Here is a 110,662-nt window from a genome sequence, read left to right as displayed (position 1 = left end):
TTGTGGGACACCATTAAAGCAGGAAAACCATGGGCCGGAGCCGTGAAGAATCGCCGCAAGAACGGCGACTTTTACTGGGTGCTCGCAAGCGCTACTCCGATCTGGGAAAATGGGCATATCACAGGCTACATGTCCATTCGTTCGAAGCTGCCTGCGGATCAACGAGAAGAGGCGGAGCGCGTCTATGCCCTGATCCGAGCCGGTAAGGCCACGGCTTACAAGATCGATGCCGGCATGATCCGCAAGCGTTCGTGGCTGGATATTTTCGGTACATTTACGCGCTCGCTTAAGGCGCGTCTTCTCACCTTGGCAGCTGTTTTCATGAGCTCAATGGTGATCATTGCAGCCGCTGATTTTGTTGGAGGCGTGGCGGCAACTGCCGCGCTCTGTACGGGATTGCTGTTTGGCGGCATCCTCACCGCTTCGACCATACGAGCCCTCAGCCGGCCTCTAGCGCACCTCAATGATCTGATGGCGAACATCGCACAAGGGAAGTTCAATTCGCGCGTAAACGTTGAACGCGACGATGAGATCGGCATCGTCTTGCGCAATATTCAGGCGCTGCAAGCGAAGCTGGGATTTGATCGCGAATCCAAGAAAGATATGGAAGCGCGTGCCGCGACGCAGCGAAAGGCAGACATGCAACGGCTTGCCGGAGGCTTTGAAGCGGCCGTCGGCGGCATCATTGAAACCGTAGCCTCAGCAGCCACAGAGCTTGAGAGGGCGGCAGGTACTTTGACGCAGACTGCCGACACAACCCAACAGCTCTCCACCGCCGTGGCCGCGGCCTCCGAAGAAGCGTCCACCAACGTGCAGTCGGTGGCATCCGCGACTGAGGAAATGGCCTCTTCCATCAACGAAATCAGCCGCCAGGTGCAAGAATCCGCTCGGATCTCTCATGAGGCGGTCGATCAAGCTCGCCGCACCAACGATCGGGTCGGCGAACTGTCGAAAGCGGCGGGGCGGATTGGGGACGTGGTCGAGCTGATCAACACCATCGCCGGGCAGACCAATCTTCTAGCGTTGAACGCGACAATCGAAGCAGCCCGCGCAGGCGAGGCGGGACGCGGCTTCGCCGTCGTGGCCTCCGAAGTGAAAGCTCTCGCGGAGCAGACTGCAAAAGCCACTGGCGAAATCAGTCAGCAGATATCAAGCATTCAGGTTGCAACACAGGAGTCCGTGAGCGCAATCAGGGAGATTAGCGGCACCATCGAAAAGCTGTCGGAGATTTCCTCGACGATTGCTGCGGCGGTGGAAGAGCAGGGCGCCGCGACCCAAGAAATATCACGCAACGTCCAGCAAGCTGCCAATGGCACGCAACAAGTCTCTGCCAACATCACTGACGTCCAGCGGGGCGCGAGTGACACGGGATCGGCATCATCGCAAGTGCTATCGGCAGCGCGAACTCTCTCCGCTGACAGCACTCGGCTCAAGACCGAGGTCAGCAATTTCCTTTCTTCGGTCCGAGTTGCATGAAGGTCGGAATCGGAGGCTCGACAATGCCACTCGTTCCAATCATCTCCGTACTGAAATGCAATTCGGCAGCTCATACTGATGAACGTACTCTGCGCCTGCAGCGGGCGTTAAACCGCATTGTGGCGCCCTCGCGAAGGCGAGCGCCAGAGACAGGCCGTGGACGCTATCGCAGCAGCGCCCCTGTGGGAAGCAGCACACCCGGCGACGTACCTTCGTGAGCTTTTGCTGTGAAACAACCTTCGATAGCGAGCCTTCAGTTATGATCTTCCCGACGAGCCAGAAGCGAAACCCAAAGATTTATAGGAGAGCCCAGTGAGTTTGAGAATCGGCACGATCCTGCCTCTGATAATTGCGGTGCTTGTCTTGATGGGTGTGTCGTCGGCCGGGTACAACGCCTATAGGGCCTATGACGTCAGGCGAGAAGCCGAGGCATTTCTCAAGATCAATCAAGCATCCCAGCTGCTCCTCCAAAGCGCCGGCCAGTGGGCAGTCGGCCGTGGCATCACCAATGCGCTGCTGAAATCGCCTGAAGCAGTTTCGTCAGAGCGTCGTGCCGAACTCGTGAAGACGCGCGCAGGTGCGGACCGGGCGTTCCGGGACGCAATAGCACGCTTGCGCGACGTGCCGGAAATGAAAACCGCCGAAAAGCGCATCTCCGATGCCGAGGCGACATTTCAGGCGTTCCAGAATATCCGGGCCAAGGTCGATGCAAATCTCGATAAGGCAGGTGCCGAACGGGATGCGCAGGTCGTGGACGGCTTCGTGCCGGCCATCACCGATCTGATCGATATTGCGGCCAACAGATTGCGGCTCACGTTGGAAACGCTGACGAGCCCGCCCACGGCGGAACTATCGCGACTGGTCAGTGTCAGACATCTGATCGCGCTGATGGCTGAGAATGCCGGGCGGGAGCGAGCTTTGCTCGGGGGCGTCATTGGCGCTCGCGCAGCGCTGACGGCAGATGGTGTTCGCAATATCGCCAACTTCCGTGGGCAGGTGCAGCTTGCCTGGGATACTGTTGCGCCCCTTGCCCAGCGCCCGGGATTTCCTGCAAAAGTGGTTGAAGCGATCCAAAGCGTCGAGAACGACTATTTCCGTGGCTACGGCAAGGTCCGAGATGAGATCCTCGCGACTGCCGCGGCCGGCGACTACAAGATCACGGGTAGCGAGTACATTGTCAAGGCAACAACGGCCATCAACTCAATCCTGCGCCTCGCTGAAGCGGTTGGCGCGACGGCGGATCAGGAAGCGGCAAACGAGGCTGCAAGGGGTACTTCCGGCCTGATCACGTCGAGTGGCGTATTGGCTGCGAGCATTGTCCTCGCGCTATTGAGCTTCTGGGTGGCGTTCTCGAGAATCGTGCGCCCACTATCGTCGCTGACTGTCGCAATGAATAGACTTGCTGAAGGCAATTTCGCTGTTATCCTCCCCGGATTGGGCCGCAAGGACGAAGTTGGCGATATGGCTCAAGCCGTTGAGGCATTCAAGGTCAAGGCCGAACAGAAGGCCCGCGATGAAGCCGAGGCGAAGATCAGGCAGGACCAGATCGCGGCCGAACAGCGGAAAGAGGATATGCACCGTCTCGCTGACGCGTTCGAGTCCGCTGTTGGCGAAATCGTGGCGACTGTCTCCTCTGCCTCGACAGAACTCGAGGCTTCGGCAACGACGCTCACGAACACCGCTGATCACTCGCAGGAGTTGGCAACGACTGTTGCCGCTGCATCGGAGGAGGCATCCGCCAACGTACAATCGGTTTCTTCCGCGACGGAGGAGCTATCGTCGTCCGTCAACGAAATCAGTCGGCAGGTCCAAGAATCGGCCCGAATGGCAAGTGATGCTGTCAATCAGGCCCGAACGACCAACGCGCGTGTCGGAGAATTGTCACAAGCTGCCGCCAGGATCGGCGATGTGGTTGATCTAATCAATTCCATCGCCGGACAGACGAATCTCCTGGCGCTCAATGCCACCATCGAGGCCGCGCGTGCAGGTGAAGCGGGGCGTGGCTTTGCGGTGGTCGCGTCCGAAGTGAAGGCGCTCGCCGAACAGACCGCGAAGGCGACCGGGGAGATAGGTCAACAAATCACCAGCATGCAGGCTGCAACGCAAGAGTCCGTCAGAGCAATTGCTGAGATCAGCGGCACCATCGAAGGGCTTTCGGAGATTTCAGCAACGATCGCCGCGGCGGTGGAAGAGCAAGGGGTCGCGACGCAAGAGATTGCGCGCAACGTGCAGCAAGCCGCGCAGGGAACACAGCAGGTGTCATCCAGCATCGCAGACGTACAACATGGCGCCAGCGAGACCGGCTCAGCGTCCTCCCAGGTGCTCTCGGCAGCCAAGACGCTGTCAGCCGACGCGAGTCGACTCAACGGGGAGGTCTCAAAGTTCCTTGACTCGGTGCGAGCAGCCTGACTCGCGCAAGAACGGATGCAAGCTGTGACCGCGCACGCCGTCGCGCCGAAGCGCGGCGAGAGACCTGGGACGCGCCAGCGGGCGCGTTCCAGCAGACGAATAGACTAATGGCGAGTTGGGTGGAGTGATCAAGAGAACAGAATGAAGCCGGAGTTGGTACCGTGCGCACCCTGTTCTGAAGAAAGAGATCTTAGGTCGATACCTTAGCATTTATGGGCCGGACATGGACGTCCTTGTCGTTGGAGATAGCATTGCCAAACTGTCGACCCTGCGATCGATGTTGGAGCCGCACTTCCAGGTGCGCGCCGCATTGCTGGACGACACCAAGATCCACGAGGAACATTTCGACGCGACCATAGTGGCAGCGAAGCTGCAAGATCCTAAGCACATTGCCCCCCTCCGTCATCTCTCCAGCAGACCCACGAAATTGCGAAGGCTGATCTACATTGTTGATCGACGTGAACGGCTATCCACCGCGCAAGCATATGCTCTTGGTGCCAGCTGCGTCCTCACTTCTCCGGTGAACGAGCGCCACCTGCTGAACGTTTTGTCTGAGGGAAAGATCTGCGCGGCAAAGCAAGAGTCAATATCGAGCATTGCCGGAGCCGCGCAGGCAGGAGCCACCAGCATTCATTCGATGTTCAGAGCGGTCCTCAGCGGTTCGCCGATTGATGCGACGGCAACAAGGGCCGCTGGTCGATTGATCGCACAGAATATCGTCGAGAGCGGTCTATCGGAATGGCTCGCAACGGTGCGGCGGCACCACGAAGGGACATATCAGTGTCAATCGGCGTTCAAATTTGACCCCGTATCGGCTTCCAATTTTGACCCCCTTGAGCGGCTCGGTTTGGCGGTAGCGCTCGTCTCGTCGGAGCTGGCCGGGGTTGCGGAGACGAGACGAGCGCGGGTGGCATGATCATCGTCGCGGCTCTTGAAGCGCCAGCTGTCGTTGCCGGTCTCGACGATGTCGCAGTGGTGCGTCAGTCGATCGAGAAGCGCGGTGGTCATCTTTGCGTCGCCGAACACGCTGGGCCATTCGCCAAACGCCAGATTAGTGGTGACGACGACGGATGTGCGCTCGTAGAGCCGGCTGACGAGGTGGAACAGCAACTGACCGCCAGATTGCGCGAACGGCAGGTAGCCGAGTTCGTCGAGAACGATGAAGTCCAGCCGGGTCAAATGCTCGGCGATCCGGCCCTGCCGTCCGGTCCGGGTCTCGATCTCCAGACGGTTGACGAGGTCGACCACGTTGTAGAAGCGCCCGCGCGCGCCGGATCGGATACTGCTTCGGGCAATGGCGATGGCCAGATGGGTCTTTCCGGTGCCGGTGCCGCCGATCAGGACGGCATTGCGTTGCTGAGCGATGAAGCCGCCGCCGGCGAGGTCATTGACCAGCGTCTGGTTGATGGGGGTGCCAACGAACTGGAAGTCGTCGAGATCCTTGGCGAGCGGTAGCTTGGCGATGGTGAGCTGGTACTTGATCGAGCGGGCCTGCTTCTCGTTGATCTCGGCGTTGAGCAAGTCGCCGACAATGCGCTGGGGTTCGTGCTGACGCTTGACGGCGGTCGTCATGATCTCGTCGAAGGCGGCCTTCATGCCGTAGAGCTTGAGTTCGCCCATGAGGTCGAACAGTTGAGTGCGTTCCATCAGATGGTTCTCCTGAGGTTGTCGTAACGGGCACAGTCGGCGATCGGAGCGTGGCGCAACGTCAGTGCAGCCGGCGTCATGATGTTGGCGGGTGGGGCGGGCTCGCGTTGCCGGGCCAGGATATTGAGCACGACATCGGCGGAATGGACGCCCTGGGCGATCGCCTCGGCACAAGCCGCCTCGACAGCGGGTAGACCGTCGGTCAGAACCGCGTTGAGGATGTCGACCATCTGCCGGTTGCCATCCTCGGCGCCGGCAAGCTTGCGCCGTATGCGCTCGATCGCGGCCGGCAGCACCCAATCCTTGAAGGGAGCACCGTTGCGCAAGGCGCCGGGTTTGCGCGCCAGCACCGGCACGTAATGCCAGGGATCATAGGTCGTCTCGCCGCGGCCGAAGGCGCGCGGATGTTCGGCAACGATACGTCCGTCCTGGCGGATCACGATGCGGTCGGCGTAGGCATGGACCTCGACCGGCCGCCCGACCGCGCTGGCCGCGACCGAGTACTTGTTGTTGTCGAAGCGGACCAGGCAGGTCTTCGAGACCGAGGCCGGCACCGCATGGAATCCGTCGAACCGGCCAGCATAGGGAACGAGCTTTGGCCGCTCGGCTTCGAACACCTCCCAGATCGTCTGTTCGGTCAGTTCCGGATGACGATGTGCCTTGGTGTAGGCGATGCACCTGTCCAGCAGCCAGGCGTTCAACTCGTCAAGGGTTTTGAATCGCAGCCGCGGTGTAAAGAAGCGCTCGCGGACAAGCCCAACCTGGTTCTCGACCTGGCCCTTCTCCCAGCCTGATGCCGGCGTGCAGGCGACCGGATCGATGAGGTAATGGCTGCACATCTGCATGAAGCGGCGATTGTAGAGACGCCCTTTGCCGACAAAGATCGTCTCTACCGCCGTCTTCATGTTGTCGTAGATGCCGCGCCCGCAGGTGCCCTTGAACAGCGCGAACGCCCGGTCGTGGGCGTCAAACACCATCTCCTGCGTCTCGCGCGGGTAGCACCGCACGAACAGCATGCGGCTGTGACACAGCCGGACATGGGCGGCCTTCACCATCACCGTCACGCCATTGAGCAGAACCACCTCGTGGCTCCAGTCGAACTGGTAGGCTTCGCCAGGTGCAAAGCTCAGCGGGACGTAGGCCGCAGCCGTCGATTGTCCACGGTCCGTACTCCATCGTCTGGCGTAACGCCGCACGGCATCGTAACCACCGTCGTACCCACGGCCGCGCAGCTCTTCGAAGATCCGGATCAGCGTCAGCTGCTCGCGAGCAGCCTTGGTCGCATTGGCTGCCAGCACCCCGTCCAGCTCTGCTGCCCATCGTCCCAGCTTCGGACGCGGCTGGACGGCGCGTTCGTACTCGAATGAAGTCTCGCCCGACCTCAGCACCTTCCGCACCGTGTTCCGCGATACATTCAGGTCCCGGGCGATCTCCCTGATCGTCTTGCCCTTGATGAAATGCTCGCGCCGTATCCGGGCAATCGTCTCCACGATCAGCATCTCCGACCACCTGCTTCATTACGAAGCACGCAGCGCAACAGACCAACATTAGGGGGTCAATTTTGGGCTCTGACTCACTTTTGATGCAGTTTGGAGGATGTCTGGCGCTTTGATTGGAGGAGAATCAGCGCCATGCAGCAGGCACTCCACCGCTCCAGTTTGGTGCCGCGTGGGTTTGTTGTAGAGAGTGCTTACTACGAGGGTAATAAGGCGATCGTTGTGGTTCGGGCGTCCGGCAGCGTCGGCCTGTGTCCATCGTGCGGAACGGTTTCGCGGCGTGTCCATAGCCGCTACCGGCGCCGCGTGACCGATCTGCCGCTCTCGGGTCGGATCGTCCAGCTCCTGGTAATCGCCCGCCGTTTTCGCTGCGACGCGGTTCTGTGCGGGCGTCAGATCTTCACTGAGCGCTTCGGCGAAGGCGTACTGGCGCCTTCGGCGCGCCGCACCGCGAGGCTGGAGTCCATCGTTCACCACCTTGGCTTGGCGCTTGGGGGTAGACCGGCAGCAGTCTTCGCAAAGCGGCTGATGCTGCCGGTGAGCAAAGATACCCTTCTTCGGGTGGTTCGGCACCGTAGCCGTCCCCCAGCTGACCCGCTCAGGGTCATCGGCATTGATGACTGGGCCTGGCGGCGCAATCACCGATACGCCAGCATCGTCTGCAACCTGGAAAGGCGCAGGGTCGTCACTTTGTTGCCGGATCGTGAGCCGGCGACGGCCCAAGCCTGGCTCGCTGCTCATCCCTCGATCGCAATCGTCGCCCGTGACCGCGGCGGCGGATATGGCGAAGCCGCGGCCAAGGCCCTGCCGCACGCAGTACAGGTCGCCGACCGTTGGCATCTGATGGAGAACGCCAGTCGCGCCTTCCTCGATGCCGTCCGCAAATCGATGCGCCAGATACGCACCGTCCTCGGTGCGACCACGATCGATCCCAAGCTACTCACCGCCGCTGAGCGCCTCCAGTATGAGGGCTATCTGCGCCGCGAGGAGACCAACGCGGTCATCCTGGCTCTGTCGAAGAATGGCATACCTATCAAGCAGATCGTGCGTCAGACCGGCCACAGCAGGAAGCTGGTGCGACAGGTGGTCCGCGGCGAACGTCACGACGTGTTCCGAACCCGACAAAGTTCGTTGGATGTGCACTTGCCATGGCTGGACGAGCAGTGGGCGTCTGGCTGCCGCAACGGTGCTGAACTTTGGCGCCGTTTGAAAGGGCGTGGCTTCCGAGGCTCGCTCCGTGTCATCAGCGAGTGGGCAACCCGCAGACGACGAGCGGAAAGGACCGACACACAAAACCTTCAGAGGATTCCGTCGGCCAGAACGATCGCTCGCCTCATGACAATCGGACGGGACCTGCTCACCAAAGCGGAGACCGTCACGGTCGCGGCGATCGAAGCTGGCGTGCCAACTCTGGTCGAGGCACGCGAGATCATCGCCGAATTCCACCTGATGATCCGCCGTAAGACCGAGGCGGGCCTCGCTCCTTGGATCGAGCGTGCCCGCGCCAGTCTCGTCGCCTCGTTCGCGAGCGGCGTCGGGAGAGACCAAGCGGCAGTCCGAGCCGCAATCACGTCGCCCTGGTCGAACGGACAAACCGAAGGACAGATTACGCGCCTCAAGCTCGTCAGGCGCCAAATGTATGGCCGCGGGAAGATCGATCTGCTCCAAGCCCGGTTAGTCGGCGCAGAATGAAAGGAGCTGCACCAAGATTGCGTCAGAGCCAATTTTGGACGCCGATCCCCCGGCTTAAGGGGTCAATATTGCAGGCCGAATGACATATCAGCACTGTCTTCTCGTTACCGGAGTGGCGATAGATTTTGGTCTGAGGCTCGGCATGGGTGAACGCGATGTCGAGCGGCTATACACCGCCGCGATGTTTCATGATATTGGAAAGGCAAGAATCCCGCTGGCGCTCCTAGACAAGCCAATCCAGCTCTCGTCTGAAGAGCGCGCTCTTATCGAGACCCATCCTGTTGCGGGCTATGAGGTCCTCAAGGTGAATGCCGGCTTATCGCCGGAAGTGCTTGATGGTGTCAGGCATCACCACGAGTATCTGGACGGAAGCGGATATCCGGATGCGCTTTGTGCTGGCGGAATTTCCGATATCGTTCGCATGCTCACAATCTGCGATATTTTCGCGGCTCTCATCGAACGACGATCGTACAAACCGGCAATGTCTCGGCAAGATGCCTATGAAATTATCAAGAATATGAACGGCAAGCTCGAGAAGCCGTTGGTCAACGCTTTTTGCGAGGTCGCGCTGGTCAGGTGACGAACCACACCAAACTACCTTCTCGTCGCGGGATCACAGGACGATTTTCCTTTGACATGTTGATGGATCGACAGAAGTCTGCCGCAGGGAGAACAGCTGTAGACATAGGTCTCAGGACGATCGCCGATTGCTGACAGTTTGCCAACCAGCCTCATTTCGCGACCGCACTTCTCGCAAAGCTGAGGTTGAACGCTGCTGATCTTAGCTGTCATGCGAACAGCACATAAATGAAGCCACAAAAGACTACGGCGAGCCAGACCAGCGCCAGTCTTAACCACAGAGTATGGCGGTCCATCGTGCCGCCTCCGTCATACAAGCGAGGTGCGAGCGTCAAGGAAGGGTGACTGCTCGACATTGATTTAGATCAAGCTTCGCAGACAAAAACGTCACGACGTTGCCGCCGTCCTCTGCACGGTCTTGGTGCAAGCAACAGACGACAGCCGCGCCGACGGTCGCTGTAACGGCCTCCGCCATGCTCGTGGCTCTCGATCACCAAACCTCATGCGATCATCGATCACGCTCCTACGCTCTCCAACGAGCAGAAGCGCACGCTTCGCGCCCTCTATGTACTAGCCAGCGGCTCAAGCTGGAAGCGGATAGTTTCTAGTCAGAGTGCGCGCGGCATGAGTTCATCTCGCTGGTTTGCGGGGCTGGTTGGCCGGTCGCGTTGTCAGATAGTCGAATCAAGTTCGCTTGAACTCCATCTGGGTTTCTCACCGGTCGAAATCTCAAGGACCTTTGCACGCAGGAAGCCACTGGCTTGCCTCGGATATTTCGAGGGCCGAGGGATCACTGACCCACGCTTACGAGGCCACTACGAGAAGGCGCTTCGCTCCTGTGCGCAGGAACCTTGCAACGTGCCGGGGGTTTGGGTTGCGGAACTGGCAGGGGCATAGAAACGCGGAGGCTTGGATGCAGCGTCGGCGCTTTCGACAGGTGACCACACTCGAAGAGCGGCTCCTTCAGGAAGCCGAGCGGGTCAAGGCGCAAGCCGACGCCTTGACTCACGGGATCGAGAAGGAGCGCCTGTTGAAGAGGGCGCGCCAGGCCGAAACCGCCGCGCGGCTCAACGCGTGGCTGACTTCGCCTGGGCTAAGGCCTTCCGACAAACTTCCCCGTCCGTGACGATCGCACTTGTGAGCGTCGCCTAGCCTCTCTTCCCGTGCGCAGCGGCTGAGACGTCGGTTCGCGTTGTACAGGAGAGATCACTGCGAGGAGCCACATCGTCGTCGTCTCGGTCGAGTGAGCCGTGCAACGTGCCACCTCCCTGGCTCATCTAGCACAACGGTTGCAGGCGCTAATCTGAAGTTATTCTCCGACCTTCGACCCGTGTCGGCCGATGTGCGGGCCGGTCCCCGAAATGCCCGTGTTTGGGTCGGCGTCGCCTCACCCGCCAGCATTTGTGCCAAGTACCGTCAACTATGATGGTAGTTCGGGGGGCTCCGTCGGCGACAGCCATTGCGGGGGCAGTCAACAGCTGCTAGGGCAATCTCAATGAGGGGTAGCGCCTCGTCTTCACGAATTATATAGCGATTTCAATGATGTACGAATTCAAGATTTTATTCTGAATGGCGCGCCATTCTTCGACGAAGGTCAGGACAAAGCAGCATCTGGTCGCCAGACGGGCCGAGACCGGATGGCTTCGCCGTGTGAGGAGCGGAATGAAGATATCGCAGGCGTTCAAGTTCGAGGCGGCGCATCGGCTGCCGAACGTGCCCGAGACCCATCGATGCCGCCGGCTGCATGGTCATTCCTATCGGGTCGAGGTCCAGCTGGACGGGCCGGTCGATCCGCACACCGGCTTCGTCGCCGATTTCTTCGACATCGAGAAATGCTTCGCCGACATCATGGCCGCGCTGGATCATCACTGCCTGAACGAGGTCAAAGGGCTGGAGAACCCGACCGCCGAGAATATCGCGATCTGGATCTGGGACCGGCTGAAGCCGAGCCTGCCGCAGCTGTGGGCGGTCCGCGTCTATGAGACGGCGGATTGCTGGGCCGAATATAACGGGCAGTGACGACGGCGCGCTGACCCGGCGCCGGCCTCGCCGTCGCCACGAGTTCCGGCCGCTCATCTTCCCCGCCAAATCGGAAACCCAGGGTCAACCGACTGCGGCGTGCCGCTGCCTGCACGCCGTCGGACGGGTCTCATTGCTCACGCACATATGAGCTGTGTTGATAACCGCATGCGGGGTGGAAGGCTTAGTTTCAAGCTGGCGTCGAATGTCCGCAATGCCAGTTGTGCCTGGCCCCTGTACAGGGAAACCGTTGATGGAACGCAAGCTTGCCGCGATCATGGCCGCCGACATCGTCAGCTACAGCCTGATGATGGCCGAGAACGAGGCCTCCACCTACAAAGAGCTGCGCACGGTGTTCGACAATCTGATCGAACCCACGGTCGCGCAGCATGGTGGACGCATCTTCAAGATGACCGGGGACGGCTTTCTGGCGATGTTTCCAAGCGTCAACGAAGCCGTCGATGCAGGCTCTGCCATTCAGCAAGGATTCGACAACGCTCCGTTCGAGCTGCGCATAGGCATTAACCTCGGTGATGTCATCGAGGATAATGGCGATATGTACGGCGACGGCGTCAATGTCGCCACACGGCTTGAGGCGATGGCCGATCCCGGCAGCATCTTCGTCAGCGGCGCTGTCGTCATGGCCGCAGACCGCAATCGCGGCGAGGTGTTCGCGCGTGTGGGCCGCAGGCGCGCCAAAAACATTCCCGAACGTCTCAATGTCTACCGTGTCCGGCGCGCGCAATCCCCGTGGTCTCGCTGGCGAAAAGTCCCGCGCGTTCTACGCGGTACCGCTGCGCGCTGGTCGTATGGCGTTGCCGCAATAGCCCTCGTCCTCATCGGCACCCAGATCCAACCGCTGTCCCTGGCGGCGATGGTCAGCCGGCTCCCGGCCGCGCTATCTTTCGACCAGACCCGTGCCGACCCGCGCCCGTCAATCGCGGTCATGCCTTTTGCGACCATGGGCGGAGACCAGTCGTACTTTGCAGACGGGCTGACCGAGGATGTGACTACGGCGCTTGCAAGGAATTCCGAGCTTCAGATCATCGCGCGCGATTCCACCTTTGCCGTGCGCGGGCAAGAAAGCGATATGCGCAGGCTCGGGGCAAAGCTGGGCGTTTCCTACGTGGTGGAAGGCAGCGCGCGCCGCGAGGGAGACCGGCTTCGCGTCTCGGCGCAGCTGATCGACGTGAAATCGGGCGCGCACCTTTGGTCGCGCAGCTTCGACAGGCAGGTTGCCGACGTCTTCACCGTACAAAGCGAGCTGACTACGGAAATCGTCGCCCAGCTCGCGCCGTATATCGTCCGAAGTGAAGCCATCGCTGCCGCGCAACGTCCGACCGACAACCTTCAGGCTTACGATCTTCTCCTGCGCGCCCGTCATCGATACCGGCATGGCGTCCAGGATGCGGAGGCATTGATGGAGGCACGCGGCCTATATCAGCGCGCGCTGGAAATGGACCCGGCCTATGCCGCCGCCCGTGCGGGCTTGGCTCTCACTTACATCGCGGATGTGGCCAAGAGGTCGAATGGTCGGGCGACAGCGCATGAGCTGGAATTAGGTCTCAGCGAAGCGCGCCAGGCTGTGCGCCTCGATCCCAATCTCTCGCTCGGCTATCAGGTGATCAGCTTCGGACTGGCGGTGCAGGGCGATTATGCGGGCGGCTTGCAGGCCGCCAAGCGCGCCGTCGAACTGAATCCCAATGACCCCGATAGCATGATGGCTTTGGCCAAAGCGCAAGTCCGTTTCGGGGACTACGCGGACGCCGTTGCCAATGCCGAGCGGGCACGTCGCCTTCATCCCATGGCGCCGGAATATTACGCCTATGTGCATGGCCAGGCTCTTTACGCCGCGGACCGTCGCGACGAGTCGGCTAGCGTGATTTCCGAATGCCTTGTAAGGGCGCCGCGCGATGCCAACTGCCTGCTGATCCAGGCTGCGCTGCAAGGGCGGCGCGGTGATGTAGAAGCGGCGCAGCTGACGATGGCAAACCTGGTAACCGCCCAACCGACATTTTCGTTGGAGGCAGAGCGTTCTTATCGCCGGTTTGGCAACAAGCCGCTCATGGAGCAGTTCCTGAATGACCTGACGGTGGCGAAGGCACCGGGGGCTGCGTGATAGGATTCCCTTAGCTTGAATTCAGCGAGATAGCAGTTCTCAGTTTCATCTCGTCGGGCGCGCCGTTTCGATGGTAAGTTCGTCCGATGCGCATTATCGATCATCTATTCTCCCGCCTCGTTTTATTCCTTGCCATCGCAGCCGCCCCGGCGCTCCCCGCGCGCGCGGCGGAGACCTGCCCGTTCATCGGCGCCCAGGAGCTCGCCCGCGCGATGCCGGCGCTCAAATGGTCGCTGATCTCCAATCAGGACGGCCGCGGCTGCATCTACCAGGCCGGGCGCGGCGACACGATGATGCTCTCCGTGTTCCGCAATCCCGACAAGGACCGCGCCAGGGAATTGTACGCCACCTTCGTCAAGACGCTGGCCGAGCGCATGAAGCTGAGCGCAGTGACGGGGATCGGCGATGAAGGCCAGCGCGGAACGAGCGCCGCCGGCGCGGAGCGCCAGGAGGCCTCGGTCGTCGCCTTGTCCGGCGACTACATTCTCCAGCTGACCGTCTATCCGATCGGCCGGCGTGCCGACGATGCGCTGCTCGGACCGCTCACCGAAGCCGCGCGCATTGCCGTCGGCAGCGTGAGCAAGAGCAGCGAGCGCTTCGGCAATTGCGAGTGGCTCACGGCCGCCGATGCCGACGGCTTTCTCGACGCGAGCACGCTGACGGTGCAGCGGACCGGCGCGGGCAGCTGCATGATGTTCGATCGCGAGGCCAACACCATGACCGTCGCGGTGATCGCGACCTCGCGCGACACCGCCATCGGCATGATGAAGCGCGCGGGTCCCTGCAAGCACGTGGCGATACCCGAGCTCGGCGCTGAAGCGTTCGGCGAGCATTCCTGCACCAAGGGCAACGGCAACGCCGTCAACATCTATGTCTGGAAGAACGGCAGGCAGGCTTCAATCCTGTTCGCGCCGGTGAAGCCGCATCCGGAGTCCGGCTCGGTCGAGCGCCTCAAGGCGGTCGCCGCGCGAGTCTATGCGAAATTGTGAGCGCGCTATTGCTGGCGCAAGCGCGAGCCTACTCTGTACCTTCGTCGCGAACGGGTGGGACGTGGCGCCGAAGGTCCATGCTGTCGTGAAGGATGCGCACGATTTCGATCGTGCTGTCTGGCGCGGCCCGGTACATCAGGAAATGGCTCCCGCGCCGGCCGTGCCGGGCCACGTGAAGCGTGCGAAGGCCCGCCATGATCTCGTCCCGGGGCCTGGAGCCCGCAACATTGGGGCCATCGGCAAGCTCGCCTATCGCCCGAACAATTGTGTCGCGATAGATTCGAGATTGTCGCGTGCCAAAATTCTCGGTGGTCCACCTGAGGATGTTGGCGAAGTCCAGCTCCGCGGCTGCACCGAGACGAACGCGCCATTTCCGTCCGGCCATGACGGCTCTAGTCGGTGGTTCTGGAGACCATCTTCTCCGACAGATCGCTCAAATATGTTTGCAGGTCCTCGATACTTTCAAATTCCTTGAAGTCACCCTGGGCCAACGCGCTGACACCTGCGCGCGCCGCGGCCCGTAGGGCTTCCAGCTTGCCTGCATCCTCCGCCTCGCGTTGCTCCACCAGCCGCAATCCGTCGCGCAGCACCTCGCTGGCATTCTGGTAGCGGCCAGACTTGACGAGGGCTTCGAGGAGCTCTTCCTGACGCTCCGTTAACACGACGTTCCGGGTCGGCATTGGCATTTCCTCGTTGCTCAAGGCCAGGATACCTTTGGCATATTATGCCATATGAGTGTGATTGCCTCAACCCAGCACGTCCTTGCACTTCGCCGCGAAGGCATTGAGGTACGCGCCGAGTTCGCTCGCCAGCGCATCGGACCGGTCGACATTCTGCAGGCTCATGTTGAGGGCGTAGACCGGAAGCCCGGGCAGCACGATGGGCGTTGCGACGGCGAGCACGGCGGGCTGCCAGGACACGGCGCAATAGCCGTCGCGTTCGACGGAGCCGATCGATCTCCTGACGTCCGCGAGCAGCGCCTTGGTGGCGGCCGTGCTGCGCCGCCTGAACTGCTTCAGCAACCGCTCGCGCTCGGCCTCTGCAATACCGGCGAGGTAAGCGCGGCCGAGCGACGTCAACTCCATCGGGACCTGCTGGCCGGCGACCACGTTGCGCAGCGCCGCGCGCGGGCTGTAGCGGATCGATTCCAGATAGACCATCATGGTGCGATCCGCGGTCGCTAGCCCGACGTTGAGCCTGCGCCTCGCCGATTCGGCCCGCATCATCGGCCCGATCGCGTTGAGCACCGGTGATCCCGTCCGCATCGCGTGGCCGATGCTGACGACCGACGCGGCCAGGCGGTAAGCCCGCTCGCTACGGACTTCGTCGAGCATGCCGGAATTGACCAGCGTTCGTGTCAGCCGGCTGACCGTCGATCGCGGCAAGCCGCATCGCTCCGCGATCTCGCCGTTGCCCAGCGTGTCGACGCCAGGACGGAACGCCCGGAGGATCTCGATCCCTCGTTCGAGCGACCGGTTGCCGTCAACCCCGCCCGCATATCTGCGCGCCTGCATCATGCCCAGCTCCGCCAACATTTCCACTTAGTGGAATTAGGCGGATGCTCCGGCGAGGGCAAGCCGCTATCAGCTGGGGGAAGAAGAATGCCCGGCCGCGCGGGCTTGACGAGGAAACGCCATGCCCTATCAGCTCATCGAATTTTCCGTCGAAGCCGCCGTCGCGACCATCGCCTTCAACCGCCCGGACCGGCGCAACGCCATGAGCGACGAGATGCGTGCCGAGTTTCTCAGCGCGCTCGACACCGTGGCGCGCGACAGGTCCATCAAAGCTCTGGTGCTGACCGGACGCGGCAACGCCTTCTGTGCCGGCGGCGACATCAGCGGCATGAAACGCCGGCTCGAGGCGCCGCAGGGCGAGGTCGCCTTCAACGGCTGGAGCCGTCAGCAGGGCGTGCACCACGTGCAGTCGTTGCTGCTCGGCCTGCCAAAGCCGACCATTGCCGCCGTCAACGGCGCCGCTGCGGGCCTCGGTGCCGATACCGCGCTGGCCTGCGATTTCGTCGTCGCCACGGAACGCTCGAAATTCACCTGGTCCTACATCAAGCGCGGTTTGATCCCCGACGGCGGCGGGCTGTATGTCCTGCCGCGCCGGGTCGGGCTTGCGAAGGCCAAGGACTTGATCTTCACCGGCCGAATCGTCGAGGCCGACGAGGCGCTTGCGCTCGGCATCGTCGATCGCAAAGTGGCCTCGGCCGAGCTGCTGCCGGCCGCGCAGGCCTGGGCGGCCGAGCTGGCTCAGGGGTCTCCCACCGCGCTGGCGCTGAGCAAGAAGATCTTGAATGAGACCTTCGAGCATTCCGCGCACGATATCTTCAATCTCGGCAGCCAGGCGCAGGCCATCTGCTACACCAGCGCGGAACACCGCGACGCCGTGGCGGCGTTCCTCGCGCAATACTCGTCGAAGGAGTGAGCGATGAGCGCGATCGAACGCCTGATCCGGCCGCGCAGCATCGCAATCATCGGTGCATCCGCGGATCCGACGAAGACGTCGGGCCGACCGGTGTCCTATCTCCAGAAGCACGGCTTTGCGGGTGAGATCTATCCCGTCAATCCGAAGGTCGGCGAGATCGGCGGTCTCAAATGCTACGCGGACGTCGCCTCGCTGCCTGATGTGCCAGACGTCGGCCTTGTCCTCGTCGGCGCCGAGCGCGCGCATATCGCGGTGCGCGAATTGTCCGAGCGGGGGGCTGCCGCGGCAATCGTTCTTGCCAGCGGCTTCACCGAAACAGGGGCGGAGGGTGCCGCGCGCCAGCATCAGCTCATGCAGGCCGCGGGGTCCATGCGGATCCTCGGGCCGAATACGATCGGCCTCGTCAATCTCACCGACAATATCGTGCTGTCGGCGTCGGGCGCGCTGGCGATGGATCACTTCCCGGCGGGGGCCATCGGGCTGATCTCGCAGAGCGGGGGGATTCTGGGTGCCGTGTTGTCGCGCGCCGCCGCACGCGGAATTGGGTTGTCCAAGCTGGTGGCGACCAGCAACGAGGCCGATCTCGAGCTCGCCGATTTCATCGACGTCCTCGCTGAAGACGATGCGACCAGAGTCATTGCACTCTACATCGAGGCGATCCGCAATCCGCTTCGCTTTCGGGAGGCGGTCCTGAGGGCGCGCCGCGCCGGGAAGCCCGTCGTCGCCTTCAAGATCGGGCGATCGGAGGCGGGCGCGCAAGCGGCCGTCTCGCACACCGGCGCGCTGGCCGGCTCCGACCGCATGTACGACGCCTTGTTCCGGCAGCTCGGCGTGATCCGTGCCAGGACGTTCGAAGATCTGCTCGACATTCCCGCCGTCCTTGCCGCGGGACGGAAACTCTCCGGCCGGCGTATCGCGATCCTGACCTCGACCGGCGGCGCCGGCACGATCGTGTCCGACAGTCTCGGCGTCGCCGGCTTTACGACACCTGCACCGGATGCGGAGACGGCGGCGCAATTGCGAGCCTTGCAGTCGGGCTCGCACGCCAATCTCGATCGCAATCCGATCGACGTGACCCTGGCGGGCCTGCAGCCGGAGCTGCTGCGCGGCGCCATCCGCATCCTGCTCGCAAGTCCGTCCTATGACGCGCTGGTGGTCATTGCCGGCTCGTCGGCCGTGGGATCGCCGGCCCTGCTGGCCGACGCCATCCGTGACTGCCTGCCGCTCAGCGACAAGCCGGTCATTGCCTATGTCAGTCCCTATGCGCCCGAGGTCGTCTCCGTCCTCACGCGGCGCGGTGTCCCAGCCTATACCTCCGCCGAGAGTTGCACCGCTGCGCTGGATGGGCTGTTGCGGGCCGCAAGGCCGGAGCAGGTCCAGACAGCCACCTCGTCCCTGACCATCGTTGATGGCGGCGTTTTCCCGGCTGGATCGCTCGATGAAGCACAGGCCAAGGCGCTGTTCGCCCGCTTCGGGATTCCCGTCGTAGCGGAGAAAGTGGTCGCAACCGCGCGCGAAGCGGAACAGGCGGCGCGCAGCCTCGGTGACCGGGTCGTGCTCAAGATCCTCTCGCGCGAGATCGTGCACAAGAGCGATGTCGGCGGCGTCGCGGTCAATTTGACCGCTGACGCGATCGGCGGTCGCCTGACGGCGATGGCCGATGAGGTCGAGGCCAGGACCGGAGCGCGGCCCGATCAATTCCTGGTTCAGGAGATGATTTCAGGCGGCGTCGAAATCATTCTCGGAATGCATCGCGATTCCCTGGGAACCGCGATCCTGCTCGGCATGGGCGGCGTCGCGGCCGAATTGTTCAAGGACACCACGATGCGTCTGCTGCCGCCGAACGGCGGCCTCGATCTCTCCGAGGCGCGGGCGATGGCGCGCGATCTCGTTACCTGGCCCTTGCTGGACGGCTTTCGCGGCCGGCCGGCATGCGATGTCGAAGCGCTCGCAGTCGCGGTCGTTGCGTTCTCGCGCATGGTTGCGCAGCTCGGTGACCGGCTTTCCGAGGCGGAAATCAATCCGGTGTTCGTGCTGCCGGCGGGTCAGGGCGTGAAGGCAGCGGACGGATTGGTTGTTCTCAATGTCTGAGCAAAAACGGAGGGATCTCCAGATGGCCATTGGCGATATCATCAAGCACGACGAAGCTGGTGGGAGGGCTCCTGCCGTGCGGCACTGGCGAGGTCTCGCCATTCTCGCCTGTGCGATCCTCGCCGGGCTCGGACTAACGCCGGCGCGCGCGGACTATCCCGACAAGATCGTCAAGATCGTGGTGCCCTTTGCAGCCGGCGGCGGCACCGACATCATCGCGCGAACCACAGCGCAGGAGATCCAGGGGGATCTCGGCAAGTCTGTCATCATCGAGAACAAGCCGGGCGCCGGCACCATTATCGGAACCCAGACGGTGGCGAGCAGCGAGCCTGACGGCTACTCGCTGCTGATGGCGACTTTCGCCCACGCGGTCAATCCGAGTCTCTACAACAAGCTGCCGTTCGATCCGCACAAGGATTTCGCAGCGATCTCCTTGATCGCGCGCTCCTTCAACATCGTCGTGGTCAACCCGGCATCCAAGATCAACTCGATCTCGGAATTGATCACGGAGGCCAAGGCCAATCCGGGCAAGCTCAATTTCGGAACCTTCGGCACCGGCACCTCGGCGCATCTCGCCGGCGAGCTGTTCAATGCGATGGCGAAGGTCAAGATGACGGCGGTGCCCTACAAGGGCGCGGCGCCGGCGATCAGCGACCTCCTGGGTGGGCAGATCGACGTGATGTTCACCACGGTGGCAAGTGCGGCCTCGCTGGTGGCTGCAGGTCAACTCCGGGCGCTGGCCGTCACATCCGCCGAGCGGTCAGCGGCGTTTCCGCAATTGCCCACCGTCGCCGAGGCCGGGGTGCCCGGCTACGCTGCCGAATCCTGGTACGGATTGTATGCGCCGGCCAGGACGCCTACTCCGGTGATAGCGCGTCTCAATCAAGCCATCGCAAAGGCGGTTCAGTCCGGTGCCTTCAAGAAGCTGGAGGCGAACGAAGGCCTCATCATGGTCGGCAGCGCCCCGGAACAGCTCGATCGCTATGTCGCCCAGGAGGAGGAACGCTGGCGCAGGCTGATCAAGGACGCGAACGTCGAGGTGCAATAGACGGCGGGCTGCTTGTTTCGCCTTGTAATGGATTGCAAGCCCTTGCCGAATGTCGGCAGCCTCTCTCAGAGCGAGGAGGCTGCCGTAGGCTCATGCGCGCGTCACGGGCAGGGGTGACGCAGACCGTCGTAACCCAGATAAGTTCCTGAGCCGGGATCGTAGGAGCGATAGCGCTGCGCACAGTATGACGTGGCGTTGGCTTGAGCCTGGCTGCTGGCGATTGCGCCGCCGATGATTGCACCGGCCGCGAGGCCGCCAAGCACGGCTGCGCCGCCGCCGTAGTGGCGGCGATGATGCCCGTAATAGCCATGCCCATGTCCGTGCCAATGCCGGTACTGCACCTGCTGCACGCCTGAGTCAGCACCGGGATTTGCGATCGGCAAAGGCGCCGCCAGCCCCGGTGATGCCGCCGTCGAGAGCATCGCTCCAGCGGCCGCAAGGACGAGGAAAGTCTTACGCATTGTCATGTCGGACTCCATGTTGTCGAGGATGCCGGAGCAACGGCCGCATGCCCGCTCCGTTCCTCTCATGCCGGGCGAGCGTCAGAGCGTCGCAGAAGATGAACTGTTGGTAAGAATGCATGCGATGCAGTTAGCTGTCCTCGCCGTTCCGCCGGCGGAAGGGATCGGCGACATCATCGTGACCGCTCCGGCTGCTGAAGAACATCAGCGCCATCAGCCCGCAGCCGATCAGCAGTGAGAAGAAAGCTCCGAGGCCAAGCGCGATCCAACCGTGTTTGCCCATCTCGACGCCGCTGCTGGATTCCCAGACCGAAAATCCCCAGACGCCCGTGAGGATCAGCATGGCTCCGAGCGTAACCAACAGGGCAATCTGACCGGCACTGATATTCTTCATGGCTGTTTCCGTTCCCGTGCCTGACGAGAGTCAATTGCAGGGGGCGACGAGGTGTTCCGTGACGATGCCGACTTCCTCGCCACTCCCGTGAGTTCGCCTGCCGGGACATGGTACCGAGGCTCGGAAGCGGCTTCGTTGTGCTGCAGCAACTTCGAGGAGCAACTTCCAGATCGTCGGTCAGATCCGTGCGGCAGGTTCCCCTCGCAAAGGGGCGCATCCGGAGCGGCGCGCCCGCTATTGCGAGTGAGTCATGCTCGGTCGGGTCTGTCGATCATCTCTGATTCGGAGACAGCCAGAACGGTCAGTGCTCTGACGCGCTTGTCTGGCGTCTCGAACGCGATGCGTTGTCCCACCGAGAGCCCGATCAAGGCCGCCCCGACGGGAGTTAGGATCGAGATCCGGCTGAGCGCGATGTTGGCCTCGTGCGGATAGACCAGCACGATCTCGCGGCTCGCACCCTTGTCATCGCGATACGTCACTTTGGAGCCCATCCTGACCACGCCGCGCAAGTCGTTATCTTCCGCGACTGTCGCGCGGTCCAGCTCCCGAGCCAGAAACTGGGCGACATCGGGAAACAGATCCATGGTCGAATTCGCCAGCGAGCTCAAACGCCGCGAATCGTCCTCTGCGATCCTGATCGGCGGCAACGCGGGCTGGTCTCGCCGAATCTCGGCTTCGAAATTGTGCATTTGATGTCTCCTAGGCTGCAGTGGGTCCGGGATCGTCGTCGATTGGCCTGCTACGCCGGCTCGCCGGAAACAGCTTGACCACGTTCGGGTTTGATCGCGTGACGCTCTGAACCCTGACGACGTTCAGGCATCCCCCGACGAGGTAGGGCATGTGATCGCCGACCTGCAGGCCGATCAAAGCGGCTCCCAGAGGTGACAGGATCGAGATGCGGGCGGGATCCGACCAGCACTCCTCGGGCCAGACCAATTGCACGGTGCGGCGTGAAACGCCCCAATTGGTGCAAAAAGTGACCCATGATCCGACAGTCACGCGGGAATCGAGATCGTTCATCTCGTCCGGCACGATGTCGGCGCGGTTGATCTCGCCCAGAAGGAAGATCCCGTCCAGATCACCTCGTTCGGCGGCGCGGCGGGCAAGCTGTTCGAGACGAGGATAGTCCGATGCGGTGAGCGCGATTTTTGGAAGAGGCAGCACGGCACACTCCTTCTGCTTCAATACGACCTCGGAGGGAGAGGTCACGAAAGCTGGAAAAGAGCCCGGACGGCGCAAGCACCGTCCGGCTAACCGCCTGCTTGGAGGCGCCCGGCGTGAAGACCGAAGCGCGCGGTGCGCGCGTCTATGTCGACGACATATGCCATGACATGCCAGATATAATCACTCATTCCGCCGGAGACATTGCGGCGAAACCGCACAGCCGCGAGCGATCGGATCTCGTCACCAAGCGGCAATGTGGCGGCGATGTGAGCTTCAGATTCCGTAGCGCAGTCTTTTTTACCGTAGCCCTTGTTGGTCGATCAGGATGCGGTGGATCTCGATGCGCTGCGGCAGCTCGATCAGGAACTCCGCGTCGCGCGCGAGATGATGGACCTTGCTGGGCTCGCCCTTGGTGAAAGCCGTCATGGCTGCGATGTCAGCCCAATAGGAAATGGTCGTGAACCAGGTCTCCTCGTCGCGGTCCTCGCGCAATTGCTGCACGCCGAGCGCGGTCTCGAGCAGCGGCGGTATGCCCTCGGCCTGCAGGTAGGCCTGGTAGGCGTCGGCGAGATCGCCGCGGGTACGGCCGCGCCAGATGCGGGCGATGGTCGGCTTGGTCGGCATGACGGGCTCCCTTGCAGCGAACGCCGCGCCCCGCATTCTGTTCCACGCGGCTTCGTGTCGCCGCCGGCGGCAGAAACCGATGCCGGACGCCGGCGGCGCGGCGCCGGAGTCCACGTCATTGATCTGAAGCAATGATGATCGCGTCGCCAGATGCTAAAGCGATTCGCAGTTGCGATCCGAGCCTTTCCGGCCAGTCGCGACAATCGCAACGCGCCTGGATCAGAGGACTCAATGGGACGACTCCTGAATATCGTGACGCCACTGCATACGGCGACCAAGCGCGACTACATGGCCCGCATGAACGACGACAAGATCGGCTGCTCGCTGAAGGCGCGGGAATACGAGGCCGACTATTGGGACGGCGACCGCCGCTTCGGCTACGGCGGATACCGCTTCATCGAGGGGCGCTGGGCGCCGGTCGCCAAGGCGCTGATCGAGACCTATGGTCTGAAGGACGGATCCAGCGTTCTCGACGTCGGCTGCGGCAAGGGCTTCCTGCTCTACGAGATGCAGAAGATCCTGCCGGGCTTGAAGGTCGTCGGCTTCGATATCTCCAAGCACGGTCTGGCCAATGCGCACGAGCAGGTGAAGCCCTACCTCTTCAACTATCGCGCCCAGGACATCTATCCCTATGGCGACGACAGTTTCGACCTCGTCATCTCGCTCGGCACCCTGCACAATCTGCGGCTCTACGAGCTCGAGGCGGCGCTCAAGGAGATCGAGCGGGTCGGCAAGAACAAATACGTCATGGTCGAGGGCTACCGGACGGTCGCCGAACTGCACAACCTCGAATGCTGGGCGCTGACGGCGGAGTCCATCCTGCACACCTCGGAATGGATCTGGCTGTACGGCAAGCTCGGTTACACCGGCGACTACGAATTCATCTATTTCGAGTGATCGGGCGCTCCTCATGGACATCAAGACCGCCAAGGCGGCCATCCTCGTCGAATCGGGCAAGCCGCTGATCGTCGACGAGTTCAGCTTGCCGGACAGGCTCGAACACGGCCAGGTGCTCGCGCACGTGCATACGTCCAGCATCTGCGGCGCGCAGATCAACGAGATCGACGCGGTCAAGGGCGTCGACAAGTTCCTGCCGCACCTGTTGGGGCACGAGGCACTGGCGACGATCGTCGAGACCGGACCGGGCGTGGTCTCCTGCAAGCAGGGCGACACCGTCGTCATGCATTGGCGGCCGGGCAAGGGCGTCCAGTCCAACACACCGGTCTATTCCTGGCGCGGCAAGCGCCTCAATGCCGGCTGGGTCACCACCTTCAACGAATATGCCGTGGTGTCGGAGAATCGCGTCACGCCGGTTCCTGATACGATCGACCGCACCAGCGCGCCGCTGCTCGGCTGCGCCGTGACGACCGCGCTCGGCGTCGTCAACAACGATGCCCAGATCGCCATCGGCGAAGCCGTGGTGGTGTTCGGCGTCGGCGGCGTCGGATTGAACATCGTGCAATTTGCCGCGATGGTCGGCGCCTATCCCGTCATTGCGATCGACCGCCTCGACAACAAGCTCGAAATGGCGAAGCAGTTCGGCGCCACCCACACCATCAACTCCGAGGCGGTCAAGGATGTCGCCGCCGAAATCCGGTCGATCACCGGCACTGAGGGACCCGACAAGGTGGTCGAGACCACCGGCGTCAAGAACCTGATCGAGCTCGCCTACGAGATCACAGCGAAGAAGGGCCGCTGCATCCTGGTCGGCGTGCCGCGCGAGAAGGCCGAGATCTACACGCTGCCGCTCCACTTCGAGAAGGTGCTGAAGGGCTCGGAAGGCGGGCAATGCCAGCCGGCGCGCGATATCCCGCGCCTCGTTCGCCTCAGCGACGCCGGCAAGGTGAACTACCGCGGCATCGTGACCCACCAGTTCGCACTCGACGACGTCAACGACGCGCTGGACCTGATGCGCAGCGGCACGTCGGGACGAATCCTGCTGAACATCAGCTGAACGCGGCGGCGGGGGCGCATGGCTTCAACGGCAGGCGTCTGAATCGATGCGCGCCCGGTCTTCACCTCTCCCATAGCGAGAGGTTGGATCGCTCCTTTACTCCCTCACCTGTAACGCATCCCGCAGGCTCGGAGGCCCTCCACTCGCGTTTGACAATCATTCGTCGGACGCGGCGGTCTCCACGCCGCTCGCTGGGAGCACCACGACCTTGGCTCCGGCGGGCACGCGGCGGTACAGGTCGATGACGTCCTGGTTCATCATGCGAATGCACCCGGACGACATCGCTTGGCCGATCGACCATGGCTCGTTGGTGCCGTGAATCCTGTACAGAGTGTCCTTGCCGTCCTTGAACAAGTAAAGAGCACGCGCGCCGAGCGGATTCTGCGCACCGCCCTCCATGCCTCGGGCCCACTTGACGTACCTCTCCGGCTCGCGGGCGATCATGTCCTTCGTGGGCGTCCAACGCGGCCATTCGCGCTTCATCGCGACATTGGCGGTGCCCGACCAGGCCATGCCGGCCCTGCCGACGCCTACGCCGTAGCGCAGGGCCTTGCCGCCTTCCTGCACCAGATAGAGGAAGCGGTTCTTCGGATCCACGACAACGGTCCCGGCCGGCTGTCCGGTCGGATCGTCGACGAGTTGACGCATGTAGCGGGCCTTCAGGTCGCCCGCGGGAACAGCCGCAATGGTGTAGGCGCCGTCTGAGATCGCGCCATATCTTGGCTCGGACGTCGGGGCATAAGCGGCGGCCGCCGCCTTGGGCATGATGCCCGAGTCGGAAACGCAGCCCGCCAGCGCCGCCGGCAGAAGCAGTGCCGCGGCACAGACGGCCCATTGCTTTCGAAGCGTCATGTTGATTCCCTCGGTACGGTCGGTCGGCGCGCGTGGGGTCAGTCTCGATCCACAGCTTAAGCCAGGCTTAAGAGCGGCTCCGTTGCTCACTTCTCTGCTGCGCGGGCGCGCGCGTCGGCGGCGACGCGTTTGAAACCTTCGTAGGTCAGGGCCTGCGTCACGCGGTACTGACCGACGATGTAGGCGGGCGTGCCCATCAGCCCGAGCGAGTCGGCTTGGGCCAGGTTGCGCCGCAGGAGCTTGGTGATGTCGTCGCCGTGGGCCTGCAGATCTGCATCCAGACGATCCATGTCGACCCCGGACTTCGCGATCGCTTCCCGCATCCGCTCGGCGGGTATCTTCGGCCCGGGAATTCCCATCATCGCGAGATGCGCGGCGTCGTAGCGGTTCTGATACTTCGCGGCCAGCGCCCACTGCGCACCCTTGATGGAATCCGGCGTGAGGATCGGCCAATCCTTGTAGACGAGGCGAATCTTGCCGTCGGTCTTCACCAGCCGCTCGAGTTCGGGCTCCGCCTGTTTGCAGAAGGGACAGTTGTAATCGAAGAAGACCACGATCGTCAGATCACCCTTCGGATTGCCCGCGGTCGGCGCGGCCGGATCGTAGAGAATAGCTTCGCGCGATATGTCCGCCTCGGTGGGAGCGTCGTCGGCGAGCGCGGGGCCGACCATGTAGCGGATGCCCGCGACGGCGATCATCTGGGCGAGCGTGCGTCTGGAGATATGCTGCAGCATGTTGTCTTCCTTGTTCCGGGAGTTGAGGTCAATCGGCCGAGGTGGCCGCCGTCAGTTTTCCGAGCAGGGCGTCGGCATCGACGGCACCGATGATCTTGACCGCGGGATCGATATTTCCATGCGTGCCGAACAGCAGGATCGTCGGCGGCCCGACGATGTCGAAGCGCTTCATAAGGGCTCGGCTCGCCTCGTTGACGACGGTTACGTCAGCACGAACCATTCTGAAATCTTGCAGCCGCGCACGTACTTCACGCGTGCGCAGGACGGCATCCATGGCCCTGCATTCGACACACCACTCGGCGGAGAAGTCGAGCAACAGGGGCTTTCCGTCCGTGCGGGCCGCGGCGAGTTCGTCGTGCAGCGCGGCGACCGATCGAATAGTTCGGACTGGTGCTTCGGATGCGGTCTCGCGAGGCACGAACCGATTGAGAATGCGGGTCGCGTCGAGGCTGTCGTCGCCTGCCGATCCGATCATGAGGACCGAACCGATCAGGAGCGCGATGCTCGCCAGGCCCACGGAAGCAAAGCGCCATCGGCCTTGCACCATCAGGAATTGGGTTCCGAAATAGACGGAGACGCCGGTCGCGAGCCCGCCCCAGAGTTGCAGCGTGGTCTGGTGCGACACAACGCGGGAGAAGATCGAGATCGCCACGGCCAGCAGGATGAACCCGAAGGCATGCCTGACGCGGACGAGCCAGCGACCTGGCTTCGGCAGGAAGCGTGGTCCAAGCGCTCCGAAGACCAGAAGCGGCATTCCCATGCCGACGCCGAACACGAAAAGGGCAGTCATGCCACGCACGACATCGCCGGTCCGCGCGACGTACAGCAGAGCGGTGGCAAGCGGAGGTGTCACGCAGGGGCCGGCGATCAGCGCCGATCCGAATCCGAGAACGGCGGCGGCGGCCAACGGCCCGCGACTTCCTTCGGAGGCCGCGCCCGATATCCGCTCGACGAAGGAGGCCGGCAGCTGGATCTCGAACAGGCCGAACATGGATAGCGAGAGGACGACGAGAACGGCGCTCATTGCGCCGAGCGCGATCGGCGTCTGCAGCAGGATCTGCAGGTTCTCTCCGGACCCGGACCAGGCCGCGAACGCGCCGAGTGCCGCATAGGCCGAGGCCGACGCGCCGACGAACGCTGCCGCGAGAATGAGACCGCGACCGAACGAAAGATGGTCCTGCGACCTCGCCATCAGGCCAAAGAAGATCGGCACCAGCGGGAAGGTGCAGGGTGAGAACGACAACAGAACGCCGAACCCAAAGAACGAGACCAACATGCCGCCGAGCGTCACCCAGGAGGAGATGTCCCGGTCAGGGTTTGGCGTGGCGTTCGTCGAAAGGCTATCGTCCGGGGCGCCCGCGACGTCCGGCGCGTCCACGAATTCTGACGAGGATCCGGATGAGGCCGCGCCGTTTTCGTTTCGATCCTTGATTGCCAGCGTCTGCAGGTCGATCGTCTTGGCGACGGGCGGATAGCAGATTTGGTATTGTTCCGCACAGCCCTGATAAGTCACTGCGATCTCGCGCAGCCCTCGCAGGTCGGCAGATGGGATCTGGGCTTTTGCGGAATTCCGATAGATCTCCTGCGGCCCGAAATCGGGATCGTCCTTCGGTTCTCCCTGGGGAGTTTGGATCGCGACAGGGGTTGCGGGGGGCATCGCGTTCTTGGCGACGATCATTGCGCGGTAGAGATAGCTGCCCGGCCCTATCGCCCAAGTGAGCCATAGCCCCGCGTCGTCGCGCGAAACCTTCAATTGGAAGGCCGTGTCGGCGGGAGGCGGCGCTCCCGCCCCCGCCTGCGCGAGCGGTAACATGAGAGCGAACAATAAGATCGATAGTCGCTGAAAGCCCGGCATGTTCGGCGGCGGCCCTGCGTTTTGTGAGCGGATGCCGCGGCTTGGATGAGCTACCTTAAGCCAGCCTTAAGGCTGGCGACCGAGAGGAACCTCGGAGGTACTGATGCGCATACTTGTGGTCGAAGACGATCCGATCCTGGCCGACGGTCTGCGGGCGGGTCTGTCATTGACGGGTGCGACGGTCGACACGGTCGAAACTTGCGAGGACGCCGACCACGCGCTTGCGGCGTCGCACTACTCCGCGGTCGTGCTCGACATCATGCTGCCGGATGGAAGCGGTCTGGATCTGCTGCGCAGGCTCCGGGGTCGGCGGGACGCAACGCCCGTCCTGCTCCTGACCGCGCGTGACAGCGTCGGCGACAAGGTTTCGGGACTGGATTCGGGGGCCGACGACTATCTGGCGAAACCATTCGATCTCGATGAACTGGCAGCGCGCCTGCGCGCCATTGTCCGCCGGGAAGGCGGTCGTGCGGCTCCGGCCATGACCCACGGCGCCATTGTGCTCTCGCCTGCTGATCTTTCCGTGACCGTCGCGGGTGAGCCGATCAACCTGTCGCGTCGCGAGTTCGCGATCCTGGCGGCGCTCATGGAGCGTCCGGAGCAGGTCCGTTCGCGCGCCGAACTTGAGGAGCGCCTCTACGGATGGCAAGAGGACGTCGAAAGCAACGCGGTCGAGGTTCACATCCATAATCTCCGCAACAAGATCGGCAAAGACGCGATCCAGACGCTGCGCGGCGTAGGCTATCGGATGGGGACGGGCCGATGAGGTCCCTGAGACTGAGATTGTTCGCGATGCTGCTCGCAGCGAGCGGGATCGTCTGGTTGGCGGCGGTCGTCTGGATCTACGTCGGCACCAGGGACGAAGTGGAGCATGTTCTCGACACGCGCCTGCAGGAGGCCGCGCGCATGGTGGCCTCTCTGGCATCCGGCTTCGATGCTCTCCCCGGGGCCTCGACATCCGCCGCGCTGCAGCCCCTCGGCAGTTACGAACGTCAACTGTCATGCCAGATCTGGTCTCTCGATGGCCGTATGGTCGCGAAATCGAGCGGCGCACCCGATCAGCAGCTCTCACCCGCCGCCTCAGGATTCTCGGACCGGATCATCGACGGCGAACCCTGGCGCGTGTTCTCGGTCGAGGACGCCGATCACAATCTGCGCGTGATGGTGGGGGACCGTGTTGGGCTGCGGGAGCGGCTGGTGACCGACCTGATCAAGGGGCTGATGTGGCCGGCGCTGCTGATCGCGCCGCTGCTCGGCGCTGCGATCTGGACGAGCGTGGGGCAGGGTCTTCGTCCCTTGCGGCAGATGGCCCAGGACCTCGGCGCGCGCGAGCCGGACGACATGCGGCACGTCGAAACCGAACGTGCTCCGACCGAGGTCAGGCCGCTCGCGGTCGCCCTGAACGGGCTTCTCAGTAGAGTGGAAGCCGCGCGTCGGCATGAACGCGAAGTGACCGCCTTCGCGGCGCACGAACTGCGCACGCCGCTGGCAGGCCTGAAGACGCAGGCCCAGGTGGCCTTGGCCGCCGACGACCCGAAGGTCGTGCGCGGGGCGCTCGAACAGATCGTGACAGCCGTCGACAGGAGCTCGCGCCTGGTGCGCCAACTGCTGACGATCGCAAGGCTGGACTCCGAAACGGTCGATGCACCCTTGGCGCCGGTCGCGGTCGGTCCGCTTCTCGAGGAGATCGTCGCCGCCACTCCCAGGCACGAACGGACGACGGTGACGATCGACGCCAGCGTCCGGGCCATGGTGCTGAATACGAACGCCGACTGCCTCCAGCTCGCGCTGCGGAACCTGCACGAAAACGCGATGCAGTACACGAGCGAGGGACGGGTCGTCTGGATGGCCCGGGGCAATGCAATCGCCATCGAGGACGAAGGGCCGGGGATCCCCGCCGACGAACTCGATCAAATCGGAAAGCGCTTCTTCCGGGGTAGGCTGAGGAGCCCGATCGGAAGTGGGCTGGGCCTTGCCATCGTCAAGCTCGCGCTCGCCAAGGTGGGAGCGAAACTCACCATATCGAACCGCGAAGGGCGCAGCGGCACTCGGTCGGAGCTGACGTTCGACGTCTGATCAGCGACCGGCGCCGCGGCATGAACCATCGTCTGGGGCCTACACGCAGGTCTGCGCGCCGCCCTTGAGTTTCACGGGGATGGTGAGATAGCGCACCCCGTTGGCTTCGGCCGGCGGGAATTTGCCGGCGCGGATGTTGACCTGAATGGAAGGTAGCAGCAGTTTCGGTGCCGACAGTTTTGTGTCGCGCGCCTGACGCATCGCCACGAATTCGTCTTCCGATACACCGTCTTTGACGTGGACGTTGTTCTCGCGCTGCTCGCGTACCGTGGTCTCCCACGCAAACGCATCACGGCCGGGCGCCTTGTAGTCGTGACACATGAACAGCCGTGTTTCCGGCGACAGCGCCAGCAGCCGCTTGATCGAACGGTAAAGCTTGTGAGCATCGCCGCCGGGGAAGTCGGCGCGCGCGGTGCCGTAGTCCGGCATGAACAGCGTGTCGCCGACGAACACGGCGTCCTCGATCTTGTAGGCGATGTCCGCCGGGGTGTGTCCCGGCGTATAGAGCACCTCGGCGTCGAGCTCGCCGATCTTGAAGCGCTCGCCGTCGCGGAACAGATGATCGAAGTCGCTGCCGTCGGTCTTTAGGTCGGTGGCGTTGAAGATCGGCCGGAAGATGCGTTGGACGTCCTTGATGTGCTCCCCGATGCCGATCTTCGCGCCGGTCTTCGCCTTGATGAACGGCGCGCCTGAGAGATGGTCGGCGTGCGCGTGCGTCTCCAGCACCCATTCGATGGTGTTGCCGGCATTTTCGGCGGCCTTCAGCATCGCCTCGACGGACCGCGTATCCGCCTCGCCCGAGCTGTGGTCGTAGTCGAGTACCGGGTCGATGACGGCGGCCTTTTTGGTTGCGGGATCGGCGACCAGGTAGCTCACCGTGTTGGTCGGCTCGTCGAAGAAAGATTGGATGATGGGTCGTGACATGTCTGGAACCTCCTGATGTCAGCGTCCGGTTGGGTCTTGACGGATATATTAGCAGATTCTAAATAAGCAATATCTAAAATAAGAGAGGCGGGCCGATGGCGTCCCCAACGTTTGATCCGGAAACCTTCGAGAAACAGGCCGTCGAGGTCGCCGGTATCTTGCGGGCGCTCGCCAATGAGCGCCGGTTGATGATTCTGTGCAGACTGGTTGAATTCGGCGAGGACAACGTCAGTTCCCTCGCTGAAGCCGTCGGCCTGTCGCAATCGGCCCTGTCTCAGCACCTTGCGAAAATGCGCGAGGAGGGGCTCGTCGCGTTCCGAAGGGAGAGCCAAACGCTCTGGTATCGCATCGCCGATCCGCGCATCGAGCAGCTCTTCGCCACACTCTATAGGCTGTTTTGCGCGCCTGTCAGAGCGAAACGCCGATAAGCCAACAGAAGGAGCCAGGAATGTCGCTACCCACGATCAATCCCGCACAAGCGCGCAATCTCGTCGAGAAGGGCGCCATCCTCATCGACATCCGTGAAGCGGATGAACACGCCCGCGAACGGATCGTGGGCGCTCGAAACTTGCCTCTGTCGAAGCTCGATCAGGCCGACCTTGCGGCGCATCAGGGCAAGCAGGTCATTTTCCACTGCAAGAGCGGCGCCCGTACCCAGATCAATGCGTCCCGCCTCGCGTCGAAACTGGACCGAAGCTGCGAAGCCTTCATCGTGGCAGGCGGGCTCGACGCATGGCGCAAGGCGGGGCTCCCGGTTGAAGGCGGGCGGCGTTGAGCCGCGGGCTCAACGCCACATGCAGCCTGGTGCCGGACCGATCGTCGCGGCGGCCGCCTCCCGTTGCATGGCCCGTCTTGCTGTGATCGCCCCGGCATTGCCGGACGACCACGTGCCGTAGCGGCATGATCGCAAGAGGAGATCACGATGCTATCCCTGACCCAAGGCGCGCTTGGCGTCGCCTCCGGCTCGCTGGTCGGCTTCTCGCTCGGGCTGGTCGGAGGCGGCGGCTCGGTTTTGGCCGTCCCGCTCCTGATCTATCTGGTCGGTGTGGCGGATCCTCATGTCGCGATCGGGACCAGCGCCATCGCGGTGGCGGCGAACGCTGCCGCCAGTCTGGCGAACCACGTCCGCGCCGGCAACGTGAAGTGGCGCTGCGCCTCGGTGTTCGCGCTCGCTGGCATAGCCGGCGCCTTTCTTGGCTCAACTCTCGGCAAAATCATCGACGGTCAGAATCTTCTCGCTCTGTTCGCCATCGTCATGATGGTCGTGGGCGCGCTGATGCTGAGGGGCCGTTCCGGCGAGGGGGAGCCGTCGGTGAGACTCAATCGGGAAAATCTTCCGAAGCTTGTGGGCTTGGGCCTCGCCACAGGCGCCTTGTCCGGCTTCTTCGGGATCGGCGGTGGCTTCCTGATCGTGCCCGCTCTGATTGCCGCCACCGGCATGCCGATCTTGTACGCGGTTGGCTCCTCGCTCCTGGCGGTCACCGCGTTCGGGCTGACAACTGCGGCGAACTACGCCCTGTCCGGCCTTGTGGATTGGTCTCTCGCGGGGCTGTTCATCGTCGGCGGCGTTGTTGGAGGGCTTCTCGGCGCGCGCTCCGCAACCTCCCTTGCTGGCCGCAAGGGTGCGTTGGACGCCGTATTTGCGGCGCTCATATTCGCAGTCGCTGTCTACATGCTGCTTCGTAGCCTGGGCTGGATTTGATCCATCGTTGGTGATTCTTCAGAGCCGCCTCGGCGCGGTGCGCGCCAAAATCGGCCTGCACCGCCGGCGGTTCCGGGCGCCGTCGCTGCCGGCATGGCCGAGCCGCGCCTCCTGACTGCTTCGCGCCGCCGGCCGTAACCGCCGGTTAACCATGGATATTTACGGTGTCGCAAGCCTCTGAGCTATGACAGTCAGTTGATTTCGAGTCCAACCCCATGGCGTTCGGTAGCCGCGCATCTCCGCGAAGCATCGCCCCGACGGAGCCAGCGGCTTCGTGGGAAGCGCCACGGGCTGCGCGCACGGGGCCCGACGGCGCCGCGCCGGCGCTGATCAAGGGATCGCTGACCGTCTCCGGAGCACTCTCTTTCCTGCGCGAGAACGGCCGACGCATCCTGACGCTGGCGCTGGCACTGTTCGTCCTCGGCGTCATCGTTCTCATGATCCTGCCGGTCCGCTATGCCGCGACGGCCCTGGTCGTGCTCGATCCCCGGGAACTGCGCATCACCACGGAGCAGGACGTCCTGCCGGGCATCGGCCAGGACGCCGCGGCGCTTCAGAGCCAGATCGAGATCGCCAAATCGGACGGCTTTCTCCGCCCGCTGATCGAGCAGCTCAAGATCGCCGACGACGACGACATCGCGGGCGGCCATACCGACATGACGCGCCTGCTCGAAAAATTCCGCAGCCGCCTCGAGATCACGCGCCGCGGGCTCACCTACGTCATTGCGATTTCCTTCACCTCGAACCGCCCGGAACGCGCCGCCGCCTACGCCAACGCCATCGCCGAGGCGTTCGTCGCCAGCCAAGGCCGCGTCCGCACCGCGGCCACGGACGAGGCCGCCGACTGGCTCAAGGACCGGCTGAAGACGCTGAACGAGCGCCTGCGCGCGTCGGAGGACGCCGTCGCCGCCTTCCGGCTCGAGCACAAGATCCTCAATGCCGGCAAGGATTCCACCACGCAGCAATTGCGGGTGACCGATCTCAATCAGCAGGTCTCCGCCGCGCGGCTTCGCACCGAGGAAGCCAAGGCGCGCTATGACCAGGTGCAACGCGATCTCAAGGCCAATGTCGAAGGGCCGGTGAAGCAGGACCTGCTGAGCATGCTGCGGGCGCAGCGCTCGGCCTTGAATGACCAGATCGCGCAGAAGAAGGCGGTGTTTGGCGACCGCCATCCCGATCTCGCGATCTCCTACAGCCAGCTCGCCGATATCAACCGGCAGATCGAGGTCGAGCGGAAGAAGAACATCGAGACGGCGAAGTCCGAATATGAAGCCCAGCTGGAGCAGCAGAAGGCGCTGGAAAAGCAGCTGAAAGAGGTCGAGACCAAGATGCTGGTCGACGGGCAGGCGCTGGTGAAGCTGCAGGAGCTGCAACGCGACGCCGATGCCAACCGGAACATCTACGAGCAGTTCCTGTCGCGGTTCAAGACCACCGACGAGCAGCGTCAGCTGCAGGCCTCGCAGACCAAGATCGCCTCGGAGGCCATTCCGCCGCTGCGCTCGACGCGCCCACCGCTCGCGCTGCTGCTGGCGGCGCTGGCGATCGGCTCGCTGCTGACGTCGACCGCTGCCGTCGCGGTGACGACCAGCATGTCCGATCAGTCCGCGCCGACCGAGGCCCCCGTGCAGGCGACCGTCGCGGAGACGCAGGCGCGGCAGATCCAATCCCGGCTCCAGCCGCAAGCCCCGCCGCAAGCCCAGCCTCCGGTCGCGGCCCGGCCGGACGCGATGCCGCGGCTTCCCGTCTGGGCCCGCATCCCCGATCTGTCGTCCACGACCACGACCAGCACCGTCTGGCAGAAGCCGATTGCGTCTCCGGGCGAGCTCGATCTCGGTCCCCATCTGCGGCCGCTGCTCGAGCGGATCGATCGCGTGCCGGTGCGCGGCTGCAAGGTCGCCCTGGTGTTGTCGGTCGGCAAGAGCGCCGGCGGCAACACCGTTGCGCGCTCGCTGAATCGGGCCGCCGTGACGCGCGGCATGATGAGCGTCCTGATCCGGTTGCAGGGGGAATTCGCAGGTCACCAGCCGCCGGTGACGGAATGGAATGATGGATCGACCACGGCGGGATTGCAGTCGATCGACGAACTTCTGAGCGCCGGCCGCAAGGCCGATGCGCGGCCTGAGGACGATATTCGTTCGGAGTTCGATCTGATCATCGTCCATGCCGGCAATCTCGCCTTGCAGCCCGATGCCATCGCGCTGGCGGCGCATGCGGACCTGATCGTCCTGGTGGCACGCGCCGGCGAGCTCGGTTCGGCGGCGATGCGCCGGGTGACCGCTGCGCTGTCGCGGTACGAGGCCGTGCCGACCGGGCTCGTCGTCAATCATGCGCCTGCCGGCTCGCAGGCGCCGCACCCCGAGGGCGGCGCATTGGGACTTGCGGTGTGACGATGGCAGGCTGGCGTGGTCGCCTGCTGGCCAGCGCGATGCTGCTGCTGTCGATCTGGTCCAGCGGACCGGTCTTCGCCGGCGATTGCGTGCCCGTGCCGCAGACGGTCGCGCCTAGCAGGCTCTCCGCATTGTCTCGCGGCTTCAATGCCGACGGCTGGATCAACGGTGCAGCCCCGAGCCCTGAATTGCTGCAGCAGCTGCGCAGGGCGGGAATGAGTCATGTCCGGCTGCCGGTGCCGGCAGAGCGCGTGATGCCTGGTTTCGCCTCCAAGGACGAGCGCGAGGCGACGCTGCGCGTGCTCGACGAGGCACTGAAGCAGCTCATTGCGCTCGGCTACGCCATCTCCGTCGATCTTCATCCCGGCGAGCGCTTCAACCGCCTGCACAAGGAAGATCCGGACGCGGCGTTGCGTCAGATGCAGGAGGCCTGGAGCGGCCTTGCCGAGGTCATTCGATCCTATCCGGCCGATCGCGTCCTCGCCGAGCTGCTCAACGAGCCCGATATCGACGCCGACAGATGGCAGACCGAGGTCGAGGCGCTCGCCGCCTTCGTGCGCGAATTGCTTCCCGCCAATACCCTCGTCGTCGGTCCGGTCAACTGGCAGCGCGCGGACTCGCTGCCGCGATTCCGCCCGCTGCTCGACCCTGACGTCGTCTATGCCATTCACTTCTATGATCCGATGGTGTTCACCCATCAGGCCCATTGGGACGCGCAGGATCCGCTGCACGACATCATCGATCTGCCTTATCCGATCAATCCCGGCGATCCCAAGGTTCAGGCCCTGCGCAAGGATCTTGAGCTGAGGGGCGCGACCAAGGCGCTGGGCATGCTCGACGTCGCGATCGCCGCCGCCAGGGACAAGCCGACGGCCGACCGCTGGCTTGCGCCCGCGCTGCAATGGCAGCGGCAATTCGCACGGCCGATCATCGTCAACGAATTCGGCGTGCTGAAGGCCGGCGCGCCCAGAGCGAGCCGGTTGCGCTGGCTGGCCGAGGTCACCGCCTATGCCCGCGATCATTGCTGGGGCTGGGCGCATTGGGAGCTGGCGCAGGGCTTCGGCCTCGTCGACCGCAACACCGGCAGGCCCGATCCCGACGTGATGCGGGCCTTGCTCGGCGCGCCCCGGGCCGGCCGCCGCTGACGGCGCGGGTCCGCTATCGTTAACGCATCCTTACACATCGCCCCGCTATCGTGCCGGCCGCGCGATGCCAAGGGACGATCCAAGGAACGATCGATGAGCGCCGGGGATTCACCGCAGGCCGAGACGGCGCAGGCCGGCCCATCGCCGCCGGCCTGGCGCGAGCTGGTCCTGATCTTCGGGCTGGCCACGGCAACGATCGGCTCCGCTCCGATCCTGCACCTTGCCAGTCCGATCCTCGGCATCGCCGTCGAGGTCCTCGTCGGCATCGCCATCGTCGTGGCGGTCCCGACCTACGCGCCGGCCATCGCGATCTTCGTCCTGTTCTTCCAGAACCTGTTCGTCTCGATCCTGTCGCCGCTGGTGCCGCTGCCGTCGGACCTCGACTTCATCAAAGGCTACAATTTCCTCGTCTGCTCCGTGATGTGGCTGGCGACGTTCGGCCTCTACGTGCTGGGCCAGAGGAATCAATCGGCCGAGGTGAACCGCATCATGCGCTGGGGTGTCGTCACCCTCGCTGTGGTGTCGCTGTATTTCGCGATCGGCTTCATCCAGGACGGACAGCCGGCGGCGGTCTATCTGCGCAACATCGTGTTGCCGCTGTTCCTATTCCAGCTGTCGCTGCTGACGGCGGCGACCTATGAGGTGCGCATCACGCCGTTCCTGGTGACGCTCGCGGTCATCCTCATGTTGTGCGGCTATGTCGAGCTCGTCTTCCGCGATGTCTGGCTGGCCATCACCAACGGTTACACGTTCTGGGGCTTCGACGAGCTCAAGGCGACCCATTCGGGCGTCTGGGAAGCCCAGATGCGCCAGACCGGAAACGTGCCGGTCACTCTCCAGGATCGCTTCAGTTTCGACTTCCTGAACACGCCCCTGCTCGAAGGGTTCGGCCTGTCGAAGATGCTGCGCATCAACGGTCCGAACATGCACCCGATCAGCTTCGCCTACGGAGTCGGTTTCTGCGCCCTGTTCCTGTTCTCGGTGGGACGGCCGCTGCTGGCGCTCGCGGCGTTGCCGCTGCTGGTCTTTTGCAGCGTGAAGGGTGCGCTCATCGTGGTGATCTTCGTGGTCGCGGCGTGGATCGCGACCCGGCTGCTCGGCGCCGTGCTGACGTTGCTGCTCGGCTTCCTCGGCCTGATCGCCTTTGCGGTTCTGGCGATCCGCGTCGGCCTGCAGATCGGCGATTATCACGTCATTGGGCTGATGGGCGGATTGGATGGATTCGTGCAGAGACCCTTCGGCCGCGGTCTCGGCATCGGCGGCAATTTGTCGGACAGCTATTTCTCCATCGACTGGAGTGCCGCGCAGGCGGCCGGAACGATCGACGGCGCGGTCGAGAGCGCCATTGGCGTTCTGTTGTACCAGATGGGCATTGGCGCCCTCGCGCTGCTGGCCTTCTATTTCGCGATGGGGCTGAAGGCCTGGCGCCTCTATGCCTCGTCGGGCTATCTAACCCAGGGCCTCGCCGGCTTCGGCGTCATGGTCGTGCTGCTCAACGGATTGTTCCAGGAGGAGGCCTTGTTCGCGCCGCTCGCGCTGGGGCTGATGCTCTCGCTCACCGGCCTCGTCATCGGCAGCCATGTGAGGATGCAGGCGGTCGCCAGCGAGGAGGCGGAAATCGAGCCTCTCCCGCAGTACCAGCCCGCAGCGTAGCTCGGCCTCGGGCTCGCGGTCTCGCGCGCCGCCCTGACGCTATGACGCAGGAACTTCCATTTTTTCCCGGCGTTGAGCCGCGGTCCGCATCATGCGGTCGGCGCGCGCGATGAAGAACTTTTCCAACGCTGCATTTTCCCCCGAGGTTATCGAGATCATGACGCGCGCCCTGGAGGCTGCGGTCGCGAGCCTGCCGGAGCCGGTCCACGCCTCGCACGTCAATGCGCTCGCCGAATCCATCCTGCGCACGGCGGGCGCGGGCGAGCGCGATCTCGCCGACCTGCAACGGATTGCCTTGATGGAGCTGCAACTGATGCCCCGCAATTGAAGAGGCGGATATGAAAACGACGCTCGCTGCCACCCTCGCGCTGCTTGCCACGCTGTCTGCCGCCCGCGCGGAGAGCTGGACGACCTATCGGATCGCCGAATCCGGAACGTCGATCGACATTCCCACGTCGTTGTTCACGGAGATGGCCGGCAAGCCCGACGGCTACGGCCAGCGGTTTCGCACGAGCGACGGCAGGGCCGATTTCACGATACAAGCCGTCTCGAACCGGCAGGGTCTTTCGCCGGCGCAATTTCTGGCGGAGAAGAATCCGCCCTCCGGAATCATCTATAAACGGATCACGCCGAGATTCTTCGTGGTCTCCAGCATCAAGCGCGACAAGATCTGGTACAACCGCTGCAATCTCTCGCGCGGCTACGTGCACTGCGTGCTGATCAATTATCCCGCGGCCGAGAAGCGGCGCTGGGACCGCATCGTCACGCGGATCAGCCACAGCCTGAGCGCCGACTGAACCGGATCCAGGAAACGGCCGCCCGAGCAAGCTCGGGCGGCTGGTGGTGAGGTCTAGCGCGAGGTCGTCGAGGTCGTCGACATGGTCGGCTTCGAGCCCGGCACGTGCGACATGGTCTTCGTGGTCGAGCCCACCTCCTGCCCGGCCTTGACCTTGGTCCGCGTATGCGAGCGGCTGAACGTGCCGCCCTCATGCGCCTGCGCGCGGGCGTTGGAATTCATCACCGGCCCGTTGCCCTTGTTCATGCTGACGCCGGTCTGCGTCTTGCCGTTCACCGCCGCTGCGCTGCCGCCGGCCGCGATCGACGAGCCGGTGCTGCCCGTCGCCGAGGTGGACGTGCCACCGGTGCCAACCGTCGAGGCCGAGGTGCCGCCCGCGGCGGCCGAGCCGGCGCTTCCGCCGGTGATACTTTTCTGCGCGAGCGCCGGTGACGCGGCGGCGAGCAGCACTGCGACCGCCGAGGTCGTAAGCAAAGTCCTCATGTTTCGATCCTTTCGATCAAGCTCAAGGTGACGAGGTCGAGATCGTGCAGCCGTTGACGGTGATGGTGCTGGCGCTGGTGCTGCCAGGACCGCCCGCCGTCGACGAGGAGCTCGAGACATGACCGCCGCCCGCCTGCACGTTCACGGACGATCCGCCGGCCGAGCTCGAGCTCGACAGCGAGCCGCTCGACGCCGTTGATCCCGTGGTGCCCGAACCCGACGAGCCGGCCGCGCTGATGCTGCCGTCTGCGTGCTTCACCACCGTGACCTTGCAGGTCTCGCCCGATGCCGTCTTGCCGGTCTTTTCCATAGTTTCTGCCGATGCGGCGCCACCCATCAGGGCCAGCGCCATGATCGCAACGATTGGCTTGTTCATTGCGGCTCCTCCTCAACATGGACAAAGGGAGCGGCACGTGGCCGCTCCCGGGATCGGACTAGTTCTTGTCCTTCTTCCACTCGTCCTTGTTGTGGCCCTTGCCTTTTTCCATGCCTTTGTCGCTGGCGTGGCCCGCGGACGAGCCGGCCGCGCCGACGGTCGAGCCGCTCTTGCCATCACCGGCGGACGAGCCACCAGTACCGACGGTCGATGCGGAGTTGGAGCCGCTGCCCGCGGCCGAGCCGCCGGTGCCGACGCTGGACGAGCTCTTGCCGCCGCCGGCCGATGAGCCACCGGTGCCGAGCGTCGAGGCGGAGCCGCTGCCCGAGCCGCTACCTGCCGCCGAGCCACCGGTGCCCACGCTCGAGCTGCTGGTGCCGCCGCCGGCCGACGAGCCGCCGGTGCCGAGCGTCGAGGCCGAGCCCGACCCGCTGCCGCCAGCGGACGATCCGCCGGTGCCGACCGTTGAGCTGCTGGTGCCGCCACTCGCCGACGAACCGCCGGTGCCGACCGTCGAGCTCGATTGTGCCACGGCGAGCGCCGTGCCGGCGAGCAGCGCGGCCGCAGCCGCGGAGAGTTTCAGGATCCTCATGTCAGTCTCCTCCAGGGTTTTCAAAAACAAATCGCCAAATCAGGCTCGGGATAAACTGGCAATCGGCCAAACGTTCCTTCTGTCGGACACCTTGACGCGTTGATGCTGATCGGCGGACTTGGCGATGCGCAAGCCATCGCTCTCATTCATCCATCGTTCATCCGCACCGGGCGCGCAGCGCCATCGTGGGTTCCTGCAGCTTGGACTTTTCCGATCGTCACCTGACGATGGACAGAAGATGCCGGGAGGTCGCGCGGCCCGCAGGATCTGCATCGAAAGCGGCTGCTTGCGCCCTGCCGTTCCGAGCGGTCGGGTTGGTGTTCGTCGCCGGCTTTCGTGGCTCGACCATCGCCAGCGCGTTGCCGGCAGCATGGGCCGGCGGCTCCGCCGCAAGCAGAGGCGAGGAGGCCGCGGTCGCGATCTGAGTGGACGTGTCGAAGATGATCTTCTCAGGCCAGGCCCGCGCGGACCTGATACGAATATTGGTTCGTTCGACCTGCGGCCCTGCAGAACGCTCGGCGAGCGGTGGCAGAGAGCGATCGAGTGCGAACAGCAGCGCCAGGCTGAAGCAGCTTGCAAACAAGAAATATCGGACGATCGGCATCGGGCGCCACCGGGCAATGATGCAACGGACAATGCGCGGCGGGCCGCTCCTCCACGGCCCGCCACAGCGGCGCTAGTCGACCTGCTGGACGACCATGCGCGTCTCGGGATCGACCAGCATCACGTGGCTGCCCGAATAGACGTAGCGATATTTGGTGAGCGACGGACCCCAGTCGCTCGGGACGGTCGCGAGCTCGACGTCGCGCGGCACGGGCGAGCCGACCACGATCTTCTCGCGCGTTTCGACCGGGCGGATCTTGCGTTCGGTGACGTAGGACCGGATCTTGGTGCGATATTCCGGTTCGATCTGCACGGTTGCGCCGTGCCCGGCGCCGGTCGTCGTCGTCACGGTGGTTTGCGCCATCGCGCTGGTCGACGCAATCAGTGCGGCGGCCGAAATCAGCATGAAGCTCTTCATCGCATTCTCCCTCGCCGCTGTGTGCGGCGCTGCGATGAACTCGCCATCAACCTGCCTGTTCCGTTCGCGGCGGAACGTTTGCCATTTTTTCCCGTTGCATCCTCGGGAGCAGCTGATTGGAGGAGAGGAAAATGCCCGTACTGATTCTTTGGGCCGTGCCGGCGATCCTGATTGTCGGAGGCGGCATTTATCTCATCGGCCACATGCACTGACTGCGACGGCCCCGGTTTCGGTGATGAAGAAGCCGGGGCTGCGCACTCCCGGCTCACCTGTAATCTGGTTCACACGCAGGCCTGCCCCAATGACGCTAGATGAACCAGGGCCCCGCCTCCGCGCTGCCCTGGTCAGAGCTGGTGATGATGGCTTCATTGGCAAAGGCAATATCCCGCGCAATGCGAACGGATATCGACGGCGAAACCCTGAAGGTGCTCGCGATCTTCGCGGGCGCGGGCCTGCTGCTCTCGCTCGTTGCCGCGATGATCTACAAACAGGCATCCAGCGCGGCCTTGCTTTGAGCAGGCGCAGGATGATTTGCAGGACGAGGCGTTTGATCCGCGTGTCAGCAGCGAAGCGCTCAGATCATGCCTTGCCACATGAGCTGTTGCTCTGATGCAAGCTGGCGACGTCTGCGCGGCCCTGGCTTTCCGTGACCTGAATCAACGTGATTGCACCGGGCGTTATGATTCCCATCTGCGGCTGGGCGGAGAGATAGGTGGTGCTGCCGGCGCGCAGATCGACGCTCACCTTCTCGCTTCCCTGCCCGAACAGATTGCTGCTCAGCGGAAGATTATTGACCGCAACCTCGTGGCGGCCCGGAGGCAGGTCGCAGGCCAGGAAACCCGCAGCCTGACTGCCTCCAACGGAGCGTCCGTCGACCGAATAGCTTGGCTGGATCGCGAAACCCAGCGCGGATGAGCGATAGACCACCAGCCTTGCAGTATTTGCCTTCACGTTATCCGTCAGAGCCGTGCTGCCCATCGGCCCTGACGCACACCCCGCAAGCAAGAAAGCCGCAACGAAGATCCCCGGACGCAAGCCCATTCCAACCCCCTGATTCAGTCCAACAGTCCCCGGGGGGATCATTGGCGGGGGTGGTGCGCGAAGTCAATCGCGACTTCTGGTCGTGCCGCGCCAGCTCATGTCAGCGCCACCCCAACGCCGGCGCGACGTGCTTCAGGATCGCCTCGATCGCGTGCGCGCAATAATCGACGCCGAGCTGGTTCGGAATCGTCAGCAGCAGGGTGTCCGCCTCGGCGATCGCCTCGTCCTGCTTGAGCTGCTCGACCAGCGCGTCCGGCTCCGCCGCATAGCTCCGGCCGAAGATCGCCCGGGTCTGCGGATCGATGAAGCCGATCTGGTCCTCGCCGCCGCGCTCCCCGCCGAAATAGGCGCGGTCGCGATCGTTCATCAGCGCGAAGATGCTGCGGCTGACGGACACGCGGGGCTCGCGGGCATGGCCTGCTTCCTTCCACGCCGCCCGAAAGCTGCGGATCTGCGCCGCCTGCTGCACGTGAAAAGCTTCGCCGGTCTCGTCGTTCTTCAGCGTCGAGCTCTGCAGGTTCATGCCGAGCTTGGCCGCCCACACCGCGGTGGCGTTCGAGCCGGCGCCCCACCAGATCCGCTCGCGCAGGCCCTGCGCATGCGGCTCCAGCCGCAACAAGCCCGGCGGGTTCGGAAACATCGGGCGGGGATTGGGCTCGGCAAATCCTTCGCCGCGCAAGAGGTCGAGGAAGACCTCGGCATGGCGCCGTCCCATGTCGGCATCGCTCTGGCCCTCGGCCGGGAGATAACCAAAGTAACGCCAGCCGTCGATCACCTGCTCGGGCGAGCCGCGGCTGATGCCGAGCTGCAGCCGGCCGCCGGCGATGAGGTCGGCGCTTCCGGCGTCCTCCACCATGTAGAGCGGGTTCTCGTAGCGCATGTCGATGACGGCCGTGCCGATCTCGATGCGGCTCGTCTTGGCGCCGACGGCGGCGAGCAGCGGGAAGGGCGATGCGAGCTGCCGCGCGAAGTGGTGCACGCGGAAATAGGCGCCGTCGGCCCCCAACTGCTCGGCCGCGACCGCCAGCTCGATCGATTGCAGCAGCGTGTCGCCGGCGGAGCGGGTCTGCGATTGCGGCGAGGGCGTCCAGTGCCCGAAGGAGAGGAATCCGATCTTTTTCATGCGGGCAATCTAGGGATGACCGGCCGAATTTGCGAGACGCCGGCCGAGGGAAAGATCGGCGACAAAGCGCATGCCCTGGCCGCCTCGTGAAAGCAGGCCCAGGCTTGGACTGCTTGTGGTGTCCTCAGATCTCGCAACCGGTCAAATTCAACGCCTTGAGCAAGCCGCCGAACGCCTTGAGCCGACAGGGCTCGGTCTCGCCGGCCGCTTTTGCACGTTGAGCATTGGCAGTGCGCTTGACGACGGTGACCTTTGGCTTCGGTTTGGGACGCTCAGTGGTCGTCCTCGTCTTGGCATCGTGTCGAGGCCGGACAATCGGTGCCGGCGCGGACGAGCCGACATGAACGTCCTGGCGAGCAACGGGGGTCTCGACTGAAGCTGCCTCTGCCGGCGTCGCGATGTTCGCGGCGGCAATTTCGAGGCGATCGGCCTTCGCCAGCGCATCATGCGATGCAGAGATGGCTGCGCTCTGCTCGGCAGGCGGCGGGACGATGGCGGCGGCGCGCCGCGGTGGAGCCGTGAGCTCCATTGCTGATAGCATTCCCACGCTCAGCAGGATGAGGAGGCCCAACAACGCCATTCTCAGCATAACGCGCCTCTAACCTCGGTTAGTGCCGCTGAAAATTCTCCGCATCAATAAGTCAACTTTGCCGGCGGTGGCCGATCTGCGGCGAATCATTTGCCGACAGGGTTAACGCTGGCGATCCGATGTCAGCTGGCGGGCCTCAATCACGTCGTCGAATGGCGGCGCCGCTCCATGTCGCTGCAAGCGCGGCCTGGCTGCGCTGGCCGCGGGATTGGCGGCACGGGGACGTCGTGCGCTGGAACTAGATCCTGTTCGACGCAGCGCATGATCGTCGCGACGAACTGCGGAAGCCTGCGACGAATCTCCTAGGAACGTTTGCATGCGGCCTCGATTGGCATGTCATCGTCAACCGGAGTCTGAACAATGCGAAAGACAATCTTCTCAGTGACCATGTGTGCGTTGCTTGCCGGCGCCTCGATCGGCTTCGCCCATGCGCAGGCGGGCGGTGCAGGCGGCGCGGGCGGAGGCGCAGGTGGAGCGGGCGGCGCGGGTGCGAGCGCGGGAGCCGGAGGAACCGGCGGCACCGGCTCGGCGAGCGGAACGACCGGCGCGGCTGGACCAGGGCCGGGCGGTATCGGTGCCGGAGGCGGCACGGCCGCTGGATCCAGCGGTGCGACCAGCGGGAGTGGCGCGGGTAACGCCGGCCAGGGCGGTCCCCAGACGATCCGTCCTGGCGGGCCCAACGATCCGACCCGACGGTAACAAGATCGTCGCCTGATTGAAGAAGGGAAGCTGCGGGGGCAGCTCAGCAGCTTCCCAAGAAGTCTCGCCAGATGTCCTGCCGCCTCACGCGTAGGCCACCCATCCGCGGAAGGCGAAGCCGGTGTAGAACAAGGCCGGGTCGGAGAAGCCGGCCGGATCGCGGTTGCCCATCGCCAGCAGCGAGGGACTCCCGAGCGCGGCATAGATATGCAGTGGCGGATGGGTGCCCTGTCGAGTTGACGAAGGCGTGACACATCAGGTCAGGCGACTGCGCTGGCGAACGCGAGCTACCGCGCCTCGGCGATCGTCGGTTCGGATGACGGCATTTGCGCGTTGGTTGGCGGTGTCCGGCTCGGCGGCGAGCTCGGTCCGGTGATCGGGATGCAGCGTCCGGTGGCGCGGCCTGCGACGGTCGGCGGGCTGCATTCGGCGGCAGCACGATCACCTTCGTACCGACTTTCACCTGCTCGTAGAGGTCGCGGACGGCTTGCGCACCGCTTGCACGCTCGCCGGGCGGGCCAGCAGAGCGTATTCCAGGGCCGCGACGGCCACGGTGCCAATTCCGACCCTCGCGGCCATCGGCAGCGCGAGCGGCTCGATCTTCCGGCGTTTGCCGCGCTTGCTCATGTCCTCTCCGGGATCACCATCCCCATGAGAGGTATCCGGCAAGATTTGAGAAACTTCGAAGCGATTTCGCTGCGGCCGAAACCGACTACGATGGTTAACGCGCGAGTCGCCACTCGAGGCCCGGATTCGTCGGCAGTTCAGTATAGGCGTCACAGGTCGGCGCTTCGAGGATCGAGCGCTGCTCTGGTGGCTGAGGGCACTTCTCGAGGCAGGCTTCGCAGACGGCCGGGACCTGGCCGAGCTTGCGGCACAAGGCAGAGGCTTCGCCAGCCAGCCAGTGGCATTTCGCGGCTGCATCCATGAGATCTGCCTGGGTCAGTCGATCGACGCCGCTCTTTCGCGCTCGACGTTCCGTATCCTCGGCGATCTTGCGAAAACCCGCCACCAACTCGCTTATCAACACCGTGACCTCCTGTTTCTCACCGAGAGGATGCAGCGTGAGACCACTCGCTGAGATCCTTCGGTTACATATCCCTGCCGCGACTGAGATGAGCGGACGCTTGCCGCAATCTGCCTCCGGCGTGCGAGCAGCGGTCTATTGCGGCTCGTCCAGTTTGTGGCGTACCCCGCCGACATACTCCGAAATGCTTTCGAGAAGTTCGCGCATCGAAACGAAGACGCGATGCGTGTCCTGCGCGCTGACCCGCGCGGCAATGGATCGTTCATGGCACTCACCTGCGGAATCGATCGCCTTTTCCAGCTGCACAAAGCGGCCGGCTGCTTCCTGTATTGCCAGCGCGAGCTTCGTGTTCGTGTTCAAGACGTCGATGGCGGCTTCCAGCGGTCCATCGGCCTGCGTCTTGCGAGGCCCGACGTCCGAACGAAAAGGAATCAGATCGCCCATTGCATACTCCCGAATGAAACTGTCATGGCGTCCGGCCCGCCTCGAAGCGGGCCGGATCATCCATTCATGCCGATCTGACAGTGTTCAGGAACTTGCCGACCTCCATCTTCAACCGGTTGCTGTCGTGCGACAGCGACCGCGCCGCAGAGAACACCTGGCTGGATGCCGATCCGGTTTCGCTCGCGCCGCGTTGAACGTCGGTGATGTTCGAGGAGACTTCCTGGGTGCCTTGCGCCGCCTGCTGAACGTTGCGCGAGATTTCCTGGGTTGCTGCGCCCTGTTCCTCGACGGCCGAGGCAATCGTGGCGGAGATCTCCGACAGCTTCTCGATGGTTCCGCTGATCTCCTTGATCGCGCCGACGGATTCCTGCGTCGCACGCTGGATGCCGTCGATGTGTTGGCCGATCTCGCCGGTCGCCTTTGCCGTTTGCTCGGCGAGTGCCTTGACCTCGGACGCCACGACCGCAAATCCACGTCCGGCCTCACCGGCTCGGGCGGCCTCGATCGTCGCGTTCAGCGCCAGCAGGTTGGTCTGCCCCGCGATGGTGTTGATGAGCTCGACCACGTCACCGATGCGTGCCGCGGCACGGGACAGGTCTGCCACCTGCTCATTCGTCCTTCGGGCCTGGCCGACCGCATCGTTGGCGATACGCGCCGATTCCTGCACCTGGCGGCTGATCTCGACCACCGAGCTCGTCAGCTCTTCGGTCGCGGAGGCGACGGACTGGACGTTGGTCGATGCTTCCTCCGAGGCTGCCGCGACCGCGGTCGTCAGCTCCTGGGCCCTCTCCGCGGTGGCCGTGAGCGTGCTCGCGGAGGCCTCGAGTTCGGTCGAGGCCGACGAGACGGTGTCGACGATTTCGCCGACCGCGCCTTCGAAGTCGTCCGCCATCTTGACCATGTCGGCCTTGCGCTGCTGCGCCGCCCTGCGCTCCTGTTCCGCCTGGGCAGCGGCCTCTTCACGCGCCTTCTGCTCGGCGTTCTGGCCGATCACCACGACGGTCTTGGCGATATCGCCGACTTCGTCGCCACGATTGGCGCCGGGTATCTCGACGTTCAACTCGCCGCCTGCCAGTCGGCCCAAGGCAGCGTTCAACAGGCTCAGCGGGCGTGCCACGCCGACGAAGGTGAAGATGACGGCGCCGATCAGGGACAGGATGACCGCCACGGAAGCGGCGAACGAAATTCGATTGCTCTGGCTCAGCTGTGCAGCCGCTTCGCTCTGGCTCGCGGCCGCGAGCTTGTCCGCGACCTCCACCGCCTCGCGCATCAGCTCGGCGGCCTGGTTGGCGCGAGGCAGCGTTTGCACCTCGACGATGTCCTTCTTGACCGCCTCGAGTTTTGCGGCCTCGGCGGTCGCAGCGGCGAAAGCCTTGGCGTCAGACGACAGCGCTTCGATCAGCGACGACACGTCCTTCGAAGCCGACGCGGCCTTTGCCGCCTTTTCGAGCGCGCTCGTCATGCCGGCGCTCCGCGTCTCGATCGCGCGCTTCTGGTTCTCGTCGCCGGTGGCTGCAAAGCGCCAGGTCGCCGCGCGTGCGGCGTTGAACATCGAATCGGCTTCCCAGAGCAGCCTCTCGATCTCCGGACGATTCGGGGCCGCAGCCAGAGCCGGCGAGGACAGCGCGCTGTCGAAGGTCTTGCCCCAATGGGCGCTCACGTCGTTGCGCTTGCCGATGATCTGGAAGATCTTGATCTGGCTCTCGGCAAGGTCCGACGCCGCCTTGGCGTATTGGGTCGCCAGCCCTGCCACGCTCTCTAGCCTCGCCTTGTTCTCGGGGCGGACCATGAGCGAGATGGAAATACCAAGCTCCTTCTTGATCCTCTCGTAGGCATCGTTGAGCGCCTTGGCGTGCTTTTCAACGTCCGGTGTGGTCGTCGACAGCCGCAAGTCGCGGACCGACAGCTGCATCCTGCGGAGTGCCACACTAGCCTCGAGCGCGTGTGCGGCGATGGTGGTCTGCGCCGTCGCCCGCTCGTTCGCGCGGGTGACCGCTGCTTCGGAGATCATCTGGTTGGCGAGCATTCCCCCCGCCAGCAGGATGCCCAGCAATCCCGCCGCGCCAAGCTTGTTACCAATGCGATTGAGCTTGACCATGTGCTTCCCCCAAAAAAAATCAAAGAACGCACTCTTCTACGTTGGAGGGAACCGGGCAGCCGTTAAATCTGTCGCCCGTGCGAGTACGGTGATCGATTTGATCGATCTCAAGCGATCGAATGCGCCGCGGCATTTAGCTACCGGGAGGAGTGCGGCGTCCGTTAACGCAAGCGCCAAGACGCGTAGCGTCGATCGGAATCTGGAAATTCCATTTCTCTGAAAAAGTTAACGACAGGGTGAGCTGCGTCAATCTGTCACGAACTCGCGCTTGGCGAGAATTGGGCGGCGCGCGCGATCAGCAGATCGAGGAAGCTGCGCGCGCGCAGCGACATCCATTGCGTCTCCGGATAGACCGCATGCAGCGGCAAGGTGGCGATGCTGTAGTCCGGCAGCACATGTTCGAGTTCGCCACGGCGCAGCCCGTCCGCGGCGTTCCATTCCGGCAGGATGGCGATGCCGAGATGGTGCAGGGTCGCTTCCTGCATCGCGTCGGCATCGTCGACGTGAAAGGCGCCGTTGATGGACGCGACGTGCCGTCCATGCTCGGACTCGAACGTCCATTGCTGCGCCATCGGCATCCTGGAATAGACGATGCATTGGTGCGCGGCGAGATCGTCCGGCGTGCGCGGCAACGGGCGTCCGTGCAGATAGGTCGGCGTGGCGACCAGATAACGCTGCACGCTGCCGAGACGGCGGGCGACCAGCGTGCTCGCCTCCAGATGTCCGATCCGCAGCGCCAGCTCGATGCCTTCCTCGACCAGGTTGACGAAACGTTCGCTGAAGCGGACGTCGAGCCTCACCTCGGGGTAGTGCCGGACATATTCGGCGATGACGGGCATGATGTAGCGCCGACCGAATGACGACGGCACGCCGATCCGCAGCGTGCCGCTCGGGCGCGGTGCCGCCTGTTCGACGCTCGATCGCGCCATGTCGAAACGATCCAGGATCTGCCGCGCGAGATCGTAGATGCGATCCGCCTCCGGCGTCGGCTTCAGCGTGCGGGTCGTGCGTGAGAAAAGCTGAGTTCCGAACTCGCTCTCCAGCATCGCGATGCGCTTGCTGATCGCGGGCTGGCCGATGCCGAGCTCCTTCGCGGCCGACGAGAAGCTGCCGCTCTCGAGCGTGCGAACGAAAGCGCGCAGGCAATCGATCCGGTCCATTGTTCATTCCGGGTTGGAATGAATCATATTCTATTTATTCCGTAGTGTGCAACGCCGCCTGTCGGTAGGCTGCTCCGCAACAAGCCCGGACAGGGCCGACACCAGGGAGGAGACCACGTGGCACGCAACGTCGGAATCGTCGGCGCCGGCATCGCCGGCCTGCATCTCGCGCTCTACCTGCAAAAGCACGGCGTGGACGCCACTGTCATCACCGACCGTCCGCCCGAGGAGTACCGCGATATGCGGCTGCTCAACACGGTCGCGCATCACCATGCGACGCTCGCGCGCGAGGATTATCTCGGCGTCAATCACTGGACCGATCCGAAGGACCATTATTATTACCACGACCACGTCTTCAACTTCCCGCAGCCGCTGCGCTTTCGCGGCGATTTCTCCAAGCCGAGCCGCGCGGTCGACTACCGGATCTATCTGCCGGCCCTGATGCAGGACTTCACCAATCGCGGCGGCAAGATCGAGTATCGGCGGATCGAGGAGCGCGATATCCGTCCCCTGGTCGCGCGGTTCGATCTGCTGGTCGTCTCCACCGGCAAAGGTCCGCTCGGCCAGCTCTTCTCCTACCGGCCGGAGCACACGCCCTATTCGCAGCCGCAACGGCGGCTCTGCGTCGGGCTCTACACCGGCGTGCGGCAGCCCGATCCCATGAACGTCACGCTGTCGGTCTCGCCCGGACATGGCGAGATGATCGTGATCCCGACCATCACCTTCGGCGGCATCGCCAATGCGCTGCTGATGGAGAACGTGCCCGGCGGCGACATGGAGGAGCTCGCGACGCTGAGCTACGACGAGGATCCCAAGCACTTCATTCGCGTGCTTCTTGGCAAGCTGGAGAAGCACCACCCGACCACCTACGATCGCATCGATACCGCGCGCTTCGACCTCGCGCAGCCGCAGGACCTGCTGCAGGGCGGCGTGGTGCCGACCGTGCGCAACACGGTGGTCGAGTTCGACGACGGCAAATGCGCCATCGCGCTGGGCGACGTCCATGCCGTGGTCGATCCCATGATGGGGCAGGGCGCCAACGTCGCGTCCTACGCGGCCTTCGTGCTCGGCGAGGAGATCGTCAACGCCGATGCGCTCGATGCGCGCCTGTGCGAGACGATCGACCTGAAGCGGCAGGATCGCGTGCTGGCGGCCTCGCGCTGGACCAACGTGATGCTGCAGCCGCCGACGGAGGCGCTGGGCATGCTGATCGGCGCGATGAGCCAGAACCAGGCGCTGGCCGACGAGTTCACCGAGAACTTCAACTACCCGGAACGGCAATGGGATCGCATCTCCACCCCGCAGCGCATCCGGTCCTGGATCGACCGCATGTCGGTGCCGGCGGAGCCGGTCAGGGCAATCGCGTGAGGATCGATGCGAGCCACGCCTGATACGCCGCGCGCCAATCCGGCCGCATTCCGCGAAGCCGCCTCGCGCTTTGCGACCGGCGTCACGGTGCTGACCGCGCTCGACGAGCACGGCCGCGTCTGCGGCATGACGGCGAACAGCTTCGTCACCGTCAGCCTGGCGCCGCCGACCGTGCTGGTCTCGGTCATGCCCGGCCGCATGCATCGCGCCATCTCGGCAACGGGGCGCTATTGCGTCAACGTCCTGCCGGATCACGGCCGTGACCTGTCGCGGCATTTTGCAAGCCAGCCGAGCGGCGCTCCGACGCCGGGCTACGACGTCGTCGACGGCCTGCCGCGGCTTCAGGGCTGCATCGCCTGGTTCGCCTGCGAGGTGACGCGCCACGTCGACGTCAGCGACCACACGCTGATCATCGCCGAAGTCTCCGCCTGCGACCATCGGGACAGCACTCCGTTGGTGTTCTTCTCCAGCCGCTATCATCTCGGGCCTGGGGTGCCGGTGGACCGGTGAAGGGTTGCGACTCAGGCGTAGGCCACCCAGCCGCGGAAGGCGAAGCCGGTATAGAACAGGGCCGGGTCGGAGAAGCCGGCCTCGCGCAGGACCGCCTCGTCCTGAGCCGGCGTGAGGATCTCCAGATGGTTGGTGACGGCGTCTCGCGCGGCTGCCGCCTTGTCGGGCTCGACGCCGGAGACGGCCAGGAACGCGGAGTACCGCGACAGCCATCGCGGACGTTCCTCGAAGCCATCGGGCGCGCTCAAATGCGCGACCACGAAGGGCGCGCGTGGTCTGAGCCTGCGGCGGATTTCCGAAGCAATGCGGCGCCGCTCCGCGACATCGACGAAGTGCAGAGTCAGCAGGCAGGTGGCGCCGTCAAAGGGACCCTCCGGCGCATCGTCGATGTAACCTTGATGCAGACACGCGCGCGACGCGAGCGGGCCCAGGGTTTGTCCGGCCAGCGCCAGCATCGCCGCGGACGGGTCCACGCCGTCGAAACTCCAGCGCGGCTGAGCTTGCGCAAACGTCTTCAACTCGAGGCCCCCGCCGGCGCCGAGCACGAGGATGCGCGCCGCCTCACCCGCGCGCTCGGCCAGCAGGATCGCCGCCATCGACAGCATGGCGTTGTAGCCGGGGACGAAGCGCGGCGGTCCCTCGGTGTAGTTCGCCACGGCTTGCGGATCGGAGAACATGTCTTGAATGTTGGTCATGGCGTTGTCCTTGCCGGATCGTGCGCGTTAGGCGTGATGCGCGCTCATGCCGTGAGGCTTGCGCGAGCCGAGGCGCTTGCGAAGATCGTCGCTCAGCATCGCCAGCGTCACCTCGCCGAGGCGCGCCAGCAGCAGCGCCTCCGCATCGCCAAAGGCCTGACCGAGCGCGGCATTGACGGCCTGCTCGACCAGGCAGCCGGGTGCTTCGGTGCGGTTGCCCATCGCCAGCAGCGAGGGACTCCCGAGCGCGGCATAGATATCGCGCAGCGCGACCTTCGAAAGATCGCAGGCGAGCGTCCAGCCGCCGCCGTGCCCTTTCTCCGAGCGCACGTAACCGATCTCCCGCAGGCCCGCCATGATGCGTCGGATCACCACGGGGTTGGTGTCCATGGCTTTCGCCAGTGTCTCGGATGTGAACGGCCCCGGCTGCTGCGCCATGTGCAAGAGGACGTGCAGCACGCCGGATAATCGGCTGTCTCGTTTCATGTAACTTTATATGTTGCATGACGGGGAGGAAGTCAACCAGGGGCGGAGGTGGGCGCGGCGGCCCCCTGTTTTGCCCGACGACGCAACAGGTTCTCGCTCGGCACATCGGTCGCGTTGGACGAGCCGTAAGCCATTGATCCGGTTGGCCCGGCCTACTGTGCATGGGGTTGTTTTCGACATTTTTGTCTTGGCTGGCCTGAGATATCGCAGGCGGCCCGGCATGCCGATTTGCCACGGTGACGGCCCCATGCGCGAGGAGCAACATTCGGTCGGGGCGACGTCATGGACTTTTCGTCCTGTCCCTCACACGGCGCCCGTTTTCATCCATCCATTTTTCGGAGGCGCGTCATGCAGGTTTACAACGTGGTGAAGTTCAGGGTGAAGCAGGGCGAGGAAGCCGCCTTTCTCGACGCGCATCGCAACGGCAAGGCCAAATGGCCTGGCCTCGAGCATGGCGTCATCATCAAGACCGGAGACCAAACCTTTTGCCTCATCGGCACGTGGTCCAGCCAGGATGCGCTGGTCGCCGCGCGATCGGCGATGATCAAGACCCTCGACAGCTTCAGGTCGGTGCTCGAGGACCAGGGCAACGGACGCGGCGTGACCGATGCCGTGTCGGGCGAGGTCGTGCTGGCGCTCTAAAGCATGATCCGGAAAAGTACGCAGCGGCTTTCCGAAAAGATCATGCTTATACAACAACCTAAAGCGCGATGACGATTCATCCTCATCGCATCGCGCTTTAGGCGGCGAGCCAGCCGCTACTTCATCACCCGCAGACCCTTGGTCGTGAACCGCTGCGTCTTGCCGCCGGGGCGCACCGGTCGCCGCGTGCCGGCGGCCTTGCCGGTGCCGGGCGGCTGGTGTGCCGGCACGAGCTGGTGCGGCTGCGAGCCGATCAGGTCGCGGCGGCCCATCTCGATCAGGGCCTCGCGCAGCACCGGCCAATTGTCGGGATCGTGGTAGCGCAGGAAGGCCTTGTGCAGCCGGCGCTGGCGCAGGCCCTTGATGGCCTCGACCTTGTCGCTGCCGCCGTGGCGCACGCCGCGCAGCGGATTGACGCCGGTGTGGTACATCGCGGTCGCCGTCGCCATCGGCGAGGGCAGGAAGGTCTGCACCTGGTCGGCGCGATAACGGTTCTTCTTGAGCCACAGCGCGAGGTTCATCATGTCCTCGTCGGTCGTGCCCGGATGCGCCGCGATGAAATAGGGGATCAGGTAATATTTCTTGCCGGCCTGCTCGGCCGCGGCGTCGAACATGCGCTTGAACTTGTCGTAGGCGCCGATGCCCGGCTTCATCATCTTGTCGAGCGGCCCGCGCTCGGTATGCTCCGGCGCGATCTTCAGGTAACCGCCGACGTGATGGGTGACGAGCTCCTTGATGTATTCGGGGCTCTCGACCGCGAGGTCGTAGCGCACGCCGGAGGCGACCATCACCTTCTTGATGCCACGGGTCTCGCGCACCTTGCGATAGAGCCTGATGAGGTCGTCATGCGAGGTGTTGAGGTTCGGGCAGATCTCGGGGAAGACGCAGGACGGCCGCCGGCACGCCGCCTCGACCTTGGGGTCCTTGCACGCCATCCGGTACATGTTGGCGGTGGGGCCGCCGATGTCGGAGATCACGCCGGTGAAGCCCGGCGTCTTGTCGCGGATCTTCTCGATCTCGCGCAGAATAGAACCTTCGGAGCGGTTCTGGATGATGCGGCCCTCGTGCTCGGTGATCGAGCAGAAGGTGCAGCCACCGAAGCAGCCGCGCATGATCGTGACCGAGAACTTGATCATGTCCCAGGCCGGGATCTTTGCCTCGCCATAGGACGGATGCGGCGCGCGCGCGTAAGGAAGGTCGTAGACCGCGTCCATCTCCTCGCTGGTGAGCGGGATCGGCGGCGGGTTGAGCCAGAGGTCGCGGTCGCCATGACGCTGCACCAGCGGCCGCGCATTGCCGGGATTGCTCTCCCGGTGCAGCACGCGCGAGGCACGCGCATAGGCTTCCTTGTCCTGTTCGACCTGCTCCAGCGCCGGCAGCCGGATCACGGTCGCGCCCTTCTGCCGCGTTGCGCCTTCGTCGGCGGAATCGAGATCGTCGGCGTGCAGCTCGCTGTAATCCTCCGGAACTTTCCGGAACAGCGCGACGCCCCTGACGTCGTCGAGCGAACGCGGCGCTTCGCCGGCGGCGAGCCGATGCGCCACTTCGACCACGGCGCGCTCGGCATTGCCATAGAGCAGCAGATCGGCCTTGGCGTCGGCCAGCACCGAGCGGCGCACCTTGTCGGACCAATAATCGTAATGCGCGATCCGGCGCAGCGAGGCCTCGATGCCGCCGAGCACGATCGGGACGTCCTTGAACGCCTCGCGGCAGCGCTGGGCGTAGACGACGGTGCAGCGGTCCGGCCGCTTGCCGCCCTCGCCGCCCGCGGTGTAGGCGTCGTCGCTGCGGATGCGTCGGTCCGCGGTGTAGCGGTTGACCATGGAATCCATGTTGCCGCCGGTGACGCCGAAGAACACCTTGGGCTTGCCCAGCACCTTGAACGGCTCGGCCGAGTGCCAGTCGGGCTGCGAGATGATGCCGACGCGAAAGCCTTGCGCCTCCAGCAGGCGGCCGATGATCGCCATGCCGAAGCTCGGATGGTCGACATAGGCGTCCCCCGTCACCAGCACGATGTCGCAGGCGTCCCAGCCGAGCGCATCCATCTCGGCGCGGCTCATGGGAAGGAACGGCGCCGGCTTGCGCGGCCGGGCCTGGGCCATCAGCGGCTTTGTGGCAGTGGCGATCTGGGTGTCCATGGTGGATACGCATAGGACCCCGGGCTCCCGAATACAACCGACGGAGGCGCGAAAGATCGCAGGTTCCCGGGGTCGCCAGGAACCATCCGTCTCGATGGACATTCTGATGGAGGGTTGCGGCAGCCCGGCTCGCGCGCGCCCGCGAACGTCCGCCGGTGGCGATGGGGGAGCTGTGAGCACGGTCATAGAGAACTTGCTGTTGCGGAAGCAGAAGCTCGTGGAACAGCTCGAAAAGGCGCCGTCGGTCGAGGATCGCGACAAGATCGAGCACCAGCTCGAGCAGATCAACACCGCGCTGGATTTCCTGGACAGGCCGGGCGCGAGGGACGCGAAATGATCGCGCTCAATTCGCTCTTGGCGTCTCCACCTTCAAGGCCTCCACCTTCAAGGCTCTGGCATAGACCACGCCCGAATTGGTGATGTGCGTGGTCATCAATTCCTCGAAGCCGGCGAGCTCGCCGCGTGCGAACAGATCGAGCAGCTTGCGATGCTCGTCGAACGAGGTGCGGGTCCGCACGTCGATCGGCGAGGTCAGGTTGGTGCGGAGCGCGGCGACGCGGCCGGAGACCAGCTGATAGGATTCGGCGAGATAGCGGTTGCCGCAATGGGCGAACAGCGCCTCGTGAAAGGCGGTATCCGCGCGGCCATAGGCGATGTTGTCCTTCGCCGCCACTGCCGGCTCCATCGCTGCGATCGCCTGGCTCATCGAGGCGATTGCACCGTCGCGATCGTGACCATAGGCCAGCTCGGCGGCCTTGGGCTCGAGCGCGATGCGGAAGGTGCAGAGCGCGTTGATGTCGTCCGCGCTCGGGGTGAACACGAAACTGCCGACCTGCGGCCGGATCATGACGAGGCCTTGCGCCTGCAGCTGGCCCATGGCCTCGCGCACCGGCGTGCGGCTGACGCCGAAGGAATTGGCCACCATCTCCTCGGAGATGGCGGCGCCCAACGCGAACTCGCCGTCGATGATCGCCTGGCGCAGCCGCTGTATCACCCGTTGCGACAGCGATTTCGGCGTATCGAGCTTGAGCGAGCGCATCTGCATGCCTCAGATTACCTTGCCGGGATTGAGCAGCTGATCGGGATCGAGCGCCGCCTTCAGCGTCCGCATCAGCGCGATCTCGGCCTCGCTCCTAGCATGGCCCAGCCATTGCTTCTTCAGCGTGCCGATGCCGTGCTCGGCGGAGACGCTGCCGCCGAGCTCGCGGACGAGGCCATAGATGATAGCGTCCATCTCGTCCTTCGGCTGCTGCGCGACCGACAGGCCGGTAACCCACGAGACCAGATGCAGATTGCCGTCGCCGATATGGCCGTAATAGACGCTCTCGCAGCCCTTGATGCCGTCAGCGAGCGCCGCCTTGCACCGCGCGACGAACTCGTCCATCCGCGCCACCGCAAGGCCGATATCGTAGGAGATGTGCGGCCCCAGCACCTGGCCGAACTCGGCGCAGATGTCGCGCACGCGCCAGAACGCCTGTGTCTGCGCCAGCGATTGCGCCACGGCGGCATCGGCCAGCAGCCCGCGCTCCATCAGCTCCTCGAGCCAGGCCTGGAAGCGCGGTGCGTCGACGCTCTCGTCGGTGCCCTGCGCCTCGACCAGCACGTAAAGGCCGTGGCCGGCGGCGACCGGCGGCTTCACGCCGGCGCGATTCGTGATCACGTCCCAATAATCCGGCCACATCACCTCGAAGGCGGACAGCAGCGGGCCGAGCCCTGAGCGCGCCGCGCCGAGCAGCGTGACCACCGCGGCATAGTCCTTCAGCGCGCAGAGCGCCGCCATGGTCGAGCGCGGCTTCGGGAACAGTCTTAGCACCACGCGGGTGATGATGCCGAGCGTGCCTTCGGAGCCGATGAAGAGGTGCTTGAGGTCGTAGCCGGCGTTGTTCTTCATCAGCTTGTTGAGGCTGGTGATGATGGTGCCGTCGGGCAGCACGACCTCGAGCCCGAGCACCAGCTCGCGCGTCATGCCGTAGCGGATCACGCGGTTGCCGCCGGCGTTGGTGGAGAGATTGCCGCCGATCGCGCAGGAGCCGCGCGAGCCGAGGTCGAGCGGAAAGAAGAAGCCGGCTTCATCCGCGGCCTTCTGGATCGTCTCCAGCGGTGTGCCCGCTTTCACCGTCATCGTCGCGGAGGCCGCATCGATCTCCTCGATGCCGGTCATGCGCTCCAGCGAGATCGCGACCCAGCCGGCTTCGGGCGAGGCGCCCCGGCACAGTCCGGTCAGTCCGCCCTGCGGCACGAACGGCAGATGGGCCTGACGGCAGGTGGCAACCGCGTCGGCCACGCCTTGCGCGTCGACGGGACGGATCACCGCGAGCGGCGTCTGCGGCAGGCTCGCGCTCCAGTCGTTGCAATTGCGCGCGGGCACGTCGGTGCCGGTCAACACCGCAGCCGCGCCGAGCTTGTCGCGCAGCGCTCCGAGCAATTGCTCGGCTCGCCCGACGGGACTCACCATGTTCATGCGAGACCTCCTCGGAAGCCGGCCGCGCCTCAGGCGCGCCTTCGCGGTGGAAAGGGTTTGCGTATGTCTTGTATGTAAGGTACAAGACCAAAAGTAAAGTAAAAACAAGGCCCGATTAAGCCTCGGAAGATCGTTGAAGATCAGCAGCTTAGTTCGGGATCGAAGCAAAGGGCAGTGTGATGACCGAGGCAATTCGCGGGTTCTGGGTGGCGTCGGCGACGCCGCTGACGGCCGACGGCAGCGTGGATTCGGCAAAGCTCGCAGCTCACGCCAAGCAGCTCTTCGGCAAAGGCGTCGATGGCGTCGTGTTGTTCGGCACCACCGGAGAGGGCACCACCTTCAGCGTCGCCGAGCGCATCGCGACCGTGAAGGCGGTGCTCAAGGCCGGCGTTGCCGCCGACCGTATCGGGATCGGCGGCGGCTTTCCCGCCTTCTCGGACAGCATCGCTCTCTCACGCGCGGCGCTCGACCTTGGCCTGCGTCATGTGCTGGTGCTGCCGCCTTACTTCGATCGCAACGTCACGCCTGACGGCATCGAGGATGCGTTCGCCGCGATCATCGACGGCGTCGCCGACGAAAGGCTGCGCGCCTATCTCTATCACATTCCGCAGGTGTCGGGCGTCGCGATTCCGACCGGCGTCGCTGCCAGCTTGCGCAAGCGCTACGGCAAGGTGATCGCCGGCCTGAAAGATTCCAGCGGCGACTTCAAGCAATTCCAGGCCTTCCGTGCCGCAGCCCCCGAGCTCGCCATCACCGTCGGCAACGAGGCCGATATCGCCCGCGCGATGGCCGCGGGCGGGGCCGGCACCATCTGCGGCATGGCCAATGTCGTGCCCGAGCTGGTCAAGGGCATGGTCGACGGCAAGGACGTCGAAGCGCGCATGCAGGCCGCGATCGATGTCGTCCTGAAGACGCCGTCGTCCACCGCCGCGCTGAAAGCGATCCTTGCGGAACAGACCGGCGATGCAGCCTGGCAGCGTGTGCGGCCGCCGCTGCGCGCGTCAACCGACGGCGCTGCGTTGAAGCGTAAGCTCGACGAGGTGACGGCGCCTGCCATCGCGTGAGACCGCAGGAAATCCTGATACGTCGCGGCCAGTTCGCGCGCGACGTGTCGCGGGCCGCCCGACGCCAATTGGAGATTGCCGTTCACTGGCCCTCGTTTCTTAGAACGATTCAATACTAGAGCGATTCAACTCCGCCTGCGGTTCTCTTCGCGCACGGTGGCTGTTAGACGCGCGAGCTTCAATGCCGTGTCTGACTGGAAGTGAATCGAACGTGCGTGCTCATCCGGATGGCCAACGCGTCAGCAGCCATCGTTACCGTGCCGGCAAGCGCCGTGCAGGTCTTCTCGTCGGAGCAGCCGTGCTGCTCGCCGAATGCCACTCCAGCACCACGACCGCACAGGCGCAATCGGCCCTGCCGCCCGTGACGGTGGAGGCTCCGACACCGCGGTCGAAACCGGCGCGCGCCGCAGATCAATCCTCTCGCCGCACCCAGAGCGCCGCCCGCCGGCGCGATCGCAGTCCGGCACCCGCCGCGCCGATGCCCTCCGAGCGCGCCGCAGCGGACGCCGCGGCGCAACAGGCAGCCAAGCTCGGTTACCGCGCAATGCCAAGCGCGACCACGCTGCGCGGCGGCGCCTCGCTGCTCGATACCTCGCAGACCGTCAACGTCGTGCCTGCGCAGGTGCTGAAAGACCAGTTGCCGCGAAACATCGACGATGCGTTGGTCAACATCAGCGGGATCACCCAGGCCAACACGCTTGCGGGCACGCAGGACGCGGTGATCCGCCGCGGCTTCGGCGACAACCGCGACGGCTCGATCATGCGCAACGGCATGCCGCTGGTGCAGGGCCGCAGTCTCAGTCCCGCCGTCGAAAGCGTCGAAGTGCTGAAAGGGCCGGCCTCGCTGCTCTACGGCATCATGGACCCCGGCGGCATCGTCAACACCATCAGCAAGCGGCCGGAGCTCTACCAGCACGGCTCGGTCACGCTGCTCGGCTCGACCTATGCGAACAATCGCAGCGGTGCCGACGGCCTGCTCGACGTCACCGGCCCGATCGGCGATCAGGGCCTCGCCTATCGTTTCATCGGCTACGGCGTCAGCGAGGACTATTGGCGCAACTTCGGCCGCCATCGCGAGATGCTGGTGAACCCGTCGCTGGCCTGGTACGGCGATACAACGACGGTGCAGCTCACCTATGAGCACCGCGAGTTCATCACTCCGTTCGACCGCGGCACGGCCTTCGTCAAGGGCGCTCCACTGGCGATCCCGAAGACGCGCCGGCTCGACGAGCCCTTCAACAACATGTGGGGCACGTCCGACCTGGTGCAGGCTTCGGTCGAGCAGAAGCTCGACGACAATTGGAAGGTCACGGCGGCCTACAGCTACAACACCGAGACTTTCAGCGCGAACCAGCTTCGCATCACCGGCGTCAACGCCACGACCGGTGTTGAAACCCGCAGCAACGACGGGACGCGCAACTCGCTGAGCAACGCCAGCTACGGCGCCTCCTATCTGCAAGGCGACGTCTGGCTGGGCGGTTTTCGCCACGAGATCCTGTTCGGCGGCGAGGCGCTGTACCGCACGATCGATCGCCACGATTTGATCCGCCAGGCGACACCAAGCTTCAATTTCTACAACCCGGTTTATGGACTGGTCGTGCCGGGCACGACCGTCTCGGCGACCGACAGCGAGCAGACCGACAAGCTCGGCACCCGCAGCTTCTTCGCCCAGGACACGTTTCACCTGACGAATTGGCTGTCCGTGGTCGGCGGCGTGCGCTGGATGGAATATGAGCAACTCGCGGGAAAAGGGCGACCCCGTTTCGTCACCGCTACCGATCTTTCGGGCGACAAGGTTCTGCCGCTCGGCGGCGTCATCTTCAAGCTGAACGACCAGCTCTCCTATTACGTGAGCTATACGCAGTCGCTGAAGCCGACATCGGTCATTCCGCCGTTCACGGCCGGCTTCGTTGTCGATTCCACCATCGCGCCAGAAGAAGGAACGCAGTGGGAGACCGGCCTGAAATTCGATGTCAACAAGCGGCTGTCGGGCACTCTGGCGGTCTACGACATCCAGAAGAAGAACGTGCTGGTGCTGGACGATATCGGCGGCGGCAAGTCTGCGGCGCGCACAACCGGTGCGGCCAGGTCACGCGGCGTGGAGCTGGACGTGACGGGCAGACTGACCGACGAATGGAGCATGATCGGAAGCTACGGCTATACCGACGCTCGGCTGAGCGATGATCCCGTTGTCGGCAATGCCAGGCTGTTCAATGTTCCAATGAACACGGCCTCGCTCTATCTCGTCTACGATTTCGGCGACAGGCTCCCCGGACGCCTGCGGCTGGGCGGCGGTGCGCATTATGTCGGCGATCGGGCGGGCGACTCGGCCAACACCTTCTTCATGCCGGCCTATACCGTGGCGGACATTTTTGCGACGTACGACACCAAGATCGACAATCTGCCCGTGACCTATCAGTTCAACGTCAAGAACCTGTTCGACAAGCTCTACTATACATCCAGCACCGGAAATGCCTTGAACGTCGCCCTCGGGGATGCGCGGCGGGTGTCGCTGTCGGCGACGGTGAAGTTCTAGTCATGGCAGCACGGACTGGACACACCATCAAGGCGGTCCTGTTCCAGGTCCATTCCATTGCGGGCCTGATCCTCGCGCTGCTGCTGTCCGTGATCGCGCTGACCGGCGCGATCATGAGCTTCGAGGACGAGATCGTCGATCATCTTAATGCCGGCATCATGCAGGTCGCGCCGCGTCGGGCGCCGGTGCTGATGCCGGATGAGCTGGTGACGCGGCTGACGGCAGGACAGGATCTCGGCAAGGTCTCGGCGATCACGCTGTCGAGCGATCCGTCGGCGGCGGTCCATGTCCGCTTTGCGCGTGACGAACGGGGCGACCGGCCGACCTCGCTCTATGTCGATCCCTATGATGCGCGCGTGCTGGGCTCGCCCCGCGGCGAGGCGTTCTTCGCGACGGTGCGCCGGCTGCATCGCTGGCTCCTCATCCCCGGCGACGGCAAGGGCTGGGGACGACCGATTACCGGCACCATCGCGCTCGGCCTGATCGTCATGCTGGTGTCGGGCCTGGTGCTGCGCTGGCCGCGTCGGGCAGGCAGCGTGAAGATGTGGTTGAAGCCGAACTTGGGACTCAGCGGCCGCGGATTGCATCGCTCGCTGCACACCGTCATCGGCACCTGGGTCCTGCCGGTCTATCTGACGATGGCGCTCACCGGGCTGTACTTCTCCTTCGAATGGTACAAGGACGGCGTGACCTGGCTGTTGGCGCGTCCGCACGCCGCCGCGGCGAAGATGCCTGCAAAGCCGCCGCGCGTGGCCAACTCCGGGCCGGTGCCGTCAATCGGCTTCGATCCGGCATGGACCACGTTCCAGCGCGAGGAGGGCGATCGGTTCTCCAGAGCCCTGCTGACGCTGCCGGGCGGACCGGGTACGACGATCCGCATCCGGTCGTGGGGGAAGGCCTCGTTGCTCGAAACCACGCGCGACGAATTCCGCATCGATGCCGTCACCGGCCAGCTGGCTTCCGCGGAGCGCTTTACCGATAAGACGTTCGGCGAGACGATCATCGCGGCCATCTACGACATCCATCGCGGCGCGATCCTGGGCTGGCCCGGCAAGCTCGCCTTCATGATTGCCGCGATCCTGATGCCGCTGTTCTCGATCACCGGAATCCTGCTCTACCTGTCGCGCCGCAGGCTGCGCCGTTCGGCGTCGCCACCGCTCGGACGGCTCGTCCCCGGCGAGTGAGCCGACAAGGCTAGCCAACGCGCCTGCAATCGGTCAAAAGCCCATGGCCTGTTTCGCTAGGGTCCGTGCCATGAAGCTCCCGACCGTCACTCCCGCCGATATCCGCCGCGCGCTGCTGCTGCGCGAGGAGATCGCGCTGCTCGATCTCCGACACGAGGCAGGCTTTGCGACCGGGCATCCGCTGTTCGCGGCCAACATGGCCGTCGACCGGATCGCGATCGAGGCTGAGACCAGGCTACCGCGCAAGGACGTGCCGATCGTGCTCTATGATGACGGAGACGGGCTGGTCGCGAGCGGCGCCGAGCGTCTGGCCGCGCTCGGCTATACCCGTATCAGCGCGCTCGACGGCGGGCTGAAGGCGTGGCGCGCGGCGGGCTACGAGGTCTTCGCGGACGTCAATTCCTATTCGAAAGCGTTCGGCGAGCTGGTCGAATCGCGCAGGCACACGCCCTCGCTCAGCGCCGACGAGGTGGCCAAGCTGATCGCCGACAAGGCCAACGTCGCCATCCTCGACGTCCGCCGCTTCGACGAATATGCGATCATGAACATTCCGGGCTCGGTCAGCGTGCCCGGCGCCGAATTGGTGCTGCGCGCAGGGCAGGCCGCGCCGGATCCTGACACCACCATCATCGTCAATTGTGCCGGCCGCACCCGCTCCATCATCGGCACCCAGTCGCTGATCAATGCCGGCGTGCCCAACAAGGTGCGCGCGCTGCGCAACGGCACCATCGGCTGGACGCTGGCGCGGCACAGGCTCGACCACGGTGCTGACAGGCGCGGGGAGATCGGGCCATTCGCGGGCGGCCCTGCCAATGCGCGCGATGTCGCCTATCGCGCCGGCGTGCGCCACGTCGGGGCGCGCGAGATGGCGGCACTGGTCGCGCAGACGGATCGCACGCTGTACCGTTTCGACGTACGCGAGGCCGAGGAATACGCGGCCGGCCACCTTCCGGGCTTCCGGCATTATCCGGGCGGCCAGCTCGTGCAGGAAACCGACATGGCTGCTCCGGTGCGCGGGGCGCGCATTCTGCTCACCGACGACAGGAGCGTCCGCGCCGACATGACGGCGTCGTGGCTGGCGCAGATGGGGTGGGAGGTCTATGTGCTGGAAGGCGGCTATGGCGCCACGCTCGAGATCGGCCCGCCGCGCGTGCTGCCCAGGCCCGATCCGGCCCACCGCTACCGCCGTCCCTATGAAGGCACCGATGTCGCGCAAGCCGCGATGCAGGCCTATCTCGATTGGGAATATGGCCTCGTCGAGCAGCTCCGCCGCGACGGCACGCACGGGTTTTACGTGATTTGATTCTGCCGGCCGTCGCGTGCAGATGACGGAGTTGGTGGGATGCCAGGCATCTCAAGCACCGCCATCTTCTCCCGTATCCGCCCCCTATTGTGCTGCGCATCCTCCGCGGTCTATGTGCTCAGGCAAAGCTCATCATCTACGGAGACACCATGTCAGCCCCAGGCCAAGGCCCTGAGCGGAACGCCAAGGCGCTGCTGCTCGAAGGCGTCAATGATAGCGCTGTCGATCTTTTCAGGAGCGCGGGCTTCACCAATGTGGAGCGGCTGACCAAGGCGCTGGACGGCGCGGATCTGCGCCGGGCGCTCGACGGCGTATCGTTGCTCGGCATCCGCTCGCGCACGCAGATCACCGATGAGGTGCTCGCCGCCGCCGACCAGCTGCTCGCGGTCGGCTGCTTCAGCGTCGGCACCAACCAGGTCGATCTCGCGGCGGCGCGCAAGCGCGGCATTCCCGTGTTCAACGCGCCGTTCTCCAACACGCGCAGCGTCGCCGAGCTCGTGATCGGCGAGATCGTGATGCTGCTGCGGCGGATCTTCCCGCGCTCGGTCTCGGCCCATGCCGGCGGCTGGGACAAGTCGGCGACCGGCAGCCGCGAGGTGCGCGGCCGCACGCTCGGCATCGTCGGCTACGGCAATATCGGCTCGCAGCTCTCGACGCTGGCCGAAGCCATGGGCATGCGCGTGATCTATTTCGACCGCACCGACAAGCTTCGCCACGGCAACACCGAGCCGGTGGAGCGACTGGACGAGCTGCTGGCGCAGAGCGACGTCGTCAGCCTGCACGTGCCGGAGACGCCGGAGACGGCGGGCATGATCGGCGAGAAGCAGCTGCGGGCGATGAAGCCGGGCTCGTTGCTGATCAACAACAGCCGCGGCACCGTGGTCGATCTCGATGCGCTGGCGCGAGCCCTGCGCGACGGTCACCTCGCCGGTGCGGCCGTCGACGTGTTTCCGGTGGAGCCGTCGTCGAACGCGGATCGCTTCGAGAGCCCGGTGCAGGGCCTCGAGAACGTCATCCTCACCCCGCATATCGGCGGCTCCACCGAGGAGGCGCAGGAACGCATCGGCGGCGAGGTCGCGCGAAAACTGGTCGACTATTTCATCACCGGTTCGACCATGGGCGCGGTGAATTTTCCGGAAGTGCAGCTGCATTTGCGTCCCTCCGGGGCGCGCTTCAGCCATGTCCATCGCAACGTGCCTGGCATGCTGCGGCGGCTCAACGAAGTCTTCCTTCAGCGCGACATCAACATCGCCGCGCAATATCTGGAGACATCGGGCGATCTCGGCTACGTCGTCCTCGACGCCGATCTCGCGGGGCAGGATTCGGCCACGCTGCTGCAGCAGATCCGCAGCCTCGACGGCACGATCGGCGCGCGGCTGGTGTTCGAGCACTAAAGCGTCATTGACGGTGAGCCGGAGGTCGCATTGAATGCGGCCTCTGGTGGATTGAATAACAACTACAAACCGGGCGGAAACGATGACGCTGACAAGAGCGAAGCTGTGCGCATCGTTGGCGGGTACGGCGGCGGCCCTGAGCGCTAACGTTGCAGGAGCCGCGACCCTGACAGCGGATGCAGAGACGGTCTGCAAGGGCCTCGTTGGCGGCGCCGATGCGGTGAAGATCGACTCCGCAACGCTGCAGTCGCCCTCACAGCTCGTGGTCGCCGAACGCGGGCCGACGCCGTCGGCGCGCATCACGCCGGCCAACCCGGCCTTCTGCAAGGTGCTCGGCCATATCGACCCCACGGATCCCAAGGCGCCGCCGATCAGATTCCAGGTCAACCTTCCCGTCGAATGGAACGGACGCTCGCTGCAATATGGCGGCGGCGGGTTCAACGGCGTGCTGATCACCGGCCTTGCGCTGCCGCCGGCCTATCCCTTCGACAAGCCGTCGCCGCTGGCACGCGGCTTCGTCACCTACGGCACCGATTCCGGCCACGAGACCAAGCCGGGCGAGCCGCCGCAGGTCTTTGCGCTGAACGATGAGGCCTTCGAGAATTTCGCTCACCGCGCCTACAAGAGAGTGCGCGACGTTGCGGTTGCGCTGATGGAGCGCGCCTACGGCAGGAAGCCCGACAAGATGTACTTCATGGGCTCGTCCGAGGGCGGCCGCGAAGGCCTCACCATGGCGCAGCGCTACCCCGATGACTTCGACGGCATCTTCGCCCGCGTTCCCGTCATCAACTGGGTCGGCCTGCAGCACGCCGGCACGCGATCGGGTCTCGTCACCATGGGGCCGGGCTGGATCAATCCGGCGCAGGTGAAGCTCGTCGGCGAGGCGGTGCGGGCGGCCTGCGACAAGGCCGACGGCTCCGACGATGCGTTGGTGCAGAACCCCGTCGCCTGCAAGGCCGCTTTCAAGGTCGAGACGCTGCGCTGCGCGACCGGCCAAAGCGGCGATCGGTGTCTCACCGATGCGCAGATCAAGGCGATTGAGACGCTGCACGCGACCTACAAATTCCCGTTCCCGCTCGAAAACGGCCTCGACGATTATCCGGGCTGGGGCGTCTCTGGCGAGGATATTCCGGCGATCGGTCCGACCGGCGGCTGGACTGCGTGGTGGCTCGGCACCGCGCCGCCGGCACAACCGCCCGCGCCCAACAACGGCATCGCCTGGATCTACGGCGCCGGCGGCATCCAATATGTGTTCGCGCGCGATCCCAAGCTCGACGTCACCACCTACAAGGTGGAGGAGCACAAGGCGCGGCTGCTCGAAGTGTCGAAGCTGATGGATTCGACCGATCCCGATCTCAGCCGCTTCCGCGCGCGCGGCGGCCGTCTGATCATGCTCGAGCACATGGCCGACTACGCCCAGAGTCCCTATGCCGGCATCCGCTATTTCGAGAGCGTCGAGCGCAAGCTCGGCAAGGCCGAGACGGCGGAGTTCGCGCGGCTCTACACCGCACCCGGCGTCGACCATGTCGGCTCCGGTGCACCGGCCAATGTCGACATGCTCAGCGTGCTGGTCGACTGGGTCGAGAAGGGCAAGGCACCCGGCGATCTCGAAGTGGCCGAGCAGAAGGTCGAGGCGCCCTCGTTCACGACGCTGCGTGCGCTGCCGCTGTGCCGCTGGCCCGCATGGCCGCACTACAAATCGGGACCGGTGACGGAAGCGGCGAGCTTCGCCTGCGCACCGTAGCCAAACGGCTCGTTTGACAACGACCGCGCGCTCAGCTAGATATTTCGCATGCGAAATAATGGCGTCGACGCGCGGCATCATCGGCTGATCTACCTGCTCAGCGTTGCGCAGCGCCGCTTGCAGCGCTGGATGGCGGCGCGCCCGGAGAGCGAGGTGACGCCGGCGCAGGCGGGGTTGTTGTTCATCCTCGGCAAGCAGGACGGCGTCTTGATGGGCGAGGCGGGCGCGGCGCTCGACATGGGGCCGGCCGGCATTTCCGGCCTCGTCGACCGCACCGAGGCTGCGAAGTTGATCGAGCGGCGGGCCGACCGCGAGGACGGACGCGCCTGGCGCATCTTTCTGACGCCGAAGGGACGCAGCGCGCTGGCGCAGGCGAAAGCTGGTGCGGCGGAGGTCAACGCGGCACTGACGGACGGATTCACGGCTGCCGAGATCGACATCGTCGCGCGCTGGCTGACCAGCATTCAGGACAAGTTTCCAAGGCCTTCGGACGACAAGCCATTCAGACGAATAGAAGGAGCGAACCCATGACCGAGCACGTCCGCATCGAGACCAATGGCGGCATCCTCACCCTCACGCTGGCGCGTCCCGACAAGAAGAACGCGCTGACCGATGCGATGTACGGCAAGCTCGCCGACGCCATCGAAGCCGCCGAGGGCGACGCCTCCACTCGCGTGATCCTGATCCGCGGCGAGGGCGACATGTTCACCGCCGGCAACGACGTCGGCGAATTCGCCGCGGTCGCAACCGGCAAGTCCGAAGGCAGCCGCAACGTCGTCCGCTTCATCCAGTCGCTGGCCCGCTGCACCCGGCCGCTGGTCGCGGCGGTGCAGGGCCGCGCCGTCGGCGTCGGCACCACGATGCTGCTGCATTGCGACCTCGTGGTGCTCGCCGACAACGCGCAATTGTCGACGCCTTTCGTCAGCCTCGCGCTGGTGCCGGAAGCGGCCTCCAGCCTGCTGATGCCGGCGCGCATCGGCCATGCCCGCGCCTACGAGATGTTCGCGCTGGGTGAGGCGGTACCGGCGCAGACGGCGCTGCAATGGGGCATCGCCAACCGCGTGGTGCCGCTCGACAAGCTGGATGCCGAGGCGCTTGCACTCGCGCAGCGCCTTGCCCGGCAACCGGCCGGCGCCCTCACCGCCACCAAGCGCCTGATGCGCAACGGCGAGGTGCTGGTCGCGCAGATGCAGGCCGAAGGCGAGCAGTTCGCCCAGCGCCTGCGCACCGCCGAGGCGCGCGAAGCATTCACGGCCTTCGCCGAGCGTCGGCCACCGGATTTCACCAAGGTTGCGTGAATCAACGGCTCGAAAGGCCGGCGTTTAACATTTGATATAAGCTTAACGGACTTTTGGCATGTCACGGTGCAAGGTGCCCGCTCGTGCAGAGCAGGTTCCTTTCGCCATGTCATTTTTTAAGAAATCGGTAAGCAAGCTACTTCTTGTCCTGATGGCGCTTTTGGCCGCCGGCGCGCTGGCCAGCACCGCGTTCCAGATGCTCGGCGCATTTGGTCGCTACAGCGACAGCCTGGAGACCGAGCGGCTCGCGGCTGCCGACAAGGCGATCTTCCACGGCGTGCTCGCATTGCGCAACAATCGCGGCGATGCACAGAGCGCGCTGCTCGGCGAGGACGATCCGCGCGCCAAGCTCGGCGCCGCCGAGAAGGCCGAACTGGCCGGCTATGATGCCATCGTCGCGGCGCTCTCTACCGTCGAGTTCGCCCGCCGCGACGAGCTCGCCAGCACGCTGAAGCAGCGCTGGAGCGAGGCTGCGCCGAAGTTCCAGCTGTTCTACGACGAGGCCAGGCTGCCGCGCGCCGAGCGCAAGGTCGAGCGTACCGCGCCCTGGTACGATGGCGTCACCAAGGTGATCGAGACCGCGAACCTGGCATCCACCGCGGTGTCGAACCGCGCCTGGACCAACGATCCCTTCATCGCCCGCATGATCCAGGCCCGCCGCCTGGCCTGGCAGGTCCGCGACCGTTACGGCATCCAGTGCTCGACCCTCCGTCCCAACATCAACACCTCGAAGCCGCTCGACGAGACTCAGAAGCAGACCGTGGCCGGCTGGAACGGCATCGTCACCGCCGGCTGGACCGGCCTGGAGGAATTGCTGGCCGCGCCCGACGTGACGGCGGATGTCGTCAATGCGGCGAAGGAGGCGCGGGCCAAGACCGACGGCGTGCTCAAGCAGATCGGCGATCTCACCAAAAATCTCGACGGCAGTGGCAAGCCGGCAATGCCCGCCTCGGAATGGAACGCGCTGTGCCAGTCGCCCTTCGCGCCGATCGTCGCGGTCGCCAACAAGGCTCTCGACCTGTCGATCGCGCGTGCGGAAGCCGTCCAGGCCAAAGCCCTCACCAACCTCATCGTGCAGTCGTTCGCGTTCCTGCTCGCGCTGGCCGTGACGCTGGCCGGCGTGTTCGTGGTGCGCAATCGCCTGATGCGGCCGGTACGCGCCATCCTTGATGCCATCGCCCGCATCAGCGCCCGCGATTATGCGACGCCGGTGCCGCAATCCCGGCATCCCGACGAGTTCGGCACCATGGCCGCCGCGCTCGAAAGCCTGCGCGAGAGCGCGGCCACCGCGGAACGGCTGGGCCGGGAGCGCGAATCGCAGCAGGCGCTGCAACTCGCGCGCTCCGGCACGGTCGATTCCGCCTGCCGCAGCTTCGACGACACGGTGCAGGCCGTCATCCAGAGCGTTGCGGCCTCGACGCGTGAGCTCGATGCCACCGCCACCGGCGTGCGCTCGCTGGTCTCGCAGTCGAGCAGCCAGACCGCGGCGGTCTCCTCCGCCGCCGAGCAGGCCACCAACAATCTCGAGACCATCGCCGCCGCGACCGAGGAGCTCTCCGCATCCGTCGGCGAGATCTCGGCGCAGGTGCAGTCCAGCGCCCGCGAGGCCCGCGAAGCCGTCGCGCAGGCCGAGCAGACCAATGCGACGGTCGAGATCCTCGACCAGACCGCAAGCCGCATCGGCGAAGTCGTCAAGATGATCAACGCCATCGCCGCCCAGACCAACCTTCTGGCCTTGAACGCCACCATCGAAGCCGCGCGCGCGGGCGAGGCCGGTCGCGGTTTCGCCGTGGTCGCCGGCGAGGTCAAGAGTCTCGCCTCCCAGACCGCGACCGCGACCGAAGAGATCTCGCGCCAGGTCGAGGAGATCCAGGCCGCGACGGGCCAGGCGGTTGCCGCCATCCGTTCGATCGGCGGCGCCATCAGCGGCATCGACGAGAAGATGACGGCGATTGCCGCCGCGGTCGAGCAGCAGCGCGCCGCCACCACCGAGATCTCCCGCAACTTCCAGCAGGCGGCGCAAGGCACTCGCGAGGTCACCGACACCATCGGCAGCGTCGCCAGGCTCAACCAGGAGACCGGCAATGCCGGCACGGTTCTGTCGGAATCCGTCAAGAAGATGTCGGCCGACGCCGATCGTCTCCGCGTCGCGGTCGAGGGCTTCCTGGGCGCGGTGAAGACCGCGTAGTTTCGCCTCATTCTTCCATTCTGAGATCGTGCGTTCGGCATTGCCGCCGGTCCGCGCGGCGGCTACATCTGTGCCGCCTCGCGCCCAGAGCGCAGCGCCGGACGCAAGACACATCAGGGATGGAGAGTTCGATGCCGGTCACCCCCCACCAGGCCCAGCGCCCCTATCGCGGCGTGTTCCCGGTCGCGCCTACCATTTTCGACGAGCGCGGTGAGCTCGACCTCGAGGGACAGCGCCGCTGCATCGATTTCATGATCGATGCCGGCTCGCACGGCCTCTGCATCCTCGCCAATTTCTCCGAGCAGTTCGTGCTCACCGATGCCGAGCGCGAGAGCGTGATGCATGCGGTGCTGGAGCATGTCGCGGGACGGGTTCCCGTGATCGTCACCACCACCCATTTCAGCTCGGCCGTGTGCGCGGCGCGCAGCAAGCAGGCGGAAGCTGCGGGCGCCGCCATGGTGATGGTGATGCCGCCCTATCACGGCGCGACCTTCCGGGTCCCCGAGAAGGGCATCGTCGAATTCTTCAGGGTGCTCTCGGGCGCGATCGACATTCCGATCATGATCCAGGATGCGCCGGTGGCTGGCACGCCGCTCTCGGTCGAGCTGCTCGCACGGCTAGCGCGCGACTTTTCCAACATCCGCTATTTCAAGATCGAAGTAGCGGGCGCGGCCTCAAAGCTGCGCGGCCTGATCGAGGCGGGCGGCAAGGACATCGAAGGCCCGTGGGACGGTGAGGAGGCGATCACGCTGCTGGCCGATCTCGACGCCGGCGCCACCGGCGCCATGACCGGCGGCGGCTATCCCGACGGCATCCGCCAGATCATCGATCCCTATTTCGCCGGCGACCGCGACAAGGCAAAGGCCGCTTACGAACGCTGGCTGCCGTTGATCAACTACGAGAACCGCCAATGCGGCCTGATCGCCTGCAAGGTCATGATGCAGGCCGGCGGCGTCATCAAGTCGGACGCGGTGCGCCATCCGCTCCAGCCGCTGCATCCGGCGACCCGGGCGGGGCTGTTGGAGCTCGCCAAGGAGCGCGACGCGCTGGCCTTGCGGTGGGGGAAGTAGGTCTCTCCCCGTCATTGCGAGGAGCCCTTGCAACGAAGCAATCCAGACTATCTCCGCGGGTGCATTTCTGGATTGCTTCGCTACGCTCGCAATGACGAATGTGACGCGCAGCCTAATACGCTAGCGTCCACTCGCCGATGATGCGAAAGCGCGCCTTCGCGTCATCCTGTCGAAACAGCGCGATCCGATCGATCGCGAGCGTCTCGATGCCCAGCGCTGCAAACCGCGTCCGCAGCATCTGAAGAATCGGGCCGCGCCGCTCGGCATCCAGCCGTCCCGTCAGCGTCATGTGGAAGCGGAATTCCTCCATCACGTAAGGGTAGCCCCAGCGGTCGAGATAGTCGCGCTGCCGTTCGCTCAGCTTCTCCGGCTTGCGCCGCGCGCGATCCTCCGCGGTCAGCGCCGCACGGAAAGCGTCGAAATCCCGGACGCAATCGGCGGCGAGCTCTTGCAGCGCCTCGACCGGCTCGGCTGGAATGACGGCGATGAAGCCGCTGATGGCATCGACGACGGGCCGGATCACGGGACGCGGCCGCGTCTTGCCGGCGAAGGTCGCGCAAGCGGTCATCAGCTCGGCTTCGGTCCTGCCAGATGCCAGCGCCATCGGCGCTTTCAGCGTGGCATGAAAGCCGTATTTGCGCGGATCGGCGCTGATATCGCGCCAGTCAGGCGCGACCTCCAGCGCCTCGCGCGGAAACGGCAGTTCGTTCCCGGCATAGGCGTCGTAGCCGAGCAACTCGGCGCCGAAGCGGGAGAGGGGGTTGTTGCTGCCTGCGGCAAAATAGATCGCGTAGCGGGGAAAGCCTGTCATCGCGCGAGCATAGCCGGTTTAGGCCGCGGCGACAGCTTCGCGCGGCATCGCCGCCGCACTCAGGAGCCGCGTCGCATCAGTGAGATGGACCAGCTTGCCGCCCGATATCACCGCGATCAGCCGCGGCCGCAGCGGCACATCGTCGTCGACCAGCAGAATGTCGGCGCGGCGGCCTTCCGCGAGCACGCCGCGATCGGTCAGGCCGGTCGCGCGCGCAGGGCCGGCAGAGACCAGATTCCAGGCCTCCGTCAGCGGCAGCACGCCATCGGCGGCGAGCCGGAACGCGGCGAGCAGCTGGGCGGGATAATAGTAATCCGACGCCAGCACCGAGCAGAGCCCCTTGGCGATCATGTCGGAGGCCTTGGTCCAACCGGTGTGGCTGCCGCCGCGCACGACGTTCGGCGCGCCGTAGACGATGGCATCGCCGTGGCTTGCCGCCGCCTGCGCCGTCTCCTCATTGATCGGAAACTCCGCGATCAAGGCGCCGAGCTCGCGAAACTCGCGGCGCATCGCCGGCGTCGCGTCATCGTGCGAGAGCATCCGCACCTCGGCCGCACGGGCCGCGGCGGCCAGACGCGCAACGGAAGCCGGCACCTCGTCGGCGCGCGAGACCACGCGCTCGACCAGGCGGTCGAACTCCTCGCCCGACAAGCCGGTGCGCTCCACCATGCGGTTGCGCTTGCGCGGCTTGGCCATGTCGGCGACCGTGCCGTCCATGTGGTCGTTGAAGGCGAACAGGTCGACGCGGCCTTCCATGAGCCACTGCGCGATCTCGGCCTCGGCCTCGAGATTGTAGGTTTCGTGCCGCAGATGGAAGCGGGTGTCGGCGGAGAATTGCGGACGCTGCCGCTCGATCGCCTCCATCAGTCCGCGCGCATTGTCCGCGCTGCGCAGGCCCGGCTCCCAGGAGCAGGTGGTGGCGTGAAACACGGTGGTGATGCCGTTGCTGATGGCCTGGCGGTCGCTGTCGGCGAGCGCGACATCGATCGGGAAGTCGACACCGGCGCGCGGCATCATCTGCCGCTCGAAGGCATCGCCGTGTAGATCGACGATGCCGGGCAGCACCAGCAGGCCCCGTGCATCGATCGCCAGCCGCGCCCGGCCGCGAGCGGCGTCTATCGCAATGATGTCCTGCCCGGACACCCCCAATGACGTTTCGACGAGTTCGGTGCCGATCAGGGTCCGGCCGCCTTCAAGCAAGATGTCTGTCACGCGACCGCGCTTCGTTTGCTGGCAGGGAGAGTCGCCCGTGCTTCGTATGACGCCAGGAAATCTTCAATCCCGAGCTTGCGGAAATCGGGCAGGGCCTCGCGCAATTTGTCGTGATCCCAGTCCCACCAAGCAAGCCGCGCGAGACGCCCGGCGATCTCCTCGGAGAACCGTCGCCGCACGATTCGGGCCGGATTGCCGGCGACGATGGTGTAGGCCGGCACGTCCTTGGTGACGATGGCGCCGGCCGCGATCACCGCGCCGGTGCCGATGTTGCGGCCCGGCAGCACGATCGCGCCGTGGCCGATCCAGACGTCGTGGCCGATATGGACGTGATGCTGGCGCCGCCAGTCGAAGAAATCGGCATCGTCGCTTTCGCCGGCGAAATAGGCGCTCGAACGATAGGTGAAATGAGCCTGCGTCGCGCGGTGCATCGGATGGTTGCCGGGGTTGATGCGCGTCATCGCCGCGATCGAGCAGAACTTTCCGATCGTACTGTAGGTGATCTGCGAATCGTTCACGACATAGGAGTAATCGCCCATCGCCACTTCGTGCAGGATGGTGCGGGCGCCGACCTCGGTATAGGCGCCGAGCCGGGCCTCGTGCAGCTTGGCCGAGGGATCGATGGTCGGCTGAACTGAAAGAGCTTTGGCGGCCATGTCGAATCCGGAGTGCGAAGGCGGGCGTACCTCTTCTAGCGGATTCATGACAATGTCATGACGTAGCGATGACAGGGAATGAGCTGTGCAGGATCGCTGCGCTGCAACGGTCGTGTCACACAAGTGTTAAGCATGGACGTTAGCGATTGGCTCCAGCTACTCTGGAGCCCTGCATGCTGGTGGTGGATGGTCTGACGTGTCGCTTCGGCGCAAAAGCCGCGGTGGACGACGCTTCGTTTCAAGTTTCTCCCGGCGGTTTCGTTGGTGTGATCGGGCGATCCGGCGCCGGCAAGTCGACATTGCTGCGGAGCATCAACCGCCTGGTGACGCCGAGCGAGGGACGCATCCTGTTCGACGGCGTCGACGTCACCGCGCTACGCGGCAAGGAGCTGCGGCAATGGCGGGCGCGCTCGGCCATGATCTTCCAGCAGTTCAACCTGGTTGGCCGGCTCGATGTCCTCACCAACGTGCTGATGGGGCGGCTTGCGACGATGCCGGCCTGGCGCTCGCTGTCGCAAATCTGGCCGGAGCAGGACAAGGCGCTGGCGATGTCCGCGCTCGAGCAGTTCGACATCGCCTCGCTCGCCGCCCAGCGCGCCGACCAGCTCTCCGGCGGTCAGCAGCAGCGCGTCGCGATCGCGCGCGCCCTGGTGCAGCAGCCCGACATCATCCTCGCCGACGAGCCGATCGCTTCGCTCGACCCGCGCAACACCAAGATCGTGATGGATGCGCTTTTGCGCATCAACAAGCATTTCGGCATCACTGTGCTCTGCAACCTGCATTCGCTCGACCTCGCCCGCAGCTATTGCGACCGGCTGATCGGCATGGCGCAGGGCCGCGTGGTGTTCGACGGCGCGCCGGCCGCGCTGACCGATCACGTCGCGCGCGAGCTCTACGATCTCGAAGCCGCCGATGTCATGGGCGCCATGCCTGCGCCGGCGCCCGCGGGCGTCCCCGCGCTCGGAACGGCCGCGGCCGCCTGAGCGAAACCTGTTTCGCTGCAAGTCTTCTTTGCAAGTTTTTGCGTCAACCGACCCCAACCGATGAAGAGGGTAACATGATCACTCGCAGACTGGTCCTCGCCGGCGCCGCCGCGCTCGCGTTCACGACTTCAGCCCTGGCTGCCGATTGGAAGGCGAAATATCCCGAGCTGACCTTCGCGGTCGTGCCGGCCGAGAACGCCTCCGGCGTGACCGAGCGCTGGGCGCCGTTCATGAGCTATCTCTCCAAGGAGCTGGGCGTAAAGGTCACGTTGCGCATTGCCAACGACTACGCCGCCGTGATCGAAGGCCAGCGCGCCGGCAACATCCACATCGCGAGCTACGGCTCGGCCGCGTTCGCTCGCGCCCGCCTGACCGGCGTCAAGTCCGAGGCCTTCGCCAATGACGTCAACGCCGACGGCTCGACCGGCTATTATTCGGTGTTCTTCGTCAAGGCGAGCAGCCCCTACAAGACCCTCGATCAGCTCAAGGGCAAGAATCTCGGCCTGGTCGACCCGAACTCGACCTCTGGCAACAACGTGCCCCGCTTCGAGCTCGACAAGTTGGGTATCCATGACGCCGACAGCTATTTCGGCAAGGTCGTCTTCACCGGCAGCCACGAGAACGCGATGCTGGCGCTGGCGCAAGGCACGGTCGAGGTTGCCGCCAACCAATGGACCAGCGACGACGATTCCACGCTGGCGCAGATGCTGACCAAGGGCATGCTAAAGAATGCCGACGGATCGGCGATGAAGAAGGACGATTTTCGCATCATCCACAAATCGGCGCCAATCATCAATGGTCCCTATGCTTTCAACTCCGACCTGCCGGAAGATGCCAAGGCCGCCATTGTGAAAGCGTTCTTCGACGCGCCGACCAAGGACAAGGCCGCGTTCGATCGCCTCTCCGACGGCCAGAAGAAGGGCTTCCATCCCGCCACCACCAAGGATTGGGATGGCACGATCGAGTTGATCAAGTTCGTCGACGCCCTGCGTAAGAAGAAGGCGTCCTGAGTATCGCGACGATACCACTGGAGCCGGGTCGATCGACCCGGCTCTTTCTTTGACGGGACTTCATCTCAAGCCCATGACAACAGCGGTTTCGATCCTTCCCGAGCAGCAGCTCGCCGTGCTCAACGCCGCCTATCGGCAGGCGGTGGCACGCAGGCGGCTGCGCCTCCTGTTTGGAGCCTCGATGTTCGCCGCGGCGCTGGTTCTCGCCGCGGTCGGCGCGGAAGTGAATCTGCGCACGCTGTTCAGCTATTTCGGCAACTTCGTCAGCTATTTCGACCGCATTTTCACGCTCGACAGCGGCCAGCGGGTCTGGACCGACGTCGGCGAGTGGCTCTGGGGCTGGCGCAAATGGCTGAAGATGCTGGGCGAGACCCTGCTGATCAGCTACGTCGGCACGCTGATCGGCGCGATCCTCGCATTTGGCCTGAACTTCCTCGCCGCCGAGAACACCTCGCCCGCACCCTGGCTGCGCTTCGTCGTCCGGCGCCTGCTCGAATTCGCCCGCACCGTTCCGGGCATCGTGTTCGCGCTGGTGTTCGTGATCGCCTTCGGGCTGGGTCCGATGGCCGGCGTGCTCGCGATCGCGATCCATTCAACCGGTGCGCTCGGCAAGCTGTTCTCGGAGGTCGTCGAGAACGCCGACATGAAGCCGGTCGAGGGCATCCGCTCGACCGGCGCAAGCTGGCTGTCGTGCATGCGCTTTGCCGTGGTGCCGCAGGTGACGGCGGGCTATGCCAGCTACGCGCTGCTGCGTTTCGAGATCAACGTCCGCGAGGCCTCCGTCATGGGGTTCGTCGGCGCCGGCGGCATCGGCCAGGAGCTCGTCGTCGCCATTCGCAAGTTCTATTACTCGGATGTCAGCGCCATCCTGCTCACCATCATCGTCACCGTCTTCCTCATCGACATCAGCACGGGCTGGCTGCGCGGCCGCCTGTTCGGCAAGGAGGCGCGGACGTGACGCCGCACGAGGTCGATCCGCGAGAGCTTCGCGCCCGCTATCCCGACGTGTTCGATCGTCCCGCTTCGGCGCGGCTGGCGATGCCGGCGATGATCGTCGCGGCGTTCGCGATCCTGATTTACGGCCTGGTCGATCTCGACTTCTCGCCGTCGCGCTTCTTCGCCGGCCTCAGTCAGCTCGGCTGGATCACTTTGATGATGATCCCGCCGGATCCCGGTTCCTCGCTGCCGGTCTATCTCAAGGCGCTCGGCGAGACGCTGTCGATCGCGCTGCTCGGCACCACGCTGGCCGCCGTGTTCGCGCTTCCCGTCAGCCTGCTCGCAGCGCGCAACGTGGTGCCGTCGAGCATCCTGCGCTTCCCGGTTCGCCGCGTGCTGGATTCGATCCGCGGCGTCGACACCCTGATCTGGGCGCTGGTGTGGATCAATGTCGTGGGCCTCGGGCCGTTTGCCGGGGTGCTGGCGATCGCCGTGTCGGATTTCGGTGCGTTCGGCAAATTGTTCTCGGAGGCGATCGAGGGCGCCGATCAGAAGCAGGTCGAGGGCATCCGCGCCTCCGGCGGCAGTGCCCTGCACGAGATCCGCTTCGGCCTGATGCCGCAGGTGCTGCCCGTCATCGCCGGCCAGGTGCTATACTACATCGAGTCCAACACCCGCTCGGCGACCATCATCGGCATCGTCGGCGCCGGCGGCATCGGCCTGCAACTCGCCGAGCAGATCCGCGTGCTCGAATGGCAGAGGGTGTCGTTCCTGATCCTGATGATCCTGGTCGCGGTCGCCGCGATCGATTTCATCTCGGGCAAGCTGCGCTTTGCGATCATTGGACGACGGGCGGTGGCGTGAGCACAGGTGCTGTAGGGTGGGCAAAGGCGCGTCAGCGCCGTGCCCACGGATTTTCTCCGACATGATCAAGGTCGTGGGCACGCTTCGCTTTGCCCACCTTTGTATCAGCGCGCCGGCTTATAATGGGGCGTTCCGTGAGGAATGGCCCAGCCCGGGTGGCCGCCCGAGCTGGGTCGCCGTTCGATCGGATCGATGCCCACCGAAGCCTTGAGGGCTGTCAGACGTAGCAAGATCGCGATCGGCACTTCATCGGGACCCGGATGGTTGAACGAACTTCAGGTTCGCGTAACAAGGGAGGGTCGACGAAGATGGCCAAGCGTATCACGATGTGTGCCGGGATCGATACCGGCAAACGTAAGCTCGATGTTGCACTTGATGGTGGTTCGGAGCGGTTTCAGGCCGACAACACGCCGGATGGCCATAAAGTGTTGGTGGAATGGCTGCGGCAGCACAAGATCAAGCGGGTTGGGATCGAGGCGAGTGGCGGCTATGAGCAAGCTGTCGTCGCCGAACTGCGGCGGCAGCGGTTTGTGGTCGTCGTGTTTCAGCCGGCCCAGGTGCGCGCTTATGGCGTGTTCCAGCTGCAGCGAGCCAAGAATGACAAGATCGATGCCGCGCTGATTGCAGCCTGTACCGCCGCGGTCAAGAAGATCCACGCAGCTCCGGATCCCCGGTTGCAGCCCTTTGCCGAGCATCTGACGATGATCGACCAGATCACGGAGGACATTGCTCGGTTGAAGAACCGGATCGAGAGCTGCCGCAATATGCGGCTCCAGAAGCTGTGGAAGGAAGATATCGCCCGCCTGGCCAAGCGCGAGAGGGTCGAACTGAAGGCACTGGCCGCCGCAATCCGTGAGCATCGCGATCTTGCCAAGCGGCTCGCCTTGATCAACAGCATCGACGGTATTGGGCTGAAGACCGCCATGGTCATTCTGGTGCGGATGCCTGAGATCGGTCAGATCACGCGCGAACAAGCGGCCGCGCTGGCTGGCATTGCCCCTTACGACGACGACAGCGGCGATCGCTCCGGCGCTCGTCAGATCGCCGGCGGGCGTGACCGACTGCGACGTGCGCTCTTTGCTGCCGCGTTTCCCGCCTCATTCCGCTGGAATCCGCAGCTGATCGCGTTCTACGGAAGGCTGACCCGAGCCGGCAAGGAGCACAAACGCGCCTTGATCGCGTGTGCCAGAAAGCTGCTGATCTTCGCCAATACAGTCGTCGCTCGCGGCACGCCCTGGCAGAAAAAATTGCCTGAAGTCGCCGGCATACCAGCCACTTGATCGCGTTTCTTTGTTCGGCCGAAGCACCGTTTCTTCGTCCCGACCTGCCCTCACAAAGACGCCGCGCGCCGCGGCCGTCAAGGCTGGCCGTCGCGCCGGCCTCACCCCTGCCCCACTGCCGCCAGGCCACGCCTTGACGGCCGCAAGCACGGCGTCATGCTCACCGGCAAGCGGGCGCCGTTTAATGGTTGCTACGGCGCCATATTCGCGGAGCTACGACTCCACCAGAAACTCCACCCGCTCCGCCGCGAAGCGCGAATGCTTGGTCATCAGCGGCTTGCCGTGGAGATCGTGGTCGGTGGCGTCGACCACGAGGATCGGGCGTCCCAGCGCGAGATCCAGCCGCGCCGCGTCGGTGGCGTCCACGATGCCGGCGGTGATCCGGGTCGCGCCGCGGCGATAGTCGCGCACGCCGTAATGGGCGAGCAGCTTCGTCATCGAGCGCGTCGCCGCGAACACGGCGCCCGCATTCGGGAACAGCTCGGCCGACAGCCAGGTGGTGGAGACGCAGATCGGGGTGCGGTCGGCGAGGCGGATCGCTTCGATCCGCATCAAAGGCGCGCCGGTCTTCAGTCCCAGCTCCCGCGCGAGCTCGCGCGTCGCGATATCGTCGGTCGCCTCGATCAGCCGCCCATGGGGTTCGCGGCCGCCCGCGCCGACGATCTCGGAGAAGCGCGTGCGCGAGCGCAGGGGATAGGCGAGCTTCTGCGCTTCGACATAGGTGCCGCTGCCGCGCTCGGCGCGCACCAGGCCGCGCTCGGCGAGGGCGGCCAGCGCGCGCCGCACGGTGTGGCGGTTGACGCGATAGGTTTCGGCGATCTCCATCTCGCCCGGCAATTTGTCGCCGGCCGCGAAGCGGCCATCGGCGATGCCGCGCTCGATGCCGTCGGCAACGAGGCGCCACAGCGCGACGCCGGACGACGCAGTGTCTTGCATGCTCATATCGCCGGTCAGCCTAGCCCAGAAATCACGCACTTGTCACGAAACAGTCATGGCGCTCTCGTATGAAGTTGTCTATTATCATAGACAACTTCGATGCGGCAAGCTCCGTCAAAGGTTCGGTGAATCGGGTGACCCAGCACAACAACCAGCAAGCCCAGCGCAAGGCCGCGATGGCCGTGCTGGCGCACGCGGAGGCGGGCGAGATCGCCGCCCGCCTCCGCGACTTACGCATCCCTGACCATCAGGATCTGCGCGCGCCGGAAAATGGCCTCGTCATGCTGCGCGGCCGGGTCGGCGGCGACGGCGCACCCTTCAATCTCGGCGAGGCCACCGTGTCGCGCGCAGCCGTGAAGCTCGCGAGCGGCGAGGTCGGTTTCGGCTACACGCTCGGGCGTGACGGCGAGAAGGCGCGGCTGATCGCGCTGTGCGATGCGCTGGTGCAGTCCCGCGACTTCGGCGGCGCCGTGGAGCGGGATGTAATCGCGCCGTTGCGCGAGCAGCTTATGATTCGCCGCAAGCAGGCGGCGGCGGAGACCGCCGCCACGAAGGTTGATTTCTACACCATGGTGCGCGGTGAGGGGTGAGATCATGACCACGATTGCCGAATTGCCGCCGGGTTTCGCCGACAAGGTGCTGTCGGCGCAATCGACCTTTCGCTCGGTGATGGACGCGATGGCGCGGCCTGGCTCGGTCCATCGCATCGTGCCGATGGCGGGGGCGCCTGATACGATGATGCGCGGCACCGCCGCGATCGCGCTGACGCTGTTCGACCACGACACGCCGCTCTGGCTCGACGCGCGGATGGCGGCGAGCCCGGACGCGGCGAAATGGCTGAAATTCCACACCGGCGCGCCTTTGGTGCAGGATAGCTCGGTCGCGAGCTTCGCGCTGATCGGTGACGGCGCCGCACTTCCGCCGCTCGAACGCTTCGCGCTCGGGACCAGCGAATATCCGGATCGCTCCACCACGATCATCCTCCAGGTGGAGAGCCTCAACGCAGGCCGCAGCTTCGAGCTGCGCGGTCCCGGCATCGACGGCGCCGCGAGGCTCGAGGCGTCGATCAAGCCGTTCGATCTGTTCGAGCGCCTGCAGGTCAACGAGGCGTTGTTTCCGCGCGGCATCGATGTCGTGCTGGTCGCCGATGACGCCGTGGTCGCGATTCCCCGCACCACGCGCGTCGTGAGCAAGGGAAGCTGAAGCATGTATGTCGCAGTCAAAGGCGGCGAACGCGCCATCGACAACGCCCATCGCCTGCTCGCTCACAAGCGGCGCGGCGACCAAAGCGTTCCGGAGGTCACGCTCGACCAGATCTCGGAGCAGCTCGGCCTCGCCGTCGACCGCGTCATGAGCGAAGGCTCGCTCTACGATCGCGAGCTCGCGGCGCTGGCAATCAAGCAGGCGCGCGGCGATCTGATCGAGGCGATCTTTTTGGTTCGCGCCTTCCGCGCCACGCTGCCGCGTTTCGGCGCCAGCGAGCCGGTCGACACTGGTGCGATGCGGGTGCAGCGGCGGGTGTCCTCGACCTTCAAGGATATTCCCGCCGGCCAGATCCTCGGCCCCACCTTCGACTACACGCACCGCCTGCTCGATCCCTCGCTCGCGCAGGGATTTGCGCCGGAGACGCCGGCCACCGCCGATGCCTCCACCGCCCCGACGCCGCGCGTGACGGACATTCTCGGCCGCGACGGCTTGATCGAATCCTCGCCGCAGGCGGGGGAGGGCGCCGGCGTCGGCGATCTCACCCGCGAGCCGCTGAATTTTCCGGCGGACCGCGACCTGCGGCTGCAGAATCTGGCGCGCGGCGACGAAGGATTCCTGCTGGCGATGGGCTATTCCACCCAGCGCGGCTACGGCCGCAACCATCCCTTCGCCGGCGAGATTCGCTTCGGCGAGGTCGAGGTCGAGTTCTTCGCGGAAGACGCCGGCTTTGCCGTGCCGCTCGGCGCCATCGAGCTCACCGAGTGCCAGATGGTCAACCAGTTCAAGGGCTCCGCGACCGAGGCGCCGTGCTTCACCCGCGGCTATGGCCTCGCCTTCGGCCAGAGCGAGCGCAAGACCATGTCGATGGCGCTGGTCGATCGCGCGCTGCGCGCCCGCGAGCTCGGCGAGGAGGTGCGTGCCCCCGCGCAGGACGAAGAGTTCGTGATGTCGCATTCGGACAACGTCCAGGCGACAGGCTTCGTCGAGCACCTGAAGCTGCCGCATTATGTCGACTTCCAGTCCGAACTCGGCCTGCTGCGCAAGCTGCGGAAGGAGTTCGCGGAGGTACAAACGCCCGATGCCATGAAGGAGGCCGCGGAATGAACGCGCCGGCCTATAATTTCGCCTATCTCGACGAGCAGACCAAGCGGATGATCCGCCGCGCCATCCTCAAGGCGATCGCGATCCCCGGCTATCAGGTGCCGTTCGCCAGCCGCGAGATGCCGATGCCCTATGGCTGGGGCACCGGCGGCGTGCAGGTGACTGCCGCGATCCTGGGGCCTTCCGACGTGCTCAAGGTGATCGACCAAGGCTCCGACGACACCACCAACGCGATCTCGATCCGGAAATTCTTCGCCAAGACCGCGGGCGTCGCCACCACCACGGCGACGGAGGAGGCGACCGTGATCCAGACCCGTCACCGCATTCCCGAGGCGGCGCTGAGCGAGAACCAGGTGCTGGTCTATCAGGTGCCGATCCCGGAGCCGCTGCGCTTTCTCGAGCCGCGCGAGACCGAGACGCGGCGCATGCACGCGCTCGCCGAATACGGCCTGATGCATGTGAAGCTCTATGAGGACATCGCCCGGTTCGGCCACATCGCCACCGCCTACGCCTATCCGGTGAAGGTGAACGCGCGCTACGTGATGGATCCGTCGCCGACGCCGAAATTCGACAATCCCAAGATGGACAATTGCCCCGCGCTGCAATTGTTCGGGGCCGGCCGCGAGAAGCGCATCTACGCCATCCCGCCCTACACGCAGGTGGTGTCGCTCGATTTCGAGGATCACCCGTTCGAGCCCTACCGCTTCAACGCGCCCTGCGCGCTGTGCGGCGCGGAGAATTCCTACCTCGACGAGATCGTCACCGACGACAAGGGCAGCCGCATGTTCGTCTGCTCCGACACCGATTATTGCGAAGGCCGTCAGGCCGCCGGCCATCACGGCAGCGAAAGTGCCGCGCCGTACAAGGAGAAGGCGAGCTCACATGGCTGATCACGATCTGCTTGAGAACGACGAGCCGCTGCTGGTTGCGACCTCCCTCAGCAAATCCTTCGGTCGCATCGCCGCGTGCCGCGACGTCTCGTTCGCGCTCTATCCCGGCGAGGTGCTGGCGATCGTCGGCGAATCCGGCTCCGGCAAGTCGACGCTGCTCCAGCTGCTGTCGGGCCAGCTGGCGGCCAGCGGCGGCCACGTCTCCTACCGGATGCGCGACGGCATCACCCGCGATCTCGCCACGCTGGGCGAGGCCGAGCGGCGCTTCCTGTTCCGCACCGATTGGGGCTTCGTGCACCAGGATCCCGCGCAGGGCCTGCGCATGGCGGTCTCAGCCGGCGCCAATGTCGGCGAGCGACTGATGGCGGTGGGCTGGAACCATTACGGCCGCATCCGCGAGACCGCGTCAGACTGGCTCACCCGGGTCGAGATCGACATCGCACGTATCGACGATGCGCCGCGCACCTATTCCGGCGGCATGCGCCAGCGGCTGCAGATCGCGCGCAACCTCGTCACCGAGCCGCGGCTGGTGTTCATGGACGAGCCGACCGGCGGCCTCGACGTCTCGGTGCAGGCGCGCCTGCTCGATCTCCTGCGCAGCCTCGTCGCCGAGCTGCATCTTGCCGTCATCATCGTCACCCACGATCTCGCGGTCGCGCGCCTGTTGTCCCACCGGGTGATGGTGATGAAGGGCGGCAGGGTCATCGAGACCGGTCTCACCGATCAGGTTCTCGACGATCCGCGCGAGCCCTATACGCAACTCCTCGTCTCCTCGATCCTGCCGCCATGAGTCTCTCGATAAGGGTTTTGCAATGACCGCCATGATCGACGTCGCCGACGCCAACAAGACCTTCACGATGCACCTGCAGGGCGGCATCGAGCTGCCGGTCGTGCGCGGCGTGACCTTTCAGGTCAATCCGGGCGAGTGCGTGGTGCTGTCGGGTCCGTCGGGCGCCGGCAAGTCGTCGATTCTCAAGATGATCTTCGGCAATTACCGCTGCGATTCCGGCCGGATCGGCATCCGCCATCGCGGCGCGTTGATCGATCTCGCCAGCGCCGAGCCGCGGCAGGTGCTCAACGTCCGCCGCGCCACCATCGGCTATGTCAGCCAGTTCCTGCGGGCGGTGCCGCGCGTTGCCACAATCGACGTCGTCGCCGAGCCGCTGATCGTGAACGGCGCGGCTCGTGCCGACGCACAGGCCCGTGCCGGCGAACTGCTGCATCGCCTCAACATCCCCGAGCGGCTGTGGCGGCTGCCGCCCGCGACCTTCTCCGGCGGCGAGCAGCAGCGCGTCAACATCGCGCGCGGCTTCATCTCGGACCTGCCGATCCTGCTGCTCGACGAGCCGACCGCCTCACTCGATGCCGCCAACCGCACTGTGATGGTCGAGCTGATTGCCGAGAAGAAGCGCCAGGGCGTCGCCATGGTTGCCATTGTCCATGACGACGAAATCCGGCATCTGATTGCCGACCGCATCGTCGACGTCACCAGCTTTGCCGCCGCGGCCTGAGGGACGTGGAATTGAAGGATCTGGAAATGAACGCCAAGCCGAAGGACATTGTGATCGCCAACGCCAGGATCGTGCTGGCCGACCGGGTGATCGAGCAGGGCTGGCTCGCTCTCGCCGATGGCCGCATCGCCGAGATCGGCGAGGGCCGGGCGCCCGCAGGCGCCGAGGATGCCGGCGGCGACCTCATCATGCCCGGCCTGATCGAGCTCCACACCGACCATCTCGAAGCCCATTACGTGCCGCGGCCGAAGGTGTTCTGGAATCCGGTCGCGGCGGTGGTCTCCTATGACGGCCAGCTCGCCACGTCGGGCATCACTACCGTGTTCGATTCGCTCCGGGTCTGGCGCGAGGACGGCGCCGAGGAGGTCGACGGCCGTGCCGGCGTGCTGGCCGCCGCGATCACCACCGCGCGCGAGGCCAGCCTGCTGCGCGCCGATCACTTCCTGCATCTGCGCTGCGAGATCCCGATGCCGAGCGTGGTCGAGGAGGCCAGGGAGCTGATCGACCGTCCCGACGTCAAGCTGATGTCGCTGATGGATCACACCCCCGGCCAGCGCCAATTCCGCGACGAGGTCAAGCTGCGCGATTATTATCGCGGCAAGGGCGGCGGCAAGACCGACGCCGAGCTCGACGAGCTGTTCGCCAAGCGCTTCGAGTACCAGAAGCTATACGCCGCAACAAATATGCGCGAGATCGTGGCGCTGGCGCATCGGTACGACATCCCGCTCGCCAGCCACGACGACACCACCGAGGAGAATGTCGCGGATGCCGTGCGCGACCGGGTCTCGGTCGCGGAATTCCCGACCACGCTGGAAGCCGCGCGTGCCCTGCACCAGGCCGGCATCGACATCCTGATGGGCGCGCCGAACGTCGTGCGCGGCGGCTCGCATTCCGGCAACATCGCCGCGGTCGATCTCGCCCGCGAGGGCCTGCTCGATATCCTGTCGTCGGACTACATCCCCTCGAGCCTCCTGATGGGCGCGCTGCAATTGCCCGACCATGTCCCGGCCATCAGCCTTCCCGCTGCGATCCGCACCGTGACGAAGGCGCCCGCCGAGGCGGTCGGCCTCACCGATCGCGGCGAGATCGCGGCTGGCAAGCGCGCCGATCTGATCCGCGTGCATGTTGCAGGAAACGTTCCCGTGGTCCGCAGCGTCTGGCGCGAGGGACACCGCGTCGCATGAGCGAGACCGCGACCACGGCCGAGGGGAAGGCGGGCGCGATCGGCCCCGGCCGGCTCGTGCTCGTGGTCGGCCCCAGCGGCGCCGGCAAGGATACGCTGCTGCGGCTGGCGCAGGCGGCCTGCGCCAGTGATCCCGGCGTCGTGTTTCCGCGCCGGGCCGTGACGCGCGAATCCTCCGCCGACGAGGACAACGTCGCGCTGACGTCGGATGAATTCCGCCGCGCCCGCGAGTACGGCGACTTTGCCGTGCACTGGGACGCACACGGTCATTCCTACGCGCTGCCGCGCGATATCGACGACCATATCAGCGCCGGACGCACGGTCGTCGCCAACGTCTCGCGCACGGTGATCGGCGGGCTGCGCCGAACCTATTCCAATGTCGTGGTGGTCGCGATCACGGCACCGCCGGAGGTGCTGGCGCAACGGCTCGCCGCGCGGGCACGGCAGAGCGATGGCGATATCGCCGAACGTCTCACCCGCAGCATCGACGACGCGACGGCGCAGGCCGACATCACCATCCTCAACGCCGGCAGCGCAGAGGATCACAGCCGCGAGCTCGTGCGCGTCATCAGGAGCGAAGGCCGGCAGGAATAGCCGGTCCACCACGGAGAGAGCGGAATGTCGGTGATCGAAACGGTCGAGCAGTTGGAGGCAATCTACGGCGTCACCAATGACGCCTCGACCGTGAAAGTCGCCGACCATGTCACGCCGCTCTATCGCGTCTTCGTCGAGAAGGCACCATTCGCCGCGCTCGCCACCATCGGGCCGGAAGGCATCGACTGCTCGCCGCGCGGCGACCTGCCCGGCTTCGTCCGTATCCACGATCCCAAGACGCTGATGCTGCCGGACCGCCGCGGCAACAACCGGATCGATTCGCTGCGCAACATCGTGCGCGATCCCAGGGTGTCGCTGATGTTCCTGATCCCCGGCTCGGGTAATGCAGTCCGCGCCAATGGCCGCGCGCATCTCTCGATCGATCCCGAGCTCCTGGCCTCGTTCAAGGTCGAAGGCAAGGCGCCGCGCAGCGTCATGGTCATGCATGTCGACGAGATCTACTTCCAATGCGCCCGCGCCATCGTCCGCTCCGACCTCTGGAATCCCGACAAGCGCATCGACCCGAAGACGCTGCCGACGCCGGGCCAGATCCTCGCCGAGATGAGCGACAACAAGGTCGGCGGCGCCGAATATGACCGCATCTGGCCCGAACGCGCCGCCGCGACGATGTGGTGATCGTCCGCGCTCTCACGTCTCCCTCTTGCCGCAAGCGGGGAGAGGTAAGAGTCATCCCTCTAATTGAACGCCATCCCGCCGCTCAGCGCGATGGTCTGTCCGGTCATGTAGGCGTTGTCGACCAGCAGCATCACGGCCTTCGCTACCTCGTCCGCCGTGCCGAAGCGGCCGAGCGGGATGCGGCCGACGAGCGCGGGCTGGCCGCTCATCATGTCGGTCTCGATCAGCGACGGCGCCACCGCATTGACGGTGATGCCCTCCTTGACCAGCCGCGCCGCATAGCCGCGCGTCAGGCCCTCCATGCCGGCCTTTGACGCATTGTAGTGCGGGCCGATCGAGCCGGCGCCGCGCGCGGCGCCGGAGGAGATGTTGACGATGCGGCCCCATTTCCGCGCGCGCATCGATGGCAGCACCGCTTGCGTGCACAGGAAGGCCGATTTCAGGTTGACCAGGATGGTGCGGTCGAAATCGTCCTCGGTGAGATCGTCGATGCCGCGCGTGATGGCGATGCCGGCATTGTTGACGAGGATGTCGACCGGCCCGAGCCCGGCCGTCGCCCGCTCGACCATTCCGGCCACGGCCTCGCGCTGCGAGACGTCAGCAGCGACGACGATGGCACGGCCGCCTTGCCTGCCGATCTCGCCAGCCAGCTGCTCGGCCTGCCCGATCTGCTCGCGGCAATTGATCGCCACGGCAGCGCCTGCTTCGGCCAGCGCGCGACAGACCGCGGCGCCGATCCCGCGCGAGCCGCCGGTCACGAGCGCGGTGCGCCCCTTCAGAGTCTGTGACATGCAAGCTCCGATTCACGCGATGGACGGCCGGATCGTCAGGCGGCAGCCGCTGGCATTCAACTCACAAGGTCGCTACAGGGCATCAGGTCCTGCGGCGCGCCCTGGTGCGCGCTGCCTTCTTTGCGGCGGCGGAGCGGACCTTGGCGCCCTTGGTGTGGCTCGCTTTCCGCGCGGCGGCCGAACGTGACGCCGCGGTTCGGCGGCTCGCGGTCCGCTTGCCCTGTTTCGACAGCGCGCTGCGCGATGCCGCCGAGCGCGGCTCCTTCTTCAGCACGCCTTCGACTGCGCGCGACACCTTCGGCCGGCGCTTCGGCGTGCGTTTGCCCTGGCCGACCTCATAGGCGTATTTGGCGCTGCGGCGCGTCGATTTCTTGGTGTGTCCCTTGCGTGGTGGCGGCAGGTCGACGCCGGCGCGGCGGGCTTCGGACAGGCCGATGGCGATGGCCTGCTTGGTCGAGCGCGCGCCGTGCTTGCCCTTCCTGATCCTGTCGATCTCGTCCTTGACGAATTCGCCGGCCTGCGTGCTCGGCGATTTGCCGGCGCGCTTGTCCTGCCTGGCTTTGCGAATGACTTCCTGCCTTGGCATGGTCGAGTTCCCTTCTTGATTGAGAAGGATGTCTCACCGCAACGCGCAAGGCAGAAGATTGATCCAGTCAGTTTCTCAGCGCCGCCAGCAACTCGTCCGGACGTTCGGCCATGATCATGTGACCGGCGCCGCGCACCACGACGGTCTTCGCATGTGGGATCGCGGCCGCAAGCGCCTTGCCCGCCTTCGCCGGCGTCATCATGTCCCGCTCGCCGAGGATCAGCGTTGTCGGCACCTTGACGCTCGCAGCGGCGGCAAGCGCATTCGTATAGGAATTGCAGGCCGACAGATCCTTGAACAGCACGCCGGGCTCGCACGCCTTCAGCACCGCCTGCGCGCCGCCATGCATCCACAAGCCCGGCGCGAGGCTACCGCCGAGCTCGGCGTTGAAGCCGAGGCCCCAGATCGAAACCATGTCGTTGGCATCCTGCGAGTTGGCCTCGGCGGCCTTCAGCAGATCCGGGCCGACCGTCATGGTCGCAGCCGTGCCGATCAGGCTCAGCGCGGAGACCTTGTCGGGATGCCGGGCGGCGGTCTCGAGTGAGATCAGCGACCCCATGGAATGGCCGATCAGATGCGCCTTCGGGCTGCCTGCCGCATCGAGCAGGGCCGCGGTCCAGTCCGCCATCTCGGCGATGCTGCCGAGCGAAGGCCCGGCAGAGCGGCCGTGACCGGGAAGATCGGGCGCCAGCACGGCAAAGCCGTGATGGGCGAACCAGCGCGTATGCAGCGCCCAGGTCGAATGGTCGAAGCCGGCGCCGTGGATGAACACGACCGCAGGCAGGGACTTGTCGAAGTCGCGGCCGCCGGTTGCGACGAACACATCAGCGCCGTTGACGGAGAGCTTCATGGGGTCAGACCTTCTGCGAGATGCGCAGCGCCTGCGCGAGATCGTCGATGATGTCGCCTGCCGTCTCGATGCCGACGGAGAGCCGCACCAGCTCCTCGCCGATGCCGGCCGCCTTGAGCTGCTCGGCGTCCATCTGCTGATGCGTGGTCGAGGCGGGGTGGATCACCAGCGTCTTGGCATCGCCGACATTGGCGAGATGGCTGATCATGCGCAGGCTCTCGATGAATTTGCGCCCGGCGGGCCGTCCGCCCTTGATGCCGAAGGAGATGATCGAGCCGGCGCCGCGCGGCAGCAGCTGCTTGGCGAGCTGATAGTCCGTGTGCGTCTCCAGCGAGGGATGCAGCACCCAGTCGACCGCCTTGTTGGACTTCAAGGCTTCCAGTACGAGGTGGGTGTTCTGCATGTGGCGGTCCATGCGCACGCCCAGGGTCTCGACGCCCTGCAGCAGCTGGAATGCGTTGGTCGGCGACAGGCAGGCGCCGAAATCGCGCAGGCCTTCGGTCCGGGCGCGCATGATGAAGGCCGCCGTGCCGAATTGCTCGTCGAAGACGATGCCGTGATAGCCGCCATAGGGCTCGGTCAGCACGCCGAATTTGCCGGACGAGCGCCAGTCGAAGCGGCCGCCGTCGATGATCGCACCGCCGATTGCGATGCCGTGGCCGCCGATCCATTTGGTCGCCGAATGCATCACGATGTCGGCGCCAAGCTCGATCGGCCGGCTGAGATAGGGCGTGGCAAAGGTGTTGTCGATCAGCAGCGGAATCTTCGCGTCATGCGCGATCTGCGCGACCTTGGGGATGTCGAGCACCTCCAACCCGGGATTGCCGATGGTCTCGCCGATGACGAGCTTCGTGTTCGGCCTGATGGCGCTGCGGAACGCGTCGAGATCGCGCGGCTTGACGAACGTGGTGGTGATGCCGAAGCGCGGCAGCGTGTGCGCCAAGAGATTGATGGTGCCGCCATAGAGCGAGCTCGACGCCACGATGTGATCGCCGGCATTGAGCAGCGTCGCGATCGCCAGGTGCAGCGCGGCCATGCCGCTCGCGGTGCAGATCGCGCCGACGCCGCCTTCGAGCGCGGCGAGCCGTTCTTCCAGCACGCCAGTGGTCGGATTGGAGATGCGCGTATAGATGTGGCCGGCGCGCTCCAGATTGAACAGCGCCGCGGCGTGATCGGAATCCTGGAACACATAGGACGTGGTCTGGTAGATCGGCACCGCCCGGGCCCCGGTCATGGGATCCGGATGCTGGCCCGCATGCAGGCTCAGGGTCTCGAAGGCAGGCGGTTTCGGCGCGGGCATGCATGGCCTCGTTGGTCGGTCGGCGGTGAGGGCGTTGTGCCACAAAACGCCGCGGGAAGTCAGCCCATTGACAGCTCACAAGAGGTCGTCATGGCCGGGCTTGTCCCGGCCATCCACGCCTTTCCTCACGCCACAAAGAACGTGGATGCCCGGGACGAGCCCGGGCATGACGCTGTGGTGGTTTTAGTGCGCCCAACACCCAGCTCACATGCGAAAAACTCCCCGCAAGCGGGGAGAGGTGAAGGAAGCAGCGTCAACGGATCGCCTGCTCGATGATCTTCGCCTCCCGCAACAGGATCTCCACCACCTCCTGCTCGCGCCTTGGGCCGAGCCGCGTTCGCACCGCGGAAACGGTCATGGCCGCGGCGGGGCGGCCGTCCGGCGTCTTGATCCAGGTCGAGATCGATTTCGTGCCCTGCACGAGGCCGATCTCTCTCATGCCGTATCCCAGCCGCCGCGCGGCGGTGATCTCGCCGAGCACCGTCGCCGTATCGGTCCGGTAAGCCTCGAACCGCTTCTCGTTGGCCGCGACGATCTTTCGCGCCTCCTGCGCCGGCATCGCGGCGAGGATGGCGACGCCCGCGCTGGAGACGCCGAGCGGCCGCCGCGCACCGACCTCGATCGACAGCACCTGGATCGGATAGATTCCGATCCTGCGATCGACGCACAGCGTGTCGTTGCCGGTGCGCACGGTCAGGAACAGCGTGTCGCCGATCTCGGCGGAGGCTCGCCGCAGCGACGGATTGGCAGCAACCAGCAGCCGCGAGGGGCGCGGCCGCGCCAGCGCCAGCTCCGGCACCTGGTTGCCGATCGCGTAGCGGCCGCTGCGCGCGTTGCGCTCGACGATGCCTTCCTCGATCAGCACGTGGACGATGCGATGCACAGTCGGGCGGGTGAGGCCGGTCGCCTGCACGACCTCGGCCAATGGCACACCGGCCTCGCGGCCTGCGGCAAGGATGCGCATCACGGCGAGCGCGCGCCGGATCGCCTGCGCGCCCTGGCGGGGTGAGGTCGTGTCGTGGGCGATCTTGGTTCTGTCCATAATATGGACAACAACGCCACAATTCACTCGACAGGTAAAGCGCGCATCTGGAGATTGCGGCCGAATCGAGTTGCCTTGCAGATCGGCAGGGCACTCGGCATGAAATTGAAGCGCTGCCGGGAGGTTAACATGAGATTGATCTGGATTGCCATCGCTGCCGCTGCCGCGATGCTGACGGGCCCCGCGTTGGGCCAGCAATGGCCGGCACGCAGCGTCAAGCTGATCGTGCCCTATCCCGCCGGCGGCAACGTCGACAGCGCCGCGCGCATCGTCGCCGACAAGCTGCAGGAAAAGCTCGGCCAGCCCTTCATCATCGAGAACAAGGCCGGCGCCGGCGGCATGATCGCGGGCGAAGCTTTCGTCAAGTCCGCGCCTGACGGCTACACGCTGTTCGTCGGCGCCAACGGTCCGGTGCTGTTCGCGACCGAGATCAACAAGCGCGTCGCCTATAATTGGAAGAAGGACTTCCTGCCGATCTCGACCATCTCGATGACGCCGCTGGTGCTCGAGGTGCATCCGTCGGTGCAGGCGACGACGCTCAAGGAGTTCCTCGATCTCGCCAAGCGCGAGCCCGGCAAGCTGACCATGGCCTCGCCCGGCCCCGGCACCACCAACCACCTGCTCAGCGAGCTGATGCAGTCCAATCTCGGCCTGCAATGGGTCACCGCGCATTATCGCGGCAACGCGCCCGCGATCAACGACCTGCTGGGCGGCCAGGTGCAGTTCGCGTTCGACCAGCTCACGGTCAGCCTGCAGCACATCAAGGCCGGCCTGTTCCGCGCACTGGCCGTCACCAGCCTGCACCGGCTGAAGTCGCTGCCCGACGTGCCGACCTTCGCCGAGCTCGGCTACAAGGATTTCGACGGCCAGACTTTCACGGGCCTGTTCGCGCCCGCGGGCACACCGGCGCCCGTCATCGACAAGCTGCACGAGACGCTGGTCGCGATCCTGAAGGACCCCGCCGTGGTCGACAAGTTCGAGAAGCTCGGCGGCGAGGCCACGCCGATGACGCCGGCCGAATTCAAGACCTATCTCGAGCGCGAGGACGCCAAGTGGATTCCGGTCGTGCGCAAGGCCAACATCAGGGCGGATTGATCGATGCGGATCGATCCCACCGAGCTCGGCGCGGAGCGCATCTACCGGCTGATGACCGGCATCGTGGTGCCGCGCCCGATCGCGTGGGTCACGAGCCTGTCAGCTCAGGGCGTGCTCAACCTCGCCCCGTTCAGCGCCTTCACCTTCGTTTCGCAGAAGCCGCCGATGCTCGCCATCAGCGTCGGCCGCAAGGGCGCCGACTACAAGGATACCGCGCACAACATCCTCGATACCGAGGAATACGTCATCCACATCGCCGATACCCCGCTGATGAATGCGGTGCACGACAGCTCGGTCGAGCATCCGCCTGAAATCAGCGAGGTCGAGCATCTCGGCCTGGAGACGCTGCCCTGCGATCGCATCAAGGTGCGCCGGCTCGCCGCCGCACCCGTGGCGATGGAGTGCCGTTTCCGGCAATGCCTCGAATTCGGCGATGCCAAGAGCCGGCTCATCGTCGGCGAAGTCGTCATGTTCCATCTGCGCGACGGCCTCGTGAACGACGGCAAGGTCGAAACCAGGGCGCTCGATCCGATCGCGCGCATCGGCGGTCCCCGCTACGCCCGCCTCGGCGAGATCGTGACGCTGAACACGGTGTTCCAGACGCCCAAATCGAAAGACTGAGCGCGCGGGCCGGTCGCCGGCCCGGCCGCCTCGACATCATCGGAGAAATGACCATGCGACTCCTGAGCTATCTCGTGGACGGAGAGCCGCGTTACGGCGCGGCCGTCGACGGCGGCGTCGTCGATCTCACCAGGCGGATCGGCCGGGACTATTCCGACGTCAAGGCGCTGATCGCGGCCAACGCGCTTGCCGAGGCGCAGGAAGCCGTCGCCGGACAAAAGCCTGATTACGCGCTGGAGGGGCTCGTCCTGCTGCCGCCGGTGCTGGCGCCGGAAAAGCTCTGGTGCATCGGCGTCAACTACGCCGAGCGCAATGCCGAATACAAGGACAGTTCGGACCTACCCAAATATCCCAGCCTGTTCGTGCGCAGCATGTCGTCGATGACCGGCTCCGGCCAGCCGCTGGAGAAGCCGAAGGTCTCCGAGCAGCTCGACTACGAGGGCGAGCTCGTCATCGTGATCGGGCAGGGCGGTCGTCACATTCCGCGCGACCAGGCGTGGTCGCACATCTTCGGCATGACGCTGTGCAACGAGGGCACGATCCGCGACTGGCTGCGCCACGGCAAGTTCAACGTCACGCAGGGCAAGAATTTCGATCGTTCCGGCAGCATCGGCCCGTGGATCGTCACGGCGGACGAGCTCGACCCGCGCGGACCGCACGACATCGTCACGCGCGTCAACGGCGAGGTGCGGCAGCAGGACACGACCGAGCGGCTGATGTTCCCGTTCGACTTCCTGATCTCCTATCTCTCCACCTTTGCGACGCTCAAGCCCGGCGACATGATCGTCACGGGTACGCCGACCGGGGCAGGCGCGCGCTTCGATCCGCCGCGCTGGCTGAAGGTCGGCGACGTCGTCGAGGTCGAGTCGCGCCGCATCGGCGTGCTGCGCAACAAGGTCGTCGCGGAGAGCTAGATCATGCTGGACACTGCGACGATCGAACGCCTTGCCGCGCGCCTCGACGAGGCCGAGCGCACGAAATCGCTGATCCCGATGTTCTCGAAGGAGTATCCGGATTTCAGCATCGAGGATGCCTACGCGGTTCAGCGCGCCTGGACCAGGCTCCAGCTCGGCCGCGGCCGCATCATCAAGGGTCACAAGATCGGCCTGACCTCGAAGGCGATGCAGAACGCGGTCGGCATCTCCGAGCCCGATTACGGCGTGCTGTTCGCCGACATGTTCTATGCCGACGCCACGCCGATCCCGTTCGACCGCTTTCACGCGCCGCGCATCGAGGTCGAGCTCGCCTTCGTGCTGAAGGCGCCGCTGCGCGGGCCCGACTGCACCATCTTCGACGTGCTCAACGCCACCGACTACGTGACGCCCGCGCTGGAGATCCTGGAGACGCGCATGCACCGCATCGATCCGGAGACCGGCAAGACCCGCAAGGTCGTGGACACCATCTCCGACAACGCGGCCAATGCCGCGCTGGTGCTGGGCGGCCGGCCGATCCGCCCCATGGATGCGGATCTGCGCTGGATCGGCGCGCTCTTGTTCCGCAACGGCGAGGTCGAGGAGACCGGCCTTGCCGCCGGCGTGCTCAATCATCCCGCCAACGGCATCGCCTGGCTCGCCAACCGCCTCGCACCGCATGACGAGCATCTCGAGGCCGGCGAAGTGGTGTTGGCGGGATCGTTCACGCGTCCGGTCGACATCCGCCGCGGCGACACCTTCCACGCCGACTACGGCCCGTTCGGCTCGGTGTCCTGCCAGTTCGTCTGAACCGACAATAAAAGGGAGCGCACCATGACAAGTCAGAAGCGGCGCAAGAGCATCCACATCGGCGGCTTCAAGCACGTCAATCCGATTCCGAACGCCTGCCGCATCGGCAATCTCGTAATGTCGGGCGTCATCCTCGGCCGCGACCCCGCGACGAATGCGATGCCCGAGAGCCTTGAGGCGCAATGCGCCCACATGTTCGCGCACATGAAGGCGACGGTGGAGGCCGCCGGCGGCAGCACGGACGACATCATCAAGATGACAGTGTGGCTGAAAGACCGCGGCAACCGCGGGCCCATCAACGCCGAATGGCTCAAGATGTTTCCGGACGAGCATTCGCGCCCGGCGCGCCACGCGCTGCCGATGGACAACATGGATGGCGGCGCGCTGGTGCAGTGCGACTTCACCGCCGTGATCGACTGAAGGAGCGCCTGATGCCGACCTATCTGCCGTTCGATCCCAATCCCCGCCGCCCGGTCAAGGCCCCGCCGCCGAAGACCGTCGACAGCCAGTTCCACGTACTGGGTCCGATCGACAAATATCCGGAGCGCCCAGGCGCGGCCTATCGGATGCCGAGTGCGACCTGGGAAGCGGCGTTACGCATGCACAAGACGCTCGGTATCGAGCGCGGCATCATCGTGCAGACCACGACCTATGGCGCCGATCACGCCGTCGTGCTCGACGGGCTCGAAGCGATGGGCCCGAACTATCGCGGCTGCGCCAACGCGCTGGTGTTCGCCGAGGCAAACGATGCCTATCTCGCCAAGCTGCATGATGCCGGCGTGCGCGGCGCGCGCTTCAGCTTCCGCCAGGAGCTCGGCGCCGTGCTGTCGGACGCCGACTTCGCCCGTGCCATCGCCCGCATCCGCGAACTCGGCTGGTACGTCAAGATCCAGCCCGAGAAGGACGGCATCATGTCGAGCGTCGCCAAGTACGAGAATCTCGATGTGCCCGTGCTGATCGACCACATGGCGCGGCCTGACCCCGAGGCCGGCAAGGACGATCCGAACCTGCGCAAGATGCTGGAGCTGCTCAAGAAGGGCAATTTCTGGGTGATGCTGTCGCTCGGCGAGAAGACCTCGAAGACCGGCGCGCCTTACGACGACGTGATCCCGATCGCACGCGCCTATATCGAGGCCGCTCCCGACCGCTGCGTCTGGGCCAGCGACTGGCCGCATCCGGTCTCGGTCAAGCAGCCGCCGAACGATGCCGATTTGCTCGAGCTGATGTACCGCTACGCGCCTGATCAGGCCGAGCTGGAGAAGATCCTGGTGCACAATCCGGCCAAGCTGTTCGGCTTTCCGGATTAGAAGGCTCAAGGCTCGCCACGAACGCACTGCGCTCCCTCTCCCGCTTGCGGGAGAGAGCGGGGGTGAGGGCTCTATTCTCTAGGAGATTGTCCCATTGTGGGGACACCCTCTCCCCAGCCCTCCCCCCGCACGCGGGGGAGCGAGCTGCGACAGTCGGGCTCTGCTCTGCCTCACCCCACCGGCTGCTTCGCCAATCTCTCCCGCACCGCCGCGGCGATCTCGAACGAGCGCAGCCGCGCGGCATGGTCGTAGATCTGCCCCGTCGTCATCAGTTCGTCCGCGCCGGTCTCGGCGATCAGTGCCTTCAGCTTGGCTTCGACCACATCGGGCGAGCCGACCGCGGTGCAGGACAGCGACTGGCCGACCATGGCCTTCTCCGCCGGCGACCACAGCGCGTCCATGTCGTCGACCGGCGGCGGCAGCGGGCCCGGCCTGCCGCGGCGCAGGTTGATGAACGCCTGCTGCAACGAGGAGAACATGCGCTGCGCCGCTTCGTCCGTGTCGGCTGCGAATACGTTGACGCCAATCATCGCATAGGGCTTGGCGAGCTGTGCTGACGGCTCGAACCGCGCGCGATATTCGCGCAGCGCCGGCATCATCATCTGCGGCGCGAAATGCGAGGCGAAGGCGAACGGCAGCCCCAGCATCGCCGCCAGCTGCGCGCCGAAGGTGCTCGATCCCAAAATCCACAGCGGCACCCTGGTGCCCATGCCAGGCACGGCGCGGATCGCCTGGTTCGGCTGCACGTCGCCGAGCAGCGCCTGCAGCTCCAGAACGTCCTGCGGAAAATTCTCGGACGTGGTCGCAAGGTCCCGTCGCAGCGCCCGCGCGGTGAACTGGTCGGTGCCGGGCGCCCGCCCGAGCCCGAGATCGATCCGCCCGGGATAGAGAGATTCCAGCGTGCCGAACTGCTCGGCGATCACCAGCGGCGAATGGTTCGGCAGCATGATGCCGCCGGAGCCGACGCGGATCGTCCTGGTGCCGCCGGCGATGTGAGCGATCACCACGGATGTCGCAGCGCTCGCGATCCCCGTCATGTTGTGATGCTCGGCGAGCCAGAACCGCTTGTAGCCCCAGCCTTCCGCATGCCGGGCGAGGTCAAGCGAATTGCGGAACGCCTGCGCGGCATCGCCGCCCTGGCAAATCGGCGCGAGGTCGAGCACGGAGAAGGGGATCATGTGGGGGTACCGGGTGGAGGGCTGCGCCATAACATGTAGTGTCGGGGCGCAGGATCGGTAGGGCACTTGCGAAACCGATCGTCTCGTCGAACCAGCCGGACGGGCGCGGCTCCGCTCGACCCATCTGGCGAAGCCGTTCCAGCGATCCGTACCCGTTCACGACACTGTTATTGCGCCGGTCGTCGCAACTGGGCGTTTCCAGACCTGCTATTATATCTTTGGCACAGCGATCGCACGGTAGTCGCGTGTCCCGGAGGAATTGACATGACCATGGTCGCATTCAACCGCCGCAACCTCCTCGTCGCCGGCGGCTCCGTCCTGGCGAGCGGGGTTTTCGCGACCGGCGTTTCAGGATTGCTGGTGCCCGCCCGTGCGAACGGCCTCGCACCCACTGAATCGATGTCGGGCGGGGCGAACAATTACCGCAAGGGCGCGGCGATCGTCGATCGCATCGGCAAGGGCGGCTTCTGGATGAGCGGCACCGTGCGCCGCGCCGGCGACGGCGCGCCGCTGGCCGGCCAGCGCATCCAGATCTGGGCGCACACGATCGAAGGCCGGGAGCACGAGCCGCACAGCCACGGCGCAACGCTCACCGACAAGGACGGCAAGTTCCGGCTCGAAATGCCGCAGATCATTCCGATCTTCGGCCAGCCGCACGGCCACCTCGCCTATGACAGCGGCGAGTTCAGAACCGTGTTCCTGCGGCCGGTGATGCGGAGCGCCAAGGACACCAGCCTCGAGGCGCATTTCGTGCTGCAGCCGGCCTGATCGGGCGCGCGGATGGCGGGATGGAAATCGGCACGGGCGATCCTGGTCTGGGTCGCCCTGGCCTTGGCCATCGGCGTGCCGACCGCGCTGGCTGCGACCAGCGAGCAGCTCGCCTGGCGTGATCCGGTCTACATCCTCGCCGGCTTCGCCGGGATCGTCGCCCTCGGTCTCGTGCTGGTTCAGCCGCTACTGATCGGCGGATATCTGGCGCCGCTGTCGGCCTATCGTGGCCGTCGTGCCCATCATTGGATCGGCGGCACGCTGGTGCTGGCCGTCATGATCCACGTCGCCGGCCTCTGGATCACCAGCCCGCCTGACATGATCGACGCGCTGACCTATTCGTCGCCGACGCCGTTCTCGCCGTTCGGCGTGACCGCGATGTGGGCGATCTTCATTGTCGCGCTCCTCGCCCTCCTGCGCCGGCGGCTCGAGCTGCGGCCGCGCACCTGGCGCTTCATTCACATGCCGCTGGCGATCGTCATCGTCGTGGGCAGCGTGATCCATTGCCTCCTGATCGAGGGAACGATGGAGACGTTCTCGAAGGCGGCGCTCTGCGTGCTGGTCGTTGCGGCGACCGTGAAGGTCATGATGGACCTGAAGGTGTGGCGAAAGCGACGGTCGCTGCACGGGGAGAGCCGTAGCCCGGATGGAGCGCAAGCGTAATCCGGGACCGCTGTACCCGCAGCCGACGACCCCGGATGACGCTGCGCTCCATCCGGCTACGTCGCTCTGCTTGTCGCGGCTGACGACGGGGCGTAACCTCGCGCCATGAACGCCACGGCCCCAGATCTGAAAGCGTTCCTGCTCGCGACGCCGTTTTTCGGCGGCCTGTCGGACCCAGGCCTCGACCTCCTGGTGTCGATGCTGGCCGAGCGCCGCTTCGAGCCCGGTGCGACAATCGTTGCGGAAGGCGAGCCGGGCCGCTCGATGTTCATCGTGAAATCCGGACGGCTCGCGGTGAGCAAGCGGGCGAGCTCGGGCCGCGTCATCCCGATCTCCGTTCTCGAGCGCGGCGACTTCTTCGGCGAGATGACGCTGATCGAAATGCAGAACCGCTCGGCAACGGTGGTCGCGGAGGCGCCGACGGTGCTGTACGAGCTGACCGCCCAGGATCTCTATGCCTGCTACAAGGCCGACATCCACGCCTATGTGATCGTCCTGCAGAACATCAACCGCGAGCTGTGCCGGCGGCTGCGCCGGTCGGACGAGCGGTTCGCCGCGCGGCTGGTGAGCGACGGTTGACGGAGGGTCGGGTGTAGGTGGTTAGAGCCCGGCAGGGTTTTGGCTGGTTTCGCTTAGTGCGGCATCAGCAGCGGGCTCCTTCCCCCGCTTGCGGGGGAGGGTTGGGGAGAGGGTATCTCTGCGCAGGGATTGTTGAGAGCGACGGAGGGCGTCCCTGCGCGGCGAGAGCCCTCACCCGCCGCGCTCTGCGAGCGCGTCGGCCTCTCCCGCAAGCGGGAGAGGCGGAGCAAGCTCGCAAACAGTCCCCGTTTCATTTATACGCGATCGTCCTGCGCCGTAGCGGCAGCGACCCGTCGGGCAAAACACCCAAGCCCCCGTCAATCCCCTTGCGCAAAAATATTCCACTTTACCGAAATTCGGAAATGACGTATGTGTCGTCCATCCCGGCTCAACCAGGAGGGGCGATCTCGAGGTCGTCTTGATCGCGAGCCGGGCTTGCGGTGGACGCGGCAGCGTCGGCATGAGAGGTGCGGGCAGGGCGGGTAGTCCCTGTGAGCCCGTGGCCGCGTGCGGACGAACGGCGCTGCTAGGCTTCGTCTCGTCTGTAAGTTTCCGGCTTCGTCGACGGGGCACGGGATACTGCGGCGACATGGCGGGCCGTGCGTACGGCAAAACCGTGTGGTCCTGGCCGTCGTTGCTACGGTCAAGTCCAGCGGAGATGCGAGCGAGCCCAACCGGGCAGACTGCATCAATTCGCGGGGCGAGGGAGGCCAGAAGGAAAGTTCGGCTCCCGGGAGAGCACGGCATAAGCCGTCCGACCATCGCGCAGGGAAGGCCGAGTGATCGGCACCACCTGTATGCTGCTGTGCGGTTCTCTCTGCGTGTGCATTTCGCGCAGCGGACCGCGGGTGCCTGTCGGCACCCGGCCTTCCCTGCGCCCTCTCTACAAGAGAGGGCGAAAGCGAAGAGCAAAACTCGGGCGTTTCAGGCCGCGAGAACGCCGATCCGTGCGCGGTCGGCGCGAGGCGAATGATGCTGCCGGACAGATGCACGCATTCATTCCAATTTGCATCAATTTGATCGCATTTTATTGGGCCGGCGATGTGATCTTGTGTGGCACTCCTGCGTGGCGCCGTTGACGTCGAAGAGCAGGCGATGCCTCGATCGATGCAACCCGGCACTTCGAAGTTCAACACTTGGGTACGTAACACTTGGGCACGTTTCGAGCCGGTACATGAACAGGATACTTATCGGCTTGGCCGTCGTGCTGATCGGTGCTGTTGCGGCGGGAACCTCCGTCGCCAAGAAGCAGGCGTTCTTCGAATCGCATCGACGCAACCGCCAGATCATCCTTCATTATACGCTGGCCCGGGTCGACGATCCCATCATCGTTCTCGGTGACAGCCTGGTCGAAGCCGCAACGCTGCCGCGCGAGCACTGCGGTCATGCCATCGTCAATGCCGGCCTGGGCGGCGCCTCCACCACCAGCGACCTCGGCAATTGGTTGATGGATGTGCTCGACGGCAGGTCTGCCGCTGCGATCGTGGTGGCCCTGGGCATCAACGACGGGCTCGGAGCTGCGCGTGATTTGCCGGAGTTCAAGGCGAACTACAGTGCGCTGTTGGCGAAGCTTTCGGAGACGAGAGCCCGCATCGTCGTGCTGGCGGTGCCCCCACTCGAGGTGTCACCGAGTCTGGCCGCCGAAACGCAGGCGAAAGCGATGCGCCTGATCGAAAGCTACAATTCCGCCTTGCCTGAGCTCGCCAGCCGCGGCGGCGCGACCTTTGCCGCGCTGCCCCCCATGCCGGTGCCGCACACGATCGACGGGGTGCATCTGAACGCTGCCGGGTATCAGCTGTGGAATCAGGCCGTCCTGCAGGGAGCATCCGTCGCATGCAAGGCGAGCTGACGCCGATGATTGCTCCTGCGCGAGCGAACAAGCTGCTCGGATTGGAGCTGTTGCGGTTCCTGACGGCGTTCGCGATTCTGGTGTTTCACTATCGCCAATTCGCCTTCGTTGGCGACAGGGAGGTGGGGCTTCTCCAGGATCAACTGCCGCTCCATTGGCTGCTCGCGCCGCTCTATGGGAGCGGGCCCTATGCGGTCCGCGTCTTCTGGTGCATCAGCGGCTTCATCTTTTTCTGGAAGTATCGCGACGTGATCGCCGACCGGGTGCTCGACGGCTGGAAATTCTTCGTCCTGCGTTTCTCGCGGCTCTACCCGTTGCACCTCGCCACGCTCCTGCTCGTGGCCCTGCTGCAGCCCCTTTACGCCGGGCTTCACGGATCGTCGTTCGTGTATCAGAACAACGATCTCACGCATTTCGTGCTGCAGCTCGTGATGGCCGGCACCGCGACGTCGCAGCATGCGCTGAGCTTCAACGGCCCGATCTGGTCGGTGTCGGTGGAGGTGCTGGTCTACTTTGTCTTCTTCATGCTGTTGCTGGCGACCCGCTCCTGGTGGCTCAATGTGGCGCTGATCGCCGTCTGTCTGACGATTCCCGGAGAGGTCGCGGATTGCTTTACCTACTTCTACGTCGGCGGGCTCGCGGCGATGGCGCGCCAATCCCTGCAGTCCTCGCCCGCTCATGCGCGGGCGGTCGAAGGCGCCGCCTGGCTCGCTGTCGTGGCCGTGGTCTGCGGATATTGGCTGACGGGCGGCCAGCTGCGATCGATCGGCCTGTTGCTGCTTCTGATCTTTACGCCGCTGCTGCTCTATAGTCTTTCGCGCGATATCGTTCTGCCGGCCCGGCTGCAACGAATCGTCGAGGCGGCCGGCAACGTGACCTATTCAAGCTATCTGCTGCATTTCCCGATCCAGCTGGCGATGGTGCTGGGCTTTTCCCTGATGCAGGTCCCGATCCCGCTCTACGACGACGCGTTCTTCGCAACCTTCATCGGCATCACGCTGCTGGCGTCGCATGTCACCTATCGCTATTTCGAAGAACCGGCGCAGCGGCTGATCCGTGCCTCGTTGCTGCCGGTGCGCGGTGAGGCTGTCCGCCGCCCCGCCATGGCGTGAGCACGCCGCGGCGGTCCGCAGCCATAACCCTGGCGCAGGCCCGAACGCTCGATAAAATCAATGTTCACAGCAGGATGGATGGTGCTGCCAGACAGGATTGAACTGTCGACCTCTCCATTACCAATGGAGTGCTCTACCACTGAGCTACGGCAGCATGTGCTGGTGAAGAATCGGGCGCCCGAAGGGCCCTGCCAAGCGGGCCGATATCTGCCACAAGCCCCCCTCCCGCGCAAGCTTGCTAGGCCGGTCAAATCGAGAAAATCGGGCCGATATCGGGGCCAAAATGCTCGTTTTGGCTCGAAACCACCGGCATTCCGCCGATTCGAGGTCCGTTCATCCCCACCAACTGGCCAGGTGGCCAAACGATCGGATTCGGTCCATTTCGAGTTTCGTACGGTCGGATCGCAAGCAGCCTCTTGAGCTGCCGCAATCTCCGGGCATGGTATCGCCGATGGCCGGTATCGGATCCCCAATGATTGACGAGAACGAGAAGAGCGCGCGCCAGGCGAAGACATCCCGGGATGACCGGCTGAAATCGGCGCTGCGCGAAAACCTGAAGCGGCGAAAGCTGCAGGCGCGCGAACGCGCCGCTGGCGCTGAGCCCTCTCCAAACGACGATGGTTCCCTCGATGAGGGCACCGCCGGGAAAGCCGGCACTTGAGACGTTGCAATGGTGAGAATGACGATGGGGCAGGACGGACCGCAACGAAGCAATGGTGACGCGCTGATGTCGCGGTTCACCCGCCCCGAACAGACCTTTCCCACGCTGACGCCGGCCGAGATCGAGCGGATCGGGCATTTCGGCGAGGTCCGCAGCTACGAGGACGGCGAGTTCCTGTTCGAGACCGGCAAGCCCGGACCCGGCATGTTCGTGGTGCTGAAAGGCCACGTCGCCATCACCCAGCGCGACGGGCTTGGTCACGTCACGCCGATCATCGACCAGGGGCCGGGGCAATTTTTGGCCGAGCTCAGCCAGCTCTCGGGCCAGCCGGCGCTGGTCGACGGCCGCGCCGAGGGCGATGTCGAGACCCTGCTGCTGCCGCCGGATCGGCTGCGCGCGCTGCTGGTCGCCGAGGCCGAGCTCGGCGAGCGCATCATGCGCGCGCTGATCCTGCGCCGGGTCAATCTGATCCAGGGCGGCATCGGCGGCCCGGTGCTGATCGGGCCGCCGCATTCGGCCGGCGTGGTGCGGTTGCAGGGCTTCCTCACCCGCAACGGCCAGCCGCATCACCTGCTCGATCCCGAGCGCGATCGCGACGCCGCCGAGGTGATCGCGCGTTATTCGCCCAGGCCCGAGGACTGGCCACTGGTCGTTGCCGCCGATGGCGCGGTGCTGCGCAATCCCAGTGAGATCGAGCTTGCGCGCGCCATCGGCATGATCGGCGGCGCCAAGGATGACCGCATCTACGACGTCGCCGTCGTCGGCTGCGGGCCGGCCGGGCTCGCCACCGCCGTGTATGCGGCGTCCGAAGGGCTGTCGGTCGCCGTGCTCGACATCCGCGCCTTCGGCGGCCAGGCCGGCGCCAGCGCGCGCATCGAGAATTACCTGGGCTTTCCCACCGGCATTTCCGGCCAGGCCCTGACTGCGCGCGCCTTCACCCAGGCGCAAAAATTCGGCGCCGACATCATGATTCCGGTGACGGTGAAGTCGCTCGATTGCACGCGCACGGACGGCGCGTTCGCGGTGGCGCTCGACGGCTGCGATCCCTTGCGCTCGCGTTCGGTCGTGGTTGCGAGCGGCGCGCGCTATCGCCGGCCCGAGATCGCAAACCTCGACAAGTTCGAGGGACGTGGCGTCTGGTATTGGGCCTCACCGATCGAGGCGCGGCTCTGCGCCGGCGAGGAGGTCGCGCTGGTCGGTGCCGGCAATTCGGCGGGCCAGGCCGCCGTGTTCCTGTCGGGTCACGCCAGGCGCGTCCTGATGATCATCCGCGGCGGTGGTCTCGGGGCCAGCATGTCGCGCTATCTCATCGAGCGCATCGAAGCGACGCCGAACATCGAATTGATGTTCAACACCGAGATCACGGCGCTGGAAGGCGACGGGGCCTCGCTGCTGCGGCGCATCCACTGGAAGAGCCGGCTGTCCGACGACGTGGATTCCGCCGACATCCGCAATCTGTTTCTGTTCGTCGGCGCCGATCCCGCCACCGCCTGGCTCGACGGCTGCGGCGTGACGCTCGATCGCGGCGGCTTCGTCGTGACCGGCGCGCAGTCCGAGCAGAACCAGGGCCGCCTCGTGGCGCCGCTGGAGACCTCGGTGCCCGGTGTCTACGCCGTCGGCGACGTCCGCTCCGGCTCGGTCAAGCGCGTCGGCGGCGCCATCGGCGAGGGCGCCCAGGTCGTGGCCTCCCTGCACGGCTATCTCGGCGATGCCGCAAAACCGGCGCTTTAGGCAAGCAGAAGACAAGCAGATGGCAAGTCGAATGAGGCTTGCCATTGTGCCGGCAACTACAGACTATCCCCTCATCCTGAGGAGCCGCGCCAGCGGCGTCTCGAAGGATGAAGGCCCGGATGCATCTGGGCCTGCATGGTTCGAGACGCGTGCTTCGCACGCTCCTCACCATGAGGATCCAACAGAACAAGTTTCATAGGGAGGACTAAATGGCTGAAGTTGTCGTGCTCTATAAGACGCCCAAGGATGCTGCCGCCTTCGACAAGTACTATGCCGAGACGCATATTCCGCTCGCCAAGAAACTTCCCGGCCTGAAGAAGTACGCCGTCAGCAAGGGGCCGGTCGCATCCCCGACCGGGCCTTCCGGAATCCATCTCGTCGCCATCCTTACTTTCGACAGCGTGGCCGATATCCAGGCCGCATTCGGCAGCCCGGAAGGCAAGGCGACCGGCGCAGACGTGCCGAAATTCGCCAGCGGCGGCGCCGACCTCCTGATCTTCGACACCAAGGACGTGTGAAACTTCGACCTGACTTTCGTTGAGGCCTGCTCACGTTTGTGACAGCAGTGCAAAAAATTCAGCCATGCGTTTGTCGATTCGCACGATGACGCATGGCTTCGCATATCCATGCGACGACAACGCAGGTGGTAATCCGATGAGGACCGTAATATTACTTTCCTGAACCTCAATGGAGCGTAGGAGGAGATGTCATGGTCCTTGGCTTGAGCCTGCCCGCCTTCACGATGGTCCATGTCGTCATCAGCCTGATCGCCATCGCCGCCGGCCTCGTCGTGATGTTCGGCCTGCTCGGCTCGAAATCGATGCCGGGCCTCACCGCGATCTTCCTGGCTTTCACCATCCTCACCAGCGCCACCGGCTTCCTGTTTCCGTTCGAGAAGCTGTTGCCCTCGCACGTCATCGGCCTCATCTCGCTGGCGTTGCTCGCGATCGCCTGCGTCGCGCTCTACGGCATGAAGCTCGCCGGCGCCTGGCGTCCGGTCTATATCGTGACCGCGATGATCTCGCTTTATTTCAACGTCTTCGTGCTGGTGATCCAGTCGTTCCTCAAGGTGCCGGCGCTGGCCGCGCTCGCGCCGTCCGTGCCGCCGGCGCCGCCGTCGGGTCCGGTGTTCGCGGTGGTACAGGGCATCGTGCTGGTGTTCTTCGTCGTGCTCACCATCGGCGCCTGGCGCCGCTTCAAGCCGATGGCGTTTGCCTGATCGCTGACATCTCGTCATTCCGGGGCATCGCGCAGCGATGAACCCGGAATCCCGCACAATAATCTCCAGATTCCGGGTCCGCGCTAGCGCGCGTCCCGGAATGACTCGAGCTCAAAAGGAGTCCCACAATGCCCACCATCACCACCAAGGACGGCGTCGAGATCTTCTACAAGGATTGGGGCTCTGGCCAGCCGATCGTGTTCAGCCACGGCTGGCCGCTGTCGTCGGACGACTGGGACGCGCAGATGCTGTACTTCGTCACGCGCGGCTACCGCGTCGTCGCCCATGACCGCCGCGGCCACGGCCGCTCGGCGCAAGTCGCCGACGGTCACGACATGGATCATTATGCCGACGACCTTGCGGCCGTCACCGCGCATCTCGACCTCAAGAACGCCATTCATGTCGGCCATTCCACCGGCGGCGGCGAGGTCGTGCACTACATCGCGCGTCACGGCGAGAGCCGGGTGGCGAAGGCGGCGATCCTGTCGGCGGTGCCGCCGCTGATGGTGCAGACCCCCGCCAATCCAGGCGGCCTGCCGAAGAGCGTGTTCGACGATCTCCAGAAGCAGCTCGCCACCAGTCGCACGCAATTCTATCGCGACCTCCCCGCCGGCCCGTTCTACGGCTACAACCGTCCCGGCGCAAAGCCCTCGGAAGCGGTGATCCAGAACTGGTGGCGCCAGGGCATGATGGGCGGCGCGAAAGCGCATTACGACGGAATCGTCGCGTTCTCGCAGACCGACTTCACCGACGATCTCAAGAAGATCAACGTGCCCGTGCTGGTGATGCACGGCGACGACGACCAGATCGTGCCTTACGCCGATTCCGCGCCGCTCTCGGCCAAGCTGCTGAAGAAGGGCATCCTGAAGACCTACAAGGGCTTTCCGCACGGCATGCCGACCACGCATGCCGACACCATCAACGCCGATCTGTTGGCGTTCTTCAAGGAGTGAGGCGGCCGCGCCTGATCCGCCTCACCCCGGGAGGGGTATCCGCGGAAGGTGCTGGAGATGGCGGATATCAATAGCCTCTAGCCGGCCGGTCCGTTAATTTGGTGCGGAAATTTCGCGGCCCGTGCGCGTTGAGGCCGGTCCGTTCCGAAGGAGAAGCGCCGGCGATGTCGCCCCAGCTCAAACTGATCGCACTCGACGCCGACGATCTCGCCGTGATCTCGACCCATGTCCAGGACGCCCGCGTCCAGGCCTCCGACATCATCTGGCGACAGAGCGAGAAGCGGCTTGTGGTCGGAATGAGCCGGCTGGATTGGGAGCAGACGCTGGAGGGCGAGGCCGAGCCGCGCCGGCTGGTCGCCGCGCTGCGCTTCGACCGCGTGCTGGCCTGCAAGTCGCGCAACATCGACCTGGCTGCTCCGGACAAGGTGCTGGACCTCGTCGGCATCGAGTTTCACCCGAGAGACGGGCGCGCCGAGGAGCCCGCCGGCAGTGCCCTGCTCTTGTTCGCCCAAGGCGGCGCCATCCGGCTCGATGTCGAATGCCTGGAATGCGAGCTGACTGATCTCGGGGCGGACGCACTGGGAACGGGGATGGAGATCGAGGGTGAGACGTGAGGCGACCCGTATACCAGCCCCACCACCTCAGGTCCTGAGGGGCGACCGGCCCCCTACGAGGGTTGACGCCGCTTCCCCGCCGCGCCATTGAGCATGGGACCCGGTGCGCCCATCCGCCCCGGGACCAGCCAGAAGCCAAGCCAGACATGCCCGTTCGCCTCGACCGCAGCAGCGCCGATTTTGACCAGCGATTCGCGGCCTTCCTCGCTGCCAAGCGCGAGGCTTCGGCCGACGTCGAGGCTGCCGCGCGTGCCATCGTCGACGACGTCGCCAAGCGCGGTGACGCGGCCCTGCTCGAGGCCACCGCAAAGTTCGACCGCCTCAAGCTGGATGCCTCCGGCCTGCGCGTCACCGCCGCGGAGATCGAGGCCGCCACCGGGGCTTGCGATGCCGCGACGCTGGATGCGCTCAAGCTCGCGCGCGACCGCATCGAGAGCTACCACCGGCGGCAATTGCCGCAGGACGAGCGCTTCACCGACGCGCTCGGCGTCGAGCTCGGCTGGCGCTACACCGCGATCGAATCGGCCGGCCTCTACGTGCCCGGCGGTACCGCGGCCTATCCGTCCTCGGTGCTGATGAACGCGGTGCCCGCCAAGGTCGCTGGCGTCTCGCGCCTCGTGATGGTGGTGCCCTCGCCCGACGGCAAGCTCAATCCGCTGGTGCTGGCGGCCGCGCATCTCGGCGGCGTCACCGAGATTTACCGCGTCGGCGGGGCGCAGGCCGTGGCCGCGCTGGCGCACGGCACCGCGACCATCGCACCGGTCGCGAAGATCGTCGGCCCCGGCAATGCCTACGTCGCCGCCGCCAAGCGGCTGGTGTTCGGCAAGGTCGGCATCGACATGATCGCCGGCCCGTCCGAAGTGCTGGTGATCGCCGACGACACCGGCAATGCCGACTGGATCGCCGCCGACCTGCTGGCGCAGGCCGAGCACGATGCCAGTGCGCAATCGATCCTGATCACCGACTCGGCGCGCCTTGCCGCCGACGTCGAGAAGGCGGTCGAGGCGCAATTGAAGACGCTGCCGCGCGCCGCGATCGCCAGCGCGTCCTGGGCTGATTTCGGCGCCGTCATCATGGTCAATAATCTTGCCGACAGCATTCCGCTCGCCAATGCGATCGCCGCCGAGCATCTCGAGATCATGACCGTCGATCCCGATGCGCTTGCCGCGGAGATCCGCAACGCCGGCGCCGTGTTCCTCGGACCGCATACACCCGAGGCGATCGGCGATTACGTCGGCGGCTCCAACCACGTGCTGCCGACCGCGCGCTCGGCGCGATTCTCCTCGGGCCTGTCGGTGCACGACTTCATGAAGCGTACCTCCATCCTGAAATGCGGCCCGGACCAGCTCCGTGCGCTGGGACCGGCCGCGATGACGCTCGGCAAGGCGGAGGGGCTGGATGCTCATTCGCGCTCGATTGGATTGCGCCTCAATCTGTCATGACAAAGCCGCCCGAACAGGACGACTCCACCAATCGCATCGTCGGCGTCACGCTCGACGAGGAGTCGATCGGCCGTTCCGGGCCCGACATCGAGCACGAGCGTGCGATCGCGATCTACGACCTGATCGAGCAGAACCTGTTCGCGCCCGAGGGCGCGGAGGGGAAGGGCCCGTTCACGCTGCATATCGGCATCACCGGCAACCGCCTGATGTTCGACATCCGCCGTGAGGACGGCACGCCCGTGGTCGCGCATCTGCTGTCGCTGACGCCGTTCCGGCGGATCGTGAAGGACTATTTCATGATCTGCGACAGCTACTACCAGGCGATCCGCACCGCGACGCCGGACAAGATCGAGGCCATCGACATGGGTCGTCGCGGCATCCATGACGAGGGATCGCGCACGCTGCAGGAGCGGCTGAAGGGCAAGGTGCGGGTCGATTTCGAGACCTCGCGCCGGCTGTTCACGCTCATTACCGTCCTGCACTGGAAAGGTTAAATACGGATGGCTGCGCCCCCACGCGCAAGCAATCCGCAGTCCGTGCTGTTCGCCTGCGCGATGAACAGCGTGCGCTCGCCGATGGCCGAAAGCCTGCTGCAGCACATGTTTCCGCAGGGACTCTATGTGAAGTCGGCGGGCACCAGAAAAGGCGAGCTCGATCCGTTCGCCGTGGCCGTGATGGCCGAACTCGGCCAGGACATCTCCGCCCACAAGCCGCAGACCTTCGAGGAGCTGGAGGACTGGGAGGGCTTGAATTTCGACCTCATCATCACGCTCTCGCCCGAGGCGCACCACAAGGCGCTGGAGCTGACGCGGACGCTCGCGGCCGAGGTCGAATACTGGCCGACGCAGGATCCCACCACCATCGAGGGCAGCCGCGACCAGAAGTTGGCTGCCTATCGCGACGTCTGCGACCAACTGTTGATGCGCATCCGCCGGCGCTTCGCCAAGGTGGGAGCTGCCAGCGGGTAGCGCGCGCGCCCCGGACGCAGCGCAGCGCCCTTCGCGGTGCGCTGCAGAGCGGGGGCCCATCTCACCTCCAAGCGCAAGCTCATGGGTCCCGGCTCAGTGTCGCAGCATTTCATGCCGCGCCGCGTCCGGGACACGAGGCCTCCCGTAACACCGGCGTCACAGACCGCGGGCACAGCCATCTCGGCAATCTCGAATCACCAAAGCCTGGGTTCCCGGGTTGTGAAATCAGCCCCCTTCCGATAGGTTCCGCGCGCAATTCACCCCCGCTTCATCCCCAAATCACCTGATGCTTGGCCGCCCCAAATTCGTACTTGCCTCCGGTTCGCCGCGGCGCCTGTCGCTGCTCAACCAGGCCG

113 protein-coding genes, 1 tRNA gene and 2 pseudogenes (2 of these 116 only partly in view) are annotated in these 110,662 nt (G+C 65.1%); 73 read left to right on the top strand and 43 right to left on the bottom strand.

Annotated features, from left to right (window positions below):
• A protein-coding gene (locus K410_RS0133040) for a methyl-accepting chemotaxis protein (RefSeq protein WP_028138842.1) crosses the window boundary here: on the top strand, positions 1–1,476 show its 3' portion. Its footprint begins 204 nt before the window's first position; the window shows 1,476 of its 1,680 coding nt (coding positions 205–1,680); the start codon falls outside the window, past its left edge; the stop codon is at positions 1,474–1,476.
• A 312-nt stretch (positions 1,477–1,788) separates the two neighbouring features.
• Positions 1,789–3,885, top strand: a complete 2,097-nt coding sequence (locus K410_RS0133035) for a methyl-accepting chemotaxis protein (protein ID WP_028138841.1) — start codon at positions 1,789–1,791, stop codon at positions 3,883–3,885.
• 783 nt (positions 3,886–4,668) lie between these two features.
• On the opposite strand, the gene istB is transcribed toward K410_RS0133035, so the two are convergent.
• Both istB and istA read right to left on the bottom strand, forming a co-directional pair.
• The gene (gene istB / locus K410_RS0133025; RefSeq protein WP_028138839.1) at positions 4,669–5,532 is read right to left on the bottom strand and encodes an IS21-like element helper ATPase IstB; all 864 of its coding nucleotides are present in this window, start codon (positions 5,530–5,532) and stop codon (positions 4,669–4,671) included.
• An 8-nt stretch (positions 5,533–5,540) separates the two neighbouring features.
• Positions 5,541–7,031, bottom strand: a pseudogene (gene istA, locus K410_RS0133020) (IS21 family transposase); the annotation flags it as partial.
• 132 nt (positions 7,032–7,163) lie between these two features.
• Here istA and K410_RS0133015 point away from each other — a divergent pair.
• From K410_RS0133015 to K410_RS0132990, 6 genes and pseudogenes are all read left to right on the top strand, one after another.
• Complete coding sequence (locus K410_RS0133015) at positions 7,164–8,720, top strand: ISL3 family transposase (protein ID WP_028132974.1); 1,557 nt, start codon at positions 7,164–7,166, stop codon at positions 8,718–8,720.
• Between the two features lie 82 nt (positions 8,721–8,802).
• Positions 8,803–9,300: pseudogene (locus K410_RS37605) on the top strand (HD-GYP domain-containing protein); the annotation flags it as partial.
• 912 nt (positions 9,301–10,212) lie between these two features.
• Positions 10,213–10,425 (top strand): hypothetical protein, encoded by a 213-nt coding sequence (locus K410_RS0133005; RefSeq protein WP_028138837.1) that lies wholly within the window; start codon positions 10,213–10,215, stop codon positions 10,423–10,425.
• Between the two features lie 536 nt (positions 10,426–10,961).
• A complete protein-coding gene (queD, locus tag K410_RS0133000; RefSeq protein WP_028138836.1) occupies positions 10,962–11,318 on the top strand; it encodes a 6-carboxytetrahydropterin synthase QueD in 357 nt (118 codons plus the stop codon).
• Between the two features lie 253 nt (positions 11,319–11,571).
• Positions 11,572–13,437, top strand: coding sequence for an adenylate/guanylate cyclase domain-containing protein (locus K410_RS0132995; RefSeq protein ID WP_028138835.1), 1,866 nt, complete (start codon positions 11,572–11,574; stop codon positions 13,435–13,437).
• A gap of 86 nt (positions 13,438–13,523) precedes the next feature.
• The gene (locus K410_RS0132990; RefSeq protein WP_028138834.1) at positions 13,524–14,426 is read left to right on the top strand and encodes a hypothetical protein; all 903 of its coding nucleotides are present in this window, start codon (positions 13,524–13,526) and stop codon (positions 14,424–14,426) included.
• A gap of 28 nt (positions 14,427–14,454) precedes the next feature.
• On the opposite strand, the gene K410_RS0132985 is transcribed toward K410_RS0132990, so the two are convergent.
• The 3 genes from K410_RS0132985 to K410_RS0132975 all read right to left on the bottom strand — a co-directional run bounded on the left by K410_RS0132985 (position 14,455) and on the right by K410_RS0132975 (position 15,943).
• Entirely contained in the window at positions 14,455–14,811 is a 357-nt protein-coding gene (locus K410_RS0132985) for a type II toxin-antitoxin system RelE/ParE family toxin (RefSeq protein WP_028138833.1), read from the bottom strand.
• A 7-nt stretch (positions 14,812–14,818) separates the two neighbouring features.
• A complete protein-coding gene (locus tag K410_RS0132980; RefSeq protein WP_028138832.1) occupies positions 14,819–15,106 on the bottom strand; it encodes a type II toxin-antitoxin system ParD family antitoxin in 288 nt (95 codons plus the stop codon).
• 66 nt (positions 15,107–15,172) lie between these two features.
• A complete protein-coding gene (locus tag K410_RS0132975) occupies positions 15,173–15,943 on the bottom strand; it encodes an IclR family transcriptional regulator (protein ID WP_028138831.1) in 771 nt (256 codons plus the stop codon).
• Positions 15,944–16,061: 118 nt separating this feature from the next.
• On the opposite strand from K410_RS0132975, the gene K410_RS0132970 reads away from it, so the two are divergent.
• From K410_RS0132970 to K410_RS0132960, 3 genes are read left to right on the top strand one after another with little or no spacing between them, the layout of a single operon-like run.
• A complete protein-coding gene (locus tag K410_RS0132970; RefSeq protein WP_028138830.1) occupies positions 16,062–16,853 on the top strand; it encodes an enoyl-CoA hydratase/isomerase family protein in 792 nt (263 codons plus the stop codon).
• A gap of 3 nt (positions 16,854–16,856) precedes the next feature.
• Positions 16,857–18,944: an acetate--CoA ligase family protein gene (locus K410_RS0132965; protein ID WP_028138829.1), complete on the top strand. Its 2,088-nt coding sequence runs from the start codon at positions 16,857–16,859 to the stop codon at positions 18,942–18,944.
• A 22-nt stretch (positions 18,945–18,966) separates the two neighbouring features.
• Positions 18,967–19,992, top strand: a complete 1,026-nt coding sequence (locus tag K410_RS0132960; RefSeq protein ID WP_028138828.1) for a tripartite tricarboxylate transporter substrate binding protein — start codon at positions 18,967–18,969, stop codon at positions 19,990–19,992.
• A gap of 101 nt (positions 19,993–20,093) precedes the next feature.
• Here the strand turns inward: K410_RS0132960 and K410_RS0132955 are convergent, their stop codons facing one another.
• The 5 genes from K410_RS0132955 to K410_RS0132935 form a co-directional block, all read right to left on the bottom strand.
• Positions 20,094–20,459 carry a BA14K family protein gene (locus tag K410_RS0132955; protein WP_028138827.1) on the bottom strand — a complete coding sequence of 122 codons (366 nt, stop codon included), beginning with the start codon at positions 20,457–20,459 and terminating at the stop codon, positions 20,094–20,096.
• A gap of 124 nt (positions 20,460–20,583) precedes the next feature.
• Entirely contained in the window at positions 20,584–20,847 is a 264-nt protein-coding gene (locus K410_RS0132950; protein ID WP_028138826.1) for a hypothetical protein, read from the bottom strand.
• A gap of 248 nt (positions 20,848–21,095) precedes the next feature.
• Positions 21,096–21,536, bottom strand: a complete 441-nt coding sequence (gene rnk / locus K410_RS0132945) for a nucleoside diphosphate kinase regulator (protein ID WP_049820418.1) — start codon at positions 21,534–21,536, stop codon at positions 21,096–21,098.
• Positions 21,537–21,546: 10 nt separating this feature from the next.
• Positions 21,547–22,011 (bottom strand): GreA/GreB family elongation factor, encoded by a 465-nt coding sequence (locus tag K410_RS0132940; RefSeq protein WP_245269576.1) that lies wholly within the window; start codon positions 22,009–22,011, stop codon positions 21,547–21,549.
• Positions 22,012–22,308: 297 nt separating this feature from the next.
• Positions 22,309–22,635 carry a hypothetical protein gene (locus K410_RS0132935; protein ID WP_028138823.1) on the bottom strand — a complete coding sequence of 109 codons (327 nt, stop codon included), beginning with the start codon at positions 22,633–22,635 and terminating at the stop codon, positions 22,309–22,311.
• 231 nt (positions 22,636–22,866) lie between these two features.
• Here K410_RS0132935 and K410_RS0132930 point away from each other — a divergent pair, with 231 nt between their 5' ends.
• Complete coding sequence (locus K410_RS0132930; RefSeq protein ID WP_028138822.1) at positions 22,867–23,532, top strand: class I SAM-dependent methyltransferase; 666 nt, start codon at positions 22,867–22,869, stop codon at positions 23,530–23,532.
• Positions 23,533–23,545: 13 nt separating this feature from the next.
• Positions 23,546–24,589 (top strand): zinc-binding dehydrogenase, encoded by a 1,044-nt coding sequence (locus K410_RS0132925; RefSeq protein WP_028138821.1) that lies wholly within the window; start codon positions 23,546–23,548, stop codon positions 24,587–24,589.
• Positions 24,590–24,745: 156 nt separating this feature from the next.
• On the opposite strand, the gene K410_RS0132920 is transcribed toward K410_RS0132925, so the two are convergent.
• The 3 genes from K410_RS0132920 to dsbD all read right to left on the bottom strand — a co-directional run bounded on the left by K410_RS0132920 (position 24,746) and on the right by dsbD (position 27,988).
• Positions 24,746–25,441: a L,D-transpeptidase gene (locus tag K410_RS0132920; RefSeq protein WP_028138820.1), complete on the bottom strand. Its 696-nt coding sequence runs from the start codon at positions 25,439–25,441 to the stop codon at positions 24,746–24,748.
• 86 nt (positions 25,442–25,527) lie between these two features.
• The gene (locus K410_RS0132915; protein ID WP_028138819.1) at positions 25,528–26,163 is read right to left on the bottom strand and encodes a DsbA family protein; all 636 of its coding nucleotides are present in this window, start codon (positions 26,161–26,163) and stop codon (positions 25,528–25,530) included.
• A gap of 40 nt (positions 26,164–26,203) precedes the next feature.
• Positions 26,204–27,988: a protein-disulfide reductase DsbD gene (gene dsbD / locus K410_RS37600; protein ID WP_196236086.1), complete on the bottom strand. Its 1,785-nt coding sequence runs from the start codon at positions 27,986–27,988 to the stop codon at positions 26,204–26,206.
• 145 nt (positions 27,989–28,133) lie between these two features.
• On the opposite strand from dsbD, the gene K410_RS0132905 reads away from it, so the two are divergent.
• Both K410_RS0132905 and K410_RS0132900 read left to right on the top strand, forming a co-directional pair.
• On the top strand, positions 28,134–28,796 hold the full coding sequence (locus tag K410_RS0132905) for a response regulator (protein WP_028138818.1): 663 nt from the start codon (positions 28,134–28,136) through the stop codon (positions 28,794–28,796).
• Between the two features lie 26 nt (positions 28,797–28,822).
• Entirely contained in the window at positions 28,823–30,106 is a 1,284-nt protein-coding gene (locus K410_RS0132900) for an ATP-binding protein (RefSeq protein WP_433994220.1), read from the top strand.
• 39 nt (positions 30,107–30,145) lie between these two features.
• Here K410_RS0132900 and K410_RS37595 read toward each other — a convergent pair whose 3' ends face one another.
• A complete protein-coding gene (locus K410_RS37595; protein WP_049820416.1) occupies positions 30,146–31,030 on the bottom strand; it encodes an MBL fold metallo-hydrolase in 885 nt (294 codons plus the stop codon).
• A 95-nt stretch (positions 31,031–31,125) separates the two neighbouring features.
• Here K410_RS37595 and K410_RS0132890 point away from each other — a divergent pair, with 95 nt between their 5' ends.
• The 8 genes from K410_RS0132890 to K410_RS0132850 all read left to right on the top strand — a co-directional run bounded on the left by K410_RS0132890 (position 31,126) and on the right by K410_RS0132850 (position 38,714).
• Complete coding sequence (locus tag K410_RS0132890) at positions 31,126–31,458, top strand: ArsR/SmtB family transcription factor (protein ID WP_028138816.1); 333 nt, start codon at positions 31,126–31,128, stop codon at positions 31,456–31,458.
• A 20-nt stretch (positions 31,459–31,478) separates the two neighbouring features.
• Positions 31,479–31,805, top strand: coding sequence for a rhodanese-like domain-containing protein (locus tag K410_RS37590; RefSeq protein WP_049820415.1), 327 nt, complete (start codon positions 31,479–31,481; stop codon positions 31,803–31,805).
• 147 nt (positions 31,806–31,952) lie between these two features.
• Entirely contained in the window at positions 31,953–32,732 is a 780-nt protein-coding gene (locus K410_RS0132880; protein ID WP_028138815.1) for a sulfite exporter TauE/SafE family protein, read from the top strand.
• A 215-nt stretch (positions 32,733–32,947) separates the two neighbouring features.
• Positions 32,948–35,119 carry a GumC family protein gene (locus K410_RS0132870; protein WP_028138814.1) on the top strand — a complete coding sequence of 724 codons (2,172 nt, stop codon included), beginning with the start codon at positions 32,948–32,950 and terminating at the stop codon, positions 35,117–35,119.
• A 2-nt stretch (positions 35,120–35,121) separates the two neighbouring features.
• On the top strand, positions 35,122–36,264 hold the full coding sequence (locus K410_RS0132865; protein WP_028138813.1) for a glycoside hydrolase family 5 protein: 1,143 nt from the start codon (positions 35,122–35,124) through the stop codon (positions 36,262–36,264).
• Between the two features lie 93 nt (positions 36,265–36,357).
• A complete protein-coding gene (locus K410_RS0132860; protein ID WP_028138812.1) occupies positions 36,358–37,917 on the top strand; it encodes a hypothetical protein in 1,560 nt (519 codons plus the stop codon).
• A 109-nt stretch (positions 37,918–38,026) separates the two neighbouring features.
• The gene (locus tag K410_RS0132855; RefSeq protein ID WP_028138811.1) at positions 38,027–38,245 is read left to right on the top strand and encodes a hypothetical protein; all 219 of its coding nucleotides are present in this window, start codon (positions 38,027–38,029) and stop codon (positions 38,243–38,245) included.
• A 10-nt stretch (positions 38,246–38,255) separates the two neighbouring features.
• A complete protein-coding gene (locus K410_RS0132850) occupies positions 38,256–38,714 on the top strand; it encodes a hypothetical protein (RefSeq protein WP_028138810.1) in 459 nt (152 codons plus the stop codon).
• Between the two features lie 53 nt (positions 38,715–38,767).
• On the opposite strand, the gene K410_RS0132845 is transcribed toward K410_RS0132850, so the two are convergent.
• The 5 genes from K410_RS0132845 to K410_RS0132825 all read right to left on the bottom strand — a co-directional run bounded on the left by K410_RS0132845 (position 38,768) and on the right by K410_RS0132825 (position 41,185).
• The gene (locus K410_RS0132845) at positions 38,768–39,196 is read right to left on the bottom strand and encodes a hypothetical protein (protein WP_028138809.1); all 429 of its coding nucleotides are present in this window, start codon (positions 39,194–39,196) and stop codon (positions 38,768–38,770) included.
• Positions 39,197–39,218: 22 nt separating this feature from the next.
• Positions 39,219–39,572, bottom strand: coding sequence for a hypothetical protein (locus K410_RS0132840; RefSeq protein ID WP_028138808.1), 354 nt, complete (start codon positions 39,570–39,572; stop codon positions 39,219–39,221).
• A gap of 58 nt (positions 39,573–39,630) precedes the next feature.
• On the bottom strand, positions 39,631–40,164 hold the full coding sequence (locus tag K410_RS0132835; RefSeq protein ID WP_028138807.1) for a hypothetical protein: 534 nt from the start codon (positions 40,162–40,164) through the stop codon (positions 39,631–39,633).
• A 217-nt stretch (positions 40,165–40,381) separates the two neighbouring features.
• Positions 40,382–40,768: a hypothetical protein gene (locus K410_RS37585; protein WP_049820414.1), complete on the bottom strand. Its 387-nt coding sequence runs from the start codon at positions 40,766–40,768 to the stop codon at positions 40,382–40,384.
• A 72-nt stretch (positions 40,769–40,840) separates the two neighbouring features.
• Entirely contained in the window at positions 40,841–41,185 is a 345-nt protein-coding gene (locus K410_RS0132825) for a DUF1236 domain-containing protein (RefSeq protein WP_028138806.1), read from the bottom strand.
• A 311-nt stretch (positions 41,186–41,496) separates the two neighbouring features.
• Here K410_RS0132825 and K410_RS37580 point away from each other — a divergent pair, with 311 nt between their 5' ends.
• A complete protein-coding gene (locus K410_RS37580) occupies positions 41,497–41,700 on the top strand; it encodes a hypothetical protein (protein WP_049820413.1) in 204 nt (67 codons plus the stop codon).
• A 64-nt stretch (positions 41,701–41,764) separates the two neighbouring features.
• On the opposite strand, the gene K410_RS0132810 is transcribed toward K410_RS37580, so the two are convergent.
• The 8 genes from K410_RS0132810 to K410_RS0132765 all read right to left on the bottom strand — a co-directional run bounded on the left by K410_RS0132810 (position 41,765) and on the right by K410_RS0132765 (position 49,366).
• Complete coding sequence (locus K410_RS0132810; protein ID WP_028138805.1) at positions 41,765–42,226, bottom strand: DUF2846 domain-containing protein; 462 nt, start codon at positions 42,224–42,226, stop codon at positions 41,765–41,767.
• Positions 42,227–42,326: 100 nt separating this feature from the next.
• The gene (locus K410_RS0132805; RefSeq protein WP_028138804.1) at positions 42,327–43,349 is read right to left on the bottom strand and encodes an LLM class flavin-dependent oxidoreductase; all 1,023 of its coding nucleotides are present in this window, start codon (positions 43,347–43,349) and stop codon (positions 42,327–42,329) included.
• Positions 43,350–43,473: 124 nt separating this feature from the next.
• Positions 43,474–43,938 (bottom strand): hypothetical protein, encoded by a 465-nt coding sequence (locus tag K410_RS0132800; RefSeq protein ID WP_028138803.1) that lies wholly within the window; start codon positions 43,936–43,938, stop codon positions 43,474–43,476.
• Between the two features lie 1,158 nt (positions 43,939–45,096).
• Entirely contained in the window at positions 45,097–45,264 is a 168-nt protein-coding gene (locus tag K410_RS41115; RefSeq protein ID WP_245269575.1) for a hypothetical protein, read from the bottom strand.
• Positions 45,265–45,358: 94 nt separating this feature from the next.
• The gene (locus tag K410_RS40065; protein WP_155253789.1) at positions 45,359–45,667 is read right to left on the bottom strand and encodes a hypothetical protein; all 309 of its coding nucleotides are present in this window, start codon (positions 45,665–45,667) and stop codon (positions 45,359–45,361) included.
• Positions 45,668–45,799: 132 nt separating this feature from the next.
• Positions 45,800–46,108: a hypothetical protein gene (locus tag K410_RS0132775; protein ID WP_028138801.1), complete on the bottom strand. Its 309-nt coding sequence runs from the start codon at positions 46,106–46,108 to the stop codon at positions 45,800–45,802.
• 64 nt (positions 46,109–46,172) lie between these two features.
• Complete coding sequence (locus tag K410_RS0132770; protein WP_028138800.1) at positions 46,173–48,206, bottom strand: methyl-accepting chemotaxis protein; 2,034 nt, start codon at positions 48,204–48,206, stop codon at positions 46,173–46,175.
• A gap of 254 nt (positions 48,207–48,460) precedes the next feature.
• The gene (locus K410_RS0132765) at positions 48,461–49,366 is read right to left on the bottom strand and encodes a LysR family transcriptional regulator (protein WP_028138799.1); all 906 of its coding nucleotides are present in this window, start codon (positions 49,364–49,366) and stop codon (positions 48,461–48,463) included.
• A gap of 117 nt (positions 49,367–49,483) precedes the next feature.
• Between K410_RS0132765 and styA the strand changes: the two genes are divergently transcribed.
• Together styA and styB are read left to right on the top strand one after the other, a co-directional pair.
• Positions 49,484–50,734 (top strand): styrene monooxygenase subunit StyA, encoded by a 1,251-nt coding sequence (gene styA, locus K410_RS0132760; RefSeq protein ID WP_028138798.1) that lies wholly within the window; start codon positions 49,484–49,486, stop codon positions 50,732–50,734.
• Positions 50,735–50,740: 6 nt separating this feature from the next.
• Positions 50,741–51,244 carry a styrene monooxygenase NADH-dependent flavin reductase subunit StyB gene (gene styB / locus K410_RS0132755; protein WP_028138797.1) on the top strand — a complete coding sequence of 168 codons (504 nt, stop codon included), beginning with the start codon at positions 50,741–50,743 and terminating at the stop codon, positions 51,242–51,244.
• Between the two features lie 11 nt (positions 51,245–51,255).
• On the opposite strand, the gene K410_RS0132750 is transcribed toward styB, so the two are convergent.
• Together K410_RS0132750 and K410_RS0132745 are read right to left on the bottom strand one after the other, a co-directional pair.
• Positions 51,256–51,939, bottom strand: coding sequence for a class I SAM-dependent methyltransferase (locus K410_RS0132750; RefSeq protein ID WP_028138796.1), 684 nt, complete (start codon positions 51,937–51,939; stop codon positions 51,256–51,258).
• A 27-nt stretch (positions 51,940–51,966) separates the two neighbouring features.
• Entirely contained in the window at positions 51,967–52,425 is a 459-nt protein-coding gene (locus K410_RS0132745) for an Rrf2 family transcriptional regulator (protein ID WP_028138795.1), read from the bottom strand.
• A gap of 348 nt (positions 52,426–52,773) precedes the next feature.
• Between K410_RS0132745 and K410_RS0132740 the strand changes: the two genes are divergently transcribed.
• The gene (locus tag K410_RS0132740) at positions 52,774–53,067 is read left to right on the top strand and encodes a hypothetical protein (RefSeq protein WP_028138794.1); all 294 of its coding nucleotides are present in this window, start codon (positions 52,774–52,776) and stop codon (positions 53,065–53,067) included.
• A gap of 116 nt (positions 53,068–53,183) precedes the next feature.
• Here K410_RS0132740 and K410_RS0132735 read toward each other — a convergent pair whose 3' ends face one another.
• Positions 53,184–55,205, bottom strand: coding sequence for a YgiQ family radical SAM protein (locus K410_RS0132735; RefSeq protein WP_028138793.1), 2,022 nt, complete (start codon positions 55,203–55,205; stop codon positions 53,184–53,186).
• 94 nt (positions 55,206–55,299) lie between these two features.
• Between K410_RS0132735 and K410_RS37575 the strand changes: the two genes are divergently transcribed.
• The gene (locus K410_RS37575) at positions 55,300–55,542 is read left to right on the top strand and encodes a hypothetical protein (protein ID WP_049820412.1); all 243 of its coding nucleotides are present in this window, start codon (positions 55,300–55,302) and stop codon (positions 55,540–55,542) included.
• A gap of 6 nt (positions 55,543–55,548) precedes the next feature.
• Here the strand turns inward: K410_RS37575 and K410_RS0132725 are convergent, their stop codons facing one another.
• Complete coding sequence (locus tag K410_RS0132725) at positions 55,549–56,244, bottom strand: GntR family transcriptional regulator (RefSeq protein ID WP_028138792.1); 696 nt, start codon at positions 56,242–56,244, stop codon at positions 55,549–55,551.
• 9 nt (positions 56,245–56,253) lie between these two features.
• The gene (locus K410_RS0132720; protein ID WP_028138791.1) at positions 56,254–57,666 is read right to left on the bottom strand and encodes an FAD-binding oxidoreductase; all 1,413 of its coding nucleotides are present in this window, start codon (positions 57,664–57,666) and stop codon (positions 56,254–56,256) included.
• Between the two features lie 179 nt (positions 57,667–57,845).
• Between K410_RS0132720 and K410_RS0132715 the strand changes: the two genes are divergently transcribed.
• From K410_RS0132715 to K410_RS0132670, 10 genes are all read left to right on the top strand, one after another.
• Positions 57,846–58,730: a dihydrodipicolinate synthase family protein gene (locus K410_RS0132715; protein WP_028138790.1), complete on the top strand. Its 885-nt coding sequence runs from the start codon at positions 57,846–57,848 to the stop codon at positions 58,728–58,730.
• 211 nt (positions 58,731–58,941) lie between these two features.
• On the top strand, positions 58,942–61,266 hold the full coding sequence (locus K410_RS0132710; protein ID WP_028138789.1) for a TonB-dependent siderophore receptor: 2,325 nt from the start codon (positions 58,942–58,944) through the stop codon (positions 61,264–61,266).
• Positions 61,267–61,268: 2 nt separating this feature from the next.
• A complete protein-coding gene (locus K410_RS0132705) occupies positions 61,269–62,450 on the top strand; it encodes a PepSY-associated TM helix domain-containing protein (protein WP_028138788.1) in 1,182 nt (393 codons plus the stop codon).
• Between the two features lie 70 nt (positions 62,451–62,520).
• On the top strand, positions 62,521–63,753 hold the full coding sequence (locus tag K410_RS0132700) for a rhodanese-like domain-containing protein (protein WP_028138787.1): 1,233 nt from the start codon (positions 62,521–62,523) through the stop codon (positions 63,751–63,753).
• A gap of 149 nt (positions 63,754–63,902) precedes the next feature.
• On the top strand, positions 63,903–65,147 hold the full coding sequence (gene serA / locus K410_RS0132695; RefSeq protein ID WP_028138786.1) for a phosphoglycerate dehydrogenase: 1,245 nt from the start codon (positions 63,903–63,905) through the stop codon (positions 65,145–65,147).
• An 82-nt stretch (positions 65,148–65,229) separates the two neighbouring features.
• Positions 65,230–66,891 (top strand): tannase/feruloyl esterase family alpha/beta hydrolase, encoded by a 1,662-nt coding sequence (locus tag K410_RS0132690; protein ID WP_028138785.1) that lies wholly within the window; start codon positions 65,230–65,232, stop codon positions 66,889–66,891.
• A gap of 48 nt (positions 66,892–66,939) precedes the next feature.
• Positions 66,940–67,422, top strand: coding sequence for a MarR family winged helix-turn-helix transcriptional regulator (locus K410_RS0132685; RefSeq protein ID WP_028138784.1), 483 nt, complete (start codon positions 66,940–66,942; stop codon positions 67,420–67,422).
• On the top strand, positions 67,419–68,189 hold the full coding sequence (locus K410_RS0132680; RefSeq protein WP_028138783.1) for an enoyl-CoA hydratase: 771 nt from the start codon (positions 67,419–67,421) through the stop codon (positions 68,187–68,189). Before K410_RS0132685 ends, K410_RS0132680 begins: the two co-directional genes overlap by 4 nt.
• 106 nt (positions 68,190–68,295) lie before the next feature.
• A complete protein-coding gene (locus tag K410_RS0132675; protein ID WP_028138782.1) occupies positions 68,296–70,377 on the top strand; it encodes a methyl-accepting chemotaxis protein in 2,082 nt (693 codons plus the stop codon).
• 131 nt (positions 70,378–70,508) lie between these two features.
• Complete coding sequence (locus K410_RS0132670; protein WP_028138781.1) at positions 70,509–71,447, top strand: dihydrodipicolinate synthase family protein; 939 nt, start codon at positions 70,509–70,511, stop codon at positions 71,445–71,447.
• Between the two features lie 112 nt (positions 71,448–71,559).
• Here the strand turns inward: K410_RS0132670 and K410_RS0132665 are convergent, their stop codons facing one another.
• From K410_RS0132665 to K410_RS0132655, 3 genes are read right to left on the bottom strand one after another with little or no spacing between them, the layout of a single operon-like run.
• Complete coding sequence (locus K410_RS0132665) at positions 71,560–72,258, bottom strand: DUF1045 domain-containing protein (RefSeq protein ID WP_028138780.1); 699 nt, start codon at positions 72,256–72,258, stop codon at positions 71,560–71,562.
• An 18-nt stretch (positions 72,259–72,276) separates the two neighbouring features.
• The gene (locus tag K410_RS0132660) at positions 72,277–73,470 is read right to left on the bottom strand and encodes an alpha-D-ribose 1-methylphosphonate 5-triphosphate diphosphatase (RefSeq protein ID WP_028138779.1); all 1,194 of its coding nucleotides are present in this window, start codon (positions 73,468–73,470) and stop codon (positions 72,277–72,279) included.
• Positions 73,467–74,126, bottom strand: coding sequence for an LbetaH domain-containing protein (locus K410_RS0132655; RefSeq protein WP_028138778.1), 660 nt, complete (start codon positions 74,124–74,126; stop codon positions 73,467–73,469). Before K410_RS0132655 ends, K410_RS0132660 begins: the two co-directional genes overlap by 4 nt.
• A 173-nt stretch (positions 74,127–74,299) precedes the next feature.
• On the opposite strand from K410_RS0132655, the gene phnC reads away from it, so the two are divergent.
• The 5 genes from phnC (at position 74,300) to K410_RS0132630 (ending at position 79,199) form a co-directional block, all read left to right on the top strand.
• Complete coding sequence (gene phnC / locus K410_RS0132650) at positions 74,300–75,109, top strand: phosphonate ABC transporter ATP-binding protein (RefSeq protein ID WP_028138777.1); 810 nt, start codon at positions 74,300–74,302, stop codon at positions 75,107–75,109.
• Between the two features lie 74 nt (positions 75,110–75,183).
• Positions 75,184–76,119 (top strand): phosphonate ABC transporter substrate-binding protein, encoded by a 936-nt coding sequence (gene phnD / locus K410_RS0132645; RefSeq protein ID WP_028138776.1) that lies wholly within the window; start codon positions 75,184–75,186, stop codon positions 76,117–76,119.
• Between the two features lie 73 nt (positions 76,120–76,192).
• Positions 76,193–77,077: a phosphonate ABC transporter, permease protein PhnE gene (gene phnE, locus K410_RS0132640; RefSeq protein ID WP_028138775.1), complete on the top strand. Its 885-nt coding sequence runs from the start codon at positions 76,193–76,195 to the stop codon at positions 77,075–77,077.
• Complete coding sequence (phnE, locus tag K410_RS0132635; RefSeq protein WP_028138774.1) at positions 77,074–77,919, top strand: phosphonate ABC transporter, permease protein PhnE; 846 nt, start codon at positions 77,074–77,076, stop codon at positions 77,917–77,919. The genes phnE (K410_RS0132640) and phnE (K410_RS0132635) overlap by 4 nt, the downstream gene beginning before the upstream one ends.
• A gap of 308 nt (positions 77,920–78,227) precedes the next feature.
• Complete coding sequence (locus tag K410_RS0132630; protein ID WP_028135516.1) at positions 78,228–79,199, top strand: IS110 family RNA-guided transposase; 972 nt, start codon at positions 78,228–78,230, stop codon at positions 79,197–79,199.
• Between the two features lie 213 nt (positions 79,200–79,412).
• Here the strand turns inward: K410_RS0132630 and phnF are convergent, their stop codons facing one another.
• A complete protein-coding gene (gene phnF / locus K410_RS0132625) occupies positions 79,413–80,141 on the bottom strand; it encodes a phosphonate metabolism transcriptional regulator PhnF (protein WP_028138773.1) in 729 nt (242 codons plus the stop codon).
• A gap of 119 nt (positions 80,142–80,260) precedes the next feature.
• On the opposite strand from phnF, the gene phnG reads away from it, so the two are divergent.
• From phnG to K410_RS0132580, 9 genes are read left to right on the top strand one after another with little or no spacing between them, the layout of a single operon-like run.
• Entirely contained in the window at positions 80,261–80,725 is a 465-nt protein-coding gene (gene phnG / locus K410_RS0132620; RefSeq protein WP_028138772.1) for a phosphonate C-P lyase system protein PhnG, read from the top strand.
• A 4-nt stretch (positions 80,726–80,729) separates the two neighbouring features.
• On the top strand, positions 80,730–81,338 hold the full coding sequence (phnH, locus tag K410_RS0132615) for a phosphonate C-P lyase system protein PhnH (RefSeq protein WP_028138771.1): 609 nt from the start codon (positions 80,730–80,732) through the stop codon (positions 81,336–81,338).
• A 3-nt stretch (positions 81,339–81,341) separates the two neighbouring features.
• Complete coding sequence (locus K410_RS0132610; protein ID WP_028138770.1) at positions 81,342–82,445, top strand: carbon-phosphorus lyase complex subunit; 1,104 nt, start codon at positions 81,342–81,344, stop codon at positions 82,443–82,445.
• Complete coding sequence (locus tag K410_RS0132605; protein ID WP_028138769.1) at positions 82,442–83,332, top strand: alpha-D-ribose 1-methylphosphonate 5-phosphate C-P-lyase PhnJ; 891 nt, start codon at positions 82,442–82,444, stop codon at positions 83,330–83,332. Before K410_RS0132610 ends, K410_RS0132605 begins: the two co-directional genes overlap by 4 nt.
• Positions 83,325–84,122: a phosphonate C-P lyase system protein PhnK gene (phnK, locus tag K410_RS0132600; protein ID WP_028138768.1), complete on the top strand. Its 798-nt coding sequence runs from the start codon at positions 83,325–83,327 to the stop codon at positions 84,120–84,122. The genes K410_RS0132605 and phnK overlap by 8 nt, the downstream gene beginning before the upstream one ends.
• 22 nt (positions 84,123–84,144) lie before the next feature.
• The gene (gene phnL, locus K410_RS0132595; RefSeq protein WP_028138767.1) at positions 84,145–84,843 is read left to right on the top strand and encodes a phosphonate C-P lyase system protein PhnL; all 699 of its coding nucleotides are present in this window, start codon (positions 84,145–84,147) and stop codon (positions 84,841–84,843) included.
• A gap of 26 nt (positions 84,844–84,869) precedes the next feature.
• Positions 84,870–86,027 carry an alpha-D-ribose 1-methylphosphonate 5-triphosphate diphosphatase gene (locus K410_RS0132590; RefSeq protein ID WP_028138766.1) on the top strand — a complete coding sequence of 386 codons (1,158 nt, stop codon included), beginning with the start codon at positions 84,870–84,872 and terminating at the stop codon, positions 86,025–86,027.
• Positions 86,024–86,620 (top strand): phosphonate metabolism protein/1,5-bisphosphokinase (PRPP-forming) PhnN, encoded by a 597-nt coding sequence (gene phnN / locus K410_RS0132585; RefSeq protein ID WP_028138765.1) that lies wholly within the window; start codon positions 86,024–86,026, stop codon positions 86,618–86,620. Before K410_RS0132590 ends, phnN begins: the two co-directional genes overlap by 4 nt.
• A 24-nt stretch (positions 86,621–86,644) precedes the next feature.
• Positions 86,645–87,256, top strand: coding sequence for a pyridoxamine 5'-phosphate oxidase family protein (locus K410_RS0132580; RefSeq protein WP_028138764.1), 612 nt, complete (start codon positions 86,645–86,647; stop codon positions 87,254–87,256).
• Between the two features lie 59 nt (positions 87,257–87,315).
• Here K410_RS0132580 and K410_RS0132575 read toward each other — a convergent pair whose 3' ends face one another.
• The 5 genes from K410_RS0132575 to K410_RS0132555 all read right to left on the bottom strand — a co-directional run bounded on the left by K410_RS0132575 (position 87,316) and on the right by K410_RS0132555 (position 91,825).
• A complete protein-coding gene (locus K410_RS0132575; protein WP_028138763.1) occupies positions 87,316–88,047 on the bottom strand; it encodes an SDR family NAD(P)-dependent oxidoreductase in 732 nt (243 codons plus the stop codon).
• An 82-nt stretch (positions 88,048–88,129) separates the two neighbouring features.
• A complete protein-coding gene (locus K410_RS0132570) occupies positions 88,130–88,633 on the bottom strand; it encodes a DUF6496 domain-containing protein (RefSeq protein ID WP_028138762.1) in 504 nt (167 codons plus the stop codon).
• Between the two features lie 67 nt (positions 88,634–88,700).
• A complete protein-coding gene (locus K410_RS0132565) occupies positions 88,701–89,483 on the bottom strand; it encodes an alpha/beta fold hydrolase (protein WP_028138761.1) in 783 nt (260 codons plus the stop codon).
• A gap of 4 nt (positions 89,484–89,487) precedes the next feature.
• On the bottom strand, positions 89,488–90,783 hold the full coding sequence (locus tag K410_RS0132560) for an O-acetylhomoserine aminocarboxypropyltransferase (protein WP_028138760.1): 1,296 nt from the start codon (positions 90,781–90,783) through the stop codon (positions 89,488–89,490).
• Positions 90,784–91,036: 253 nt separating this feature from the next.
• The gene (locus K410_RS0132555) at positions 91,037–91,825 is read right to left on the bottom strand and encodes an IclR family transcriptional regulator (RefSeq protein WP_028138759.1); all 789 of its coding nucleotides are present in this window, start codon (positions 91,823–91,825) and stop codon (positions 91,037–91,039) included.
• Between the two features lie 129 nt (positions 91,826–91,954).
• Here K410_RS0132555 and K410_RS0132550 point away from each other — a divergent pair, with 129 nt between their 5' ends.
• From K410_RS0132550 to K410_RS0132525, 6 genes are read left to right on the top strand one after another with little or no spacing between them, the layout of a single operon-like run.
• The gene (locus K410_RS0132550; protein ID WP_028138758.1) at positions 91,955–92,920 is read left to right on the top strand and encodes a Bug family tripartite tricarboxylate transporter substrate binding protein; all 966 of its coding nucleotides are present in this window, start codon (positions 91,955–91,957) and stop codon (positions 92,918–92,920) included.
• 3 nt (positions 92,921–92,923) lie between these two features.
• Positions 92,924–93,541, top strand: coding sequence for a flavin reductase family protein (locus tag K410_RS0132545; protein WP_028138757.1), 618 nt, complete (start codon positions 92,924–92,926; stop codon positions 93,539–93,541).
• A gap of 53 nt (positions 93,542–93,594) precedes the next feature.
• Positions 93,595–94,455 carry a fumarylacetoacetate hydrolase family protein gene (locus K410_RS0132540; protein ID WP_028138756.1) on the top strand — a complete coding sequence of 287 codons (861 nt, stop codon included), beginning with the start codon at positions 93,595–93,597 and terminating at the stop codon, positions 94,453–94,455.
• 3 nt (positions 94,456–94,458) lie between these two features.
• The gene (hpaH, locus tag K410_RS0132535) at positions 94,459–95,262 is read left to right on the top strand and encodes a 2-oxo-hept-4-ene-1,7-dioate hydratase (RefSeq protein WP_028138755.1); all 804 of its coding nucleotides are present in this window, start codon (positions 94,459–94,461) and stop codon (positions 95,260–95,262) included.
• A gap of 24 nt (positions 95,263–95,286) precedes the next feature.
• Positions 95,287–95,682, top strand: coding sequence for a RidA family protein (locus K410_RS0132530; protein WP_028138754.1), 396 nt, complete (start codon positions 95,287–95,289; stop codon positions 95,680–95,682).
• Between the two features lie 11 nt (positions 95,683–95,693).
• Positions 95,694–96,569, top strand: a complete 876-nt coding sequence (locus tag K410_RS0132525) for an amidohydrolase family protein (RefSeq protein ID WP_028138753.1) — start codon at positions 95,694–95,696, stop codon at positions 96,567–96,569.
• A gap of 170 nt (positions 96,570–96,739) precedes the next feature.
• On the opposite strand, the gene K410_RS0132520 is transcribed toward K410_RS0132525, so the two are convergent.
• Positions 96,740–97,747 (bottom strand): LLM class flavin-dependent oxidoreductase, encoded by a 1,008-nt coding sequence (locus tag K410_RS0132520; RefSeq protein WP_028138752.1) that lies wholly within the window; start codon positions 97,745–97,747, stop codon positions 96,740–96,742.
• Between the two features lie 264 nt (positions 97,748–98,011).
• Between K410_RS0132520 and K410_RS0132515 the strand changes: the two genes are divergently transcribed.
• From K410_RS0132515 to K410_RS0132495, 5 genes are all read left to right on the top strand, one after another.
• Positions 98,012–98,515 (top strand): peptidase associated/transthyretin-like domain-containing protein, encoded by a 504-nt coding sequence (locus K410_RS0132515; RefSeq protein ID WP_028138751.1) that lies wholly within the window; start codon positions 98,012–98,014, stop codon positions 98,513–98,515.
• Positions 98,516–98,527: 12 nt separating this feature from the next.
• Positions 98,528–99,178 (top strand): ferric reductase-like transmembrane domain-containing protein, encoded by a 651-nt coding sequence (locus tag K410_RS0132510; protein WP_028138750.1) that lies wholly within the window; start codon positions 98,528–98,530, stop codon positions 99,176–99,178.
• A 105-nt stretch (positions 99,179–99,283) separates the two neighbouring features.
• Positions 99,284–99,757: a cyclic nucleotide-binding domain-containing protein gene (locus K410_RS0132505; RefSeq protein ID WP_028138749.1), complete on the top strand. Its 474-nt coding sequence runs from the start codon at positions 99,284–99,286 to the stop codon at positions 99,755–99,757.
• A 1,204-nt stretch (positions 99,758–100,961) separates the two neighbouring features.
• Positions 100,962–101,606 carry an SGNH/GDSL hydrolase family protein gene (locus K410_RS0132500; protein ID WP_245269602.1) on the top strand — a complete coding sequence of 215 codons (645 nt, stop codon included), beginning with the start codon at positions 100,962–100,964 and terminating at the stop codon, positions 101,604–101,606.
• A complete protein-coding gene (locus K410_RS0132495; RefSeq protein WP_245269573.1) occupies positions 101,591–102,718 on the top strand; it encodes an acyltransferase family protein in 1,128 nt (375 codons plus the stop codon). The genes K410_RS0132500 and K410_RS0132495 overlap by 16 nt, the downstream gene beginning before the upstream one ends.
• A 79-nt stretch (positions 102,719–102,797) precedes the next feature.
• Here the strand turns inward: K410_RS0132495 and K410_RS0132490 are convergent.
• A tRNA-Thr gene (locus tag K410_RS0132490) sits at positions 102,798–102,872 on the bottom strand.
• Between the two features lie 318 nt (positions 102,873–103,190).
• Between K410_RS0132490 and K410_RS0132485 the strand changes: the two genes are divergently transcribed.
• The 10 genes from K410_RS0132485 to K410_RS0132435 form a co-directional block, all read left to right on the top strand.
• Positions 103,191–103,379 (top strand): hypothetical protein, encoded by a 189-nt coding sequence (locus tag K410_RS0132485; RefSeq protein WP_028138746.1) that lies wholly within the window; start codon positions 103,191–103,193, stop codon positions 103,377–103,379.
• A gap of 24 nt (positions 103,380–103,403) precedes the next feature.
• Positions 103,404–105,110, top strand: a complete 1,707-nt coding sequence (locus tag K410_RS0132480; protein WP_028138745.1) for an FAD-dependent oxidoreductase — start codon at positions 103,404–103,406, stop codon at positions 105,108–105,110.
• 209 nt (positions 105,111–105,319) lie between these two features.
• Complete coding sequence (locus K410_RS0132470) at positions 105,320–105,628, top strand: EthD family reductase (protein ID WP_028138744.1); 309 nt, start codon at positions 105,320–105,322, stop codon at positions 105,626–105,628.
• A 191-nt stretch (positions 105,629–105,819) separates the two neighbouring features.
• A complete protein-coding gene (locus tag K410_RS0132465; RefSeq protein WP_028138743.1) occupies positions 105,820–106,329 on the top strand; it encodes a hypothetical protein in 510 nt (169 codons plus the stop codon).
• A gap of 128 nt (positions 106,330–106,457) precedes the next feature.
• On the top strand, positions 106,458–107,282 hold the full coding sequence (locus K410_RS0132460) for an alpha/beta fold hydrolase (protein ID WP_028138742.1): 825 nt from the start codon (positions 106,458–106,460) through the stop codon (positions 107,280–107,282).
• Between the two features lie 164 nt (positions 107,283–107,446).
• Positions 107,447–107,896: a DUF2948 family protein gene (locus tag K410_RS0132455; RefSeq protein ID WP_028138741.1), complete on the top strand. Its 450-nt coding sequence runs from the start codon at positions 107,447–107,449 to the stop codon at positions 107,894–107,896.
• A gap of 146 nt (positions 107,897–108,042) precedes the next feature.
• On the top strand, positions 108,043–109,338 hold the full coding sequence (gene hisD, locus K410_RS0132450) for a histidinol dehydrogenase (RefSeq protein WP_028138740.1): 1,296 nt from the start codon (positions 108,043–108,045) through the stop codon (positions 109,336–109,338).
• Positions 109,335–109,832: a UPF0262 family protein gene (locus K410_RS0132445; protein WP_028138739.1), complete on the top strand. Its 498-nt coding sequence runs from the start codon at positions 109,335–109,337 to the stop codon at positions 109,830–109,832. The genes hisD and K410_RS0132445 overlap by 4 nt, the downstream gene beginning before the upstream one ends.
• A gap of 6 nt (positions 109,833–109,838) precedes the next feature.
• Entirely contained in the window at positions 109,839–110,306 is a 468-nt protein-coding gene (locus tag K410_RS0132440) for an arsenate-mycothiol transferase ArsC (RefSeq protein ID WP_028138738.1), read from the top strand.
• Between the two features lie 286 nt (positions 110,307–110,592).
• Positions 110,593–110,662, top strand: partial view of a Maf-like protein gene (locus K410_RS0132435; RefSeq protein WP_028138737.1) — the 5' portion only. The gene runs 560 nt beyond the window's last position; the window shows 70 of its 630 coding nt (coding positions 1–70); its start codon is at positions 110,593–110,595; its stop codon lies beyond the right edge, outside the window.

It is taken from the genome of Bradyrhizobium sp. 22 (assembly GCF_000482425.1).
Lineage (GTDB): Bacteria > Pseudomonadota > Alphaproteobacteria > Rhizobiales > Xanthobacteraceae > Bradyrhizobium > Bradyrhizobium japonicum_B.
Note: the sequence above shows the minus strand (reverse complement) of the source record. Positions and strands in the feature narration are given on the sequence as shown.

What these genes read in the sequence shown, in the direction of transcription:
- K410_RS0132705 (WP_028138788.1), top strand. Translation starts at nt 61,269, where the DNA reads ATGGCAGCACGGACTGGACACACCATCAAGGCGGTCCTGTTCCAGGTC.
- K410_RS0132750 (WP_028138796.1), bottom strand. Translation starts at nt 51,939, where the DNA reads ATGACCAACATTCAAGACATGTTCTCCGATCCGCAAGCCGTGGCGAAC.
- K410_RS0132630 (WP_028135516.1), top strand. Translation starts at nt 78,228, where the DNA reads ATGGCCAAGCGTATCACGATGTGTGCCGGGATCGATACCGGCAAACGT.
- K410_RS37590 (WP_049820415.1), top strand. Translation starts at nt 31,479, where the DNA reads ATGTCGCTACCCACGATCAATCCCGCACAAGCGCGCAATCTCGTCGAG.
- K410_RS0132950 (WP_028138826.1), bottom strand. Translation starts at nt 20,847, where the DNA reads ATGAAGAATATCAGTGCCGGTCAGATTGCCCTGTTGGTTACGCTCGGA.
- phnK (WP_028138768.1), top strand. Translation starts at nt 83,325, where the DNA reads ATGGCTGATCACGATCTGCTTGAGAACGACGAGCCGCTGCTGGTTGCG.
- phnE (WP_028138775.1), top strand. Translation starts at nt 76,193, where the DNA reads ATGACAACAGCGGTTTCGATCCTTCCCGAGCAGCAGCTCGCCGTGCTC.
- rnk (WP_049820418.1), bottom strand. Translation starts at nt 21,536, where the DNA reads ATGCACAATTTCGAAGCCGAGATTCGGCGAGACCAGCCCGCGTTGCCG.
- K410_RS0132540 (WP_028138756.1), top strand. Translation starts at nt 93,595, where the DNA reads ATGCGACTCCTGAGCTATCTCGTGGACGGAGAGCCGCGTTACGGCGCG.
- K410_RS0132890 (WP_028138816.1), top strand. Translation starts at nt 31,126, where the DNA reads ATGGCGTCCCCAACGTTTGATCCGGAAACCTTCGAGAAACAGGCCGTC.
- K410_RS37585 (WP_049820414.1), bottom strand. Translation starts at nt 40,768, where the DNA reads ATGCCGATCGTCCGATATTTCTTGTTTGCAAGCTGCTTCAGCCTGGCG.
- K410_RS0132665 (WP_028138780.1), bottom strand. Translation starts at nt 72,258, where the DNA reads ATGACAGGCTTTCCCCGCTACGCGATCTATTTTGCCGCAGGCAGCAAC.
- K410_RS0132675 (WP_028138782.1), top strand. Translation starts at nt 68,296, where the DNA reads ATGTCATTTTTTAAGAAATCGGTAAGCAAGCTACTTCTTGTCCTGATG.
- K410_RS0132930 (WP_028138822.1), top strand. Translation starts at nt 22,867, where the DNA reads ATGGGACGACTCCTGAATATCGTGACGCCACTGCATACGGCGACCAAG.
- K410_RS0132680 (WP_028138783.1), top strand. Translation starts at nt 67,419, where the DNA reads ATGACCGAGCACGTCCGCATCGAGACCAATGGCGGCATCCTCACCCTC.
- K410_RS0132775 (WP_028138801.1), bottom strand. Translation starts at nt 46,108, where the DNA reads ATGGGCGATCTGATTCCTTTTCGTTCGGACGTCGGGCCTCGCAAGACG.
- K410_RS0132965 (WP_028138829.1), top strand. Translation starts at nt 16,857, where the DNA reads ATGAGCGCGATCGAACGCCTGATCCGGCCGCGCAGCATCGCAATCATC.
- K410_RS37580 (WP_049820413.1), top strand. Translation starts at nt 41,497, where the DNA reads ATGAACCAGGGCCCCGCCTCCGCGCTGCCCTGGTCAGAGCTGGTGATG.
- phnL (WP_028138767.1), top strand. Translation starts at nt 84,145, where the DNA reads ATGACCGCCATGATCGACGTCGCCGACGCCAACAAGACCTTCACGATG.
- phnF (WP_028138773.1), bottom strand. Translation starts at nt 80,141, where the DNA reads ATGAGCATGCAAGACACTGCGTCGTCCGGCGTCGCGCTGTGGCGCCTC.
- K410_RS0133015 (WP_028132974.1), top strand. Translation starts at nt 7,164, where the DNA reads ATGCAGCAGGCACTCCACCGCTCCAGTTTGGTGCCGCGTGGGTTTGTT.
- K410_RS0132845 (WP_028138809.1), bottom strand. Translation starts at nt 39,196, where the DNA reads ATGAGGACTTTGCTTACGACCTCGGCGGTCGCAGTGCTGCTCGCCGCC.
- K410_RS0132990 (WP_028138834.1), top strand. Translation starts at nt 13,524, where the DNA reads ATGCGCATTATCGATCATCTATTCTCCCGCCTCGTTTTATTCCTTGCC.
- K410_RS0132855 (WP_028138811.1), top strand. Translation starts at nt 38,027, where the DNA reads ATGAAGAACTTTTCCAACGCTGCATTTTCCCCCGAGGTTATCGAGATC.
- K410_RS0132975 (WP_028138831.1), bottom strand. Translation starts at nt 15,943, where the DNA reads ATGATGCAGGCGCGCAGATATGCGGGCGGGGTTGACGGCAACCGGTCG.
- hisD (WP_028138740.1), top strand. Translation starts at nt 108,043, where the DNA reads ATGCCCGTTCGCCTCGACCGCAGCAGCGCCGATTTTGACCAGCGATTC.
- K410_RS0132570 (WP_028138762.1), bottom strand. Translation starts at nt 88,633, where the DNA reads ATGCCAAGGCAGGAAGTCATTCGCAAAGCCAGGCAGGACAAGCGCGCC.
- K410_RS0132565 (WP_028138761.1), bottom strand. Translation starts at nt 89,483, where the DNA reads ATGAAGCTCTCCGTCAACGGCGCTGATGTGTTCGTCGCAACCGGCGGC.
- K410_RS0132805 (WP_028138804.1), bottom strand. Translation starts at nt 43,349, where the DNA reads ATGAAAAAGATCGGATTCCTCTCCTTCGGGCACTGGACGCCCTCGCCG.
- hpaH (WP_028138755.1), top strand. Translation starts at nt 94,459, where the DNA reads ATGCTGGACACTGCGACGATCGAACGCCTTGCCGCGCGCCTCGACGAG.
- K410_RS0132935 (WP_028138823.1), bottom strand. Translation starts at nt 22,635, where the DNA reads ATGCCGACCAAGCCGACCATCGCCCGCATCTGGCGCGGCCGTACCCGC.
- K410_RS0132770 (WP_028138800.1), bottom strand. Translation starts at nt 48,206, where the DNA reads ATGGTCAAGCTCAATCGCATTGGTAACAAGCTTGGCGCGGCGGGATTG.
- queD (WP_028138836.1), top strand. Translation starts at nt 10,962, where the DNA reads ATGAAGATATCGCAGGCGTTCAAGTTCGAGGCGGCGCATCGGCTGCCG.
- K410_RS37575 (WP_049820412.1), top strand. Translation starts at nt 55,300, where the DNA reads ATGGACATTCTGATGGAGGGTTGCGGCAGCCCGGCTCGCGCGCGCCCG.
- serA (WP_028138786.1), top strand. Translation starts at nt 63,903, where the DNA reads ATGTCAGCCCCAGGCCAAGGCCCTGAGCGGAACGCCAAGGCGCTGCTG.
- K410_RS0132865 (WP_028138813.1), top strand. Translation starts at nt 35,122, where the DNA reads ATGGCAGGCTGGCGTGGTCGCCTGCTGGCCAGCGCGATGCTGCTGCTG.
- K410_RS0132980 (WP_028138832.1), bottom strand. Translation starts at nt 15,106, where the DNA reads ATGCCGACCCGGAACGTCGTGTTAACGGAGCGTCAGGAAGAGCTCCTC.
- K410_RS0132920 (WP_028138820.1), bottom strand. Translation starts at nt 25,441, where the DNA reads ATGACGCTTCGAAAGCAATGGGCCGTCTGTGCCGCGGCACTGCTTCTG.
- K410_RS0132690 (WP_028138785.1), top strand. Translation starts at nt 65,230, where the DNA reads ATGACGCTGACAAGAGCGAAGCTGTGCGCATCGTTGGCGGGTACGGCG.
- K410_RS0132970 (WP_028138830.1), top strand. Translation starts at nt 16,062, where the DNA reads ATGCCCTATCAGCTCATCGAATTTTCCGTCGAAGCCGCCGTCGCGACC.
- K410_RS0132520 (WP_028138752.1), bottom strand. Translation starts at nt 97,747, where the DNA reads ATGATCCCCTTCTCCGTGCTCGACCTCGCGCCGATTTGCCAGGGCGGC.
- K410_RS0132985 (WP_028138833.1), bottom strand. Translation starts at nt 14,811, where the DNA reads ATGGCCGGACGGAAATGGCGCGTTCGTCTCGGTGCAGCCGCGGAGCTG.
- dsbD (WP_196236086.1), bottom strand. Translation starts at nt 27,988, where the DNA reads ATGTTACCGCTCGCGCAGGCGGGGGCGGGAGCGCCGCCTCCCGCCGAC.
- K410_RS0132575 (WP_028138763.1), bottom strand. Translation starts at nt 88,047, where the DNA reads ATGTCACAGACTCTGAAGGGGCGCACCGCGCTCGTGACCGGCGGCTCG.
- K410_RS0132470 (WP_028138744.1), top strand. Translation starts at nt 105,320, where the DNA reads ATGGCTGAAGTTGTCGTGCTCTATAAGACGCCCAAGGATGCTGCCGCC.
- K410_RS0132460 (WP_028138742.1), top strand. Translation starts at nt 106,458, where the DNA reads ATGCCCACCATCACCACCAAGGACGGCGTCGAGATCTTCTACAAGGAT.
- K410_RS0132955 (WP_028138827.1), bottom strand. Translation starts at nt 20,459, where the DNA reads ATGACAATGCGTAAGACTTTCCTCGTCCTTGCGGCCGCTGGAGCGATG.
- K410_RS0132800 (WP_028138803.1), bottom strand. Translation starts at nt 43,938, where the DNA reads ATGCTGAGAATGGCGTTGTTGGGCCTCCTCATCCTGCTGAGCGTGGGA.
- K410_RS0132925 (WP_028138821.1), top strand. Translation starts at nt 23,546, where the DNA reads ATGGACATCAAGACCGCCAAGGCGGCCATCCTCGTCGAATCGGGCAAG.
- K410_RS0132590 (WP_028138766.1), top strand. Translation starts at nt 84,870, where the DNA reads ATGAACGCCAAGCCGAAGGACATTGTGATCGCCAACGCCAGGATCGTG.
- K410_RS0132850 (WP_028138810.1), top strand. Translation starts at nt 38,256, where the DNA reads ATGAAAACGACGCTCGCTGCCACCCTCGCGCTGCTTGCCACGCTGTCT.
- K410_RS0132835 (WP_028138807.1), bottom strand. Translation starts at nt 40,164, where the DNA reads ATGAGGATCCTGAAACTCTCCGCGGCTGCGGCCGCGCTGCTCGCCGGC.
- K410_RS0132995 (WP_028138835.1), top strand. Translation starts at nt 11,572, where the DNA reads ATGGAACGCAAGCTTGCCGCGATCATGGCCGCCGACATCGTCAGCTAC.
- K410_RS0132605 (WP_028138769.1), top strand. Translation starts at nt 82,442, where the DNA reads ATGAACGCGCCGGCCTATAATTTCGCCTATCTCGACGAGCAGACCAAG.
- K410_RS0132655 (WP_028138778.1), bottom strand. Translation starts at nt 74,126, where the DNA reads ATGGCCGCCAAAGCTCTTTCAGTTCAGCCGACCATCGATCCCTCGGCC.
- K410_RS0132550 (WP_028138758.1), top strand. Translation starts at nt 91,955, where the DNA reads ATGAGATTGATCTGGATTGCCATCGCTGCCGCTGCCGCGATGCTGACG.
- K410_RS0132580 (WP_028138764.1), top strand. Translation starts at nt 86,645, where the DNA reads ATGTCGGTGATCGAAACGGTCGAGCAGTTGGAGGCAATCTACGGCGTC.
- K410_RS0132720 (WP_028138791.1), bottom strand. Translation starts at nt 57,666, where the DNA reads ATGAACATGGTGAGTCCCGTCGGGCGAGCCGAGCAATTGCTCGGAGCG.
- phnC (WP_028138777.1), top strand. Translation starts at nt 74,300, where the DNA reads ATGCTGGTGGTGGATGGTCTGACGTGTCGCTTCGGCGCAAAAGCCGCG.
- K410_RS0132530 (WP_028138754.1), top strand. Translation starts at nt 95,287, where the DNA reads ATGACAAGTCAGAAGCGGCGCAAGAGCATCCACATCGGCGGCTTCAAG.
- K410_RS0132700 (WP_028138787.1), top strand. Translation starts at nt 62,521, where the DNA reads ATGAAGCTCCCGACCGTCACTCCCGCCGATATCCGCCGCGCGCTGCTG.
- K410_RS0132465 (WP_028138743.1), top strand. Translation starts at nt 105,820, where the DNA reads ATGGTCCTTGGCTTGAGCCTGCCCGCCTTCACGATGGTCCATGTCGTC.
- K410_RS0132740 (WP_028138794.1), top strand. Translation starts at nt 52,774, where the DNA reads ATGCAGGTTTACAACGTGGTGAAGTTCAGGGTGAAGCAGGGCGAGGAA.
- K410_RS0132900 (WP_433994220.1), top strand. Translation starts at nt 28,823, where the DNA reads ATGCTGCTCGCAGCGAGCGGGATCGTCTGGTTGGCGGCGGTCGTCTGG.
- K410_RS0132765 (WP_028138799.1), bottom strand. Translation starts at nt 49,366, where the DNA reads ATGGACCGGATCGATTGCCTGCGCGCTTTCGTTCGCACGCTCGAGAGC.
- K410_RS37595 (WP_049820416.1), bottom strand. Translation starts at nt 31,030, where the DNA reads ATGTCACGACCCATCATCCAATCTTTCTTCGACGAGCCGACCAACACG.
- K410_RS0132610 (WP_028138770.1), top strand. Translation starts at nt 81,342, where the DNA reads ATGTATGTCGCAGTCAAAGGCGGCGAACGCGCCATCGACAACGCCCAT.
- K410_RS0132480 (WP_028138745.1), top strand. Translation starts at nt 103,404, where the DNA reads ATGGGGCAGGACGGACCGCAACGAAGCAATGGTGACGCGCTGATGTCG.
- K410_RS0132505 (WP_028138749.1), top strand. Translation starts at nt 99,284, where the DNA reads ATGAACGCCACGGCCCCAGATCTGAAAGCGTTCCTGCTCGCGACGCCG.
- K410_RS0132560 (WP_028138760.1), bottom strand. Translation starts at nt 90,783, where the DNA reads ATGCCCGCGCCGAAACCGCCTGCCTTCGAGACCCTGAGCCTGCATGCG.
- phnH (WP_028138771.1), top strand. Translation starts at nt 80,730, where the DNA reads ATGACCACGATTGCCGAATTGCCGCCGGGTTTCGCCGACAAGGTGCTG.
- K410_RS0133005 (WP_028138837.1), top strand. Translation starts at nt 10,213, where the DNA reads ATGCAGCGTCGGCGCTTTCGACAGGTGACCACACTCGAAGAGCGGCTC.
- K410_RS0132525 (WP_028138753.1), top strand. Translation starts at nt 95,694, where the DNA reads ATGCCGACCTATCTGCCGTTCGATCCCAATCCCCGCCGCCCGGTCAAG.
- K410_RS0132670 (WP_028138781.1), top strand. Translation starts at nt 70,509, where the DNA reads ATGCCGGTCACCCCCCACCAGGCCCAGCGCCCCTATCGCGGCGTGTTC.
- styB (WP_028138797.1), top strand. Translation starts at nt 50,741, where the DNA reads ATGCGAGCCACGCCTGATACGCCGCGCGCCAATCCGGCCGCATTCCGC.
- K410_RS0132905 (WP_028138818.1), top strand. Translation starts at nt 28,134, where the DNA reads ATGCGCATACTTGTGGTCGAAGACGATCCGATCCTGGCCGACGGTCTG.
- K410_RS0132685 (WP_028138784.1), top strand. Translation starts at nt 66,940, where the DNA reads ATGCGAAATAATGGCGTCGACGCGCGGCATCATCGGCTGATCTACCTG.
- phnN (WP_028138765.1), top strand. Translation starts at nt 86,024, where the DNA reads ATGAGCGAGACCGCGACCACGGCCGAGGGGAAGGCGGGCGCGATCGGC.
- K410_RS41115 (WP_245269575.1), bottom strand. Translation starts at nt 45,264, where the DNA reads ATGAGCAAGCGCGGCAAACGCCGGAAGATCGAGCCGCTCGCGCTGCCG.
- K410_RS0132485 (WP_028138746.1), top strand. Translation starts at nt 103,191, where the DNA reads ATGATTGACGAGAACGAGAAGAGCGCGCGCCAGGCGAAGACATCCCGG.
- K410_RS0132810 (WP_028138805.1), bottom strand. Translation starts at nt 42,226, where the DNA reads ATGGGCTTGCGTCCGGGGATCTTCGTTGCGGCTTTCTTGCTTGCGGGG.
- K410_RS0132510 (WP_028138750.1), top strand. Translation starts at nt 98,528, where the DNA reads ATGGCGGGATGGAAATCGGCACGGGCGATCCTGGTCTGGGTCGCCCTG.
- K410_RS0132825 (WP_028138806.1), bottom strand. Translation starts at nt 41,185, where the DNA reads ATGAAGAGCTTCATGCTGATTTCGGCCGCCGCACTGATTGCGTCGACC.
- K410_RS0132545 (WP_028138757.1), top strand. Translation starts at nt 92,924, where the DNA reads ATGCGGATCGATCCCACCGAGCTCGGCGCGGAGCGCATCTACCGGCTG.
- K410_RS0132715 (WP_028138790.1), top strand. Translation starts at nt 57,846, where the DNA reads ATGACCGAGGCAATTCGCGGGTTCTGGGTGGCGTCGGCGACGCCGCTG.
- K410_RS0132515 (WP_028138751.1), top strand. Translation starts at nt 98,012, where the DNA reads ATGACCATGGTCGCATTCAACCGCCGCAACCTCCTCGTCGCCGGCGGC.
- phnD (WP_028138776.1), top strand. Translation starts at nt 75,184, where the DNA reads ATGATCACTCGCAGACTGGTCCTCGCCGGCGCCGCCGCGCTCGCGTTC.
- K410_RS0132745 (WP_028138795.1), bottom strand. Translation starts at nt 52,425, where the DNA reads ATGAAACGAGACAGCCGATTATCCGGCGTGCTGCACGTCCTCTTGCAC.
- K410_RS0132495 (WP_245269573.1), top strand. Translation starts at nt 101,591, where the DNA reads ATGCAAGGCGAGCTGACGCCGATGATTGCTCCTGCGCGAGCGAACAAG.
- istB (WP_028138839.1), bottom strand. Translation starts at nt 5,532, where the DNA reads ATGGAACGCACTCAACTGTTCGACCTCATGGGCGAACTCAAGCTCTAC.
- K410_RS0132445 (WP_028138739.1), top strand. Translation starts at nt 109,335, where the DNA reads ATGACAAAGCCGCCCGAACAGGACGACTCCACCAATCGCATCGTCGGC.
- K410_RS0132725 (WP_028138792.1), bottom strand. Translation starts at nt 56,244, where the DNA reads ATGCGCTCGCTCAAGCTCGATACGCCGAAATCGCTGTCGCAACGGGTG.
- K410_RS0132960 (WP_028138828.1), top strand. Translation starts at nt 18,967, where the DNA reads ATGGCCATTGGCGATATCATCAAGCACGACGAAGCTGGTGGGAGGGCT.
- K410_RS0132555 (WP_028138759.1), bottom strand. Translation starts at nt 91,825, where the DNA reads ATGGACAGAACCAAGATCGCCCACGACACGACCTCACCCCGCCAGGGC.
- K410_RS0132880 (WP_028138815.1), top strand. Translation starts at nt 31,953, where the DNA reads ATGCTATCCCTGACCCAAGGCGCGCTTGGCGTCGCCTCCGGCTCGCTG.
- K410_RS0132735 (WP_028138793.1), bottom strand. Translation starts at nt 55,205, where the DNA reads ATGGACACCCAGATCGCCACTGCCACAAAGCCGCTGATGGCCCAGGCC.
- K410_RS0132870 (WP_028138814.1), top strand. Translation starts at nt 32,948, where the DNA reads ATGGCGTTCGGTAGCCGCGCATCTCCGCGAAGCATCGCCCCGACGGAG.
- K410_RS0132455 (WP_028138741.1), top strand. Translation starts at nt 107,447, where the DNA reads ATGTCGCCCCAGCTCAAACTGATCGCACTCGACGCCGACGATCTCGCC.
- K410_RS0132440 (WP_028138738.1), top strand. Translation starts at nt 109,839, where the DNA reads ATGGCTGCGCCCCCACGCGCAAGCAATCCGCAGTCCGTGCTGTTCGCC.
- K410_RS0132840 (WP_028138808.1), bottom strand. Translation starts at nt 39,572, where the DNA reads ATGAACAAGCCAATCGTTGCGATCATGGCGCTGGCCCTGATGGGTGGC.
- K410_RS0132860 (WP_028138812.1), top strand. Translation starts at nt 36,358, where the DNA reads ATGAGCGCCGGGGATTCACCGCAGGCCGAGACGGCGCAGGCCGGCCCA.